Source organism: Bordetella ansorpii (genome assembly GCF_900078705.1).
In the GTDB taxonomy this organism is placed as follows: Bacteria; Pseudomonadota; Gammaproteobacteria; order Burkholderiales; family Burkholderiaceae_B; genus Bordetella; species Bordetella ansorpii_A.
On the sequence record NZ_FKIF01000006.1, the window covers coordinates 904,784 to 1,017,402 of the forward strand.

Annotated in this window: 107 protein-coding genes and 2 pseudogenes (2 of these 109 running past the window's edge); 47 read left to right on the plus strand and 62 right to left on the minus strand. The window is 66.4% G+C overall.

What is annotated here, in order from left to right:
• Positions 1-389 carry the 5' portion of a DUF2285 domain-containing protein gene (locus tag A6745_RS14510; protein ID WP_016452549.1) on the minus strand. The gene continues 373 nt to the left of window position 1, outside the view, so 389 of the gene's 762 nt are visible here — the first part of the coding sequence; its start codon is at positions 387-389; its stop codon lies off the left edge, out of view.
• A gap of 342 nt (positions 390-731) precedes the next feature.
• Positions 732-1,079, minus strand: coding sequence for a DUF2958 domain-containing protein (locus A6745_RS14515; protein ID WP_016452550.1), 348 nt, complete (start codon positions 1,077-1,079; stop codon positions 732-734).
• Between the two features lie 223 nt (positions 1,080-1,302).
• Between A6745_RS14515 and A6745_RS14520 the strand changes: the two genes are divergently transcribed.
• The gene (locus A6745_RS14520; RefSeq protein ID WP_016452551.1) at positions 1,303-1,596 is read left to right on the plus strand and encodes a helix-turn-helix domain-containing protein; all 294 of its coding nucleotides are present in this window, start codon (positions 1,303-1,305) and stop codon (positions 1,594-1,596) included.
• 364 nt (positions 1,597-1,960) lie between these two features.
• Here the strand turns inward: A6745_RS14520 and A6745_RS14525 are convergent, their stop codons facing one another.
• The gene (locus tag A6745_RS14525; protein ID WP_016452552.1) at positions 1,961-2,275 is read right to left on the minus strand and encodes a DUF736 domain-containing protein; all 315 of its coding nucleotides are present in this window, start codon (positions 2,273-2,275) and stop codon (positions 1,961-1,963) included.
• Positions 2,276-2,798: 523 nt separating this feature from the next.
• On the opposite strand from A6745_RS14525, the gene A6745_RS14530 reads away from it, so the two are divergent.
• A complete protein-coding gene (locus tag A6745_RS14530; protein WP_200874531.1) occupies positions 2,799-3,635 on the plus strand; it encodes an AAA domain-containing protein in 837 nt (278 codons plus the stop codon).
• Between the two features lie 237 nt (positions 3,636-3,872).
• Here A6745_RS14530 and A6745_RS14535 read toward each other — a convergent pair whose 3' ends face one another.
• The 13 genes from A6745_RS14535 to A6745_RS14595 all read right to left on the minus strand — a co-directional run bounded on the left by A6745_RS14535 (position 3,873) and on the right by A6745_RS14595 (position 16,670).
• Positions 3,873-4,085 (minus strand): hypothetical protein, encoded by a 213-nt coding sequence (locus A6745_RS14535; RefSeq protein ID WP_016452554.1) that lies wholly within the window; start codon positions 4,083-4,085, stop codon positions 3,873-3,875.
• Between the two features lie 255 nt (positions 4,086-4,340).
• Positions 4,341-5,393, minus strand: a complete 1,053-nt coding sequence (locus A6745_RS14540; protein ID WP_016452555.1) for an MBL fold metallo-hydrolase — start codon at positions 5,391-5,393, stop codon at positions 4,341-4,343.
• A gap of 9 nt (positions 5,394-5,402) precedes the next feature.
• Positions 5,403-6,236, minus strand: a complete 834-nt coding sequence (locus A6745_RS14545) for an SDR family NAD(P)-dependent oxidoreductase (protein WP_016452556.1) — start codon at positions 6,234-6,236, stop codon at positions 5,403-5,405.
• A 16-nt stretch (positions 6,237-6,252) separates the two neighbouring features.
• Positions 6,253-7,857, minus strand: a complete 1,605-nt coding sequence (locus A6745_RS14550) for an AMP-binding protein (protein ID WP_016452557.1) — start codon at positions 7,855-7,857, stop codon at positions 6,253-6,255.
• Between the two features lie 11 nt (positions 7,858-7,868).
• Positions 7,869-8,462, minus strand: coding sequence for a carboxymuconolactone decarboxylase family protein (locus tag A6745_RS14555; RefSeq protein ID WP_016452558.1), 594 nt, complete (start codon positions 8,460-8,462; stop codon positions 7,869-7,871).
• Positions 8,463-8,502: 40 nt separating this feature from the next.
• Positions 8,503-9,210 (minus strand): ABC transporter ATP-binding protein, encoded by a 708-nt coding sequence (locus A6745_RS14560; RefSeq protein ID WP_016452559.1) that lies wholly within the window; start codon positions 9,208-9,210, stop codon positions 8,503-8,505.
• The gene (locus A6745_RS14565) at positions 9,207-9,959 is read right to left on the minus strand and encodes an ABC transporter ATP-binding protein (RefSeq protein ID WP_016452560.1); all 753 of its coding nucleotides are present in this window, start codon (positions 9,957-9,959) and stop codon (positions 9,207-9,209) included. Before A6745_RS14565 ends, A6745_RS14560 begins: the two co-directional genes overlap by 4 nt.
• Positions 9,956-10,924: a branched-chain amino acid ABC transporter permease gene (locus tag A6745_RS14570; RefSeq protein ID WP_016452561.1), complete on the minus strand. Its 969-nt coding sequence runs from the start codon at positions 10,922-10,924 to the stop codon at positions 9,956-9,958. Before A6745_RS14570 ends, A6745_RS14565 begins: the two co-directional genes overlap by 4 nt.
• Positions 10,921-11,778, minus strand: a complete 858-nt coding sequence (locus A6745_RS14575; protein WP_016452562.1) for a branched-chain amino acid ABC transporter permease — start codon at positions 11,776-11,778, stop codon at positions 10,921-10,923. The genes A6745_RS14570 and A6745_RS14575 overlap by 4 nt, the downstream gene beginning before the upstream one ends.
• Before the next feature lie 48 nt (positions 11,779-11,826).
• Entirely contained in the window at positions 11,827-13,023 is a 1,197-nt protein-coding gene (locus A6745_RS14580; RefSeq protein WP_016452563.1) for an ABC transporter substrate-binding protein, read from the minus strand.
• 37 nt (positions 13,024-13,060) lie between these two features.
• Positions 13,061-13,870 carry an SDR family NAD(P)-dependent oxidoreductase gene (locus A6745_RS14585; protein WP_016452564.1) on the minus strand — a complete coding sequence of 270 codons (810 nt, stop codon included), beginning with the start codon at positions 13,868-13,870 and terminating at the stop codon, positions 13,061-13,063.
• Positions 13,871-13,881: 11 nt separating this feature from the next.
• Positions 13,882-15,069 (minus strand): lipid-transfer protein, encoded by a 1,188-nt coding sequence (locus tag A6745_RS14590; protein ID WP_016452565.1) that lies wholly within the window; start codon positions 15,067-15,069, stop codon positions 13,882-13,884.
• Positions 15,070-15,104: 35 nt separating this feature from the next.
• Positions 15,105-16,670: an AMP-binding protein gene (locus A6745_RS14595; RefSeq protein WP_016452566.1), complete on the minus strand. Its 1,566-nt coding sequence runs from the start codon at positions 16,668-16,670 to the stop codon at positions 15,105-15,107.
• Positions 16,671-16,893: 223 nt separating this feature from the next.
• Here A6745_RS14595 and A6745_RS14600 point away from each other — a divergent pair, with 223 nt between their 5' ends.
• A complete protein-coding gene (locus A6745_RS14600; RefSeq protein ID WP_016452567.1) occupies positions 16,894-17,589 on the plus strand; it encodes a TetR/AcrR family transcriptional regulator in 696 nt (231 codons plus the stop codon).
• Between the two features lie 98 nt (positions 17,590-17,687).
• On the opposite strand, the pseudogene A6745_RS29370 reads toward A6745_RS14600, so the two are convergent.
• The 3 genes and pseudogenes from A6745_RS29370 to A6745_RS14610 form a co-directional block, all read right to left on the minus strand.
• Positions 17,688-17,861: pseudogene (locus A6745_RS29370) on the minus strand (reverse transcriptase domain-containing protein); the annotation flags it as partial.
• A 7-nt stretch (positions 17,862-17,868) separates the two neighbouring features.
• Positions 17,869-19,893, minus strand: a pseudogene (locus A6745_RS14605) (ParB/RepB/Spo0J family partition protein); the annotation flags it as partial.
• A 65-nt stretch (positions 19,894-19,958) separates the two neighbouring features.
• The gene (locus A6745_RS14610; RefSeq protein ID WP_016452569.1) at positions 19,959-20,783 is read right to left on the minus strand and encodes a DUF932 domain-containing protein; all 825 of its coding nucleotides are present in this window, start codon (positions 20,781-20,783) and stop codon (positions 19,959-19,961) included.
• 554 nt (positions 20,784-21,337) lie between these two features.
• Here A6745_RS14610 and A6745_RS14615 point away from each other — a divergent pair.
• A complete protein-coding gene (locus A6745_RS14615) occupies positions 21,338-21,559 on the plus strand; it encodes a hypothetical protein (protein ID WP_051139142.1) in 222 nt (73 codons plus the stop codon).
• Between the two features lie 47 nt (positions 21,560-21,606).
• On the opposite strand, the gene A6745_RS14620 is transcribed toward A6745_RS14615, so the two are convergent.
• The 4 genes from A6745_RS14620 to A6745_RS14635 all read right to left on the minus strand — a co-directional run bounded on the left by A6745_RS14620 (position 21,607) and on the right by A6745_RS14635 (position 25,423).
• Positions 21,607-21,957, minus strand: coding sequence for a DUF2958 domain-containing protein (locus A6745_RS14620; protein WP_016452570.1), 351 nt, complete (start codon positions 21,955-21,957; stop codon positions 21,607-21,609).
• A 293-nt stretch (positions 21,958-22,250) separates the two neighbouring features.
• Positions 22,251-22,643, minus strand: a complete 393-nt coding sequence (locus tag A6745_RS14625; protein WP_016452571.1) for a hypothetical protein — start codon at positions 22,641-22,643, stop codon at positions 22,251-22,253.
• A 366-nt stretch (positions 22,644-23,009) separates the two neighbouring features.
• Complete coding sequence (locus tag A6745_RS14630; RefSeq protein WP_016452572.1) at positions 23,010-24,074, minus strand: PDDEXK nuclease domain-containing protein; 1,065 nt, start codon at positions 24,072-24,074, stop codon at positions 23,010-23,012.
• A complete protein-coding gene (locus A6745_RS14635; RefSeq protein WP_016452573.1) occupies positions 24,071-25,423 on the minus strand; it encodes a tyrosine-type recombinase/integrase in 1,353 nt (450 codons plus the stop codon). Before A6745_RS14635 ends, A6745_RS14630 begins: the two co-directional genes overlap by 4 nt.
• A gap of 1,166 nt (positions 25,424-26,589) precedes the next feature.
• On the opposite strand from A6745_RS14635, the gene A6745_RS14640 reads away from it, so the two are divergent.
• The 6 genes from A6745_RS14640 to A6745_RS14665 all read left to right on the plus strand — a co-directional run bounded on the left by A6745_RS14640 (position 26,590) and on the right by A6745_RS14665 (position 33,516).
• Complete coding sequence (locus A6745_RS14640) at positions 26,590-27,693, plus strand: thiolase family protein (protein WP_231886005.1); 1,104 nt, start codon at positions 26,590-26,592, stop codon at positions 27,691-27,693.
• A gap of 23 nt (positions 27,694-27,716) precedes the next feature.
• Positions 27,717-28,115 (plus strand): Zn-ribbon domain-containing OB-fold protein, encoded by a 399-nt coding sequence (locus A6745_RS14645; protein WP_197488160.1) that lies wholly within the window; start codon positions 27,717-27,719, stop codon positions 28,113-28,115.
• The gene (locus tag A6745_RS14650) at positions 28,112-28,915 is read left to right on the plus strand and encodes an enoyl-CoA hydratase/isomerase family protein (RefSeq protein ID WP_066128140.1); all 804 of its coding nucleotides are present in this window, start codon (positions 28,112-28,114) and stop codon (positions 28,913-28,915) included. Before A6745_RS14645 ends, A6745_RS14650 begins: the two co-directional genes overlap by 4 nt.
• Positions 28,915-31,125 carry a CaiB/BaiF CoA-transferase family protein gene (locus tag A6745_RS14655; protein ID WP_066128141.1) on the plus strand — a complete coding sequence of 737 codons (2,211 nt, stop codon included), beginning with the start codon at positions 28,915-28,917 and terminating at the stop codon, positions 31,123-31,125. Before A6745_RS14650 ends, A6745_RS14655 begins: the two co-directional genes overlap by 1 nt.
• 58 nt (positions 31,126-31,183) lie before the next feature.
• The gene (locus A6745_RS14660; RefSeq protein ID WP_066128143.1) at positions 31,184-32,362 is read left to right on the plus strand and encodes a 2-methylaconitate cis-trans isomerase PrpF family protein; all 1,179 of its coding nucleotides are present in this window, start codon (positions 31,184-31,186) and stop codon (positions 32,360-32,362) included.
• A gap of 179 nt (positions 32,363-32,541) precedes the next feature.
• Positions 32,542-33,516, plus strand: a complete 975-nt coding sequence (locus A6745_RS14665; RefSeq protein WP_066128145.1) for a Bug family tripartite tricarboxylate transporter substrate binding protein — start codon at positions 32,542-32,544, stop codon at positions 33,514-33,516.
• 11 nt (positions 33,517-33,527) lie between these two features.
• Here the strand turns inward: A6745_RS14665 and A6745_RS14670 are convergent, their stop codons facing one another.
• Complete coding sequence (locus A6745_RS14670) at positions 33,528-34,280, minus strand: IclR family transcriptional regulator (RefSeq protein ID WP_082853066.1); 753 nt, start codon at positions 34,278-34,280, stop codon at positions 33,528-33,530.
• Between the two features lie 85 nt (positions 34,281-34,365).
• Here A6745_RS14670 and A6745_RS14675 point away from each other — a divergent pair, with 85 nt between their 5' ends.
• On the plus strand, positions 34,366-35,118 hold the full coding sequence (locus A6745_RS14675) for a nucleotidyltransferase domain-containing protein (RefSeq protein ID WP_156513377.1): 753 nt from the start codon (positions 34,366-34,368) through the stop codon (positions 35,116-35,118).
• A gap of 177 nt (positions 35,119-35,295) precedes the next feature.
• On the opposite strand, the gene A6745_RS28700 is transcribed toward A6745_RS14675, so the two are convergent.
• From A6745_RS28700 to A6745_RS14690, 3 genes are all read right to left on the minus strand, one after another.
• Complete coding sequence (locus A6745_RS28700) at positions 35,296-35,532, minus strand: hypothetical protein (protein ID WP_156513378.1); 237 nt, start codon at positions 35,530-35,532, stop codon at positions 35,296-35,298.
• A gap of 88 nt (positions 35,533-35,620) precedes the next feature.
• Positions 35,621-37,006, minus strand: coding sequence for an MFS transporter (locus A6745_RS14685; protein ID WP_066128919.1), 1,386 nt, complete (start codon positions 37,004-37,006; stop codon positions 35,621-35,623).
• A 97-nt stretch (positions 37,007-37,103) separates the two neighbouring features.
• On the minus strand, positions 37,104-38,015 hold the full coding sequence (locus A6745_RS14690) for an oxidoreductase (protein WP_231886006.1): 912 nt from the start codon (positions 38,013-38,015) through the stop codon (positions 37,104-37,106).
• 81 nt (positions 38,016-38,096) lie between these two features.
• On the opposite strand from A6745_RS14690, the gene A6745_RS14695 reads away from it, so the two are divergent.
• Positions 38,097-38,957, plus strand: coding sequence for a LysR family transcriptional regulator (locus tag A6745_RS14695; protein ID WP_066128150.1), 861 nt, complete (start codon positions 38,097-38,099; stop codon positions 38,955-38,957).
• Between the two features lie 485 nt (positions 38,958-39,442).
• Positions 39,443-42,640, plus strand: a complete 3,198-nt coding sequence (locus tag A6745_RS14700; protein WP_066128153.1) for an EAL domain-containing protein — start codon at positions 39,443-39,445, stop codon at positions 42,638-42,640.
• A gap of 73 nt (positions 42,641-42,713) precedes the next feature.
• Here the strand turns inward: A6745_RS14700 and A6745_RS14705 are convergent, their stop codons facing one another.
• From A6745_RS14705 to A6745_RS14720, 4 genes are all read right to left on the minus strand, one after another.
• Positions 42,714-43,490 carry a sulfite exporter TauE/SafE family protein gene (locus A6745_RS14705; protein ID WP_066128155.1) on the minus strand — a complete coding sequence of 259 codons (777 nt, stop codon included), beginning with the start codon at positions 43,488-43,490 and terminating at the stop codon, positions 42,714-42,716.
• 141 nt (positions 43,491-43,631) lie between these two features.
• Positions 43,632-44,174 carry an ureidoglycolate lyase gene (locus tag A6745_RS14710; RefSeq protein WP_066128157.1) on the minus strand — a complete coding sequence of 181 codons (543 nt, stop codon included), beginning with the start codon at positions 44,172-44,174 and terminating at the stop codon, positions 43,632-43,634.
• A 25-nt stretch (positions 44,175-44,199) separates the two neighbouring features.
• Entirely contained in the window at positions 44,200-46,533 is a 2,334-nt protein-coding gene (gene bglX / locus A6745_RS14715; RefSeq protein WP_082853098.1) for a beta-glucosidase BglX, read from the minus strand.
• Positions 46,534-46,698: 165 nt separating this feature from the next.
• Positions 46,699-47,454, minus strand: a complete 756-nt coding sequence (locus A6745_RS14720) for an SDR family NAD(P)-dependent oxidoreductase (RefSeq protein ID WP_066128161.1) — start codon at positions 47,452-47,454, stop codon at positions 46,699-46,701.
• A gap of 207 nt (positions 47,455-47,661) precedes the next feature.
• Between A6745_RS14720 and A6745_RS14725 the strand changes: the two genes are divergently transcribed.
• Positions 47,662-48,588, plus strand: coding sequence for an AraC family transcriptional regulator (locus A6745_RS14725; protein WP_066128163.1), 927 nt, complete (start codon positions 47,662-47,664; stop codon positions 48,586-48,588).
• A gap of 96 nt (positions 48,589-48,684) precedes the next feature.
• On the opposite strand, the gene A6745_RS14730 is transcribed toward A6745_RS14725, so the two are convergent.
• Both A6745_RS14730 and A6745_RS14735 read right to left on the minus strand, forming a co-directional pair.
• Positions 48,685-51,189 (minus strand): mechanosensitive ion channel domain-containing protein, encoded by a 2,505-nt coding sequence (locus tag A6745_RS14730; protein ID WP_231886007.1) that lies wholly within the window; start codon positions 51,187-51,189, stop codon positions 48,685-48,687.
• A gap of 243 nt (positions 51,190-51,432) precedes the next feature.
• Positions 51,433-52,317: a LysR substrate-binding domain-containing protein gene (locus A6745_RS14735; RefSeq protein WP_066128170.1), complete on the minus strand. Its 885-nt coding sequence runs from the start codon at positions 52,315-52,317 to the stop codon at positions 51,433-51,435.
• Between the two features lie 139 nt (positions 52,318-52,456).
• On the opposite strand from A6745_RS14735, the gene A6745_RS14740 reads away from it, so the two are divergent.
• Positions 52,457-53,155: an FMN-dependent NADH-azoreductase gene (locus tag A6745_RS14740; protein ID WP_066128172.1), complete on the plus strand. Its 699-nt coding sequence runs from the start codon at positions 52,457-52,459 to the stop codon at positions 53,153-53,155.
• 37 nt (positions 53,156-53,192) lie between these two features.
• Positions 53,193-54,125, plus strand: a complete 933-nt coding sequence (locus A6745_RS14745) for an NADP-dependent oxidoreductase (protein WP_066128174.1) — start codon at positions 53,193-53,195, stop codon at positions 54,123-54,125.
• A gap of 74 nt (positions 54,126-54,199) precedes the next feature.
• Here the strand turns inward: A6745_RS14745 and A6745_RS14750 are convergent, their stop codons facing one another.
• Positions 54,200-54,604 (minus strand): YidB family protein, encoded by a 405-nt coding sequence (locus tag A6745_RS14750; protein ID WP_066128176.1) that lies wholly within the window; start codon positions 54,602-54,604, stop codon positions 54,200-54,202.
• A 194-nt stretch (positions 54,605-54,798) separates the two neighbouring features.
• On the opposite strand from A6745_RS14750, the gene A6745_RS14755 reads away from it, so the two are divergent.
• On the plus strand, positions 54,799-55,746 hold the full coding sequence (locus tag A6745_RS14755) for a LysR family transcriptional regulator (protein ID WP_066128178.1): 948 nt from the start codon (positions 54,799-54,801) through the stop codon (positions 55,744-55,746).
• A 121-nt stretch (positions 55,747-55,867) separates the two neighbouring features.
• Positions 55,868-57,064 carry an aminotransferase class V-fold PLP-dependent enzyme gene (locus A6745_RS14760; RefSeq protein WP_066128180.1) on the plus strand — a complete coding sequence of 399 codons (1,197 nt, stop codon included), beginning with the start codon at positions 55,868-55,870 and terminating at the stop codon, positions 57,062-57,064.
• A gap of 1 nt (position 57,065) precedes the next feature.
• Here A6745_RS14760 and A6745_RS14765 read toward each other — a convergent pair whose 3' ends face one another.
• Positions 57,066-58,001, minus strand: coding sequence for a LysR substrate-binding domain-containing protein (locus A6745_RS14765; RefSeq protein WP_082853068.1), 936 nt, complete (start codon positions 57,999-58,001; stop codon positions 57,066-57,068).
• Between the two features lie 162 nt (positions 58,002-58,163).
• Between A6745_RS14765 and A6745_RS14770 the strand changes: the two genes are divergently transcribed.
• Positions 58,164-59,093, plus strand: a complete 930-nt coding sequence (locus A6745_RS14770) for a Bug family tripartite tricarboxylate transporter substrate binding protein (RefSeq protein WP_197488161.1) — start codon at positions 58,164-58,166, stop codon at positions 59,091-59,093.
• A 117-nt stretch (positions 59,094-59,210) separates the two neighbouring features.
• Here the strand turns inward: A6745_RS14770 and A6745_RS14775 are convergent, their stop codons facing one another.
• The 6 genes from A6745_RS14775 to A6745_RS14800 form a co-directional block, all read right to left on the minus strand.
• Entirely contained in the window at positions 59,211-60,653 is a 1,443-nt protein-coding gene (locus A6745_RS14775; RefSeq protein WP_066128186.1) for an aldehyde dehydrogenase family protein, read from the minus strand.
• A 199-nt stretch (positions 60,654-60,852) separates the two neighbouring features.
• A complete protein-coding gene (locus tag A6745_RS14780) occupies positions 60,853-61,311 on the minus strand; it encodes a low affinity iron permease family protein (RefSeq protein WP_066128193.1) in 459 nt (152 codons plus the stop codon).
• A 58-nt stretch (positions 61,312-61,369) separates the two neighbouring features.
• Positions 61,370-62,149, minus strand: a complete 780-nt coding sequence (map, locus tag A6745_RS14785) for a type I methionyl aminopeptidase (RefSeq protein WP_066128195.1) — start codon at positions 62,147-62,149, stop codon at positions 61,370-61,372.
• Entirely contained in the window at positions 62,146-62,358 is a 213-nt protein-coding gene (locus A6745_RS14790; protein ID WP_066128921.1) for a ParD-like family protein, read from the minus strand. The genes map and A6745_RS14790 overlap by 4 nt, the downstream gene beginning before the upstream one ends.
• A gap of 239 nt (positions 62,359-62,597) precedes the next feature.
• A complete protein-coding gene (locus tag A6745_RS14795) occupies positions 62,598-66,542 on the minus strand; it encodes a DUF3683 domain-containing protein (RefSeq protein ID WP_066128197.1) in 3,945 nt (1,314 codons plus the stop codon).
• Between the two features lie 170 nt (positions 66,543-66,712).
• On the minus strand, positions 66,713-67,279 hold the full coding sequence (locus A6745_RS14800) for a YqaA family protein (RefSeq protein ID WP_066128199.1): 567 nt from the start codon (positions 67,277-67,279) through the stop codon (positions 66,713-66,715).
• Between A6745_RS14800 and ilvA the strand changes: the two genes are divergently transcribed.
• Together ilvA and A6745_RS14810 are read left to right on the plus strand one after the other, a co-directional pair.
• Positions 67,250-68,935, plus strand: coding sequence for a threonine ammonia-lyase, biosynthetic (gene ilvA, locus A6745_RS14805; protein ID WP_407922732.1), 1,686 nt, complete (start codon positions 67,250-67,252; stop codon positions 68,933-68,935). The genes A6745_RS14800 and ilvA overlap by 30 nt on opposite strands.
• A gap of 271 nt (positions 68,936-69,206) precedes the next feature.
• Positions 69,207-70,097 (plus strand): LysR family transcriptional regulator, encoded by an 891-nt coding sequence (locus tag A6745_RS14810; RefSeq protein ID WP_066128202.1) that lies wholly within the window; start codon positions 69,207-69,209, stop codon positions 70,095-70,097.
• Positions 70,098-70,128: 31 nt separating this feature from the next.
• Here A6745_RS14810 and A6745_RS14815 read toward each other — a convergent pair whose 3' ends face one another.
• The 8 genes from A6745_RS14815 to purT all read right to left on the minus strand — a co-directional run bounded on the left by A6745_RS14815 (position 70,129) and on the right by purT (position 79,422).
• A complete protein-coding gene (locus tag A6745_RS14815; protein WP_066128203.1) occupies positions 70,129-70,683 on the minus strand; it encodes an adenine phosphoribosyltransferase in 555 nt (184 codons plus the stop codon).
• A gap of 54 nt (positions 70,684-70,737) precedes the next feature.
• The gene (cydC, locus tag A6745_RS14820) at positions 70,738-72,456 is read right to left on the minus strand and encodes a thiol reductant ABC exporter subunit CydC (RefSeq protein ID WP_066128204.1); all 1,719 of its coding nucleotides are present in this window, start codon (positions 72,454-72,456) and stop codon (positions 70,738-70,740) included.
• Between the two features lie 23 nt (positions 72,457-72,479).
• A complete protein-coding gene (gene cydD, locus A6745_RS14825; RefSeq protein WP_066128213.1) occupies positions 72,480-74,297 on the minus strand; it encodes a thiol reductant ABC exporter subunit CydD in 1,818 nt (605 codons plus the stop codon).
• Between the two features lie 4 nt (positions 74,298-74,301).
• Complete coding sequence (gene cydX, locus A6745_RS14830) at positions 74,302-74,427, minus strand: cytochrome bd-I oxidase subunit CydX (RefSeq protein ID WP_066128216.1); 126 nt, start codon at positions 74,425-74,427, stop codon at positions 74,302-74,304.
• A 16-nt stretch (positions 74,428-74,443) separates the two neighbouring features.
• Positions 74,444-75,598 carry a cytochrome d ubiquinol oxidase subunit II gene (cydB, locus tag A6745_RS14835; RefSeq protein WP_066128220.1) on the minus strand — a complete coding sequence of 385 codons (1,155 nt, stop codon included), beginning with the start codon at positions 75,596-75,598 and terminating at the stop codon, positions 74,444-74,446.
• 13 nt (positions 75,599-75,611) lie between these two features.
• On the minus strand, positions 75,612-77,183 hold the full coding sequence (locus A6745_RS14840) for a cytochrome ubiquinol oxidase subunit I (RefSeq protein WP_066128229.1): 1,572 nt from the start codon (positions 77,181-77,183) through the stop codon (positions 75,612-75,614).
• A gap of 120 nt (positions 77,184-77,303) precedes the next feature.
• Entirely contained in the window at positions 77,304-77,849 is a 546-nt protein-coding gene (locus A6745_RS14845) for a GbsR/MarR family transcriptional regulator (protein WP_066128237.1), read from the minus strand.
• A 352-nt stretch (positions 77,850-78,201) separates the two neighbouring features.
• Positions 78,202-79,422 carry a formate-dependent phosphoribosylglycinamide formyltransferase gene (gene purT / locus A6745_RS14850; RefSeq protein ID WP_066128241.1) on the minus strand — a complete coding sequence of 407 codons (1,221 nt, stop codon included), beginning with the start codon at positions 79,420-79,422 and terminating at the stop codon, positions 78,202-78,204.
• 127 nt (positions 79,423-79,549) lie between these two features.
• Between purT and A6745_RS14855 the strand changes: the two genes are divergently transcribed.
• The 10 genes from A6745_RS14855 to A6745_RS14900 all read left to right on the plus strand — a co-directional run bounded on the left by A6745_RS14855 (position 79,550) and on the right by A6745_RS14900 (position 87,620).
• Positions 79,550-80,539 (plus strand): KpsF/GutQ family sugar-phosphate isomerase, encoded by a 990-nt coding sequence (locus tag A6745_RS14855; protein WP_066128245.1) that lies wholly within the window; start codon positions 79,550-79,552, stop codon positions 80,537-80,539.
• Positions 80,540-80,542: 3 nt separating this feature from the next.
• A complete protein-coding gene (locus A6745_RS14860) occupies positions 80,543-81,145 on the plus strand; it encodes a KdsC family phosphatase (protein ID WP_066128248.1) in 603 nt (200 codons plus the stop codon).
• Between the two features lie 9 nt (positions 81,146-81,154).
• Complete coding sequence (gene lptC, locus A6745_RS14865; protein WP_066128250.1) at positions 81,155-81,787, plus strand: LPS export ABC transporter periplasmic protein LptC; 633 nt, start codon at positions 81,155-81,157, stop codon at positions 81,785-81,787.
• Positions 81,784-82,407 (plus strand): lipopolysaccharide transport periplasmic protein LptA, encoded by a 624-nt coding sequence (lptA, locus tag A6745_RS14870; RefSeq protein WP_066128255.1) that lies wholly within the window; start codon positions 81,784-81,786, stop codon positions 82,405-82,407. Before lptC ends, lptA begins: the two co-directional genes overlap by 4 nt.
• A gap of 46 nt (positions 82,408-82,453) precedes the next feature.
• Positions 82,454-83,245, plus strand: coding sequence for an LPS export ABC transporter ATP-binding protein (gene lptB / locus A6745_RS14875; RefSeq protein WP_066128258.1), 792 nt, complete (start codon positions 82,454-82,456; stop codon positions 83,243-83,245).
• A 225-nt stretch (positions 83,246-83,470) separates the two neighbouring features.
• Positions 83,471-83,806: a ribosome hibernation-promoting factor, HPF/YfiA family gene (gene hpf, locus A6745_RS14880; protein WP_066128261.1), complete on the plus strand. Its 336-nt coding sequence runs from the start codon at positions 83,471-83,473 to the stop codon at positions 83,804-83,806.
• A gap of 311 nt (positions 83,807-84,117) precedes the next feature.
• Positions 84,118-84,573: a PTS sugar transporter subunit IIA gene (locus tag A6745_RS14885; protein WP_066128922.1), complete on the plus strand. Its 456-nt coding sequence runs from the start codon at positions 84,118-84,120 to the stop codon at positions 84,571-84,573.
• 7 nt (positions 84,574-84,580) lie between these two features.
• On the plus strand, positions 84,581-85,507 hold the full coding sequence (gene hprK, locus A6745_RS14890) for an HPr(Ser) kinase/phosphatase (RefSeq protein WP_066128264.1): 927 nt from the start codon (positions 84,581-84,583) through the stop codon (positions 85,505-85,507).
• Between the two features lie 267 nt (positions 85,508-85,774).
• Positions 85,775-86,644, plus strand: a complete 870-nt coding sequence (gene rapZ, locus A6745_RS14895) for an RNase adapter RapZ (protein ID WP_066128267.1) — start codon at positions 85,775-85,777, stop codon at positions 86,642-86,644.
• A 13-nt stretch (positions 86,645-86,657) separates the two neighbouring features.
• Positions 86,658-87,620, plus strand: coding sequence for a septal ring lytic transglycosylase RlpA family protein (locus tag A6745_RS14900; protein ID WP_162270275.1), 963 nt, complete (start codon positions 86,658-86,660; stop codon positions 87,618-87,620).
• Between the two features lie 76 nt (positions 87,621-87,696).
• Here the strand turns inward: A6745_RS14900 and A6745_RS14905 are convergent, their stop codons facing one another.
• Entirely contained in the window at positions 87,697-88,266 is a 570-nt protein-coding gene (locus A6745_RS14905; RefSeq protein WP_066128273.1) for a methylated-DNA--[protein]-cysteine S-methyltransferase, read from the minus strand.
• Positions 88,263-89,207 carry a 16S rRNA (cytidine(1402)-2'-O)-methyltransferase gene (rsmI, locus tag A6745_RS14910; protein WP_066128276.1) on the minus strand — a complete coding sequence of 315 codons (945 nt, stop codon included), beginning with the start codon at positions 89,205-89,207 and terminating at the stop codon, positions 88,263-88,265. Before rsmI ends, A6745_RS14905 begins: the two co-directional genes overlap by 4 nt.
• Before the next feature lie 98 nt (positions 89,208-89,305).
• Here rsmI and A6745_RS14915 point away from each other — a divergent pair, with 98 nt between their 5' ends.
• Genes A6745_RS14915 through A6745_RS14930 form a run of 4 tightly spaced genes read left to right on the plus strand, consistent with a single transcriptional unit; the run spans position 89,306 to position 91,669 of the window.
• Positions 89,306-89,827, plus strand: coding sequence for a YraN family protein (locus A6745_RS14915; protein ID WP_066128924.1), 522 nt, complete (start codon positions 89,306-89,308; stop codon positions 89,825-89,827).
• Between the two features lie 8 nt (positions 89,828-89,835).
• Positions 89,836-90,429, plus strand: coding sequence for a phosphoheptose isomerase (locus A6745_RS14920; RefSeq protein WP_066128925.1), 594 nt, complete (start codon positions 89,836-89,838; stop codon positions 90,427-90,429).
• Positions 90,426-91,181 carry a BON domain-containing protein gene (locus tag A6745_RS14925; protein WP_066128927.1) on the plus strand — a complete coding sequence of 252 codons (756 nt, stop codon included), beginning with the start codon at positions 90,426-90,428 and terminating at the stop codon, positions 91,179-91,181. Before A6745_RS14920 ends, A6745_RS14925 begins: the two co-directional genes overlap by 4 nt.
• Positions 91,178-91,669 (plus strand): peroxiredoxin family protein, encoded by a 492-nt coding sequence (locus A6745_RS14930; RefSeq protein WP_066128279.1) that lies wholly within the window; start codon positions 91,178-91,180, stop codon positions 91,667-91,669. The genes A6745_RS14925 and A6745_RS14930 overlap by 4 nt, the downstream gene beginning before the upstream one ends.
• Before the next feature lie 70 nt (positions 91,670-91,739).
• Here the strand turns inward: A6745_RS14930 and A6745_RS14935 are convergent, their stop codons facing one another.
• Positions 91,740-92,537, minus strand: a complete 798-nt coding sequence (locus A6745_RS14935) for a MetQ/NlpA family ABC transporter substrate-binding protein (RefSeq protein ID WP_066128282.1) — start codon at positions 92,535-92,537, stop codon at positions 91,740-91,742.
• 251 nt (positions 92,538-92,788) lie between these two features.
• Between A6745_RS14935 and argB the strand changes: the two genes are divergently transcribed.
• The 3 genes from argB to slmA are packed head-to-tail and all read left to right on the plus strand — an operon-like array spanning position 92,789 to position 95,067.
• The gene (gene argB / locus A6745_RS14940) at positions 92,789-93,691 is read left to right on the plus strand and encodes an acetylglutamate kinase (protein ID WP_066128285.1); all 903 of its coding nucleotides are present in this window, start codon (positions 92,789-92,791) and stop codon (positions 93,689-93,691) included.
• The gene (locus A6745_RS14945) at positions 93,691-94,437 is read left to right on the plus strand and encodes a pyrimidine 5'-nucleotidase (RefSeq protein WP_066128289.1); all 747 of its coding nucleotides are present in this window, start codon (positions 93,691-93,693) and stop codon (positions 94,435-94,437) included. Before argB ends, A6745_RS14945 begins: the two co-directional genes overlap by 1 nt.
• Before the next feature lie 48 nt (positions 94,438-94,485).
• Positions 94,486-95,067 (plus strand): nucleoid occlusion factor SlmA, encoded by a 582-nt coding sequence (gene slmA, locus A6745_RS14950; RefSeq protein WP_066128291.1) that lies wholly within the window; start codon positions 94,486-94,488, stop codon positions 95,065-95,067.
• Between the two features lie 76 nt (positions 95,068-95,143).
• Here slmA and A6745_RS14955 read toward each other — a convergent pair whose 3' ends face one another.
• The gene (locus A6745_RS14955) at positions 95,144-96,649 is read right to left on the minus strand and encodes a DASS family sodium-coupled anion symporter (RefSeq protein WP_066128294.1); all 1,506 of its coding nucleotides are present in this window, start codon (positions 96,647-96,649) and stop codon (positions 95,144-95,146) included.
• A 185-nt stretch (positions 96,650-96,834) separates the two neighbouring features.
• Here A6745_RS14955 and A6745_RS29565 point away from each other — a divergent pair, with 185 nt between their 5' ends.
• Positions 96,835-96,957, plus strand: a complete 123-nt coding sequence (locus tag A6745_RS29565; RefSeq protein ID WP_269148900.1) for a hypothetical protein — start codon at positions 96,835-96,837, stop codon at positions 96,955-96,957.
• A 34-nt stretch (positions 96,958-96,991) separates the two neighbouring features.
• Here the strand turns inward: A6745_RS29565 and rodA are convergent, their stop codons facing one another.
• The 5 genes from rodA to A6745_RS14980 all read right to left on the minus strand — a co-directional run bounded on the left by rodA (position 96,992) and on the right by A6745_RS14980 (position 102,843).
• Entirely contained in the window at positions 96,992-98,131 is a 1,140-nt protein-coding gene (gene rodA / locus A6745_RS14960; RefSeq protein ID WP_066128297.1) for a rod shape-determining protein RodA, read from the minus strand.
• Positions 98,128-100,269, minus strand: a complete 2,142-nt coding sequence (mrdA, locus tag A6745_RS14965) for a penicillin-binding protein 2 (protein ID WP_066128300.1) — start codon at positions 100,267-100,269, stop codon at positions 98,128-98,130. The genes rodA and mrdA overlap by 4 nt, the downstream gene beginning before the upstream one ends.
• Positions 100,270-100,289: 20 nt before the next feature.
• Positions 100,290-100,844 carry a rod shape-determining protein MreD gene (gene mreD, locus A6745_RS14970; RefSeq protein ID WP_066128303.1) on the minus strand — a complete coding sequence of 185 codons (555 nt, stop codon included), beginning with the start codon at positions 100,842-100,844 and terminating at the stop codon, positions 100,290-100,292.
• Positions 100,831-101,718, minus strand: coding sequence for a rod shape-determining protein MreC (gene mreC / locus A6745_RS14975; RefSeq protein ID WP_066128306.1), 888 nt, complete (start codon positions 101,716-101,718; stop codon positions 100,831-100,833). The genes mreD and mreC overlap by 14 nt, the downstream gene beginning before the upstream one ends.
• An 81-nt stretch (positions 101,719-101,799) precedes the next feature.
• Positions 101,800-102,843 (minus strand): rod shape-determining protein, encoded by a 1,044-nt coding sequence (locus tag A6745_RS14980; RefSeq protein WP_066128310.1) that lies wholly within the window; start codon positions 102,841-102,843, stop codon positions 101,800-101,802.
• Between the two features lie 254 nt (positions 102,844-103,097).
• Here A6745_RS14980 and gatC point away from each other — a divergent pair, with 254 nt between their 5' ends.
• From gatC to A6745_RS15005, 5 genes are all read left to right on the plus strand, one after another.
• Entirely contained in the window at positions 103,098-103,406 is a 309-nt protein-coding gene (gatC, locus tag A6745_RS14985; protein WP_066128314.1) for an Asp-tRNA(Asn)/Glu-tRNA(Gln) amidotransferase subunit GatC, read from the plus strand.
• A 3-nt stretch (positions 103,407-103,409) separates the two neighbouring features.
• A complete protein-coding gene (gene gatA, locus A6745_RS14990; RefSeq protein ID WP_082853070.1) occupies positions 103,410-104,993 on the plus strand; it encodes an Asp-tRNA(Asn)/Glu-tRNA(Gln) amidotransferase subunit GatA in 1,584 nt (527 codons plus the stop codon).
• A gap of 3 nt (positions 104,994-104,996) precedes the next feature.
• Positions 104,997-106,454 carry an Asp-tRNA(Asn)/Glu-tRNA(Gln) amidotransferase subunit GatB gene (gene gatB, locus A6745_RS14995; RefSeq protein ID WP_066128317.1) on the plus strand — a complete coding sequence of 486 codons (1,458 nt, stop codon included), beginning with the start codon at positions 104,997-104,999 and terminating at the stop codon, positions 106,452-106,454.
• 218 nt (positions 106,455-106,672) lie between these two features.
• A complete protein-coding gene (locus A6745_RS15000; RefSeq protein ID WP_156513382.1) occupies positions 106,673-106,984 on the plus strand; it encodes a type II toxin-antitoxin system Phd/YefM family antitoxin in 312 nt (103 codons plus the stop codon).
• Entirely contained in the window at positions 106,969-107,400 is a 432-nt protein-coding gene (locus tag A6745_RS15005; RefSeq protein WP_066128323.1) for a PIN domain-containing protein, read from the plus strand. Before A6745_RS15000 ends, A6745_RS15005 begins: the two co-directional genes overlap by 16 nt.
• Positions 107,401-107,406: 6 nt before the next feature.
• On the opposite strand, the gene pyrE is transcribed toward A6745_RS15005, so the two are convergent.
• On the minus strand, positions 107,407-108,087 hold the full coding sequence (pyrE, locus tag A6745_RS15010) for an orotate phosphoribosyltransferase (RefSeq protein ID WP_066128326.1): 681 nt from the start codon (positions 108,085-108,087) through the stop codon (positions 107,407-107,409).
• A 181-nt stretch (positions 108,088-108,268) separates the two neighbouring features.
• Between pyrE and A6745_RS15015 the strand changes: the two genes are divergently transcribed.
• Together A6745_RS15015 and A6745_RS15020 are read left to right on the plus strand one after the other, a co-directional pair.
• Positions 108,269-109,057, plus strand: coding sequence for an exodeoxyribonuclease III (locus A6745_RS15015; protein ID WP_066128328.1), 789 nt, complete (start codon positions 108,269-108,271; stop codon positions 109,055-109,057).
• A gap of 4 nt (positions 109,058-109,061) precedes the next feature.
• Complete coding sequence (locus tag A6745_RS15020; protein ID WP_066128330.1) at positions 109,062-109,439, plus strand: GFA family protein; 378 nt, start codon at positions 109,062-109,064, stop codon at positions 109,437-109,439.
• 6 nt (positions 109,440-109,445) lie between these two features.
• Here the strand turns inward: A6745_RS15020 and A6745_RS15025 are convergent, their stop codons facing one another.
• Both A6745_RS15025 and A6745_RS15030 read right to left on the minus strand, forming a co-directional pair.
• Entirely contained in the window at positions 109,446-109,814 is a 369-nt protein-coding gene (locus A6745_RS15025; protein WP_066128333.1) for a VOC family protein, read from the minus strand.
• A gap of 72 nt (positions 109,815-109,886) precedes the next feature.
• Complete coding sequence (locus tag A6745_RS15030; protein WP_066128929.1) at positions 109,887-110,585, minus strand: helix-turn-helix transcriptional regulator; 699 nt, start codon at positions 110,583-110,585, stop codon at positions 109,887-109,889.
• A gap of 226 nt (positions 110,586-110,811) precedes the next feature.
• On the opposite strand from A6745_RS15030, the gene A6745_RS15035 reads away from it, so the two are divergent.
• Positions 110,812-112,209, plus strand: a complete 1,398-nt coding sequence (locus A6745_RS15035; protein ID WP_066128337.1) for an APC family permease — start codon at positions 110,812-110,814, stop codon at positions 112,207-112,209.
• A 153-nt stretch (positions 112,210-112,362) separates the two neighbouring features.
• On the opposite strand, the gene A6745_RS15040 is transcribed toward A6745_RS15035, so the two are convergent.
• Positions 112,363-112,619 carry the final stretch of a porin gene (locus A6745_RS15040; RefSeq protein WP_066128340.1) on the minus strand. It continues 820 nt past the right edge of the window, so only the last 257 of its 1,077 coding nucleotides appear in the window; the start codon falls outside the window, past its right edge; the stop codon is at positions 112,363-112,365.

Genomic DNA, 112,619 nt, shown 5'->3' on the forward strand with positions numbered 1-112,619 from the left:
TGGCAAAGGCCGGGGCTGCGCGCGATCAGCGCCAGGCCCTTGCCGTCGTGGAGCAGTTGCTTGTGGCCGGGAATGCGCCAAAACGCGAACGGCTCGGCATCCGGTGGCGGATCGGCATCGGGGTGAAGCTGCACCACGGCCTCATGGCCGGGGAGCCAGGCCGGATGCGCGTCACGCGCGTCCAAGGCCGGGTCTTCCAGCAGACGCAGGCCCCAGCGATGCGCAGCCTCATGCATTGCTTGTGCTTGGCGATGACGGCGCAGCCAGTCGAGCCGGTAGTCGGGATGGCGACGCAGGTACTCCCAGGCCAGTGCGAGCGTGTCCAGGCACAGGACGTAGAGGTAGGCGGCGGTCGGATACCAGTGCGCGAAGTGGTGCGGCTCGGCCATGACGCAAGCTCCCGTAGAGCAGGACGGCCGTCACCGGTTTCACACGCAAACGTCACCGCATCAAACTTGCATCCAATCGTGAATAAGCTGGTAGATTGGTAACTTGCGTGTCAAGACGAAATGCATCGGATGGGTTGCATGGATCGTCTGAATGCGACGGTGGCGCGCGAGGACATACGCGCCTCCTGCGATATCCACCGTGCCCGATGCCACGGCCGGCATCATGACCGATTGCGCCACGATGGCACCGATTTGGTGCGATAGTGCGGACTAAGACCGGACGGGTCTGGAGCAAGACCGAAATAGTCTCAATGCGCCCGGCTTGGCCTGGGCGCGAACGGCTCAATCGAGGATGGAGCCGTTCTCCTGGGCCAGCCGCAGGTACTCCGACAACGGGCGCACCGCCCGGAAATACCGGTCCCGCATCACGGGCTGTTTGCTCGGCCCGACGATGGATGCGAGGTCGGACAGCTTGATCTCGCCTAGCTCGGGCATGCCGATCCCCAAGTCGATCAGGCCATGGGCCGTATCGCCGTCGGCGGGGTCGAGCGACACCAACAGCCAGGTGGCGTGTGCATCCGGCGTGAACAGCCGCACCACGGGCAGCGGGTCGATGACCCGGCCAGCGGCGCGGGCTTGGCCGTGTTCCAGCAACAGCCTGCGCTCGTCCTCGGTGATGAGCTGGTTCATGGGCGTCCCCTCATTCGCACAAAACCGCCGAAGCGTGAAAGCGCAAAACCGCATTGGCGGGTTTGTGGAAAGGCACGGATGCGGCTTTGCGCTTCTGTGAGAAGCCGCAGATACGGATTTCCGTAAAAGCACAAAAGCGGCAGGCAGGCATAGTTGAACACTATAGATTGTAGCCCTATAGGGCGCAATCGGCTGTCATCTTGGATTTTGGGGAGATCCAGGGTTGGCAGCGAAACATACATTGTCGGAGGCACTAAAGACCATCAGGAAAGCGCGTGGATTGAGCCAGGAGGCGTTCTCCGACGTGTCCAGCCGCACCTACATGAGCACGCTGGAGCGCGACCTCAAAAGCCCCACCCTGAACAAGCTGGCCGAGCTGTGCGAGGTCATGGAGGTGCACCCGCTCACGCTGCTGACGCTGGCCTATGCCGGCGACGACCTGCAGCAGGTTGATCAGCTTCTGGTGCAGGTGCGCCAGGAGTTGGAGACTGTGGCGAAGAAGAGTGACACGCCATAGCGTGCGACGTTGCTGGCGTGGCCGATCCGGCTCAGCCGGTTCGGGGACTGCAGGGGCGCCAAGCATCGCGCGGCGGGGATAGGCCACAGGGCTTTCCCCAGGAGGCAAGCGAAGCGCGCAGCGCCGCAGGCGCGAAGGCGTGAGGGATTGCAGCCGGATGGCCGTGACGGCGAAGTCGGCACGGGGCGCAGCCCGTAAAGCCCGGCGGTGCAACGCACCGACACGCCCGGCCACCGCTTGCGGCGGGCAACTCAACACATGCGAAAGCCGCTCGACACGGCGCAGCCTTGGCGATGGTGTTGCCTCCTTGAAGTGCCGCGAAGGCAGCACAGCGCCCCGCCACGTGGGCGGGGCGCTGTGGCGGTCACGCCGCCTGGGGCTTGCTGCGCGACCAGATCAGGTCGTGCGTGCCGTCCTCGCCTTCGATCAGGCGGGCATAGACCGTGGCCGGGAACGAAGGATCGTCAAGGGTCACGGAGATGTACTCCCGCCCGGCCTCGCTGGTCTTCTTCCACGCCGCGCCGATATCGTGGCTGGCGGCCTGCAGGCGAAAGTCCGGGGCCTTCTCGTTGTCCCCCTTGTCGTTGGGCACCAGCTTGACCTTGACGTTGAGCGTCAGGGTGCGAAGCGTGCCGGTGTAGCCGTCTTTGTCTGCGGTGAAGCTGCCGATGTTGGCCATGATGAAACTCCTTTTGGTGGAACAAGGTTCGCGCCCATCGCGTCCTTGTTGTGATCCGGCCGGCGGGGGACGGGCGGGCTGCACCGCTTGCGGTCGAAACGCAGTGGAGAGCCGGGAGGCGAAAAGAATTTGCTGCGCGAGGAAGCCGCGCAGCGGCGGGGAAATTGTTTTCGCTGGACGGTTGCAGCCATGAAGCCCGAGGCGCAGCCGCGCCCCCGCCAGGATTCACAACAACACAAGGACGCCTTGGGCCGAACCGCACCGAAAAGAGACAGGGCCGACTCGGCATCCCCGCACGAAGGCTGCACCGGCTCGCCCACTGACGCGGGCCGGGTCAACCACCCGACGACAAGCGAGAACGCCCCGGCCGCACCTTGCGGCGCCGGTCTTGAGGCGTGGCGTGGAAGCTCCATGGCGATGCCGGGCGGGATGTCCGTGAACCGTCCTTCGTGACGTGATGGGCGAGAACCGCCAGCGTTGAGGACGGCACGCATTCGTACAACCTGCCGCAGTAAGCGCCAGCGTGTTCGCCAGCGCCTCGTCCATCGTGGCGGGGCGTTGGCCGGGTCGATCCGGCATCGCCGGTTCGGCGGTATTTGAGGGGCGCCAAGCTCGCGCGGCGGGGATGTCCGACGCAGTGCTGGAACACATGCGCACGCGCTACCGTGTCGATGCACATTGGCTCCCCAACCGACAATCCGCGCAAACCTTGGCGGACCAGGCTACTGCGTGGGGCCGCATGGCGGGACCGGCCGACAGCAAGACGTGGGTGGGGTTGCCGTTGGCCGTGCACCGGCGCTGCGACAAGCCGATGCACGGACTGGCCAACCGCATCGCCTACGACGGTGCGATGGTGTACGGCACCATCGCACCGCGAGCCGACAAGGAAACCCCCGCCCGACTGCCTACGGGGTGGATTCACGCCAGTGGAACATCCGACGGGAACTGGGTGCCGGCTGAAGGAAAAGCCCTGCGGGCGCTGCTGGCCTTGCTTCATGAGGACGGAGTGAATGCAGCCGACATTTCGGTCATCACGCCCTTCAAGAATGTCCTGGAGAACCTCAAACGCTTGCTCGGCGACACGATGGTTTCCGGAACCATCCACACCATGCAGGGAAAGGAAGCGCCGGTTGTCATCATGGTGTTGGGCGGAAATACCGACGGTCCCGGCGCACGCGACTGGGCGGTCTCGGAGCCCAACCTGCTGAACGTGGCGGCAACGCGGGCGAAGCGGCGCTTCTATGTGATCGGCGACCGCAACGACTGGCAGAACCGCGCTCTGTTTTGTGATGTCATGGATCTCTTGCCGCTCCAGCGTCTTCCCGAACATGAAGCCGTGGCGATGACTCAACCTCAATAATTGTGCAGGCTGAGACCGTGCATGCACAGGTCATACTGGCGGCAAGCCTTGACTTCCCTGCAACTACCGAGTGTGCCGCCCGGCCACCTCCTGACACTGGCCCTGGACGGGCCAGTGCCCGAAGGCATTGCGCAATGCAGCAATGCCTTCGACACCGGGCGCGGCCACCGCCGCGCCCGGATTTTTGAAGCTCACCGCGCCTAGGGCGAAACGACCTAGGCGCGGTGCTGACGATGGTTATTCCTTTGTCTCAATGATCCACCACACGGCCCGCGCTAAGGCACGGCCCGTGATGGGATGAATGTCGGTGAGATCGGCTCGGGCCATCCAGCCCGAGGGCGGACGGTAACCGCGCACATCGCCCTCGCCGTGCCAGCGGCGGGCGCGTACCGTGCCGGGCGCGTAGACCGCCGCCATGCGCGGGCCACTGGTGATGTTGATGGTGGGCATGGTTCGGCTCCCTGCGGCAAAGCGCTCCGGCCTTGGCCCGGGCGCTTGCCTGCGGCATGGGTCAGGCGGCCAATGCCTCGGCAGGTTCATGCATCACGGTGGCTATTCTGGGCAATTAAAGTCGTAAACACCCACCCAGCATCCATGCGGCTGTTCGCAATGCCCAGCCAGGCCGCTGCCTATCTAAAGTCGTAAACACCAGCGTGGACTGCCCTCTCAATGAATGAGGTAGCTGAGGCCGGAGATGGTGCGGCCTCACGACTTCAGCTCATACCATGCGACGCCGCTCCCATCCACGGTGCACCCTACGGCGCTTTCCGCGATGAAGTAATTCATACAGGCCACGGCCTCGCCCGTGGCGAGACTCAGTTGCTGCCCGTCCTGCTCATCGATGGCACGGTGGAACAAGGCGGGGAACACGTCCACGATGCGCTGCGGCCCGCCCGTCAGCGACTGGCGCAGCCGTTCCAGCGCCCGCTCCTGACCGGCGCGCAGCGAGCCCAGGCGTTCGTGCAGCCCGTAGAAGGGTTCATTGTGCGAGGGCAGCACCAGCACATCGGCGGGCACTTCCCGCGCCAGCTTGTCCAGCGACTCGAACCACTCCTTGAGCGGATTGGCCTGCGGCTCGGTGGCGAACACCGACACGTTCGACGAGATGCGCGGCAGCACCTGGTCGCCCGCAACCAGCAGTTTCAGGCCGGGGCAGTACAGGCAGGCATGCTCCGGCGAATGGCCGCCGGTGGTGATGACCCGCCAGGCGTGCGCGCCCAACTGCAGCAGGTCGCCATCCTGCAGGCGCCGGAAGCTCTCGGGCAGCGCATGGATGTGCTTGCCGAAGCTGCCGAAGCGGCTGCGGTAGCCCTCGATGGCTGCCTCCGACCAGCCCGCGCGGCGGTGGAACAGCACGCCGTCGGGCGGCGCCTCGCGGTTCGTGTCGGCGTGCATCACGCGGCAGCTCAGGTATTCCAGGCGGCTCATGTGCAGCGGCACGCCAGCGCGGCGCGTGAACCAGCCTGCCAGCCCGATGTGGTCGGGGTGCATGTGCGTGGTGTACACGCCCTGCAGCGGTCGCGCCAGCGGCCCCTCACCCATCAGCGCCAGCCAGTCGGCCACGGTGGTGGGGTTGTTCAGGCCGGTGTCCACCAGCACCCAGCCATCGTGCGTGTCGATGGCCCAGACGTTGATGTGGTCGAGCCGGAACGGCATGGACAGCCGGATCCAGCGCACGCCGGGGGCGACCTCGACCGTGTGGTGCGACGCCGGGGGCTCGAAGGGGTAGGTCAGCGCGGGGGTGTCTGGCTTCGTCATCGCATCAGGTTATATGCCAGTGAGCCCGCCCGTGCACAGCAGGGTCTGGCCGCTCACGTAGTCGGACTCGGGAATGCAGAACAGGTAGGCCGCGCCGGCGGCCTCCTCGGGCGTGCCGGCCCGGCCCAGCGGAATGTTCCGCTCCATCGCTGCCATCAGGTCCGGGTTCACGCCCACCTTGATCTCGCGTCCCTCGACCTGGATGGCGGCGTCGGAATCGGCGGTGGCCTCGGTCATGCGGGTGCGGATGAGGCCGTAGGCCACGCAATTGACCGTGGTGTTCAGGCGCCCCCACTCCTTGGCCAGCGCCATGGTCAGGCCCACGATGCCCGCCTTGGCGGCGGAGTAGTTGACCTGCCCCGCATTGCCGAAGACGCCCGAGACCGAGGAGACGTTGACCACCTTGCGCACCACACGGCGGCCGGCCTCGGCGTCGGCCCGGCTCAGCGCGCGGACCACCGGCTGCGCCGCGCGCAGGATGCGGAACGGCGCGGTCAGGTGCACGTCGATCATCGCGTCCCACTGCGCGTCGCTCATCTTCTGGATGACGTTGTCCCAGGTGTAGCCCGCGTTGTTGATGAGGATGTCCAGCCCGCCAAACGCGCCGGTGGCCGTGCCGATCAGCCGGTCGGCGAAACCGGCTTCGGCCACGCTGCCGCAGCAGGCCACCGCCTCGCCGCCCAGCGCGATGATCTCCTCGCGCACGGCCATGGCGGGTTCGTCGTCGAGGTCGTTGAGGACGAGCCGGGCCCCTTCGCCCGCGAGCTTGAGGGCCATCGCCCGGCCAATACCCCGGCCCGAGCCGGTGACCACGGCCACCTTGCCGCGCAGTTTTTCCGACATGGTGTGCTCCTCCTGTTTACCGGGCGGGTGCCGCCTCGGCGTCGTAGGCGCCGGCGCTGCCTTGCTGGCGCAGGACGGCGCGCTGGATCTTGCCGGTCGCCGTCTTGGGCAGGCTGTCCATCTGGCGCAGGTAGCGCGGCTTGGCGAAGCGTGGCAGTTGGGCGCTGGCCTGGCGGACGATGTCCGCCATGTCCAGCGCCGCTCCCTCGCTGGGCACCAGGGCGAGCATCACCTCGTCCTCCCCGCCCGCGCCCTGCGCCGGAACGGCGTAGGCCGCCACTTCATGGACGCCGGGCAACTGGCCCACCACGACCTCGACCTCGGTGGCCGAGATGTTCTCGCCCCGGCGGCGGATGCAGTCCTTGATGCGGTCCACGAAGGTGATAAGCCCCTGTTCGTCCCGCGTGCCTGCATCGCCCGTGTGGAACCAGAGGTTGCGCCAGGCCTCGACCGTTTTCGCCGGGACGTTCAGGTAGCCCGCCATGAAGCCGAAGGGCACCTTGGGCCGCACCAGGATTTCGCCCACTTGCCCGGCCAGCACCGGCACATCGGTCTCGGGGTCGGCGATGCAGATCTCGAAACGGTCCTCGTGCGCCCAGCCGGCCGCGTTCGGCGCAGCGTGCCCGATGCGCCCCCAGATGGGAATGCCGACCTCGGTCATGCCGAACCCAGACAGCACGTCCTTCACGCCGAAGCGCTCGCGGAACACGGCCTCGTGCTGGGCCGGGTTGGGCGCGCTCAGGCTGGCGCGCAGGCGGTGGTCGCGGTCCTGCTCCGTGGGCGGCTGGTTGATGACGAACATGGCCGTCGTGCCCAGGTGGTTGGTCAGCGTGGCGCCGCTGCGGCGGATGTCGGCCAGCCAAGTGCTGGCGCTGAACCGCTGCTTGAGGAAGGCCGGTATGCCCGCCAGCACCGTCGCCCCCAGTTGCATGAACAGACCGTTGGCATGGAACAGGGGCAGGCAAATGTAGTACTTGTCGGCCTCGGTGATCTCCAGGCTGCGTATCGCCCCCAGCCCGAGCAGGGCGCAGTGGCAGTGCGGCATCAGCACGCCCTTACTGGGCCCGGTAGTGCCGGAGGTGTACATGATGCAGAAGATGTCCTCGGGCCGGGGCGCGGGGCCTTCCCACGGCGCGCAGGCGCTGCTGTCCATCCAGGCCACCTGCCGCCAGCGTTCGGGCACGGCGGCGGGCGCGTCGCCCACCACGACCAGGGTGCGCAGGTGGGGCAGCTCATCCGCCAGGCTGGCGACGTGCTCGACCAGCGCGGAGTCCACCACGATGGTGGCCAGTTGGCAATCGTTCAACTGGTGGCGGAGGAAGGAGGAACGCAGCTCGGTGTTGAGCATCACCGCCGTGGCCCGCAGGTAGCCGATGCCGAACGTGGTCGCCACCATGGCGCAGCTGTTGGACATGAAGACGCCAACGCGCTCTTCGGGCTGCACGCCCAGTTGGTGGTGCAGGAAGCTCGCAAACCGCTGGCTGCTGGTGAACGCCTGCCCCACGGTGAAGGCGATGCCCTGGCTGTCCTCCAGCCAGGGCGCTGCGGGGCGGCTGGCGGCCCATTCGCGCAGGGCATCGGTCAGCGTGCATGCGTGGGGTTCGTGGATGCGGCTGTACATGGCCTTCTCTTTCAGACTTCGAGATCCTGGAGCCAGGGAACGTGGGCCAGCGCCTCCGAGGGCATGGGCTCCAGCTCCGAGCCCATCAGGCCGTTCCAGCGATTGAACCAGCCGACCATGGCCACGCAGGACACGATCTCGACGATTTCCTCCTCGGAGAAGACCTGCCGGGCCTGGTCGATGGCCTGGCCCGGTTCGCGCACCGGCAGGCTGCCGCCTGCGGTGGCGATGGCCAGCGCCTTGCGCTCCTGCTCGGTGTACCGAGGGTCGTCCCGGTAGGACGGCAGCGCGGCCAGCTTGTCCCAGCCCACGCCCAGGTGGTGGGCGGCGTGGACGAGGTGCGTCGTCGTATAGCGACAGCGCGCACCGCGCGCGGCTTCCGCGGCGATCAGGAAGCGCAGCGCCTGGGTGAGCTGCCCGTCGCCGCGCAGCGTCACGCTCAACAGCTTGAGCAGCGCGGGCACCACGCCGGGTTTGCGCGCCATGGTCAGCAGCGCATTCGGGCGGTAGCCGACGAAATCCACCAGCTCTTCGAGCACGGGGTCGCGCGAGCGGGGGTCGCTTTCATGCAGGGGCGCGATGCGCGCGGCGGTGCGGGCGTTCATGGGCATGCCTTGGATTGGGGTTTGCATGGGCACGGAGCGGTCACGCCGCTGCGCCCGTCGTGATGAGGCCCTCGACGTGGGCGCGCTGCGCGTCCAGTTCCTGGGCCGTGCCGGACCAGGCGACCTGGCCATGGTCCAGCACGTACTGGCGGTGGGCCAGCTTCAGGGGCACCTTGAGGTTCTGCTCCACCAGCACGATGCCGGTGCCCTGGCGATGGACTTCGCTGAACACGCGGACCAGTTGGTCCACGATGACCGGCGCCAGCCCCTCGGTGGGTTCGTCGAGCAGCAGCATGCGCGGGTTGCCCAGCAGGGCGCGCCCGATCGACAGCATCTGCTGCTCGCCGCCGGAGAGCTGGTCGCCGCCGAAGTCCAGCCGTTCCCGCAGGCGCGGGAAGGCGTCCAGCACCCGGTCGAGGGTCCAGTGCCCCGGCTGGTGGGCCAGCGCGCCGATCTTGAGGTTCTCCAGCACCGACAGGTTGGGGAAGATGCGGCGCGTGTCCGGCACCAGCGCCACGCCGAGCTTGGCGATGGCCTCCACGCCCAGGCCCGAAATGTCCTGCTCGCCCAGCAGGCGCCGGCCGGCCACCAGGGGCATCAGGCCGACCAGGGCCTTGAGCAGCGTGGTTTTGCCTGCGCCGTTGCGCCCGACGATGGCGACGATTTCATGGAAATCGATCCGCACGGAGATTTCTTCCAGCGCCAGGGCCTGGCCGTACCTGACGCTGGCTTTTTCGAGTTCGATCACTGCGCGTCCTCCCCAAGGTAAATCGACCGCACCGCTTCGTTCCTGCGGATGTCCTCGGGGGCGCCGCAGGCGATGACCGAGCCGTTGCTCATGACCACGATTTCGTGGGACAGCGACATCACCGCATCCATGTTGTGCTCGATCAGCAGCACCGTGCGCCCCTGCGCGGCCTTGCGGATCAGGGCCAGCGCGGCCTGGATCTCGTGGTGGCCGATGCCCGCCAGCGGTTCGTCCAGCAGCAAAATCCTGGGATCGGGCAGCAGGGTCACGCCCAGTTCCAGCGAGCGCTGCAGGCCGTAGGGCAGCGTGCCCGCGACGTCGTCGCGGTGGGCCGCCAGCCCCGTCAGCTCCAGGATGGCATCCAGCTGCTCGCGGAACTGCCGGTCGAAGTGGCGGCTCATCCAGAAGGGCTGGAACCCGGGCCGGCGGGACTGGGCCGCGACCAGCAGGTTCTCGGCCACCGTCATTTCGCCGAAGATCTTGATGATCTGGAAGCTGCGCCCGATGCCCATGCGGGCCCGTTCGTAGGCGGGGCGCTGGCTGATCTCCCGGCCGCCGCAGTACACCTTGCCCGCATGGCGCATCTGCCGCCCGGCCAGCACGTTCAGCAGCGTGGTCTTGCCCGCGCCGTTGGGTCCGATCAGGCCGTAGATGCAGCCCTCCAGGAATTCATGGCTGACGTCGTTGACCGCCTTCAGGGCGCCGTAGCTGACAGTCACGCCCTCGCACCGCAGTGCTGCCTGGCTCATCGCGCACCTCCGCGCCGGTTCTTCTGGTAGGCCGCGAAACCCTGCTCCAGCTCGCCAACGATGCCGCGCGGGAAGAAGATGGTTGCAAGGATGAACACCAGGCCCAGCACGCCGTACCAGTACTCGGTCCAGCTGCTCAGCCATTCCTTGAGCACCTCGAAGGCGATCACGCCGACGGTGGCGCCCCACAGCGAGCCGGAGCCGCCCAGCAGGGTCATGATGATCACGTCCCCCGAGGTGGTCCAGTGCAGCATCTGCGGGTTCATGTACATCAGCAGCGAGGCCAGCAGCGCCCCCGCCAGGCCGCTCAGGCCGCCCGAGATCACGAAGGTGATCTGCTTGTAGCGGTTGACGTTGAAGCCCAGTTGGTCGGCGCGGGTCTCGTTGCCACGGATCGCCGCGATCACGCGGCCGAACGGCGAACTGCGCAGCGAGATCACCGCCAGCATGACCAGGGCATACACGCCCAGCACGAACCAGTAGTAGTGGACGGGGTCGTAGAAGTCGATGCCCAGGAAGCCCGGGCGCTCCACGCCCGAGATGCCGTCCGACCCGCCAGTGAAGCCGCGCAGCTTGCTGTCCGCCAGGATGAAGATCAGCTGGGACAGCGCCAGGGTCACCAGCGCGAAGAAGATGCCGGACACCCGCAGCGCGAAGAAGCTGAACAGCAGGGCGAACGCAGCCCCCACGATGATGGCCAGGCCCACGCCGGCGGAGAAAGGCAGCCCGTATTTCTGCGTCGCCAGGGCCACGGCGTAGCCGCCCACCCCGAGGAAGGTGGCGTGCCCGAAGGACACCATGCCCAAAGCGCCGAACACGAAGTCGAAGCCGATGGCGAAGATCGCCCAGATGGCCGCCAGGGTGACCAGCTGGATCAGCGCTTCACTCGGGTTGAGGAAGGGCAGCAGGATGCCGGCCGCGGCCAGCAGCAGGCCGAAGCAGATGTCGAACAGGGAGAGTTTCATGCCGTCCTCGCCGCGCGGTAGAACAAGCCCTGCGGGCGCGTCAAGAGGGTGCCGATCAGCAGCACGAAGGTCATGATGTCCACCCAGCCGGGCAGGTACACGTAGCCCAGGGCACGCACCATGCCGATCAGCATGGACGCCGCGATCGCCCCCCGGATGTTCCCCAGCCCACCCAGGATCACGACGATGAAGCAGTCGATGATGGTGTTGGTCGCCATACCCAGCTCGATGGGGAACAGCGGCGCCGCGATCGCGCCCGCCAGGCCCGACAGGCCACAGCCCGTGGCGAAGACCGCCATGCGGATCGCGCCCACTGGCAGGCCCAGGATGCGCACCATTTCCGCGTCGCTGCTGGCGGCCCGCACGAGCATGCCGAAAGTGCTCTTCTCAAGCACCAAGTACAGGCCCGCCGAGACGAGAGCGCCGAACCCGATCACGAACAGCCGGTACATCGGGATCGTGCTGCCCAGCATGTCCACGGTGCCGTTCCACAGCGGCGGAATCGCCACCTCCTGGTAGCCGGGGCCCCAGACGAAGCGCACCACGTCGCTCAGGATCAGGATCAGGCCGAAGGTCAGGATCAGCTGGTAGAAGTGCGGGCGCTCGTAGAGCGGTCGCAGCGCCAGCTTCTCGATCACCGCGCCCGCCAGCGCGGTGAAGAACGTAGCGGCCAGCACGCCCATGAGGAACGAGCCCGTGCGCCGCCCCGTTTCATACGAGACGTAGGCGCCCAACATATAGATGGCACCGTGGGCAAAATTGATCACACCCAGCATGCCGAAGATGAGCGTCAGGCCCGCCGCCAGCAAAAACAGCAGCATGCCCAGGCTCAAGCCGATCACGATAGTTGACATAGCGATTCACCGAGTGCGGAAGGCCGGGGCGGCCTCCCGCTGCGGCCTTCAGTTCTTGCAGGCCTCGAACAGCTTCTCTTCGGGAAAGACCTTGGTGATCTTCATCGTCAGCGCGGGGGCTGGCGGGGTGCCCTGCACCACCTCGCCCCAGAAGCCCGGCTGCAGGGCCTGGTGGTCGCAGGCACGCATGGTCTTCTTGCCTTCCACGGAGTTCTCGCGGACGCTGGCGGCGAAGGCGTCCACCCACTTCTCCTTGTCCCAGGAGCCGGTCTTTTCCACCGTGTCCAGCCACCACGCCATGCCGTCGTAGGCCTCCCCGGCCGTCATGCTGGGGAAGATGCCGAACTTCTTGCGGTAGGCCTCGACGAACTTGCGGTTGGCGGCGGTGTCGATGGTGTGGTCGTAGCGCAGGCCGGAATTGACGCCCAGCGAGGCCGGCCCCACGGCCGCCGCCATGGTTTCATCGGCGGCCACGGGTCCGAAAAGCACCTTGCTCTTGCCCAGGTTCACCTGGCCGGCCTGCTTGAGCAAAGTAACCACGTCCGAGCCCGTCAGCATCAGCAGCACGCCGTCGGCGTCGGACTTGGCGATCTTGTCCACGATGGACGAATAGTCGCGGTTGCCCAGGGGCGGGAAGTCCTCACCCACGATCTGGATACCGTTGGGGCCGGTCTGCTGCTTGATCCACTCGTAGCCGTCACGGGTGGCCTGGTAGTCGGCGGTAACGATGTAGATCTTCTTGAGCTTCCTGTCCTGCATGTACGCCAGCGCCATGCGGTTTTCCATGCCCAGGTTGTTCGATGTACGGAAGGTGTAGCGGGAGCCGCCGGGCACGGTGATCTTGTCGTCCGCCGAGATGGTGACGAGGTGGGGCACCTTGCGCTGCTTGGCCAGGTTCATGACCGCCAGCGTGGAGGCGGAGCTGAGCGCACCGAAGATCATGTGCGAGCCCTCGGAGATCAGCTTGGTGGCCTTCTGCACGGCGGGCTGGGGCTTGGTTTCGTCGTCCTCCCAGGTGACTTCGATGGGCACGCCCATCACCTTGCCGCCGCGCTCCTCGACGGCGATCTGCACGCCCCGGCGCATGTCCTCGCCCAGCAGCCCGTAGGGACCGGAGAGCGACAGCACGCCGCCGATCTTGAACTTCTCGGGCTTGGACTGGGCATGCCCGTTGGACACCAGCCCCATGGCCGCCGCCGCGGCGACCACCATGCCCTTTTTAAACCATTTCGCAACGCTAACCATGATGTGTCTCCTGTCGTTGATTTGCATGTATTCCAGGTCAGCCGATGCGGGCGGAAATACCGCCATCGACCATGATTTCGGCGGACGTGACGTACTTGGATTCGTCACTCGCCAGCCACAGGGCCGTGGTGGCCACGTCCCATGCGTCTCCCATGTGGCCCATGGGGCACTGCCGGTCCCGCTTGGCCAGCATTTCCTCCTGCGACGCTTCCCGGTACCCGTCCGCCAGCGACAGCACGGGCTGTCGGACCATGGGCGTATTCATCAGGCCCGGCATCAGCACGTTCGAGCGGATGCCCCGCTTGGCGTATTCCAGGGCGACGCTGCGGGAGAAGCCGAGCACCGCGGCCTTCGAGGCGCTGTAGGACACGTAGGCCACGCCGCTGTCGCGCACGCCGGCTACCGAGCCGATGTTGACGATGCTCCCCCGGCCTTTCCGGAGCATGGAGGGGATCGCATGCTTGCAGGTCAGGAACATGGAGGTGAGGTTGATGTCGAAGACCAGGCGCCAGTCCTCCAGGCTCTGCTCGACGACCCCACCCAGGCGGGCGGTGCCGACGTTGTTCACCAGGATGTCGATGTCGCCATAGGTGGTCACGCAATCCTGGACCAGCGCTTCCACCGCGCCGGGGTCGGTCACGTCGCACTGGGCCACGCTCATGGCCCCGCCCTCTTCCCGCACGATCGACTCGGTCTCGCGCGCTGCGTCCAGGTGGATGTCGCAGCCATAGACCTTCGCCCCTTCGCGGGCGAACAACACGGCCATGGCCTTGCCATTGCCCCAGCCGGGCCCCGATGATCCGCAACCGGTGACCAGGGCCACCTTGCCTTCCAGGCGTTTCACCATGATCTCGTCCCTCAGTCCGCGCGCCCGTACAGGGTCACCACGGTGGCGCCGCCCAGGCCCGCGTTGTGCTGCAAGGCCAGGCGTGCACCCTCCACTTGGCGTGCTTCGGCGCTGCCGCGCAGTTGGTGGGTCAGCTCGTAGCACTGCGCCAAGCCGGTCGCGCCCAGCGGATGGCCCTTGGACAGCAGCCCGCCCGAGGGGTTGACGACGACCGCGCCGCCATAGGTGTTGCTGTCCGACTCGACGAAGGCCCGGCCCTCGCCGACGGCGCAGAAACCCAGGCCCTCGTAGCTGAGCAGCTCGTTCTGCGCAAAGCAGTCGTGCAGCTCGCACACGTCGATGTCCTGCGGTCCCACGCCTGCCGCCTCGTAGACCTGGCGGGCGGCCTCGCGCGTCATGTCGAAGCCCACAACGGAAATCGCGGACTTGTCGGCGAACGCGCCGGGGCGGTCGGACACCAGCGACTGCGCCAACACCTGCACGTTGGCGGAGAGGCCCATCTTCTGGGCGAACTTCTTGCTCACGAAGACGGCGGCAGCGGCGCCGCAGGTCGGCGGGCAGGCCATCAGGCGGGTCATGGCGCCGGGCACCAGGGGCGAGCTGGCCAGCACCTCCTCCACCGTCACCTCCTTGCGGAACAGCGCCAGCGGATTGCGCGCAGCGTGGCGGCTGGCCTTGGCGCGGATCCTGGCGAAGGTGTCCAGCGGGGTGCCGTACCGCTCCATGTGCTCGCGGCCCGCCGCGCCGAAGTAGCGGATCGCCATGGGCAGCTCGGGGTGGCCGAAGATCTCGTCCATGACCCCGTTGAAGTGGTCGAGCGGATCGGGCCGGTCGTCCCAGTACGCCCTCAGGGCGCCGGCGGGCATCTGTTCGAAACCCACCGCCAGCGCGCAGTCCGCCGAGCCGTTGGCCACGGCCTTGCGCGCCATGTACAGGGCCGTGGAGCCGGAGGAGCAGTTGTTGTTGACGTTGATCACCGGCACCCCGGTCATGCCGACCTCGTAGACCGCGCGCTGGCCGCTGGCCGAGTCGCCATAGACGTAGCCCGCATAGACGTCCTGCACGTCGGAGTAGGTGAGGCCCGCGTCCTGCAGCGCCTCGCGGATCGCCTGCGCAGCCATTTCCGGGTACGGCAGGTTGTCGCCGGGTTTCTTGAAAGGGGTCATGCCGACACCGGCAACGAGAACGGGCTCTTGCATTGCGATACCTCCGGGGTTGAATCACCAAACGTGCGTCAGGAAACCATGCGCTCCTGCGCGTGCCAATACTTCTTGCGGACTTCTTTCTTCAAGACCTTGCCCACCGCACTGCGCGGCAGCTGCGCGACGATCTCGACCTCCTTGGGCGCCTTGATGCTGCCCAGGCGGTCCTTGACGAACTGGATGAGCGCCTGCGGCTCCACGGACTGGCCCGGGCGCAGCTCGATGACCGCCCTGACGGCCTCGCCCCACTTGTCGTCGGGCACGCCGATGACGGCGCAGTCCTTCACGGCCGGGTGGGCCATGACGGCGGCCTCGACCTCGGACGAGAAGACGTTGAAGCCGCCCGTGACGATCATGTCCTTCTTGCGGTCAACGATGAACAGGAAGCCCTGCTCGTCGAAATAGCCCACGTCGCCCGTGCAGTGCCAGCCGTGGCGCTGCACTTCAGCCGTGGCCTCGGGGTTCTTGTAGTAGCCCTCGGTCACGATGTCGCCCTGCGCGACGATCTCGCCCACGGCCCCCGGCTGGGTGAGCAGGCTGCCGTCGTCGTCCATGACCGCCACCCGCGTGAAGGGGAAGCGGCGCCCCGCGCTCAGCAGGCGCTGGCGGGGCGCCACCTGCCCGTCGATGAAATGGTCCTCGACCCGCAGCACGGAGATCGCGCCAGGCACTTCCGCCTGGCCATAGATCTGCAGCATGACGGGGCCGAACACATCGATGGCCTCCGCCAGTTTGTCGGGCGACATGGGTGCGGCGCCGTACATGAGGTAGCGCAGCGCGGAAAAGTCGAAATCGCGGACGTTGGGCTGCGCCAGTAGCGTATAGATGACTGTTGGGGGCAGGAACAGCATGTTGACCCGCTCCTGCTCGATCACCTTGAGCAGGTTCTGCGGATCAATCCCGTCCATCAGGACAACGCGGCCACCGCGCGCCATGAAGGGCAGCGACACCAGCCCCGCCGTGTGGGTGATAGGTGCCGCCGCCAGCACGGTCATGCAGTCGGTAATGTTCATGGCCGACATATGGTTGGCCATGGTCGCCGTCAGGTTGCGGTGGCTGAGCATGACGCCCTTCGAGCGCCCCGTGGTGCCACCGGTACCCATGATCATGGCCAGCCCCCGCGGCTGCAGCGGCGCTGCGTACATCTCGGGCGGCTGGCCTTGGATCAACCGAGCAATCGACAGATCCGCCCCATCGGCCTCTTCCAGAGCTATGTAGTGACGAATGCGGGGGACCTTGCCGCGGATCTCGGCGACCTGGCTGATATAGCGGGCCTGATAGAAAAGGACGTCGCAGTCCATGTCCTGCAGGAACTCGATGTTGGTCTCCACGCTGTTGCGCGCATTAACGGGCAGCCAGACACCCCCTCCGCGCAACACCCCCAGCAGCGCCACGAAAGCAGCCCCGGCATTGCCGCTCAGCACTGCGCCGTGAAAACCAGGTGCGAGTCCCAAGGCCTGTAGCCCCCGTGCGATCTGGCACGTGAGCGCTCCCGCTTGCGCATAGGTGACGGCCGGGGTATCACGCCCGCAGTCCACGAAACAAGGCGCATCCGGATGGCTGGTAGCACCAGCATCGAAATAGTCCAGCAGATTCATTGCTGTGCTTCTCCGTTCAAGTCAAGTCTGGTTCGGTGGAACAGCTATCGCAGACAATTCACATGCCTGCGGCGGCGGCGTTCAGCTGGAGGCCTCTGCATTCGGTGATGCCCCTTGCATGCTGTTCAAGCGGTACCATTTCTTTTAAATTGGTACCATTAGACGCGCTCGATTGGTACCAAGTCAATTGACTTGGTACCATGTCTCATTAGGAGAAACCCGCATGAAAAAGAAGCTCACAGACGAAGAGTTCTTCGATGCGCTGACCCATCTGCTCCTGACGGAGGGGGTCAAAGGCCTGACCGTGGGTGAAATCGCCGCACGGCTGCACTGCTCGCGGCGGCGCCTCTACGACATTGCGCAGACGAAGGAAGAGATCTTCTGCGCCGTCGTGCAACGCTTTTTCGATAGCCTCCTGAGACAGGGCGAAGCACTGATCCACCGTGAACAGGATTTGACGACAGCACTCGCTGCCTACCTGGACGTAGGCGTCCAGGCGGCTAGTCGCATCGGTGTCCAGTTCCTGAAGGACGTCGAAGATTCAGCAGTTGCCAGAGGTATCTTCGATCACTACCAGCAGGTCCGTACCCTTAGGCTATCCCAACTCATCGACGATGGGGTACACCAGGGTGTCTTCGCACCCTGCCATGGGCTGGTCGTATCCGAACTCATTCTGGGAGCCGCACTAAGGCTGCGCCGCCCGGCATTCCTTGCCCAGGCCAATCTCACCCTTGAGGACGCATTCCAAGAGTTCTACCGGGTGCTGCTAGGTGGGCTACTGATCGACTCAGCCACACCAAAAGCGGCTCGTAGGGGCGTACGGGCAAGCCGAGCCACTTCGCAGCGCACCGTCACAAAGAAAGATACAGACCCTGATGAAGTCGGCACGATGCTAATTGCCGCCTGGAATCGCGGTTAGGGAAGGTCTGCACAACACCCGCTGCGACAAGCGCCGGCACGTGATGTTTCAAGACCTGCACGTTTTCCTAGTGGTTGAAGCTGGCAGTACTATGGTTGCCTGCCCGCTTCAAGCGCCTGATGCGCGCTGCGCCCCGGCCGGAAGCCGTAGCTGTGCTCGCTGAAGGTCGGATCGATGAGCGGTTGCAGCACCTGCAGCAGGGCCTGCTGGATCAACCTGTCCACCACGGTGGGAATCCCCAATTCCCGCGTCCCTCCGCCCGGCTTGGGTACCCGGAATAGTGGCGGCTTCTTCCGCGCCGTTCTGCTGCGCAACCTGCGGGCTTTCCTCGGGTACGTCTGCCTTCGTGAAGATGGTAGGCATCCAGCCGGTGCCCTTCGCCAGCCGCTCGGCCTCGCTGGCAATGTCGGCCTTCTTGAGCTTTGCCAGCCGGTGGACGCTCTCGGGCGCGAACTCGCCCACGGCTTGCAAAACCGCCGCCTTCGCAACGTGCTTGAAATAGCCTTCCGCCGTGGGTTGCCACCATACGGCCATGTCGAGGCCCACGGCCTGCGCCAGTTCCGCGCCGGGCTGCTGCGCCGTGCCGCGCGGCGTCACCACGTCCACCGTCGAAGCCACGCACACGGCCAGCAGCTTGACCAACTCGCCTTGCTCCATCGCCAGCAGCGCGACGAACAGTGCGGCGCTGTCCTCGGGCAACTTGCCGCCCCACGCCTGCTGCAATTCGCGGAGCGCTACGGCGGCGGGTGACTCGGGCCAGTCCGGTGCCATGCCTTCCAGCCGGTCTTGAATTTTCAGGCTCACGCCCAGCGGAATATCGTGGCCGTAGTAGCGGCCCTGCAAGACGGTCTGCACCATGCCATGCACCAGCACGGCCAGCGCCACATGTGGATGCTGGGCCACCTCGATTTGCAGCGCCGCCGTGCGGTGCGCGCTCAGGCGTTGGGCCAGCCGGTCGGAAATCGCTGCGGCCTTGGGCTGCTCGTCTTCCTCGCCTTCGTCATCGTTCGCGGCGTCCGGGTCGCTAAAGCCTTGGCGCAACTTCTCCAGCGTGCGAAGGGCTTTCGCCTCGGCCTCGCGCAGCAGCCCTCGATGAATCACGGCCTCGCCGTTGCGGTCGATGGTGACGATGGCACCGGCTGCGGCCTTCACATTCGCGCCGTATCCCTGCAAGCCTTCTTCCAGTGCCTGCAACTGCTCGCCCAGGGCTTCGCCTTCCTCCTGCAAGGCATCGGCCTTGTCCTCGTCGTCGGCGTCCATCGCGGCATCCACCGCTTCGGCCACCTCCTGCATCTTGGCTTGCAGCTTCTCGATGCGCTGCGCTTCGCGCTTGTTGGGTTCGCGCCGCTCCCTCGGGGCGCGCTGGAAGGCGTGCAGGTCGGCATGGGTCATGCCCGGCGTGGCATCGGCCCAAGCCCAGCCCTCGGCCTTCACCTCGGCGGCGATGCCCGCCAGCTTGTCCTGTGCCAGCCGTTCCAGCAATGCAGCATCAGTCAGGTACACGCCCGCGTCATCCTCCGCGAACAGGTCGCGGCGGATACCGCCGCCCTCCTGCTCGTAGGCGTCCAGCCCGACGAAGCGCACCAACGGATGCCGGTAAGCGTCGATTTCCCGTTCGGTGAGGCGTTCGCGCAAATGCGAAGGGTGGCGTTGCCACTGCGGGGCGTCGTAGAAAGCGGCTTCCTGCGCCGCGTGGTCATCCGTTCCGGCCAGGGCCATCAGCTGGTCCAGGCTCACGGCGTCGGCCCGATAGTCGGCCATCAGGCGCGGGGAGACATTCGCCAGCTTCAAGCGGCGCTGCACGACCAGCGGCGTGACACTGAAATCCGCCGCAATGTCCTCGATGGGCCGGCCTTCGGCCACCAGTGTCGCGAAGGCTTCAAATTGGTCTGCCGGGTGCATGGCTTCACGCTGCACGTTCTCGGTGAGGCTGGCCGTGCGCGCAGTGCCATCGGCCACCTGCAGGCAAGGCACGTCCCAATCCTTGGCGATGCGGTGCTTCTTCGCCAGCAGCTTCAACGCGGCCAGCCTGCGCCCACCGGCCACCACCTCGTAATGCAGGCCATCGGCGGCGGGAATCACGATCAGGTTTTGCAGCAGGCCCACGCGCTGGATGGATGCGGCCAGTTCAGGGATGGACATGCGCGGGGTCTTGCGCACGTTGCGGCCCGTGCGGCGCAGCACCAGACGCGACAGCGGCACCAGGATCATGTACTTGCTCGGGTCGGCGGCTTGCAGCACGTTCGCGGCGCTGCTGGCTGCGGTGTTGACGGCGCGGGCTTCGGTGGTGGTAACGGCGTTCATGGCGAATCTCCAATCAAGTGAAACAAGGGAATGGAGGGGAACCGCCCCTCCGGCGGGGGAACGGTTCAGGCCTTGAGGGCGCGCATGCCATCGGCCAGCAGCCACAGGGCGCGATTCAGGCGAATGTCGGAATCAATGCCCTGCACGGGGCGGGTTTGCTGCCTGCGGCCATTGGCGGCGCGGCCATGCAATCCGCCCTTGGTCAGGTTCTCCTGCGTGCGGTTAAACACGCTCCACAAGTCGGGGCGGCGATCCTCGAAGCGGCGCGGCATCAGGATTTGCGATTCCGTGACGGGCGCGGGCTTGTTCGGGTCGTCGTACTTCAAAGCCAGCGCGGCACGGGCGAACACTTCGGATTCGCCATCGTCCAAGGTGATGCCGCGCATCAGGTCGCGGGACTCCTGCACCCGGTCAAAGCCGCGCAGAACCTCGAAGGCGCCTTCGATGACTTGGCCCGCCACGTCGCCTTTGTGAGGCACGCGCACATCGGCAAAGGTGTCGCCGCACACCAGCCCATTGGCGCAGATAAATCTGAATTGCCCGGCCAGCATCTGATAGCTGCTGGTGCCATCGTGCGAGTTCAGCAGCACGATTTCGTTAGCTTCCGCGCCGTTGATCTGGCTGGCGTGGCGTAGGCGCAGCAGGTGTTTCGTGTGTTCGCGCCGCCTCTCGTTGCGTACACGGGTCTGGCACACCATGAAGGGCTGGAAGCCTTCTTTGCGAAGCTCAGTCAAAACCGTAGCCGTGGGGATGTAGCTGTATCGCTCCGAACGGCTCTCATGCGGGGAGTCCGCGAAGATGGACGGGGCCACGCGCCGGATTTGGTCATCCGACAGGGGATAGTCGGAACGCAGTGCGGGGGAATGGTTTGCGAAACGGGATGCGAGCATGTCTTTCTCCTGACTTGGCTGTTGAAGAAACACCGGATTCCTAGATTCGGAGCCCAGCCTTTCGGCTGTTCGGTGCAGTCGGCACGAGGAACCCGGTTGGCCCTGTTGCCACCGTCTTTCCTGAGTTCATCGCCCGCGACGGTCAGGAGCGCGCGGACGGGGGCCGTCAAGGAGACAAGCGCAGGGTTGGTGCGGCCCGCAGGCGCAGCCGAGGACACGGCCCTGCGCGCCTTGACGGCACACGGCCGCGGGCTACAGTCGCGGACAAGGTGATGAGTCAGGGAAGACGGCTGGACAAGGCAACGGCCCCTCAACACGCCGACCGCACGGCAAGCGAAGCGCGCAGGCCCGAAGCTGGAAGCCGGGCCGGAGGCGTCAGCCGACCGGAGGGAGGGGACGATGGAAGCCCGTCAGGGGCGAAACCCCGCAGGGGGTTCGATGCGCAGCACGACAGCGCGACCGGCCATCTCCCAGGTGGCCGGGGACGTCCACATGACTTCAACGAAATCCCCTTGGACTGCTACTCGCCCAGCCATCGGCACAATGGCAATGACATGGACATACGAGCCCTACAAGACGATGAACTGATGGCCCAGGCCCGAGACTGGCGGCAACGGGCACTGCGCGGAGAAAAAAACGCACGCGGCTTTGCGCACGAACTGGAATGCGAAGTGCGTCGGCGCTTCCCCAAGAACGACAGGCCCTTGACGCTGCCGCCCGTGCGCCTGCTGGGCACGGTGTCGCAGCCTATCCAGCGTCGATGGAAGCCCTGGTGAACGCCCAGGGGGAGTAGAGAAAAGGGGCGTGGCGCCCCTTGACAGAATCAGAAGACGATCCGCCCCGCCAGCCGCGCATCCCGCGCATAGGCACTCAGCCGCTTCTCGGCACGAAAGTGCAGATCGCGCTCGATCGGCAACCCCAGCCGCCCGCGCACGGTCGCCAGTTCCTGCAGGCTGACCCAGCCCAGCTCGGGCATCCCCAGGCCCAGATCGCACAGACCGAAAGCATGGTCGTGATCGTCCGGGTCGATCTCGGTCAGCAGCCAGGTCGCGCCGGCATCCGGTGTGAACAGCTTGAGCACAGGGGCCGGATCAAAGTCCGACGTTTCGGTGGATTGCCGGCCGTTGGCCAGCAGCAGCGCACGCTGCTCGTCGGTGATGAATGCGCAGTTCATGGTGAACTCCTGAAGGATGCCGGGCGGAATTGCCCAGCCCTTCCGGGGCACGGCGCAGCGCAAGCAGTCAAGGGTCATCGACGGCCGCAGGCCGCAAGCGCCATCGGCGCGCAGCCCTTGACGGCGAGCACGCCGTGGCACGATGAAGGAAACAGCAAGCCGCCCCTCCAACGAAGGCACGGACTGGCAAGCGAAGCGCGCAGCGCCACAGGCGCGGAGAAACCCGCACCGGGCGCAGCAGAAAAAATGCGCCGCCCCCGCAAGGACGACGCACCGAAGGCTGCGCAGCGCGATCAGTTCGCCGCCGGCACCGTCATCGACTGCAACTGCTCGATCACGCCAGGCTCAACGAACACGCAAGCCTGCTCGTCCGCGATCGGCACGTTGAACAACTGCGCGAACACCGTGCGTCGCAGATGGGCCAGCCGGCCCGTCCGGTATACCTGTTCGGGCTTCATGCGCCCGCCGGCCTGCGAGCCGCTGCGCTGCGGATCGCATTCGACCAGCGCGACAAAGCCATCGTCGGACAGCTTCTGATGCTCGGGGCACAGACCCCAGCCCGTCTTCGTATGGCGCTCCATGCTGGCGCGCAGGCGCTTGTCCAGCAGGATGGTGCCGGTATCGAACGCCGTGCCGCAAACGAGGCAAACGTGCTGTTCGAGGGAAACGTGTGATTTATCGTTCATGACGATCTCCGGTTGCACGGGCGGAATTGCCCGGAACCGTCGCCCCCACGGCGTAGCGCAGCAGTCAGGGGTCGCAGACGGCCGCCAGGACGCAAGCGCGCACAAGCGCGCGCCGCCCTTGACGGCGAGAACGCCGTGATACGGTGAAGGGAACAGCAAGACCGCTCACACCCGCCCACTGCAAACACCCACCTTTAGGCAAGCGCAGCGCGCAGGCCCGGATCAGCGAGCCGGGCCGGAGGCGTCAGCCGAGTGAAGCGAGGGAACGATGAAAGCCCGAATGGGGCGAAACCCCGCAGGGGATTCGATGCGCAGCACGACAGCGCGACGACGGCACGCCGGGACGCCCGAATGCGAGGAACAGAACTACTCGCTGTCCGTCTTGCGCTGCTCGATTTGCAACCGCGCCCGCTCGGTCGCCTGCTGCAACCGCTCGCCCAGCACGGCGCGCGGTGGCAAGCTGGTCAGGTACTCGGCCACGTGGATGCCCGACTTGTCCAGTTCCAGCAGCTCGATCTGCTCGGACTTCTTGCCGGTGCAGAGGATGATCCCCAGCGGTGAGGCTTCTTCGGACTCCCGCTCGTGCAGGTCGAGCCAGCGCAGGTACAGCTCCATCTGCCCCTTGTAAGCGGCCTTGAACTCGCCGACTTTCAACTCCACTGCCACCAGCCGCCGCAGCTTGCGGTTGTAGAACAGCAGGTCGAGGTGAAAGTCGTCGCCGTCGATCTGGATGCGCTTCTGACGGGCAACGAACGTGAAGCCCACGCCCAGCTCCAGCAGGAAGGATTCCATTTCGCGGATGATCGCGGCCTCCAAGTCGCCTTCCTGCCAGGTGTCTCGCAGGCCCAGGAAATCGAGGATGTACGGGTCTCGCATGACCAGAGCGGGCGACATGCGCTGCGCATCGCGCATCCTCGCCAGCTCTTGCGCAATCGTCTCGTCCGGCTTTTGAGATAGCGCCGTGCGCTCGTACAGCATCGAGTCGATGCGCTCGCGCAGCGTCCGCACGCTCCAGCGCTCGATGTTGGCCATCTGTGCGTAGTAGTCTCGCTGGAGCGGGTCTTTCAGCGGCAGCAAGGCCACGAAATGCGACCAGCTCAATTGTCGTGACAGCGTCACGACAATTGGCTCGTCCGTGTAGGTAGCCGCGAACTGCACCATCCGGCGCAGGTTCTTGTCCGCGAAGCTGCGGCCGTAGTCCTGCACAAGCTGCGCAGCCAAGGTCGGCAGGATCTCATCACCGTATCCGGCCCGCTGACCAGCCAGCACTTCCGTGTGGATGCGCTGGCCGATGCGCCAAAACAGCAAGGTCAGCTCGGCGTTGACCGCTGACGCGGCGCGCTGCCGCGCCGCGTCGATCAGTACTCGAATGTCGCCCAGCAGCGTGGCTGGTGCCACAGATGACGCCACGGCTGCTTTGCGCCTGTTCATGCCGTGACCTCCTTCTGGTCCTGCATCAGATTCGGCGCAGCCCGCTTGGAATCAGGCGGCACGGCGCGCGTGGCGGCTTTGCGATGCCGGAATGGACGGTAGTTACCCAGGCTGGTGCGGGTCTTGTCGTCGTCCGTGACCACAGGAGACGGCTTCGGCAGCGCAGCCGGCGCATGGCCGTCGATGGCGCCCCGGCGTAGGGTGGCCACTTTCTCGGCAGCGGCACGCACCGGGTCATCCTCTGCATGGACATACGCCATGAACTGCGTGACGGTCTTGTGCGCAGTCAGCGCCATGCCGACCTTGATGGGGATACCGGAGTTGGCAATGTCGGTCGCCGCACGATGACGGATGCCGTGTGTTCCGACATGCGCTACCTCTGCGCGGCCTAAGATGCGCTTCCAGCCGTTGTAGTACGTGCTCTCGGGCAATGGCTTCTTGGCATCAAAGATGGCTGGACACACGTAAGGCGAGTTGTCGATGCGGGGCGCATTGCGCAGCAACTGGTACGCCGCCTCGCTCATCGGCTTGGACATATCGCCCGTCTTGCTGTCAGACCAGACGACCCGGCGATTCTCGAAATCCACCCAAGCCCATTCGAGCGTGCGGATTTCGGTCATCCGCGCGGAAAACTCGAATTGCAGGCGAACCGCCAGCGTCACGGTCGGATGCTCCAACCCCAGGGCATCCGCACGGTCGAGGTAAGCATAGAGCCGCCCCAGTTCCTCGTTGTTGATATACCGCGTCTCGCCGTCCTCGCGGTACTTGGGGACGTGTCGGCATGGATTGGAGCCGTCAGGCCGGTAGCCCCACACCTCGGCCATGTTGAACATCTTGCGCAAACAGGCCAGAACCCGATTGGCCGTAACGCCGATCTTTGCCTTGTCCTTCATCAGCGTGGTGATGTGCGCCCGCGTTACGTCCGGCACCTTGAGCTTGCCCAGGGTAGGCAGGATGTGGCGGTCGATGTAGCCCTGGTAGGAATCGACCGTCCGGGGCTTGTTGCGCGGCTTGGAGTATTCCTCGATGAACTGCCCGCACAGTTCCTTGACCGTCGGGGCCATGCGGGCAGCCAGCTTGGCGGCGCTGGGGTCGTCGCCCTTGCGCACGTCGGCCAGCCAGTCCTGTGCGATCGACCGCGCTTGCTCGACGGTCAGCTCGCCGAACTGGCCGATCTTCGGCTTGCGGCGCTCGCCCCAGTTCGTGCGGTACTGGAGCATGAAGACCTTGCGGCCGTGGGCGGTGACTTTGCAGAGAAAGCCGGGGACAATGGTATCCCGCAGTTCGTAATCCTTGCCGGTGACTTCTGCCGTATCGACAGCGGATTTGGTGAGTTTGATCTTAGCCATGACGCCTCCTAGTTCGAGATCGAACGCAGGAACCAGCCAGGAGCCACGGCATCAGAATGTCTGCCGCAATCGGTCTGGTCTAGGCGTAAGGCTAAACGGGACTAGCCTCTTGGAAAACCAAGCGCAGCAAGGCTCTGCGGGTTCCAGCGTGGTCTCATGCTAGTCTCGGGACTCAATCTCAAAATCCCCCGCCGCAAGGCGTGCCGGTTCGATTCCGGCCTCGGGCACCATCTGGCCTTCCCTTCAAGGCCTATAGTCAAAAAATTCGCTTTTAGATCAGCGAGTTGGCGCTGGAAAAATATCCCGGCGAGTCCCATGGATTCCCGCTGGGTACACCGAAGCCCGCGTTTCTGGGCTCCCTGGCGTGTACCCAGAATGCTCTCCGAATTCCTCGTGGGTACACCCCTTTCTGAAGAGCATATGAAGCTTACGGCCAAGCAATGCGCGGTGGTCTTTACCTACGCCTGCGCCGGCCGAACGCATGACCGCCGAAGCGGCGCTGGCCCGCTACCTCAAGGAAGTCACGCCCACCAAGCTGGCGTCGACCCACACTGGTGAACACAGGAAAGCGCGGGTCATCATCCGGCATCCTGGTTGCCTGTTTTCTCGACAAATCCCCAAAAAAACCCACCTTGTAAAAGACGGTCGCCCGTTGACGGTTCTCCGACCCATCACTCCGACAGGGGGATCCCGATACGTCAGCATCCGCTATAGCGCGCGCTTGGCCGAGACCGGCACCGAGCCGTTCCGCCACGAACGGCCGTGGTCTGCCCCATTGGCGCCATGTCGCGCGACACGTATCGCCTCGCGGATTCCCCTCCCCCAGCACGGTACCGGTCCGCCGTCTCCACCCCAAGCCTGCCCCCAAGCGGGTCAAACATCGTCCGCCCCCTCAAGGACCGCCCGAAAAGTTTCTTTTATAGAAACTTTTCTTGGATAAAAAGCGATAAAACACACCAAACGTTGATGCAAGTGAAAATATCTCTTAGACTCGGCGGACGGGTCGAGAGGCGTTGACTACTGGCAATCGTCGGCATCGAAGACCAACGCGGGTTGCGTCCACCTCGCCTGGAAACCGCGGTGCCGGGGCACATGCCGATCACAAAAAATGAAATCCCGGCGCCATCCGAACTTTTCAAGGGAAACCTGACGTGGGAAATTGGTCGTTGAGAGATAAAGCCTGCATGGTGGGAGTCGGCACCACTGACTATGGAAGCTTCCCGGACACGGACGCTTATGGCCTTGGCGCGATTGCCCTGAACCGAGCGCTCGACGACGCGGGGCTTCGCCACGACGAGCTCGACGGACTGATCGTGTGCAGGATCCCGTCCTATGAGCGGTTTGCAGAGATCACGCGCCTGAATCCGCAGTACTGCCACCAGATGGAAGCGCCCGGCCGCTTCTCCGGCGTGTCGCTGATGCTGGCCGCGCAAGCCCTTGCTACCGGCGCGGCGAAGAACATCGCCCTCGTCTACGCCAACAACGGGCGGTCGGCAGGCGCCACCTATGGCGGCAACGAAAGTGCGTTGTGGGCGCCCTGGGGATTCACCTCGCCTGGCGCATCCCACGCGATGATGTTCCGGCGACACATGGAGCAGTTTGGAACGTCGTCGGAAGACTTGGCGCACATCGCGATGGCCATGCGCAGGCATGCCACCTTAAACCCGCAAGCCGTGCGGCGCGACCCCATGACGGTGGCCGATCATCAAAACTCCCGGTACGTGTGCGACCCGCTACGCCTGTACGACTATTGCCAAATCAATGATGGAGGGGTCGCCTGGATCATGACGACGGCAGACCGGGCGAAGGACCTGCCCAAACGTCCGGTTTATGTATCCGGCTTCGCACGCCAAGACGCGTTCACACACGCCTCGCTGCCGCCCGACGACTATTGGTATCCAGAACTTCAAGAGGTATCCCGCCTGGTCTACCAGCGTGCCGGTATCGATCGCGAAGCCATCGACGGTCTGATGATCTACGACAACTTCACGCCCACGGTGCTGTTTTCGCTGGAAGGGATGGGATTCTGCGATCAAGGCGAGGGAGGCGCGTTCGTACGCGACGGAATGCTCGAACTCGGCATCGGGCGGTGGCCCACCAACACGTCAGGCGGCCACCTTTCGGAAAGCTATATGCAAGGCTGGGCACTAATAGCCGAGATGGTGCGGCAACTGCGAGGGGAGTGTGATGATCGCCAGATTCCCGACTGCCAAGCCCTCCAGTACATCTGCGCCACCAACATCGCGCACTCGATCATTCTGAGGAACTAGCAGCCATGTCTTACGATAAACCCATGCCCCTGATCGACGTCTGGAACCGTCCTTTCTGGGAGGCCTGCCGCGAGGGCCGGCTTATCGCTCAGAAGTGCCTGCAGAGCGGCGAAGTCTGGTTTCCCCCCGCCCCGATATCGCCGGTCAGCCGTACCGAGCAATGGGAGTGGGTGCATCTATCGGGCATGGGACGGGTGGCGTCCTGGGTTGTCTTTCACAAAGGCTACTTCAAGGGATTTTCCGCCGAGCTCCCTTACGTCGTCGCTCAGATCGACCTGCAGGAAGGGCCGAGCCTGTTGTCCAACCTGATTGACGTGGAAGCATCCGAGATAACCACGGGGATGCCAGTCGAAGTGGTGTTCCAGAATGCTGCCGAGGGCATGCTTATCCCCTGCTTCAAAAAAAGGAAAGATGCGGCATGAGCACATCGGCAAAGACTTCGACGGTGGTGGTGGAGGTCGCCGGCCAGGTGGCCACGATCCGGATCAATCGCGCGGACAAGCGCAATGCTGTCGACCAAAGCACCCGTCTGGCACTGCTCAGGGCCTTCGACAGCATTCTCGGTCGCTGCACGGCTGTCGTTCTGACCGGTACGGGGAGCGCCTTCTGCGCAGGCGTGGATCTCAAAGAATCACACGCCATGCGGGAGGCTGGCATGACGCCGGACCCGGCGGCGAGCTGGGAGAAGGTAAACCTGGCCATTCGCGAACATCCTGCGATATTCATCGCAGCGGTGAACGGAATTGCGCTGGGAGGCGGCTCGACATTGATCAATGTCTGCGACCTTGCCGTCGCTGCGGAAGATGCACAGATCGGCATGCCGGAGATCGGCTTTGCCATGTATCCGAAGCTCGCCGGTCCGGCAGGACAGAAAGCGTTGTCTCGCAAGCGTGCTGCCTGGATGATCCTGACGGGCCAGCGTATATCCGGACGAACGGCCGAGTCCTGGGGCATGGTCAATATCTGCTGCCCGGCCGCCGAGGTCCTGGCGCAAGCCCACGCCCTGGCCGAGCAGGTTGCCCGCTTCGACCCCTTTGCGCTGGCCGAGAGCAAGCGTGCGCTGGACTACATCCCGGATGTCGTCAGCGACTGGAAGCAGATGTTCGACTACGGCGAGAAGGTCAACGCCGTCATCCGGGGTGGCACATCGGCGCAACGCGCGGGAATGTCTCGCTTCTTCGAAGGCGAGCGAAATCCCGGCCAGGGGCAAGGACAGGCCTGATGCGCCCTTTGACAGACATGCTGGTAATAGAGCAGTTCAAGCCCGACAGCCCGGAGGCGCTCCGCCTCGCCTTGGCCATGGCGGGCAGGATCCTGTCGGATTTTGGCGCCACGGTGCTGCGAATTCAGCCGCGCGACCAGCCCGTCTTCATGCCGGCGCTGAATACCGAAGACGGCATCACGAGTTCCCACGAGGAAGCTTTCCTGAATGCGGGAAAGCCCAGGGTCCTCGCAAGCGACGACGCGCTTGCGATGCGCGCAGACATCGTCCTGACAGACGACGACACGCTGGATCGTGCCCACGCGGACCAGATCGTCGTTCTCGTGAAGTCGGTCCCGGGCGGCCACGCCCTGGAAGGCAAGCGCGTGAGCGAGTTGTGCCTCATGGCGCAGTCCGGGCTTCTCGACATGGTGGGCGAGCCCGACCGGGAGCCGCTGATGCTGGCGGGTCACCAGCCTGCCTACGCGGCTGGGCTAGCGGCCTTTGCGGCCACGGCGGCAGGTATCGCGGCGCGTCAGAGCGGCCTCGGTGGCGATATATATACGGTCTGCGCGCTAGATGTATTGGCCTGGATCAACTGGAAGAGTCTCGCAAGCCATCTTATCGGCGAGAGCGGGTCGTGCTCGCGCGAAGGCCCGAGTACGGAGTGGCCCGTCCTGCCATGCCGTGATGGATGGGTGGTGCTTGCGTTCACACGTTCCGATTGGCATCGCGTCGTCGACATGGTCGGCGTGGAACGGCTTCGAAGTCCGGAGTTCGAAACCGGGGCGGGACGTGCGGCGAGACGAGCCGAGTACATTCGGATTCTGCGGGAATGGTCCTATGCGATGACGCGGGCCGAGATTCAACTGGCAGCCACCACCTTCGGATTGCCGGTCGCCGTCGTGCTCGATGCGCACGAAGTGATATCGGATCCGCACAACGTCGCTCGTGGCGTCTTCGAGAAAGACCAGGAACCTGGTGCATTGGCGCAACCCGTTTTGCCGCTGCGCTGGAATGGCGAACGATTCCTGCGGCGTACTCGGCCGGAGAACGCATCGGCGCTGGACACGCGCTGCGCGCCAGCGACGGCGCCCTCCGTGAAACAGTCGTCTCCGGATGAGCTTCCCTTGTCCGGATTTCGCGTGCTCGACCTCGGGATATTGACCGCCGGAGCCGGCACCTCGGCGTTGTTGGCCGATGCCGGAGCCCACGTCATCAAGGTGGAATCTTCCAGGCATCCGGATCCCTTTCGCGGCTGGTCCGATGTCTCGGCCGATGAAGCACGCACGTCCATCTTCTCGTTCTCCAACCGGAACAAGGACGGCGTCGAGCTCGATCTCAAGAGTGCGGAAGGTCGAGAGACCTTCTTGAGACTGGTCGAGCGCAGTGACATCGTGGTCGAAAACTTCAGGCGGGGCGTGCTGGAAAATCTCGGGCTTTCATTCGAGACATTGCGCCAGCGTAACCCGGCCATTGTGCTCGCCTCCATCTCCAGCCAGGGCGAAACCGGACCGGATAGCAAGAAGCCGTCATACGGCTCGACCCTGGAAGCCCTCAGTGGCATGGCGTCCGCTTGCGGATACGCGGGCGAAGGGCCTCAAGTGTCCGGTCGAAACGTGAACTATCCAGACCAGGTGGTCAGCCTTTTCGCAATGGGAGCCGTCACGCTCGCAGCGTTGAGCGCCCGGCGCAACGGTGTGGGCGTGCACCTCGATATTCCGCAGCGCGACGTCGCGTCGTTTCTGATCGGCGATCGCCTTATGGCGGCACAAGCGGCACGAACATCCGCTGCTACGCGATCCGGCAATTCGAGCCTCTCCGGCCATCTCCAGGGCTGCTTCAAGAGCGTCGATGGCCAGTGGATCGCCGTCACCGTGCCTGACGGGTCCATACGCAACGGCCTGGCCGGCTTGCTCGGCTCGAGCGACGTCGACGAAAAGACCTTGCGAAGCTGGATCGCGTCCAAACCGTCCGCCGATGCTCTCGCCACCCTGCAGCAGCTTGGCGCGTCGGCCGCGACAGTCGCGAACAACGCGGCGGTCTGTGAAGCCTTGGCGGGCACTACCGCCTCTGCGCTGTCGAGAGCTCCTAATGAAGAGTTGCTGAAGGGATTCCCCTTCCAGTCGGCGAGGACGCCGTTCGTCGTGCGCAAACTCGCCCCGCGACTGGGGGAGGACACCGCCACGGTACTGCACAACGTGCTGGGCGAATCGGCTCGCGGTGTCTAGCAGACCCGGCCGGCGGCTCGAACCAAGACAAAACACGACCTCATGGAGGAGACAACTCGTGGAACAGATCTCAACACCCTACACCTACTATCGTGGTGGCACGAGCAAGGCCGCGATTGTGCTGCGAAGCGATCTTCCCGTCGAGGACGAAGCGCAACTCGAAGCATGGATACTGGCGATCTACGGTTCACCAGACCGTCGCCAGATCGACGGCATTGGCGGGGCCGACATTTTGACCAGCAAGTTCGCGGTGGTGGGCCCGTCCACACGTCCCGACGCGGATGTGGACTACACCTTCTACCAGGTCGACATCCTGACTGCAGCCGTACACCGGGGATTGAACTGCGGCAATATCTCTGCCGCCATCGGCCCCTTCGCCATTGACAGCGGCCTAGTGCAGGCAACCGATCCGGTGACGCCAGTGCGGATCCACGCCACCAATTTCGGCAGGGTCATACATGCGCTCGTGCCGACGCTCAACGGCCGCGCCCGCGTCAGCGGCGACACGAAGATCGACGGCGTGCCGGGAACGGGTGCCGCCATCGAGCTTGATTTCCGCGATACGGTCGGAGGCCTCACGGGCGCGCTTCTCCCCACTGGAAATGTCGTCGACCTAATCGCAGTCGATGGGGTCGGGTTGGTGGAGATGAGCATCGTCGATCTCGCGAATCTCGTTTGCTACGTGCGCGCCGAGACGCTGGGGCTGGAAGGAACCGAGGATCCGGTCGCCTTGGCTGGGGATGCCGCGTTGATGGAGCGTTGCGAGCGCATACGCCTGGCTGTCGCGGCCCAACTGGGCATCGCGCCCGACTTCGAAACCGCGCTCGCCAAGCCACCCGCCACGCCGTGGCTGGGCATCGTGTCGCCACCGAAGGCGTGGCGCAACTTCGCTACGGGTGCACAGCATCCCGCAGACGCCTGCGACCTGGCCGCACGCCTGTTCACTCGACGCAACATCCACAAAGCCTATCCAGGGACAGGCACCGCATGCCTGGGCGTTGCGGCGGCCATTCCCGGAACCATTCCAAACCAGATCGCGCCGTCAGCGCAGCGCGAAGCCAGCGTGCTGCGTATCGGACATCCATGCGGCGTCATTACGGTGAAGGCGGATGTGCAACGCGCCGAAGACGGTGCGTTGCACATCGGTCAAGCGAGCTTCACCAGAACGGCGCGGCGAATCGCCGACGGTAACGTGTACGCCGCCGTGGACCGCCTTGCCTGGCTATCGGGAAGCTAGACGCCCGATCGTTCATCTCAAGGCGAACGACAAACCAAGGACTCGCGCCCAGCAGCGCCGCATCAGTCTAGCAGTGGCGGTTCTCGCCGCCGGCGCTGAGAACAGGCTCCGGGGCAACGTTTTATTAACTGAAGAGAAACACGAGTTTCCAGGTCTTTCCAATCAAAGGAGGCAGTCAAATGTTGAGCAAATTTTTCTTCGCCCTGGCGTTAGCAGGTGTCCTCGGCTCTAGCCCCGCAGCCCACGCGGCGTCGTGGCCGACGCAGTCGGTACGCCTCGTGGTTCCGTACGCCCCTGGCGGTATTGCGGACACTATCGCGCGCGGCGTAGCGGAACGTATGGGGGAGTCGCTCCACCAGACCGTCATCGTCGAGAACCGGCCCGGCGCAAATGGAATCATTGCCGCGAGCTTCGTCAGTCGTACACCCGCCGATGGGTACACGCTCTTGTTCGCCAGCGATTCGATAAACGTATTGAATCCGCTGCTGCACAAGAATTTGAGCTACACGTTCAAAGATAGCTTCACGACGATCGGAGAAGTTGGTGCATCGCCATTTGCTCTAGTGGTCAACGCAGCCCTGCCCGTCAAGAACGTCAAGCAATTCGTTGAGTACGCCAAGGAGCGACCGGGCAAACTCAACTACGCTTCCACCGGCATTGGCGGTGCCTACCATCTGGCCGGCGAACTCTTCGCCGATCAGAACGGGCTCAAGCTCACCCACATTCCGTACAAAGGGGGTAGCGAGTTCGTTTCCTCACTCATCACGGGCGAGACCCATGCAGTCTTCGGCGCGCTCCAGACTTTCGGCCCTCAAATCGCAGCCGGCAAGCTGCGCGCGCTTGCCATTGCCTCGGACTCCCGCCTGGCCAACTTTCCCGAGGTTCCCACCTTTGCAGAGGCAGGGTTTCCCAACTACGCCGCCCAGGCGCGATTTGGTTTGATCGCCCCCCATGGCGTCAGCCCTGAAATCGTGAAAAAACTCGCAACAGCGCTTAATCACGCGCTGTCGGACCCTGGCTTTCGAGCGCCTTTTGAACAGCAGGGCATGGCCGTTCGCACCAGCACGTCGCCAGAGGCCTACCGCGAAGCCACCGAGTCCGATGCGAAACAGTGGTCTGCGCTGATACACAAGCTCAAGATCACCCTCGACTAGAGATCCGCGACCTAGGCCGAAAGCGATTCTTCAATTTCGCGCTTTGCGTTCTGGAGCGCCTGCAGGATTGCCGGTTCGCGCTCGCCAGTCATCCGCTCGGTGATTCCCACCACCGACAGGCTGGCCACAGGACGACCGGAGCTCGACATCAGGGCCACAGAAATCGTCCAGGCGGCCTCCGTCGTGGCGGTGCGCTGGGAGGCGTAGCCTGCCTCCCTGATTCTCTCGATAGCCGCCACGACCGCGGTTTCGCTCAGCCCGCGCTCTGCGCAGCGATCGAGATTCTTCGTGACTATCGTGCGCCACTCAGCCTCTGGCAACGCAGCAAGAATGACCTGTGTGCCGCCCCCGACGCCCAATGGACGTCGGGCTCCTTCCTCCACCGTCACGACCTGCACCGGGTAATCCCCTGAGACTCTACGTAAGCACAGGCAATCAAGGCCATCCCTCACGCTCATCATGACCGTATTGTCAGTTTGTCGCACAAGCGACTGCAGGAACGGCTCGCAGATGGAGCGCAGATCGAACGGCGTCGACGTCACGCTGGCAAGTTCGTAAATCAAAGGTCCTAGGTGAAAGCGTTTCCGATCTTTACCCGTGGCCAGGAAACCTGACGCGGCAAGCGCTTTAAGAACCCTGTGAACGGTGGCCTTGTCAAGAGCAGTGAGGTTGACGACATCGACTTGGCGTAACCCCTTTCGATTATGTTCGGCGATTTGGCGCAATATAAGTGCTATGCGCGCTGGACCGTTCTGGTCGTGCATGTTACGGGACTTTAGATTTTAGATAGAGTAAGAAGGCTCGCCCCATCCTAGCTTTTCCTATTGAGGAAAGCCAGCCGAAGACGAAATGGGCCGCATCGTCCTGGTGGCCGACGCCGACAGCGGCACGCCCGCCAAGACCGCCCGCGATGAGCTGGAGACGCTGGTGCGCAAGGACGTGAAGTCGGGCGGCGGTCCGCTTGCTTTCTCAACCGGCTTGGCCGATGCCTTGTTCCCCGGCACGAAGCAACGCGTGTTGAGGTTGTTGTTCGGCCAGCCCGAGCGCAGCTTCTATGCAAAAGAGTTGATAGGCCTGATGCGAAGCGGTTCGGGAGCCGTACAATGCGAAATCGCCACGCTGACCGCCAGCGGCCTGGTCACCGTCAAAACGATCGGCAACCAGAAACACTACCAAGCCAATCCCGCCTCCCCCATTTTTGCGGAATTGCAGGCGATCGTACGCAAGGCAATTGGGTTGGCCGAATCCATTCGTAATGCATTGACCTGCGTCGCCTCACGAATAGAGGCTGCATTCGTCTATGGCTCGATCGCGAAGGGCACCGACACGGCTCGTAGCGACATTGATCTGATGCTGCTGAGTGACACGCTGAGCTACGGAGGTATTTTCGCGGCCCTCGAAGGGACCAACGATGTGCCTGGCCGCCCCGTGAATCCGACCATCCTGACACGGTCTGATTTCGTCAAACGCATTGCCGCGCACGAGTCCTTCCTGACTAGAGTCTTGGAGCAACCCAAGATCTGGATCATCGGAGGAAACCATGATCTCCCCACTGGAAAATCTCAGCGGACCGGGCAAACCGTTAAAGATCGGGCCGCCTGATCCACGTGAGCTGGAAGGACTGAAACGTTCTGGTCTCGCCAAACTGCAAGACGCACTGAGCGCGCCGCTAACCCTGGAAAGCCGCTTCGATTTGGCCTACAACGCCGCTCACGCACTATGCCTGGCTGCAATGCGAAGGTGCGGTATCGCCCCAGCCATCGCTACGTCGTATTCCAGCTATTGCCACAGACGCTGGATCTTGGCCCCGGAGTCTGGCGAGTGCTGTCCAAGTGCCACGACATACGCAACCTCGGCGAGTACGAGGGCAATCTGAATATCGACGATCGCATCGTGACCGATCTCCTTATTGCCTGCCAGGCCGTCGCTCAAAAAATCGAAGCGCCAAGTCCGCTGGGCACGGTCGAATCGTGAAATGAGACAGCGCTGCTCACGCATCGCCAACAGCGATGCCAACTCCGGGTCTCGGACTTCACCCAGGTCTCGACCTGGCTGGGCCGGCTGTACGCACGCGGCATTCGGGCGGCGTCCCATCGCGGCCCCTTTACGCCGAAGACGGTCCCCTGCGCGCCAGCGTCACGCCCAGTCCCGCCCCGACCGCCAGGCACCCGGCAATACAAAGCACCGCCACCATGAACGCCCGAACAATTACCTCGGGCTCTGTCCGCCCGCCCATCAGGTTGTAGAAAATCCCGCCGATCACGGCCACGCCAAGCGCCACGCCGATCTGCAAGGTCGACGTAACCACTCCGGCGATCATCCCCGAATACACGGGCGCCACGCGCCCCGTCACCATCCTCATCAAGCTCGGCATCCCCAGCCCTTGTCCGAAACCGGCGACGAACAGGATGATGGCAAGCGGTGCGGCCGCGGGGGCCGTGCCGGCCGGCGCCGCCATGACGAGCCACACCAGCGCCACCATGCCGGCCGCCTCCAGGCCCAGGCCGACAGGGTTGACGTAAGCGCCAACCCTCCGCCTGAAGAAGGGGGCCGTCAACGGTCCCACCAGATACCCCAGCCCGAACGGCAGGAACACGAGGCCCGCGCTCAGTGCGGTCGCGTGCAGCGCCTCCTGGAGATAGACCGAGAGCAGCAGGAAAAAGGTGCCCGTGGAATAGAACAGCAGCGCGATCAGCAGCGCACGGCCCAGTCCCGGCGCCCGCAGCGCGACCGGGTCGAGCAATGGCGCGCCGCCGGCCATGGACAATCGGGTCTGGTAGCGCCAGAACCCTCTCGCCAGCACCGGCACCGCGGCCAGCGACACCCACGACCACCACGGCCAGCCCGCCTCGCGTCCCTCGATCAACGGCACGATCAACGTGGCCAGGGTCACCATCGACAGCGCCATGCCTCCCAGGTCGGGCTTGCGCGCGTTGGGCGCGCGGGTCTCCTTGAGCAAGGGAATGCCGAACAGCACGACCAGGACCGCCACCGGCAGATTGACCAGGAAGATCGCGCGCCATCCCAGGCCGAAGAGGTCAAGGGAAATCAGGATGCCCCCCATCGCCTGTCCGATCACGGAGGCCAGCCCAAAGACGGCGCCATAGATGCTGAGCGCAAGGGGCTTCTCCGATTCCGGAAAGATCGCCTGCACCGAGGCGAGCGCCTGCGGCGCCATCACGGCCGCCGTCACGCCTTGCAGGGCCCGTCCGGCGACCAGCACCCATGGCGAGCCGGCGAAGCCGCACAGCGTGGACGCGACGGCAAAGCCGATCAGGCCGAGGAAGAACATGCGGCCGCGTCCGTACAGGTCGCCCAGCCGGCCGCCGGTGGTCAGCGTCACGGCATACAACGCCGCGTACGAGGAAATGACGAGTTGCTCGGCCGAGGAAGAGGCGCCCAGATCGCCCTGGATGGACGGCAGCGCGACATTGACAATGAAGAAATCGAGCGGCGGCAGGAACGCGCCGACCAGCAGGATCACGAACATCGCCCACCGGCGCGGCGGCGGCGCGGCGCCCTCGTCGCGGGAGGCGGCCGCCGGCAGGACCGCCGCAGGGCGGGTCGTCGTGCTCATGGCAGGCTCCTCAGGCATCGAAATCGGTGGCGATGGAGACGTCGCGCCAGGCATCGATGTCTGCACGGAAGGAGGCCAGCTTGTTCTGCGCGATGCGGTGCGCGGCCGGCCCCAGCGGCAGGTGCAGCGGCGGGTTCTCCGCGTCGATGGCCAGCAGCATCACGGCGACGGCGCGGGCGGGATCGCCCGCCTGCCTGCCGTCATTGGTTTCGCGGTAATGCCGCCGGGCAGCCCCGGTCTCGGCATAGGCGTCGATCCTGCGCGCGGCGGCGGCCATCGAGCGGCCGAGAAACTCGGTGCGGAAGGGTCCCGGCTCGACGATGATCACTTTCGGTCCGAGCGGACGAAGCTCCTGCGCGAGCGCTTCGGAGAGCCCTTCGACCGCGAACTTGGTGGCGTTGTAGTACCCCGACCCCGCCGAGCCGGCGATGCCCGCGCCCGACGAGAGATTGACGATGCGGGCGCCCGCGCTCGCCCGTAGCGCCGGCAAGGCGGCGCGGGTGGTCTCGATCAGGCCGAACACATTGGCCTCGAACACGCGTCGGTACTCGGCGGGCTCCGCTTCCTCGATCGCCCCGATGAAGCCGAAGCCGGCATTGTTGACCAGTACGTCGAGGCCACCGAACGCGCTTTGCGCCAGTGCGACGGCGCGGGCGGCATCGCCGGGTCGGGTGACGTCGAGCGCCAAGCGGCGCACCGTGTCGGGATAACGCTCGCCCAATTCCCGCAGCGAATCCGCGGAACGCGCGGTGGCGACGAGGCGGTCGCCGCGCGCGGCGACCGCCTCGGCCAACTGCTTGCCCAACCCTGTGGAACAGCCCGTTATCAACCAGGTTTTCATCCTGAATTCCTCCTGCGCCCACGGTCGCGACGCGATCCGGCGCGCGGCCCATTCGAAAAAAGCTCGCAAGGCGAGCGGCATGGGGGAAGTCTAGGACTACAAGATTTGTTCTAAAACTGACAATATTGCATTCTTGTCGTTCACTTTTGTGAGGGGTCGAAAATGGAATGGAGCGACGTCCGGATCTTTCTTGCCATCGCCCGGGCGGGCACCCTGGGCGCCGCCGCCCGCGCCCTGCACCTGAGCCACCCCACGGTCGGGCGCCGCCTGCGGGCACTGGAGCAGGCCACGGGCCACACGCTGTTCCAGCGCACCGCCGACGGCTTCGTACCGACGGAGGAAGGCGCCGGCATCATCGCGCTGGCGGAGCAGATGGAAGAAGGGGCGCTGGCCCTGCAGCGCAGGCTGGCCGGGCGGGAACAGCAGTTGCAGGGCAGCCTGCGCATTTCGTCGGCCGACTGGTTCGGCGCCTACGTGCTGCCGCCCATCGTCACGGAATACACCCGCGCCTATCCGCACGTCGACGTCGAAATCCTGACGGGCACGCGCCTGTTCAGCCTGGCCCAGCGCGAGGCCGACATCGCGTTCAGGATCGTGCCGTTCGACACGCCCGACGTGGTGCAGCGGCGGCTGGTCAGACTGCCTTACGGTGTCTACGTGGCGGCGGGCTCCCCGGAACCCGCCTACGGCGATGGCGCGGGCTTCCGGCTCATCACGCACGACACCTCGACGGGCCAGTTCCCGGACATCGACTGGCTGAAGGAGGCGTTCCCCAACGCCAGGACCGTCATGCGTTCGAACAACCGGAACGTGCAGGGGCACATGTGCGGCATGGGCATCGGCATTGCCGTGCTGCCACGGGTGGTGGGCGACCGGATGCCTGGCCTGCGCCGGCTGAGCCTGCCCGCTCAACCGCCCACACGCGACATCTGGATGGGCTACCACCGCGACATGCGGCGGCTCCAGCGCCTGCGCGCGTTCATCGGCATGGTGACCCAGCACGTCGAGAACGCGCAGTCCTGACAACCCTATTTATCCAACGCCCAATCGATGGCGGCTTCGCGATGGATCAAGGCCGTATCGAAGACCGGCACGCCGGCGTTGCCCGCATCGAGCAGCATGCCCACTTCGGTGCAACCGAGGATCACGCCATCCGCGCCGCGCGCCAGGGCGCGGGCGTCGAGATCGCGGACATGCCGTCCAGGATCCGATGGTCTGCATTGCGTCCCGATTCAGAGGTTCGTCGTGGCCCGGGCCACGAGGACGCCCTCGGCTTCCGTGGCGAAGGAACGGGAAGGATTTGCTGGCGGACCGTCGCCCCCTCGCGACATGGCGGAAAACGCCTCTATCTGCCCGGCACAGAGTGCGCTATAAGACCTGAAGATTACAAAATGTATAAACCGGTCGCAAACGCACTCAAACTGCGTAGAAAATAACCACGGCCGGATAACCAAGGGAGAAACGCGGAGGTCCGCGAAGGCTTATCCGTGGCTCGGTTCGTCTGAAGCATGAAGCGCAATTTCTTTTTCCGGCTGCTGGCGCGGCTCAGAGTCGGCCGCAAGCTGCTGCTGATCTATCTCCTTGACCTGACAGCGGTCGTGTACATCAGCGGCATCCTGATCCACGAGAAGTACATCTCCATCGATTTCTCCGACAAGGAGATCCTGGGCAGCGCCTACATCACCACCGTGCGCGACACGCTGGTCGATGTCGCATTGGCCGGCGCGGGACATCCCGCCACACCCGGCGCGCTGGCACAGGCCCGGTCCGCGTTGAAACAGGCCGAGGAACACTACGGCGACGGCATGGAAAGCGCGCAGTTGAACGAGCGCCTGCGTGCCCAGCTGGCGGCGCTGTCCAAGCTGCCTCATCCCGATCACGATGCGCTGGCGCAGGCGCTGGATACGTGCCGCGCGCTGATCACCCGGGTGGGCAACCAGTCCAACCTGATCCTGGATCCGGACCTGGACAGCTATTACGCGATGTCGCTGTCGATCCTGCGGTATCCGGCCCTGCTGGATTCGGTGAACAGCATCGGGCAACTGCTGCACAGCGCGGACCCTGCCCTGCAATCGCATGAGGCCATGCGCGCGCGCTATCTGCTTCTGGAAGGCCAGCTGGATGCCGTGTTGCAGGGCCTGCGCTCGGATTTCTCGGAAGCCCGCGCGGCCAACCGCCGTTTGGGCGAGGCGCTGGCGTCTTCCATGCAGCACCTGCTGGCGGCCACCGACGCCTATCGCGACTCCGTGCACGTGGTGCTCGACGGCGACGGCTCGACGCGCGACGCGCAGGCGCTGGCCGGTTCGGAAACCACGCAGCGCGTGGTCGTGAGGGCCGTGAACGAGGCCTGGATCGTGACCGGCACGCAGCTCGAAGCCCTGCTGCACGAGCGCGTCAGCGGGCTGTATTCACGCATGTGGCTGCACCTGGGCACGGCGCTGTTCCTGCTGTTCAGCATCCTGTGCATGGTGTACTTCGTGGCGCAGCAGATCTCCAGTCCGCTGCGCCACCTGGCGCGCGTGATGGACAAGGTGCGCCGCACGGGCGACCACTCGCAGCGCGCCTCGTGGAGCAGCCAGGACGAGATCGGCCAGCTGGTGCGCGGCTTCAACGAAATGCTGGAGCAACTGGACCGCGAACGCGACCTGCAGAAGGAACTGGCCGCCACGGCGCGCGCCTCGGCCGCGCAGCACTCGCTGGTCGAGGCCACGCCGGTGCCGATGATGGTGACCTCGGTGCCCGGCCACGAAGTGCTGCACGCCAACCAGCCCGCGCTGTCGTGGCTGGGCGGCCGCACGACGGACCCGTGGATGCACGGCATGGATTCGTCGGTGCGGGCGCGCTTCTTCCAGCAGTTGTCCGACCACGATGCCGTCGATGAATTCGAGGTGCAGTGGAAGGCCGGCGACGAGCCGACCTGGGCCATGCTGTCGGCGCGCCGCCTGGATTTCCAGGGCCGCGACGCCATCCTGACCGCCTTCACGCCGATCAACCAGATCAAGCTGATGGAACAGCGGCTGGAGCTGTGGGCGAAAGTCTTCGAAGCCTCGTCCGAATCCATCCTGATCCTGGATGAAGAATGCAAGCTGCTGAGCGCCAACGCCGCGTTCTACCGTTCCACCGGGTTCAGCACGGCGGACGTGCTGGGCAAGGCGCCCGCCTTCATCCAGGCCGAGTCCGGCAACGGCGCGGTGATGGAGAACCTGGCCGGCTACGTGGAGCGTACCAGCACCTGGAGCGGCGAGGCGCAGATCCGGCGCAGGCATGGCCGCGAGTACCCGGCCTGGCTGATGATCAGCGCGGTGCGCGACAAGCACGCCAGCGTGTCGCACTACATCTGCACGCTGATCGACATCACCGACCGCAAGAAGAGCGAGGCGCGCATCCGCTTCCTGGCCGAGCATGACGTGCTGACGCAACTGCCCAACCGCGCGCTGTTCATCAAGCGCCTGGCCGCGTCGCTGGATGCCGGCGAACAGGCATCGCGGCGCTGCGCGGTGCTGTTCATCGACCTGGACCGTTTCAAGGACATCAACGACTCGCTGGGCCATCACATCGGCGACGGCCTGTTGAAGTCGATCTCGCGCCGCCTGCTGCAGGCGGTGCGCAGCGGCGATACGGTCGGCCGGCTGGGCGGCGACGAATTCACGGTGATCCTGAATGGCGTGACCGACCGCGCCGACGTGGAGGCGCTGATCGCCGAACGCCTGATTCCACTGGTGCGCCAGCCGCACGAGATCGCGGGCGTGACCTTGCAGGTGTCCTGCAGCGTGGGGGTGGCGCTGTATCCGGACGATGGCCTGGACATCGACACGCTGATGCAGAACGCGGATGCGGCCATGTACCAGGCCAAGGCGGCGGGCCGCAACATGGTGAAGTCGTTCTCGCCCGAGATGGCCGAGCGTTCGCGCCAGCGGCTGGCCATCGAGGCCGGCCTGCGTACCGCCGTGGCGCAGCAGGAACTGGCGCTGGTCTTCCAGCCCTGCATCGATGCGGACACCGGCAAACTGGTGGGTGTCGAAGGCCTGCTGCGCTGGACCTCGCCCACGCTGGGCGCGATCGCCCCCACGCAGTTCATCCCCATCGCGGAAGAAACCCGCCTGATCATTCCGATCGGCGCCTGGGTCATCGACGAAGCCTGCCGGCAGATGGCGGCCTGGCGCGCGCAGGGACATCCCGAAGTGCGCACGTCCATCAACCTCTCGGCCATCCAGTTGCGCGAACCCGGCTTGCTGGACACCCTGCGGCACAGCCTGCAGGCGCATGGCATCGGCGCGCAATGGCTGGAACTGGAAATCACCGAAACGGTACTGATGAGCCACGCCGAGAGTTATCTGGAAGCCATACGCGGCATTCGGGCATTGGGCGTGACGCTGTCGCTGGATGATTTCGGAACGGGTTATTCGAGCCTGAGTTATCTGAACCGTTTTCCGCTGGATCGCCTGAAAGTCGACCAGACTTTCGTGCGCGACATGCTGCACGGCCCCGCTGACCTGGCCGTGGTGAAGGCCATTATCGAATTGGGCCACGAACTGGGATTGCGGGTGGTGGCCGAAGGCGTGGAACGCGAGGAGGAAGCGCAGGCGCTGCGCAATATCGGCTGCGATGAATTGCAGGGTTATCTGTATGGCCGGCCCATGCCGGGTGCGCAGGTGCCCGCATGGCGGCAGGCATGGCAGGCGGCGCGCATCCCCGCGGAGGCATGAAACACGCCGGGAATGCCACCATCGCGGGCTACCCATATCGCCGGATCGCCATCCACGGCTTGAACGCCGATGGCTACCTCGACGACAGGATCGCCTGGACGATCTGATACAGCCCCAGCAGGATCAGGCTGTACATGAACCACAGGCGAAACGTCCGCGGCGGCAGGCCGCGGCGCAATCGCGTACCTGCCCACATGCCGGCCAGCGCGGGCAATAGCATCAATAGCGATGCCCCCGCGGCGCCCGGCGCATAGCCCCCGGCCAGCCACAAGCCTCCTGCCAGCGCCACGGTGGAAACCGTGAACGACACGCCCATTGCCTGGATCAGCCCGTCCCTGCCCAGCCCCAGCGCCTGCAGATACGGCACGGCCGGCACGGCGAAGACGCCCGTTGCCGCGGTGACCACGCCGGTGACGGCGCCCACCAGCAGGCCGGCCCAACCTTCGGCAGCCGGGTCGATGGCGAGCGGCTGGCCGAACAATCCCCACAGTGCGTAGGCCACCAGCGCCACGCCCAGCGCGGCCGAGGCCAGATGGCCCGACGGGGCCCCCAGCAGCCAGGCGCCGCCCAGCGTGCCCACGCACACGCCGATCTGCATGCCGCCGATGCGGCGCAACAGCGGACCCAAGGTATGGAATGGGCGGGCCTGCCAGACATTGGTGAGGAACGATGGCACGATGAGCAGCGCCGCGGCCTGCGCGGGCGGCATGAAAAGCGCCAGCAACGCCATGGAAATCGTCGGCAGGCCCAGCCCCACCACGCCCTTGACCAGGCCCGCCAATACGAATACGGCCGCGACAAACCCCCATGTCCCGGCCGGCAGGCCGGAAACCATTGCTGCAAGATCCATCCGATTACCCCTTCCCATGTGGCACGCCGATACAGCCGACTATTCTGCTTGCCGGGGGCCGGCGGGCATATCGGTCTTTGCTTGAGCGTGGTTCAGGCGGGGCTTGAGGCTTGATGATCTCTCCCCGCCCAGGCGGCCGGGTCAGGCCGGCGCCAGCATGCATCCCTCGAATGACACGATGGCGCTTTCCGCCGCGGCCTCCCGGCCGTCCAGATGCGCCACCAGATCGGCGGTGGTGGACCGCCGGGTCAGCATGAGACACGTGACTTCGCCGGGCGTGGCGATACGGGTCGCGTGCCAGCACCCCGGCTTCATGCAGATGCCCTGGCCCACCGGCACCTCGAACGCCGCCAGGGTGGCCGCATCGGGCAGGCCATCGGCCCCGCTGGCCGCCACCACCTGGATGACCGGTCCCGTCAACGGCACGATCGCCTGCTGCGTCAGCAGATGCACTTCGAGATTGCCCACGGCACGGTCCGCGTTGCGGTAGTTCACCCACAGCACTTCGGTTTCCCCGCCAGCGCCGGGGTCGAATACGTGCTCCTGCCAGAAATCGGTGGCGGGATTGCTGAACACGGGCGTTCCCGCGCCCGCGGCGGGCAGGGGCTTGCCCAGCATCCAGCCATACGGGGCAAAGGCCCGCGCGTCCAGCCTGCATATGCCCAACGTCCTGATGCCTTCCATGAAGCCTCCAGCCTGGGGAATGACGTTACCGCAGCACGAAACTGGCGACGTTCGCATCGCGCGAATCCAGCCCCAGGTACACGTTGAATCGTCCCGGCTCGACGTTGAAACGGCCCTGCCCATCGTAGAAGCCCATCTGCGCATCGCCGATCTCGAAGCTGACCACGCGCGACTCGCCGGCCTTCAGGAATATCTTCGAAAAGCCCTTCAGCTCTTTCACCGGACGGCTGATCGAAGCGACCGGATCCTGCACATACAGCTGCACCACGGTCTCGCCATCGCGCTGCCCGCTGTTGCGCACCGTGACGCTGGCCGTGAGCTTGCCGCCGCGCGCCAGTTGCGCCGTGGACAGCGTCACGCCCGACAGGTCGAACGTCGTGTAGCTCAGGCCATAGCCGAACGGATAGAGCGGTCCGTTCTCGTGATCGAAATAACGCGAGGTGTACTTGTTGGGCCTGGCCGGATCGAAAGGCCGGCCGGTGTTCAGATGGTTGTAGTACAGCGGCACCTGTCCCACCACGCGCGGGAAGGTCATCGGCAGCTTGCCCGAGGGGTTGTAGTCGCCGAACAGCACATCGGCGATGGCGTGGCCGCCCTCGGTGCCCGCGTACCAGGTCTCCAGCATGGCGTCGGCATTGGCGTCTTCCCATTCCAGGGCCAACGGCCGGCCATTCATCAGCACGATCACCAACGGCTTGCCCGTGGCCTTCAGCGCGCGCAGCAAGGCGCGCTGGCTGTCGGGAATGACGATGTCGGTGCGGCTGGACGCCTCGTGCGCCATGCCCTGCGACTCGCCCACCACGGCCACCACCACGTCAGAGGCGCGGGCCGCCTGCACGGCCTCGTCGATCATGGCCCGCGGCGTACGCGAATCGACTTCGACGTCCTTCTCGAACTCGTTCAGGTAGGTCACGATGCGGGCATCGTCGATGACGTTGGCGCCCTTGGCATAGCGCAGCGTGGCGCGGCCGGCGGTGGCTTCGGCCAGGCCCTGGTACACGGACACGGCCTGGCGCGCCTTGCCCGCCGCCGACCAGTTGCCCATGACGTCGCGCTGGCTCCTGGCCAACGGGCCGATCACGGCAATGGTGCCCTGCTTGCGCAACGGCAGCGTGCTGGCGCTGTTCTTCAGCAGCACCAGGCTACGGCGCGCCACGTCCCTCGCATCGGCACGGTGCAGGCGGTTCTCGGCATCGTTGTCGGCGGGATCGTCCGCAGCCCGACCCACGTGACGATACGCGTCACGGAACAGGCCCAGGTCGTACTTCACGCGCAGCACGTCGCGCACGGCGCGGTCGATGTCGGCGATGGCGACCTCGCCGCTCTTCACCAGGGGCTCCAGATCCGTGCCGTAGACCTTGTCGTTCATGCTGAGATCGGTGCCGGCCTGGATGGCCAGGCGCGCGGCATCGCGGCCATCGGCGGCCACGCCATGGCGCAGCAGTTCGAGAATGGCGCCGTGGTCGCTGATGGTGATGCCCTTGAAGCCCCACTGCTTGCGCAGCAGGTCCTGCAGCAGCCATTTGTCGGCGGTGGCGGGCACGCCGTTGACGGCGTTCAGCGCGACCATCACGCCGGCCGCGCCCGCGTCGATGGCGGCCTTGTAGGGCGGCAGGTAGTCCTGGTACATGCGCTGCGGGCTCATGTCCACGGTGTTGTAGTCGCGCGCGCCCTCGATGGCGCCATACATGGCGAAATGCTTCACCGAGGCCATGATGGTGCCGGGCGCGGACGGATCGTCGCCCTGGTAGGCCTTGACCAGCGTGGCGCCGATCCGCGAGGTCAGGTACGTGTCTTCGCCATACCCCTCGGAATTGCGGCCCCAGCGCGGATCGCGCGAAATGTCCACCATGGGCGAGAAGGTCAGGTTCAGGCCGTCCGCGTTGGCCTCGATGGCCGACACGCGGCCGCTGCGCGCAATGGCGTCCATGTCCCACGACGAGGCCAGGCCCAGTCCGATGGGAAACACGGTACGGTGGCCATGGATCACGTCATACGCGAAGAACAGCGGGATCTTCAGGCGGCTTTGCATGGCCGCGTCCTGCAGCACGCGGATGTCGGGCCGGGTGACCGTGTTGAAGATGGCGCCGACCTGGCCCGTGCGGATCTCGTCCAGCAACACCTCCTTGCGCGCGTCGGGGCCCGCATCCACGCTGCGCAGGCGCAGCTGGCCGATCTTCTCCTGCAGCGTCATGCGCTGCATCAGGGCATCGATGTCGCTTTCGCGGGCTTGCGCGGCCTGCGGCGCGGGCGCGGTGCCGGGGCTGGCCAGCGGCTGGGGGGATGGCTGGGCGCAGGCGGCCAGCAGCGCGGCGGCCACGGCGGCGGCCAGCAGCTTCAAGGAGAAAAGCCTGTTCATGGGCGAAAAGTGCATGCGGGGAATGGAAAGCGCCGGACCGGAAAGCCGGCGCCTGAAAATCGCTTGAAAGCAGCGCGCAGTGTGCCATACCGCCACCTCGCACGCGCCTGCGGTTTCCCCGCTTGCGCTGCCCCGCAACGTCCATGTTCCGGGGCAGGCGCGGCATCACACGAACATGCCTCCCGACACCTCGATGCGCTGCGCGGTCAGCCAGCGGTTCTCGTCGCCCAGCAGCGCGGCGATCATGGGGCCGATGTCGTCCGGCACGCCAGCGCGGCCCATGGCGGTATTGCTGGCCACCAGCTTGTTCAGGCCGGCATCGTCGCGCACGTGCCCCCCGCCGAAGTCCGTCTCGATGGCGCCCGGCGCCACCGCGTTGACGGCGATGCCGCGCGCGCCCGCTTCCTTGGCCAGGTAGCGCGAGAACACTTCGATGGCGCCCTTCATCGACGCATAGGCCGCGTAGCCGGGCATGGCGAAGCGCGCCAGGCCGCTGGAGAGGTTGACGATGCGGCCCCCATCGGCGATCAGCGGCAGCAGCTTCTGCGTCAGGAAGAAAACGCCCTTGAAGTGCACCTGGTACAGGCTGTCGAAGGCCGCTTCGGACATCTCGGCGATCAGGCCGGCCGCGCCATGCCCGGCGTTGTTGACCAGGAAATCGAAGCGGTCGCGGCCCCAGGTGGCCTGCAGCACGCGGGCGGCCTCGGCGGCGAAAGCGGGGAAGCTGGCGCTGTCGCCGGTATCCAGTGGGAGGGCCACGGCGCGGGCGCCCAGGGCCTGGATCTCGGCCACGGCCGCATCGGCCTCGGTGCGATTCGCGCGATAGGTGATGATGGAACCCGTGCCGCGGCGGGCCAGGCTGACGGCGGTGTTGCGGCCCAGGCCGCGGCTGCCGCCGGTGATGATGGCAATCTTTTCCATGGCGTTTCCAGAAATTAGCGGAAGATAAAGGGGAAGAACACGGGAAAAGTCTATGCCTGGGCGGGTCCGCCAGAAATATCGGATCTCTCGAATTTCATGCCTGATCCTACAAACCGCGATACGCTCGCGCGGGGCCTGAACTAAAATCCGTCCATGCCCATCCCCCAGGCGCATGAATTGCCTTGCCATCCGCCGAAGCCTTCGCCCATGCCGCAGTCCGCGCTGAAAAACGCCATTGCCCGCTATCTCGATGCCCGCCATCCGGGCGAGAACGGCGCCTTCGCCACGGCCGTCGACGGCCTGGCGCTGATGCGCAACACCCGCACGGACGTGCTCAATCACATGGTCTACCGCCCGGCGCTGTGCCTGGTGGCGCAGGGCGCCAAATGCGTGATGCTCAATGACCAGGTGCTGCACTATGCCGAGATGCAATCGCTGGTGATCAGCGTCGAGTTGCCCGGCGTGGGCCGCGTCACCCAGGCCACGCCCGACCGGCCCTACCTGGCGATCGCGCTGGAGTTCGATCCGCTGATCCTGCGCGAGGTGCTGGCGCAGTTGCCGGTGCGGCCCGCCCCGGCCGCCCCCGGGCTGGGCCTGTACGTGGAAGACACCGACGCCGCGCTGGCCGACTGCATGCTGCGCCTGGTGAACATGCTGGAGACGCCCGTCATGCTGGCGGTGCTGGCCCCGCTGCTGATGCGCGAGATCTGCGCACGATTGCTCACGGGCCCTCACGGCGGCCGGCTCTGTACGCTGGCGCTGCCCGCCGGCCACGCGCACCGCGTGGGCGAGGCCATCCGCCTGCTGCGCGCGGAGTTCGCGCGCGCCCTGCGCATCGAGGAACTGGCGGCCGCGGCCAACATGAGCACGTCTTCGTTCCACCAGCACTTCAAGCAACTGACTTCGATGACGCCATTGCAATACCAGAAGCAGTTGCGCCTGCTGGAGGCACGCCGGCTGATGCTGGTGGAGAACGCCAACGTGATGCGCGCGGCCTATCAGGTGGGCTACGAAAGCCCGTCGCAGTTCAGCCGCGAATACACCCGGATGTTCGGCGTGCCGCCCAAGCGCGACGCGCTGGCCTCGCGCAGCCTGGGGATGGCGGACATCCAGGCGTACCGCGTCGCGGCCTGAGCCAGCCCGAAACCCGCGGCAGGAGGCCCGGGCTTGCAAGCGGCCGCCCGGTTCGCCAGGCGCAAGCCGCGGGACGTCCCCGCCCCGCCGCCCCCATCAGGTCTTGGGACGTTCCGGCTCGGTGGCCGAAGCCGGTCCCCCCTGCGCCTGCGCGGCCTCGTCGGCCAACCCCTCGTTGCGCGCTTCCAGCTCGTTGCCCAGCACGTCGGCGGGATTGCCCTCGGTGTCCTCCCGCTTCAGCTTGCGCCGCGTGTGGCCGGCCGCGCGGGCACCCTCGCCCGGCACCTGCGGCCGCTCGGTCTGCATGGCCACGTTGGCCGGCGGCGCGTAGCCCTGCTTGTCCTGGCCGAAGTAGACGACCATGTGCGGATACGGCAGTTCGATGCCGGCGGCCTCGAAGTGCTTCTTGACCAGGCGGTTGTAGCCACGCTGCACGGCCCACTGCATGCCCGGCGTGGTCTTGATCAGCACGCGGATGGTGACGCCCTTCTCGTTGACGGCGGTGACGCCCGGGATAGTGATGTCCTCGATCACTTCGGGCGACAGCACCGGATCGGACATCAGCTCGGCAAAGGCGCTGCGCAGATGCTCGACGGCGTCGTCCACGCTCTCGCGGTGCGCGATGGTGTACTCACCAAGATGATAAGAAAAATCACGCATGTGGTTGGCGACCACGTCCACCGACGAGAACGGCACCAGGTGATAGCCGCCGTCCAGCGTGCGGATGCCCACGGAACGGATGGTCATTTTCTCGACCGTGCCGAACACGCCCGCGACCTGCACGACGTCGTTCTCGTTCATGCCGTTTTCCAGCTGGATGAAGACACCGGTGATGATGTCCTGCACCAGCTTCTGCGCCCCGAAGCCAATGGCCAGGCCGACGACACCGGCACCGGCGATCAGCGGGCCGATGTTGATGCCGATCTGCGACAGGATGATCAACGCCGTCATGGTGACGATGACGATCAGCGCGGCGTTGCGGAACAGCGACAGCAGCGTGCGTTCGCGCGCGCTGGGCATGGGCCGGCCGTCGACCTGCGTCAGGCGGTGCTCGATGAAGCTGGCGATCACGGTCCAGGCCAGCGCGGCGATCAGCAGCACGATGACCACGTTCACCACCATGCGGATCGCCGTGGCGCCCGCGTCGGAGGCCAGCCAGTACGACAGGTCGAAGGCGCGCCAGGCGTCCAGGATCAGCAGCAGCACCACGATGCGGATGATCCAGCCCATGATCTTCAGGCCGGCCGGCACGTAGGAGTTGACGCGCGCCTCCAGCATCGGCAGGCGACGGCGCAGGTCGTCGGACAGCTGGATGGGCCTGCCCAGGAAGGTGTTCATCAGCAGGATCAGCAGGCTGCCGCCCCCGATGGCCACCAGGGTCTGCACCGTCGCGTGCGCCATGAAGGGCAGCGCATTGAGCGGATCGATCTGGCTCACCACCAGCAGCACCGTGAAATAGGCGATGCCCAGCAGGTGCCAGATGCGCGACAGGAAGCGCAGCCGCGAACCCATGAAGGTGGTGGCGTTGGTCGCGCGCTTCTCAAGGCGCTCGCGCACGATCAGGCGGTTCCGCCAGATGCCGCGCACGGCGTATACGTACACGATCAGCATGATGACCATGCCGGCCAGGCGGCCCAGCGCGGGCGACAGGGTGGCGGTCATCACCGGATCGACCAGCATGGTGCCGTAACCGGCGCCCGCGGCGATCAGCACCAGCCAGCCGTTCCAGTACTTGGCGGGGCCATCGGCCAGCGACACCAGGCGCAGGTGGGGATGGCGCACGGCGAACACGGTGCGGATCAGCACCTTGACGATCTCCACGGCCACGAAGGCTTTCAGGAAAACCAGCGCGAGAGCATCGAGCGTGCCGCGGCCCGGGGTGGACCACAGCGCGGCGCTGCTGCCAGCCATGGCGGCCAGCAGCACCACGGCCACGTCGATGCCCAAGGCGCCGATGATGGCGCCCGCGCGGCGGCAGAGCACCCGCAGGCTGGCATGGTGTCCCGGCTCGGGGCGGGCGACGCCCTCCTGGCCCAACTCGCCGACCCAGCGGTCGATGCGGCCGTAGATGCGCATGGCGATCATGCGCAGGATGGCGAAGGCGACCAGGGTGACCAGGATGGCCAGGGCCAGCGGCAGCAGCGCCTGGCTGGCCGTGCCGGCTTCCAGGCGCAGGCTTTGGCCCGAGGCCAACGCGCGCATGTCGTCCACGCCCTGGCCCATGTCGGCGGCCACGCCGGACAGGAAGCGCTGGGCGCCGTCGGTGATGCGGTCTTGCAGGCCTGGGGGCGCGGGCCGGCCGGCGACGGGCGTGCCGCCGGGCGTGGCGGGGGTGGCATTGGCCGCCGATGGGGCGCCGCCGGCAGCGGCATTGGAGGCCGCCGGCGCATTGCCCGTGGCGGCCGATGCGCCGCCACCCGGGACCTGCGCGCGCAACTGGTCGATCAGGGTCTTTCTGGTGTCGGGATTCTCGAGCAGATCGGCCAGCGCCGCCGGTGTCAGGCCCGGAGCGGCAGCCGGCGCCTGTTGCTGCGCCGCCGCCGGAGGATTCGCAACCTCCGCCGCCATCGCCCGCGTCGACACGCAACTCAACAGCGCCATCAGCATCGCCACGGCCCACCAGGGCCGCGCCCGCCTGTGCCGCCACAGGCCGGCGGCGTGATTCCAAAGAAGGATGAAGGTCGATGCTGTCGCTGCGAGTCGAACCACTAACGAATCTCCTGTTCGAAAGGATGCAAGGCGGTGGCCGGACGGAGCCGCGCATGCGGATGCGCCGGGTCCGGGGCCCTGCCCGATGATAAATCCCCGGCGGCGGCAGGCGCCACCCGCCCCCATTACGAGACGCTACAGGGCGGCCGTTTCCTTCAGCAGCCAGCGCTCCACCGCCGCCGCGGCGGCGGACCTCGGGCCCTGCGCGGGCCGCACCACGTAATAGGCCATGCCTTCCAGCGCCGGCCCGATCGGCGCCCGCAGCAGGCCCAGCTTCAATTCCTCCTGCACCAGCGCCAGGCTGAGCAGGGCCACGCCCTGCCCCGCCACGGCCCCCTGGATCGCATGGCTTTCATCGGAATAGCGGATACCCGCCGACACATCGATCCCGGGCTGACGCGCGACACGCGCCCATTCGGCCCACGTCAGGTCGACGGGCAGCTTGCGGTGCCAATCGAAATGGATCAACGCGTGCCGCCGCACGTCGGCGGCACGCCGGATCTTCAGATGCGGACTGGCGACCGGCGCGTAGCGGTCGCGCATCAGCAACGTGGCGCGCAGCCCTGGATACGCGCCCGTGCCATAGCGGATCGCCAGATCGGCCGTGCCGCCGTGCAGGTCGACAGGATCGTTCGACGCGAGCACCCGCAGGTCCATGCCGGGATGGTCCGCCTGGAACGCAGCCAGGCGCGGCACCAGCCAGCGCGCCGCGAACGCGGGCGTGGCCGACAGCGTGGCCGAGGGGCGTTCCCGTGGCCGCAACCGCTGCACGCCGGCCTCGATCGCGGCGAATCCGTCGTGCACGGAGGCATACAGCGCCTGGCCCGCAGGCGTCAGCTCGATGGCCCGGGTCTTGCGGACGAACAGCCGGCAGTCCAGGCTGGTTTCCAGCACGCGGATGCGATGGCTGATCGCGGTGGCCGTCACCGCCAGTTCATCGGCGGCATGCTTGAAGCTGCGCAGGCGCGCGGCCGCCTCGAAGGCATGCAGCGCAACCAGGGAAGGCAATCGGGAAGACATGGCGCACCCAGGTGTCCAGAGACGATATGCATGAATTTATCTCATCCGTTGGTTGAGAAAGCATCGTTTGCCGCAGGAGCCGCACGCAGCAGACACTGGCGGCACGGATGAATTTCCATGACCCACCGGAGCCTTTTCCATGACCACTCTCCTGCACATCGACGCCAGCGCCCGCAGCGGCGCATCCGGCGCCCAGCCGCATGGCTCGCACACGCGCCGCCTGACCCAGCGCTTCGTCGAACAATGGCTTGCGCTGCACCCCGGCACCACCCTCATCCGCCGCGACGTCGGCGCCCAGCCGCCCGCGCCGGTGAGCGGCCAATGGATCCACGCGGCGTTCACCCCGCAGGCCCGGCGCGAAGCGTGGATGCACGAGACGCTGGCGCAGAGCGACGAACTGGTCGACGAACTGCTGGCCGCCGACGTCATCGTGGCTGGCGTGCCCATGTACAACTTCGGTCCGCCCGCGCAATTCAAGGCCTACATCGACAACATCGTGCGCGTGGGCCGCACTTTCGGCTTCGACCGCCAGCGCGCGGGCGATCCCTACTGGCCGCTGCTGGCTGGCCAGGGCAAGCAACTGGTGGTGCTGTCCTCGCGTGGCGACCACGGCTACGGGCCCGGCGAACGCATCGCGCATCTCAACCACGTCGAGGCCTCGATCCGCACCGCATTCGCCTACATGGGCATCACCGACATGCATGGCGTGGCCATCGAATACGACGAATTCGGCGATCAGCGCCTGGCCGATTCCATCGCGCGGGCCGAGGCGGAAGTGGATGAATTGTCACGGTCGGTGCGTCCGCGGGAACCCGCGCCGCGGCATGGGATTTGCTGATTTTCAAGGGTTCTCAACGCGCTCCCAGGAGGTAAGCATGAACCGTATGCACGCTTTTCGCATCGACAGCTTCGGCGGACCGGAAGTCCTGCATCGTGAGCACGTTCCCATTCCGCCCCCGCGATCCGAGCACGTATTGGTCAAGGTCGCGGCCGCCAGCCTGAACCCCGTCGACGTCAAGACGCGATCCGGCCGATTCCCCCTGGTGAAGGAAACGCAATTGCCTTTCACGCTGGGCCGGGACTGCGCGGGCGTCGTGCAGGAATCGGAAGACACGCATGGTCCCTTCCGCCCCGGACAGGAGGTGTTCGCTTTCGTCGGCCACGGCCAGGGCTCTTACGCAGAGTTCGCGCTGGTGCCGCGCGAGGCGCTGGCGCCCAAGCCGCAGTCGTTGGATCTGGTCGAGGCGGCGGCCGTGCCGCTGGCCGCGCTGACGGCCTGGCAGGGACTGTTCGAACACGGGCGGCTGGAACCGGGGCAGACCGTGCTGATCCATGCGGCCTCGGGCGGGGTCGGGCATTTCGCGGTGCAATTCGCCAAGGCACGAGGCGCGCGGGTGATCGCGACGGCGTCGGGCGAGGCCGGTGAATTCGTGCGTTCGCTGGGCGCGGATACGGTCATCGACTACCGCAAGATGGCCTTCGAGCGGCAGACGCCGCCCGTGGACCTGGTATTCGACCTGGTGGGCGGCGAAACGCAGGAGCGCTCGTGGGGCGTGCTGAAGGATGGCGGCGCATTCGTGTCCACGGTGGCCGACCCCTCGTCCGGCAAGGCCGCCGCGCGCCGGATACGTGCGGTACGCTACACCGCCCAGCCCGATGGCGCGGAACTGGCGCTGATCGGCAGGCTGATCGACGCGGGCCGCATCCGCGTGCACGTGTCCGAGGTATATCCATTCGATGCGATGGAGCAGGCCCTGCACCGGCTGGAGGAAGGCCATAACCGGGGCAAGATGGTGCTGCGGCTGTGATCGATCGAGGCCGGCCGAGGCATGACGGCGGCGCGTTGCCCCCGCCGGGTGCGGCGCGCCGCCGCGAGCGATCTTTACTTCATCAGGCGCGACAGCAGGCTCAGCATTCCCATCGGGCTCATGTCCTTGACGTCGTCGATGGTGCCGTTGGGGGTGGCCTTGTCGACCAGGCCGGGCAACATGGCGGCCAGCGATTCCAGCACGTCGGGCCGCGCGCGGCCGGTATCGGCGGCAATGGCGTCGATCACGGCCGGCTCGAACACGGCTTCCAGTTGCTGCGCCGAGATCGGCAGGTTCTCGCCGTTGCCGATCCACGACTGCACCACCGCACCCAGGCCGCCACGCTCGAAGGCCTCCATCAGCCCGGCGATGCCGCCCGGATACTTGCCCAGTTGCTTCAACACGGCGGGCAGCAGGCCGCTGCCTTCACCAGAAGCACCGGAGGCCAGGGAGGTCATCAAGGAATCCAGCAGTCCCATGACAGAAATCGTCCTTTCATCTTGGCGCGCCCGGCGCGCCGTGGGGAAGTTGCCCATCCGCGCATCCGGCGAACGGGAACGAGGCGGCACTTTACTCGAGAAAGCGCCCGGCGCGTACACCACCGGCGCAGATGGACGGAGCCGCGCCCGGCCGGCGGTATAGTCCCGAGCACCCGCCACGCCCCGTCCTTTCCATGGCCATCTCCACCGACAGCGTCCTCTCCCGCCTGCGCCTGAAACAGCTGGGCCTGATGATCGCCCTGGACCACCACCGCTCGCTGCGCCGCGCCGCCGCCGACCTGTCGATGACGCAATCGGCCGCCAGCAAGGCGCTGGCCGAGATCGAGAGCGTGATGGGCGGCGCGCTGTTCACGCGCAGCCGCACCGGCATCATGCCCACCGACCTGGGCCGTGTCGTCATCCGCTATGCCTGGCTGCTGCGCGCCGACGTGGAAGCCATGTGCCAGGAAGTGGCGCGCATCCAGCTGGGGCACGGCGGCCGCCTGTCGCTGGGCGTCATCATGGGCTCGGTGCCGAACGTGATGGCCCATGCCGTGACGGCGCTGCGGAAATCCGAGCCCGACGTGTCGATCCAGATCCACGAAGACACCAGCGCGCACCTGCTGGCCATGCTGGACCAGGGGCAGATCGACGTGATGCTGGGCCGCACCACGGTCAGCCCCAATCCAGGCCAGTACCACTACCGGCACCTGTCGGAAGAGCCGCTGAACATCGCGGTGGGCGCCGACCATCCCCTGGCACGCGCGCGCAAGGTGCGCCTGCAGGATCTGCAGAACGATAGCTGGGTGGTCTATCCCAGCCGCATGCCGTTGCGCGCGCTGCTCGAACGCGAATTCGCCGACGCGGGCATGGCGCTGCCGTCGAATTTGATCGAGACTTCATCGGTATTCTCAACCGTGACGCTATTGCGCCGCGCTTCCGATCTGGTCGCCCTATTGCCCGATGAAGTGTGCGAATTTTTCCGTGAATACGGCATGCTGCGCGTATTGCCCATTGCGTTGGTGTCGCGGGGCCAGCCTTTCGGATTAATAACCCGCGTCGGCGCGCAGCCGTCGCCCATCGCACGGCGTTTCATCGAGATCCTGTTACGGCAATATCCCTTGCCGGCCGCTTCCGCATAATGCGGCGCGGCATCCCGCGCTATGCATTCACGGCATAGCGGACGCCGAAAAAAGTCGTTGCTGCCTGGGGCGGCCCTGCCGATACCATCGGGGTTCATCTCCCGTTCGACACGGTGCCCTCTTGCCGACCTCTTCCGCCGCCGCCCTGCGCCCCGACGCCTTCCAATCCTTCCGCTCGCACTTCCCCGGCACTGCCACGCGCGCCTACCTGGACGTCGCCAGCCGCAGCCTGGTGCCCGCCAGCGCCATGGCCGTCGCCACCGAGCACATTGCCGAACGCATGGAAGGCCGCGTCGACAAGAAGCAGTATTTCGAGGTCGTGGAATCCGCCCGCCAGCGCTTCGCGCGCATGATCGGCGCACATCCCGACGAGATCGCCGTCACCAAGAACGTGTCGGAAGGCCTGAACATCATGGCTGGCGCCATCGACTGGCAGCCGGGCGACGTGGTGCTGCTGTGCTCGGCCATCGAACACCCCAACAACGTCTATCCGTGGCGCAACCTGGAGAACCAGGGCGTGCGCGTGCACGACCTGCCCAGCAGCGACGGCCAGTTCCCGATGGCGCAGGCGCTGGACATCCTGGCCCGGCGTGGCGCCCGCGTGGTGTCGGTGCCCAGCACGTCGTTCCGCCCCGGTTTTCGCACCGATCTCGATGCGCTGGCCGCCGCCTGCGAACAGGCTGGCGCGCTGCTGATCGTGGACGGCGCGCAATCGGCCGGCGTGATGCATCTGGACGTGCGGGCAACGCCCATCGCGGCGCTGGCGGTCAGCACGCAGAAGGGACTGTGCGCGCTGTACGGCATGGGCTTTTTGTATGTGCGCCGCGAGCTGGCCGAGCGCCTGACGCCCCGTGCCCTGGCGCGCTTCGGCGTGCAGATATCGGCCACGCACGAAGCCGACTACGATCCGGGCCCCATCGAATACCGCCGCGGCGCCTTGCGCTTCGACCTGGGGAATTACAACTTCCTGGCCGCCGCCCTGGTGGACGATGCCATGGCCCTGCTGGAGACCTGCGGCGGCACCCAGGCCATCCAGGCTTACACGCTGGACCTGGGCGAACGCCTGACGACGGGCCTGGCCGATTGCGGCGCTCCCGTGGTGCGCGCCGCCGGCGCACTGGGCTCGAACATCGTCTCGGTGTCGTTCCCGGACCAGCCCGCAGCGGCGAAGGCTCTGCAGGCCTGGCTGGTCTCGCGGCAGGTGTTTGCCGCCGTGCGCGGCAGCACGCTGCGCTTCTCGATCCACGCCTACAACGATGCGGACGACATCGACCAGGCCGTGCGCGCGACGGCGCAGTGGCTTCGACAATCGCGCTGATTCAACCGACGACTGCGTGCGCGGGATAGACCTGGCGCAGCCACTGCAGGAACAGCATCACCGCAGGCTTGTCGGACGAGCGCGGCGCGCACACGGCGTGATAGTTCAGGCCGTCGCGCACCTGGCCGGGATAGGGCTGCACCAGCGTGCCGCACTGCAAGGCCGCGTCCACCAGCGATGAGCGGATCAGGGTCACGCCCATGCCGGCTTCCAGCACGCCCAGCAAGGTGGCCGAGTCGTTGAAGTTCAGCGAGGGGCCGTCATCGGGCTGCAGCCTGCGGCGGTCGTCCTGGTTCCACAGGTCCAGGTAATCGCGCTCGGTATTGCGCAGGAAAGCCGGCTGCGCCGGCGGGCCGGCGGCGCCACCGCTGCCTTCCGCCTCCTGCAGGCAGCGCGCCACCGCCGGCGTGCATACCGGAACGATGACGTCGTCGGTCAGGCGCAACACGTGGTAGTGCGGCCAATCGCCCGTGCCCAGGCGGATGGAGATATCCACCCCGGACGATTCGAGATCGGCATAGAAGCGGTGCACGTCGATGCGCAGGTCGATCCACGGGTGCGCGGCAATGAACTCGGGCAGCCGGACCGCCAGGTTGCGCAGCGAGAAACTGCGCGCCGCCGACACCACCAGGGTCTGCCGCTCGACGTCCAGCATCAGCCGGTTCAGGCCAGTGCCCAGCAGGTCGAACGCACGGCAGGTGAAGTCGTAGAGCAGCTCGCCTTCCTGCGTGAAGCGCAGCCCGCGCGGGCCTCGCTCGAACAGCGCGAAGCCAACGTGATCTTCCAGCGCCTTGAGCTGCCTGCTAAGGGCGCCCTGGGTCTGGAACAGTTCTTCCGAGGCGCGCACCAGATTCAGATGCTTGCCGGCAACGTTGAATACCAGCAATGATCTGAGCGAAGGCAGGCGCGCCAGCAGACCGGTATTCGATAGTCTCATAGCGCAGCGCCAAATCCTCAATAGCGGAAAGCGGGTAGCGCCCGTATTCTAATACGGCTTTTAATGCTGCTGTTTTCACTTCATAACAACCAGGGATTCTTGGCAATGGGTGTTTGCAGAATCAGGCGGTCGATTATCCAGCGCACCGCGCTGGTTTTTGCATTGGCAACCGCGGCGCCTTTGGCGACGGCGGCCCAGGGCTTTCCAAACCACGCCATCAATCTGGTCGTCCCTTATGCGCCGGGCGGCAGTTCCGACGTGGTGGCGCGCCTGCTGGCGCAGAAACTCAGCGAACAATTCGGCCAATCGGTCGTGGTCGAAAATAAACCCGGCGCCGGCGCCACCATAGGCACGGCATATGTGGCGCAGCCCGGCCACGGCGGTTATGTCGCCTTGTTGGCCGACAACGCGCAGACCACCGCGCCGGCCATGTACAGCAAGCTGTCCTACGACGCCGTGAAGGATTTCAGCGTGGCCGGTTTCGTCGGCCAGGCCTCGGCCCTGTTGTTCGCCAGCAAGAATTCCGGGCTGACCAGCGTGCAGGACGTGCTGGACCGGTCCAAGGAAAAACCGAAGTCGCTGACCATCGGCACCGGCAACGGATCGCCCAGCCACCTGATCAGCGAGCTGTTCCAGATCAAGTCGGGCGTGCAGTTGCAGGTGGTGCCTTACAAGGGCGCGTCGGCGGCATTGAACGATCTGCTGGCGGGCCACATCGACATGGTCTTCACGAACCCCGCCTCGGCGGCGCAGTACCTGGAAGGCGGCCGTCTGACCGTATTGGGCCAGACGGGCGCCAAGCGTGACCCACGTTTTGCCGACGTGCCGAATTTCAAGGATTCCGGCATCAAGAATCTGGACGTGGCGTATTGGTTCGCGGTGCTGCTGCCCGCGGATACGCCCGCCGACATCAAGGCGCGCTGGCGCAAGGAAGTCGGCGTGGCGCTGAACTCGCCGGAAGTAAAAGCGAAGCTCGACAGCCTTGGCATCAATCAAACCGGCATGACCCCCGCCGCGGCCGAGTCCCTCATCAAGGACGAAGCCGTCATGTGGAAGCAGGTGGTCAAGGAAGCCGGCATCAAGGCCGAATAACGCCGCGAACCCGGCGGGGGAAGGAACTGCAAGCACGGCGAATGGTGCGCAGTTCCCTGGTGCGGCGGCGGGCTGGCAGTACGGCCCGCCGCAGTCATCAGACTATCCCGTCATCAATCAGGCTAGCGTATAGGCCGTCTTCACGGTCGTATAGAACTCACGCGCATAGGCGCCCTGCTCGCGCGGGCCGTAGCTGCTGCCCTTGCGGCCGCCGAACGGCACGTGATAATCCACGCCCGCTGTCGGCAGGTTCACCATCACCATGCCGGCCTGCGCATGGCGCTTGAAGTGCGTGGCGTACTTCAGCGACGTGGTCGCGATGCCGGCCGACAGGCCGAACATCGTGTCGTTGGCCACGGCCAGCGCCTCGTCGTAGTCCTTGACTCGGATCACGCTGGCCACCGGCCCGAAGATCTCCTCGCGGTTGATGCGCATGCCCGCCGCGCTTTCCACGAACAGCGCCGGCGACATGAAATAGCCTTCGGTGGCCGCTTTCACCGCGTCACCGCCCGCAGCCAGGCGCGCGCCTTCGTCGCGGCCGATGGCCAGGTAGCTCAGGTTCTGCTCCAGCTGCGGACGCGACGCCACCGGGCCCATGTCGATGCCCTGCGCCAGTGCATCGCCCACCTTGATGCGCGCCATGCGTTCCCGCAGCGCCTGCACGAACCGGTCGTGGATGGCGTCGGTGACGATCAGGCGGCTCGATGCCGTGCAACGCTGGCCGGTCGAGTAGAACGCGCTCTGCGCGCTGAGTTCGACGGCAACGTCCAGGTCGGCGTCGTCCAGCACCACCTGCGGGTTCTTGCCGCCCATTTCCAGCTGCACTTTCTTCATCGTGCGCGAGGCGCGCTCGGCGATGCCGCGGCCCACGCCTTCCGAACCCGTGAAGCTGATCGCATCGACTTCCGCATGGTCGACCAGCGCGTTGCCGATGACGCTGCCGCGGCCCATCACGAGGTTGAATACGCCGGCGGGAATGCCGCTGCGGCTGATGATGTCGGCCAGCGCCCAGGCGCAGCCCGGCACCAGGTCGGCGGGCTTGATCACCACGCAGTTGCCATGGGCCAGCGCGGGCGCGATCTTCCAGGCCGGAATGGCGATGGGGAAGTTCCACGGCGTGATCAGGCCGACGACGCCCACGGGCTCGCGCGTAATCTCGACACCGACGTTGGGACGCACCGAGGGCAGCACCTCGCCTGCCTGGCGCACCACTTCACCCGCGAAGAAACGGAAGATCTGGCCGGCACGCACCACTTCGCCGATGGCTTCGGGGCGGGTCTTGCCTTCTTCACGTGCCAGCAGCTCGCCCAGTTCTTCGCGGCGGGCCAGGATTTCGGCGGCGATCTTTTCCAGCGCATCGGCGCGCGCCTGCACGCTGCCGGTGGACCAGGCGGGGAAAGCGGCGCGGGCGGCCCGCACGGCGGCCTCGACCTGCGCGGCATCGCCCTGGGCGTACTCGCCGATCACGTCGGCCAGGTTGGAGGGGTTCAGGTTCTGGGAATAGCTGTTGCCAGCGACCCATTGGCCATCGATGAGGTTGTCGTAACGGGGGGTGGTCATACACGTCTCCTGGGAATGCAGCCAGGGCGCGGGCGGGATGCGGCGGCGCCGCGCGTCATGCCGGCGGGCAGCAGCGCAAAGGCATGGCGGGAAGGTCCGCCGGCACGCCCTGGGGTTCGTGGCGAGTGTAGGAGTCGATCCGAGACACTGTCGATGGAATTATTTCGATAATGTGTTCACTTTCGCGACTATAGGCGCGCTAGGCGGTGGAGGAGCCCGCCTGCTTCGACCGCGCGTGTTTCGCCAGCCCGGCATAGTGCCTGGCCAGCTTGTCCAGGCTGTCCTCGTCCAGGTCCTCGGCGTCGATCACGTCGTCGTCCGCGCCTTTCAGGGCGAACAACAGTTCGTCCAGCTTCATCTGCAAGGCCTTGCTGTCCTTGTTCTGGCTTTGCTGGATCAGGAACACCATCAGGAAGGTGACGATGGTGGTGCCGGTGTTGATCACCAGTTGCCAGGTGTCGGTAAAGCCGAAAATCGGGCCACTGACCGCCCAGGCGATGACGACCACGAGGGCCAGGCAGAAGCTGGCCGGAGAACCGGTCCAGCGCGAGACCGCGCTGGCGAATCTGTCGAACGCGTGATGAACGGGATGTTGGGAAGCGTCGCTCACGTGAACGTTGTCTTCCTGGGAGCGAGAGGTGCCCGATTTCCTGTTCATGGCCGTTTTCCGGAAATGGAAAACGAGGCATGAGCAAACGCCATACCCAGACGCCCGGCTATGGCGTCTCTTGAGCGGGCACCTTCTCGTCAGGCCGCAAGGTCAGCACCCGCACCCCCTGCCTGGTGACGGCAACGGTGTGCTCGAACTGCGCCGACAGTTTGCCGTCGCGCGTGACGACGGTCCAGCCGTCGTCACGGGTTTCGACCGCGTTCAGGCCCTGGTTGATCATCGGCTCGATGGTGAACACCATGCCTTCGCGCAGCGTCAGGCCCGTGTTTGGCCGGCCCCAATGCAGCACCTCGGGCGCCTCGTGCATTTCACGGCCGATGCCGTGTCCGCAGTATTCGCGCACGACGGTATAGCCGTTCTTGCGCGCGTGCGATTCGATGGCGTGGCCGACGTCGCCCAGGCGAGCCCCGGGACGCACGGCCTTGATGCCTTTCCACATGGCCTCGTAGGTGGCCTTCACCAGCCGCCTGGCTGCCGGCGCGACCTCTCCCACCAGATACGTCTTGCTGGAGTCGGCGATGTAGCCGTTCTTCTCCAGCGTGATGTCCAGGTTGACGATGTCTCCGGAAAGCAGGATCTCGGAGGTGGACGGCACGCCGTGGCACACCACGCTGTTGCGCGACGAATTCAGCGAATACTTGAACCCGTACTGCCCCTTGCTGGCGGGCCGTGCCTGCAGATCGTTGGTGATGTACCGGTCGACCAGGTCGTTGACCTGCATGGTCGACATGCCGATCAGGTTCAGGCGGTCGAGATGGGTGAACACCTGCGCCAGCAGCTTGCCGGACACCGCCATCAGTTCGACTTCTTCCGGCCGTTTGGTCATGTTGCGACAGGCGCCAAAGCCCCCGCGGCCACGCCTGCGGCCCGCAGCTCGCGGCCGACGATGTCGTTGAAGCTTTGCGTGGGGTTCATTTCGCAGAGCATGCCGATCTTCATCCAGAAGGCGGCCTGCGCATTGATGGAGCGGCAGGAGACGGTGCTGGCCTTGCGCAGTTGGTCGTGCAGGTCGTCGTCGATGTTCACGATGCCCATGATGCAATCCATATACGATCAGTATATGGATTATATATTAATAACCCTATATTTTTAAATAACAATTCCAGAGCCAAATTTTCTACCGATACTTCAGCCACAAATCCGAAACACAAGATTCCCAGCCGCCACGCCCAAAACGCCCCTCTCGCACACCACAACCCACAGCCGAAACCCAAAAAAATACGGCGAGTAAAAACTCGCCGTATCCATCACGCAATCAAACCGAAGCCGGCAACCTACACCAGCACCCGCTCGATCCCGCCTTCGTTCGCACGCTTGACGTAGTCTTCCATCCACGTCGCGCCCAGCACATGGCGCGCCATCTCGACCACGATGTAATCCGCATCCACGCCGGTGTCGCCTTCGTAGCGCGACAAGCCTTGCAGGCACGACGGGCACGACGTCAGCACCTTCACGTCGCCGTTGAAACCATCGGCGCGCAGTCCCTGCGTATTCTTCCGCAGTTCCTCTTCCTTGCGGAAGCGGATCTGCGTGGAAATATCCGGACGCGTGACGGCCAGCGTGCCCGACTCGCCGCAGCAGCGATCGCTCTTGATGGTGGCATCGCCCACCAGCGAACGCACGGTCTTCATCGGGTCCTGCAGCTTCATCGGGGTATGGCAGGGGTCGTGGTACATGTAGCGCACGCCCTGCACGCCATCGAGCTTCAGGCCCTTCTCCATCAGGTATTCGTGGATGTCGATCAGGCGGCAACCGGGGAAGATCTTCTCGAACTCATACCCCGCCAACTGGTCGTAGCAGGTGCCGCAGCTGACCACCACCGTCTTGATGTCGAGGTAGTTCAGCGTGTTGGCCACGCGATGGAACAGCACGCGGTTGTCGGTGATGATCTGCTCGGCCTTGTCGCTCATGCCGTTGCCGCGTTGCGGATAACCGCAGCACAGGTAACCCGGCGGCAGCACGGTCTGCACGCCGGCATGCCACAGCATGGCCTGCGTGGCCAGGCCGACCTGCGAGAACAGGCGCTCGGAGCCGCAACCCGGGAAATAGAACACCGCTTCCGTCTCGGCCGTGGTGGCCTGGGGATTGCGGATGATCGGCACGTAGTTGGCGTCTTCGATGTCCAGCAGCTTGCGCGCGGTCTGCTTGGGCAGGCCGCCGGGCATCTTCTTGTTGACGAAGTGCACCACCTGCTCGCGCAGGGGCGCGCGGCCCACCGTGGCCGGCGGGTTGGCCGTCTGCTTGCGCACCAGGCCGCCCAGCAGGTCGTGCGCGGCGCGTTGCACCTTGTAGCCCACACCCACCATGGCCTGGCGGGTGACGTTGATGGTGGCCGGATCCTTTGCGTTCAGGAAGAACATGGCGGCCGACGTGCCGGGGTTGAACGACTTGCGGCCCATGCGGCGCAGCAGCGCGCGCATGTTCATCGACACGTCGCCGAAGTCGATGTCGACCGGGCATGGGTTGTAGCACTTGTGGCAGACCGTGCAGTGATCGGCCACGTCCTCGAACTCTTCCCAGTGCTTCAGGCTGACGCCGCGGCGGGTCTGCTCTTCGTACAGGAACGCCTCGACCAACAGCGAGGTGGCCAGGATCTTGTTGCGCGGCGAGTACAGCAGATTGGCGCGCGGCACGTGCGTGGCGCACACCGGCTTGCACTTGCCGCAACGCAGGCAGTCCTTCACCGAGGCCGAGATGGCGCCGATGTCGCTCTGCTGCATGATCAGCGACTCGTGGCCCATCAGGTTGAAGCTGGGCGTCCAGGCGTGGCGCAGGTCGGCGCCCGGCATCAGCTTGCCGGCGTTGAAGTGGCCGTTGGGATCGATGCGGCGCTTGTACGCCTGGAACGGCGCCAGCTCTTCCTCGGTCAGGAATTCGTACTTGGTCAGGCCGATGCCGTGCTCGCCAGAGATGACGCCATCCAGGTCGCGCGCGATCTGCATGATGCGCTCGACGGCCTGGTGGGCCTCCTGCAGCATGTCGTAGTCGTCGGAGTTGACCGGGATGTTGGTGTGGACGTTGCCGTCGCCGGCGTGCATGTGCAGCGCCACGAACACACGGCTTTTCAGCACGCGCGCGTGGATGGCGCGCAGGCCGTCCAGGATGGGCTTGCCCGCGTTGCCGGGGAACAGGCCCTGCAGGCTGGACAGCACTTCGGCGCGCCACGAGACGCGCACGGTGCGGTCCTGCACCACGTCGAACACGCGGGCCTGCGCCTGGCGCGCCAGGCGCTCTGCCAGCGTGCCCTGCAGGTGCGCCATGCCCAGGCGTGGCAGTTCGGGCAGCATCTGCGCCAGGGGCAGATCCAGGTTGTCCAGCAGCCACTGCCAACGCTGGCGCGCGGCATGCAGCATCTCGATGGCCTGCCGCGTGCGCTCGGCCAGCACGTCGCTGCTGGTGATGCCGGCGTCCTCGTCGTCCTCGGGCTTGCCCAGCGGCAGCGGGTCGGACAGATAGGCTTCGAGCGCGTCCAGCAACCGCAGCTTGTTGGCGGTGGACAGCTCGATGTTGATGCGTTCGATGTGGTCCGTGTACTCGCCCATGCGGCCCAGCGGGATCACCACGTCTTCGTTGATCTTGAAGGCGTTGGTGTGGCGCGAGATGGCGGCGGTGCGGGCACGGTCGGCCCAGAACTTCTTACGGGCCTCGGCGCTGACGGCGACGAAGCCTTCGCCGTGGCGCGTATTGGCCAGGCGCACCACTTCGCTGGCGGCCGCGGCCACGGCGTTCTCGTCGTCGCCGACGATGTCGCCCAAGAGCAGCATCTTGGGCAGGGTGCCGCGCTTACTCTTGGTGGCGTAGCCCACGGCGCGCAGATAGCGTTCGTCCAGGTGCTCCAGGCCGGCCAGGATGGCGCCGCGCGCGCGGCCCTCGCCATCGAGATAGCCCTTCACTTCCAGGATGGACGGCACGGCGTCGCGCGCCTGGCCGAAGAACTCCAGGCAGACGGTGCGCGTGAACTTGGGCATGCGGTGCAGCACCCAGCGCGCGGACGTGATGAGGCCGTCGCAGCCTTCCTTCTGCACGCCCGGCAGGCCCGCCAGGAACTTGTCGGTGACGTCCTTGCCCAGCCCGACCTTGCGGAAACGCCTGCCTTCGATTTCGAGGGTTTCGCTGCGCAGCAGGCGCTCGCCGGGCTTGCCGGCGCCATCGAACCACTTGACCTCGAAGCGGGCCACGTCCACGTCATGGATCTTGCCCATGTTGTGGTCCAGGCGCGTGACTTCGAGCCAGTTGCCGTCGGGATCGACCATGCGCCACCAGGCCAGGTTGTCCAGCGCGGTGCCCCACAGCAGGGCTTTCTTGCCGCCGGCGTTCATGGCGATGTTGCCGCCGATACAGGACGCCTCGGCGGAGGTGGGATCGACGGCGAACACGTAGCCCGCATGCTCGGCCGCTTCGGCCACGCGCTTGGTGACCACGCCCGCGCCGGTGGCGATGACGCCCACGGGCTCGGCCAGCCCGGGCAGCATACAGGACTCGACCGCGCCCAGCGCGTCGAACTTCTCGGTGTTGATGACGGCCGATTTCCACGTCAGCGGAATGGCGCCGCCGGTGTAGCCGGTGCCGCCGCCGCGCGGCACGATGGTGAGGTTCAGCTCGATACAGGCGCGCACCAGCGCGGCGATCTCTTCCTCGTGGTCGGGCGTGAGCACGACGAAGGGATATTCCACGCGCCAGTCGGTGGCGTCGGTGACGTGCGAGACGCGCGACAGGCCATCGAACTTGATGTTGCCGCGCGCGGTGATGCGGCCCAGCACGCGCAGCGCATCGCGGCGCAGGTGCTCGGTCTGCTCGAACTGTTGCTCGAACTCGGCCACGGCGGTGCGGCCGCGCGACAGCAGTTCGACGACCTTGGCATCGTGGCCGGCCTCGCCGGAACCCGGCGCGCGGCGCTTGTCGATCTCGCGCAGGCGGTGGTGCAGGGCCTCGATCAGCAGCTTGCGGCGCTTGGGGTTGTCCAGCAGGTCGTCCTGCAGGTAGGGATTGCGGCGCACGACCCAGATGTCGCCCAGCACCTCGTAGAGCATGCGCGCGGATCGGCCGGTGCGGCGTTCGCCGCGCAGGTCTGACAGCAGTTGCCAGGCATCTTCGCCCAACAGCCGCGAGACCACTTCGCGGTCGGAGAACGAGGTGTAGTTGTAGGGGATTTCGCGCAGGCGCGCGCCGGCGGCCACGGGGGTTGCCGCAAGGACTTGGCTGGCAAGAGGGGCGTTCATGGAAGCAGCAGAGAGGGCCCTTAAAAACCCATTTTATGTCATTACCGGAAACAGACGCGGCAAGAACTGTTACCGCCGGACGTTAAGCGCCATGAAAGCGCTCGTAGCCTGACGTTGAGCGTTTTTTGCCGGACGATGACGGAACTCCCGGCATTCCTTCCGCGCAACGGCTAGAGGTGCACGCCCGAGGTGGCCCACAACAGGCCGGCCGTCATGGTGAGGTAGCGCAGGAACTTGCCGATGGCCATGTAGACGACGCACGGCCAGAACGACAGGCGCAGCCAGCCGGCCACGGCGCACATCGGATCGCCCACCACGGGCAGCCAGGCCAGCAACAGCGCGGGCGGTCCCAGGCGCGTCAGCCAGGCGCGGGCCTTGGCGTGCCAGCGGCCCTTCATCATGTCCTTGGGCGCTTCGTCCGTGGACGAGCCTTCGGCGCCATCGCGGAACGCCTCGCGCCCGTGATGCTCGCGCCAGCGCTCCACGCCGCGATGCGCGCCCCACCCCATCGCATAATTGACCAGCCCTCCGAGCGTGTTGCCGACGGTGGCGATCAGGATGGCGGGCCAGAACATGTCCGGCGAGACCTTCACATACGCATAGACGGCCGGTTCGGAGCCCAACGGCAGCAGGGTGGCCGAGACGAAGCTGACGAAGAAGATGGCGGACAGCCCGATCTCGGGCAACGCCAGCCATCCCAGCACCGTGTGGATCGCGGCGAGCAGAGTCTGTTCCATAGTGCCGGCCAGTGTAGCCGCCCGGTAGGACGCCGCCGACAACAGGCGCGGAGGCTTGGCGGAAAGACCCTGTCACGCGCTGTGCTACTCTGGCGAGCCGGCCGGCGCGGGGCGTCGGCTCATGCTCATTCCGCACAACGCGCTTCCATGTCCACCGACTACCTCAAACGCATCCTGACCTCCAAGGTCTACGACGTCGCCGTCGAATCCCCCCTCGAAACCGCCACTCTGTTGTCGCAGCGAATTTCGAACACGGTGATGCTCAAGCGCGAGGATACGCAGGCGGTGTTCAGCTTCAAGCTGCGCGGGGCGTACAACAAGATGGCCCACCTGACGCCGGCGGCGCGCAGCCGGGGCGTCATCGCCGCCTCGGCGGGCAACCATGCCCAAGGCGTGGCGCTGGCCGCCAGCCGCCTGGGCTGCCGTGCCGTGATCGTCATGCCGACCACCACGCCCGAGGTCAAGATCGAAGCCGTGCGCCGCCTGGGCGGCGAGACGGTGCTGGCCGGTGAAAGCTTCACCGACGCCTACGAACATGCCAAGCAGTTGGAAAAGACCGAGAAACTGACTTTCGTGCACCCCTTCGACGATCCCGACGTGATCGCCGGACAGGGCACGGTGGGCATGGAGATCCTGCGCCAGCATCCCGGCGAGATCGAGGCGATCTTCGTGGCCATCGGTGGCGGCGGCCTGATCTCCGGCGTTGCCGCGTACGTGAAGCAACTGCGTCCCGGGATCAAGATCATCGGCGTGCAGACCGAAGATTCCGATGCCATGGTGCGCAGCGTGCGCGCCGGCCGCCGCGTGCAGTTGAACGACGTGGGCCTGTTCTCGGACGGCACCGCGGTCAAGCTGGTGGGCGCCGAAACGTTCCGCCTGACGCGCAAGTACGTGGACGACTTCGTGGTGGTCAACACCGACGCCATCTGTGCGGCCATCAAGGACGTCTTCCAGGATACGCGCAGCGTGCTGGAACCCTCGGGCGCCATGGCCCTGGCGGGCGCCAAGCAGTACGCCGCGCAGCACAAGCTCAAGGGCAAGACGCTGATCGCCATCGCCTGCGGCGCCAACATGAATTTCGACCGCCTGCGCTTCGTCTCCGAACGCGCGGAGGTCGGCGAAATGCGCGAGGCCGTGTTCGCCGTGACCATGCCCGAGCAGCGCGGCAGCTTCCGCCGCTTCTGCGAGCTGGTGGGCAACCGCAGCGTCACCGAATTCAACTACCGCATCTCGGATGCCGATCGCGCGCACGTGTTCGTGGGCCTGCAGGTCTCTTCGCCCAACGAGCCCGCCAGGATCGCCACGCACTTCAGGAAAAGCGGCTTCGACACGCTGGACCTGACGCACGACGAAATGGCCAAGACGCACTTGCGCCACATGGTGGGCGGGCGCTCGCGCCTGGCGGAAAACGAACTGCTGTACCGCTTCGAATTCCCCGAGCGTCCCGGCGCGTTGATGCGCTTCCTGAACGCGATGAATCCCGACTGGAACATCAGCCTGTTCCACTACCGCAACCAGGGAGCCGACTACGGCCGCATCCTGATCGGCATCCAGGTGCCGCCGTCCGACAAGAAGCAATTCAAGACCTTCGTGACGGAACTGGGCTATCCGCACTGGAATGAGACCGACAATCCCGCCTACAAGCTCTTCCTGTAGGCGCCGTTCCCGCAACGGCAAGCCACCACACGGGGCCGAAAGGCCCCGTTTTCCTTTGCCGGCATCGAAGGCGGACGGCGCTCCATCGCCCCGGCGCACGCAGGCCGGGCTTGGGTTGCCGATTGACAACAGATTGAATGCAACCGGGGTTCAGCTCGGTAAAAACCCTCGATTTTGCAAACTTTATTCCATCTGTGGAAATATTTGCTGGGATATCATCCATTACAGATAAAAGAGGCATCAATGCCCGCTGCTACCAGAAGACCAGCAGATGGATATCCAGCTCAACGACATCGCCCTGTTTGTCGAAGTCGCCAAACGCAAGAACTTCAGCCACGCCGCCGAGGCGCTGGGCATTCCGACGTCCACGCTGTCGCGCCGCGTCACCGAGCTCGAACGCGGCATCGGCATGCGCCTGCTGAACCGCAGCACCCGCCGCATCGACCTGACCGAAGCGGGCGCCGTGTATTTCGAGCGTTGCCGCCACATCGTGGAAGAGGCCCGTGTCGCGCACGAGCAATTGCTGGACATGGCCGCGCAGCCCAAGGGCCGCCTGCGCATCTCGATGCCCACCAGCCTGGCGCAGTTGTTCCTGCCTGCCGTGATCCGCGAATTCCGCGCCCAGTACCCCGATATCGAGTGCGATTTCGACCTGAGCATGCGGCCCATCGATCCGATCAGCAATCCGTACGATCTGGTGCTGCGCTTCGGCCAGCAGCCGGACTCCAGCCTGATCGCGCGGCAGATCGTGCTGATGACGCAGCGCCTGTATGCCTCGCCCGCCTACCTGGAACGCTACGGCGAGCCGCGCACGCCGTCCGACCTGAGCCACCACGAATGCCTGCGGCCGGCGATGACGGACGTGATGTCCTACTGGGTGCTGCACTCGGGCGAAAAGGTCGAGCGCGTGCAGGTATCCGGCCGGCTGGCGGCCAACAACGTCGGCATGCTGGGACGCCTGGCCAGCCAGGGGCTGGGCATCACCCCGCTGCTGGTGTTCGAGGCCATGGAACGCGCCATCACGCAGAACGGCCTGGTGCGCGTGCTGCCCGACTGGGCACTGACGCCGCTGCCGCTGTTTGCCCTGCTGCCCTCGCGCATGATTCCCGCCAAGACGCGCGCGTTCCTGGATTTCATCCAGCCCCGGCTGAACGAGGCATGAGAGGCAACCGCGCGCGCCCCATGCCCGGCATTCAGGCCGGGTCTTCGGCGCCGAACTGACAGACCGTGTACAGCGGCGTTCCCGTCGCGGCGATCTGCCTGGAGCCCCCCAGTTCGGGCAGGTCGATGACCGCGGCCGCCTCGACCACGTTGGCGCCCAGGCGCTGCAACAGCTTGATGGCCGCCAGCATGGTGCCGCCGGTGGCGATCAGGTCGTCGACCAGCAGCACGCGCTGGCCGGTGCGCACGGCATCCGTGTGCATTTCGACGGTGGCATTGCCGTATTCCAGCGAATAGGATTCGGCCAAGGTGCGGAACGGCAGCTTGCCTTTCTTGCGCACGGGTACGAAACCCAGGTTCAGCTCATAGGCCAGCACGCTGCCCAGGATGAAACCGCGCGCATCGACGCCGGCCACCAGGTCGAGCCGCTGGCGCATGTAGCGATAGACGAACAGATCGATCAGGGCGCGGAAGGTGCGCGGGTCCTGCAGCACGGGCGTGATGTCACGGAACATCACGCCTGGCGAGGGCCAGTCGGGGACGCTGCGTATGGTGCGCCGGACAACGTCGGCGTAATCGGTCTGCATGGTGGAACGTCCCCGGAATGGCACAGCAGCCCGCACTATACCCGCGCGGATCGCTCAAGCCAATGACGCCGGCTGGCCTTCGACCAGTCGTCCCGCATGCAGCCGTAACCGCCGGTGCACCGCGCCCGCCGGCAGCGCGGCATGGGTGGCCAGCACGACCGCGCGGCCCTGCACCGCCTGGCCCAGGTCGCGCAGGAAAGCGGCCTCGGTCGCGGCATCCAGGCCCGCGGTGGGTTCGTCCAGCAACAGCACCGCGGCCGGCGAAAGCACCACGCGTGCCAGGCACAGGCGGCGGGCCTGGCCCGCCGACAATCCGGCGCCGGTCTCGCCCACCCAGGTGTCCAGGCCCTGCGGCAGGCCGCGTACGAAGTCGTCCAGCCGTGCAGCGGCCAGCGCCGCCCACAGCGCGGTATCGCTGGCCTGCGCGTCGCCGATCAGCAGATTGGTGCGCAGGGTGCCCAGAAAAACCGGCGAATCCTGCGACAGCAGCGCGATGCGCTGGTGCAGCGCCTGCTGGGCGCATTGCCGCACGTCGCACCCCCCATAGGTGACGCGCCCGTCCCGTGGATCGTCCAGGCGCAGCAGCAGGTGCAGCAGCGTGGACTTGCCCGATCCGCTGGCGCCCTCGATGGCCACCCGTTCGCCCGGCGCCACGCGCAGGTCGACGCCGTCCAGCACCCATGCGCCGGGTGCTGCCTCGGGATAGGCGTAACGCAGGCCATGCGCCTGCAGGTCGCCCGCCACGGGCAGCGGCTGCGGCGAGGCGACATCCTGCAGATCGGGCTCGGCGGCGACGATGTCGCGGATACGCGCGGCGGCGGCGCGAGCCGCGCCCAGGCGGGACACGCCGCGCATCACCGGACCCGCCACTTCGAAGATACCGATGGTGGCCAGCAGCAGGCCGGCCATCAACGGCCCTGAAATCCTGCCCTCGGGCAGGCCGCCCAGGCCTGCCCACAGCACCGCCAGCATGGCGGCGCCCGCGGCGGCCTGCAGCATCCATTGGCCGGCGGCCGCGATGCGCGCCTGCCGCTGACGCGCCCGCCCGGCCTCCAGGCACAGGGCGTCGAAGCGCTGCTGCGCGGGCGTGGCCGCATGCATGGCGGCGATGTCGGCATGGCCTTCGACCGCATCCAGCACCGCGGAACGCAGGCCTGCGGCGCTCTCCTGCAGCGCGGCGCCGGGACGCTTCGAGGCCCTCACCAGCAGCAGCGGCACCAGCACACAGGCCGTGAACAGCGCCAGGGCCACGGCCAGGCCAGCCGCCGGCAACCACCCGCCCACCACCAACGACAGCACCGTGCCGCCCAGCAACGCGGTCGCGACGGGCGCCACGACGAACAGGAAGAGGGTGTCCAGCGCATCCACGTCGCCGGTCAGGCGCGCGACCAGATCGCCGCCGCGATAGCGGGCCAGTTGGCGCGGCGACAGGCGGATCAGCGCGCGGAACACCGAGCCGCGCAGGTCGGCCAGCAGATGCAGCGTGGCGGCATGGCCCACCAGGCGCTCGGCGTAGCGCGCGCCGATGCGCAGGAAGGACAGGCCGCGCACCATCGCGGAGGGCACGAAGAGATTGAACGCGGACCCCGCGCCCGCCAGCGCCGCCCCGGTGAGAAACCAGCCGGACACGCCCAGCAGGCCCGTGCCCGCGGCCACGGTGACCAGGGCCAGCAGCAAGGCGGCGGACAGGCTGCGCCAGCGGCGCAGGTAGAGGGCGCGCAGGCGGCTGCGCCGCGTGACGGGCTGCGCTTGCGATTCGATCGGCGTGCTCATGCCGCCCCCTCGGCCCCCCGCGCTCATACCGCCTCCGCCCATTTGCCCGCCCGCAGCACCAGGCGGCGCGGCAGGCGGCTGGCGACCGTTTCGGAGTGCGTGGCCATCAGCACGGTACGGCCCTGCGCGAACGCCAGCAGTTCATCGAGCACACGCGCCTGCGTATCGGCATCCAGGTGCGCCGTGGGCTCGTCCAGCAGGATCAGGCCCGGATCGCGCAGGAACAGGCGCGCCAGCGCCACGCGCTGCGCCTGACCACCCGACAGGCCGCGTCCGCGGCTGGCCAGGCGCGTGTCCAGGCCTCGCGGCATGGCCTGGGCGAACTCCATCACGCAGGCACGGCGCGCGGCATCGGCCACGTCCTGCGCGCTGGCGTCGGGCCGCGCCAGGCGGATGTTGTCGGCGATGGTGCCTTCGAACAGATACGGCTTCTGGCCGATCAGCGCCACGCGGGTGCGCAGCGCGGCCTCGTCCCACTCGGACAGCGCCAGGCCGTCGAGCGCGATGGCGCCGGAGGTTTCGCGCAGGCGGCACAGGGCTTCCAGCAGCGTGGTCTTGCCCACGCCGCTGACGCCCATCAAGGCCACATGCTCGCCTGGAGCCAGCGCCAGATCCAGTTCGTTCAACACGGGTTGGCCACGGCCGGGCACCGACACCGTCAAGCCGTGCACCCGCAGGCGCGAGGCACGGCGGGCCGCGCGCGGCGGCATGGCGCGAGAGGGGCCGGAGCGCGCAGCCACGGCCTGCACCGCGCCGGCCGCCTCGGTGGCGGCGCGGGAATCGACCGCGTCGCCAGGAAAGGGCTCGCTGCCCGGCAGGCCGTCGAACGCCTGCTCGATCTGGGTGACGGCGGCGCGCGCGGCGGCGCGGTCGTGATAATGCGCGGCGAACAGGCGCAGCGGGGCATACACCTCGGGCGCCATCAACAGACAGAAGAAACCGGCCTGCAGCGTCAGCGCCTGGCTGCGCACGTCCAGATAACCCAGATACGTCAGGCCGATGTACACCGCCACGCCGGCCACGCCCAACGCGGCGAAGAATTCGAGCACGGCGGAAGAAAGAAAGGCGATGCGCAGCACCGCCATGGTCCGTTCGCGCAACGCCGAACTGGCCTCGGCCACGGCCTGGGCTTCCGCCTCGGCACGGCCGTGCAGCTTCAGCGTGGACAGGCCGCGCAGACGGTCGGCGAAGAAGCCCGACAGGCGGGCAAAGGCCCGCATGTGGCGGCGGCTGGCGGCTTCCGCGCCCCAGCCCACCAGCGCCATGAACAGGGGGATCAGCGGCGCGGTGACCAGCAGCAGCAGGCCGGACACCACGTCCACCGGCAACAGCACGACCGAGAACGCCACGGGCAGCACGGCGGCCGCCCCCATCGAAGGCAGATAACGCGCGAAGAAGCCGTCCAGCGCCTCGACCTGGTCGACCACCGCGCTGGACAGCTCGCCGGACGCGCGCTGGCGCGTCCATTGCGGACCGGCCTCCAGCAGGCGGCCGAACAGGGCCTGGCGCACCTGGCGCTTGATGCGCTCGGCGGCTTGCGCGCCGGCGCGTTCGGCCAGCCAGGCCAAGCCCGCCCGCGCCAGGATCAGCGCGGCGATGGCGGCCAGTGAACCGGTGAGTTCGGCGCGCGGCGCGCCCCGCGCGATGGCCGCGTCCAGCACGCGCGCCAGCAGCCAGGCCTGCGCCACCAGCAACACGCCGCCCAGCAGCGGCGCGCCGGCGGCCAGCGCCAGCGGCACGCGCGCGGTGCGGGCCAGGCCGCCCAGCCAGCGCGTCTGCGCCCGCGTGGGCCGGCCCAGTGCGGCCGAAGGATCGTGCTCGATGCCGGACGGGCTGCTCACGGTCTTACTCTTCGGGCGGCAGATTCAAGGGGTCGTGCGCATGGCCTTCACGCAGTTCGAACCACATCGCGTTGACGATGCCGAAGATGCAAGCCAGGCTCAGGCCCAGGATCCAGGAGAAGTACCACATGGTCGAAGCTCCTCAATCAGTAGGAATTGGGCGTATCGCCCACGGTTTCATGCGTGACCTTGCCGCGCATCACGCGATACACCCAGGCGGTGTACACAGTGACGATGGGCAGGAAGAACGCGGTGGCCAGCACCATGATCCACAGCGTCATCGGGCTCGACGAACTGTCCCACACCGTCAGGCCGGCGTTGGGCTGGCTGGACGACGGCATGATGAACGGGAACAGCGAGAAGCCGACGGTGAGGATGATGCCGGCGATGGACACCGACGAGGCGATGAAGCTGCCCGGACCCGCGCGCAGGATCATCAGCAGCGCCGCGCCCAGCGCGCCCGCCACGCCCATGATGGGCGCCAGCCACATGAACGGCCACTTGTAGTAGTTGGCCATCCAGCCGCCCGGCACCAGGTCTACCGTCTTGGCCAGCGGATTGGACGGGGCGGCCGTGTCGATGGCGCTGGTGATGACGTGGCCGTCGACGCCATTGGACACCCAGAAGCCCCCCACGGTGAACAGCACCACCGTCAGCGCGGCGGCGATGCAGCCCCACTTGCGGGCGCGCTCGGCCACCACTTCCTCGGTGCGCCAGGCCAGCAGCACGGCGCCGTGCATGGCCAGCATCACCACGCTGAGCACGCCGGCCAGCAGCGCGAACGGCGTGAACAGCTGGAAGAAGTGCCCTTCGTACAGGGGCCGCATCGACGTCGGCTCGAAGCCCGAGGGCACGCCCAGGATGACGTTGCCCATCGCCACGCCGAACACCAGCGAGGCCACCACGCCGCAGAAGCACAGCACGGCGTCCCAGCGGCTGCGCCACACGGGGCTCTCGAACTTGCTGCGGTACTTGAAGGCCACCGGACGCAGGATCAGCGCCAGCAGCACCAGCATCATCGCCAGGTAGAACCCGGAGAACGAGGCCGCGTACAGCAGGGGCCAGGCGGCGAAGATGGCGCCGCCGGCCGTGATCAGCCACACCTGGTTGCCTTCCCAGACCGGGCCGACCACGTTGATGACGATGCGGCGTTCGGCGTCGGTCCTGGCGACGATGGGCAGCATCGCCGCCGCGCCCAGGTCGAAACCGTCCATGATGGCGAAGCCGATCAAGAGCGCGCCCAGCAGCGCCCACCACACGACACGCAGGGTGCCGTAATCAAGAGGAATCAAACTGTCCATGTCGGCTCTCCGTTCAGGCTTCAATCGCCGCTTGGATGGGATCGGCAGGCCGGCGCGGCGCCGGCTTGTCGGACTTGGGGCCCGCCTTGATGGCGTGCAGCATCACCTTCACGGCGATGACCAGCAGCACGGTGTAGAGCAACAGGAAGATGCCCAGGCTGATGGCGAGATCCACGAAGGTGAGGCCGGATGCCGCGTAGTACGTGGGCAGCACGCCTTCGATCACCCAGGGTTGGCGGCCGTACTCGGCCACGAACCAGCCGCATTCGATCGCCACCCACGGCAGCGGCAGGCTCCACAGCGCCACCTTCAGCATCCACGGGCGCGCATCCAGACGGCCGCGCGAGGCCAGCCAGAAGGCCACGGCAAAGAACAGGATGAGGTACATGCCGACCGCGACCATGACGCGGAACGTGATGAACAGCGGCGCCACGTTGGGCACGGTGTCCAGCGCGGCCTGCTTGATCTGCGCGTCGGTCACCTTGCTCAGGTCTTCCTCGTAGCGCTTGACCAGCAGCCCGTAGCCCAGGTCGGGCCAGGTCTTGTCGAAGGTCATGCGCGCATCGACGTCCTTGGGATTGGCCCGGATGCGCTGCAAGGCCTGGTACGCGACGATGCCCTCGCGGATGCGCGTCTCGGCGCGCAGCACCAGGTCGTCGATGCCCAGCAGCGGCGTGGTCAGCGAGCGCGTGCCGATGATGCCCATGACGTACGGGATCTCGATGGCATAGTCGTTGCGGCGCTCTTGCTGGTTCGGGATGGCGAACAGGTTGAAGCTGGCGGGCGCGGGCTCGGTGTGCCACATGGCTTCCATGGCCGCGATCTTCATCTTCTGGTGTTCGGTGGTCAGATAGCCGCTTTCGTCACCCAGCACCACCACCGACAGCGAGGCCGCCAGGCCGAAGCTGGCCGCCACCGCCATCGAACGCTTGGCCAGGTCGACGTGGCGGCGGCGCAGCAGGTACCAGGCGCTGATCGACATCACGAACATCGCGCCGGCCACGTAACCCGCGCTGACCGTGTGCACGAACTTGGCCTGCGCCACGGGATTGAACACCACCGCGGCGAAATCGGTCATTTCCATGCGCATGGTGTCGGGATTGAAGACCGCGCCCACCGGATTCTGCATCCAGCCGTTGGCGACCAGGATCCACAGCGCCGAGAAGTTGGTGCCGAAGGCGACCAGCCAGGTCACGATCAAGTGGCCGACCTTGGACAGGCGGTTCCAGCCGAAGAAGAACAGGCCGACGAAGGTGGCTTCCAGGAAGAAGGCCATCAGCCCCTCTAGGGCCAGCGGGGCGCCGAAGATGTCGCCCACGTAGTGGCTGTAGTAGGACCAGTTCATGCCGAACTGGAACTCCATCACCACGCCGGTGGCCACGCCGATGGCGAAGTTGATGCCGAACAGCGTGCCCCAGAACATGGTCATGCGCTTCCAGATCTGGCGCCCCGTCATGACGTACACGCTTTCCATGATGGCCAGGATGAACGACAGGCCCAGGGTGAGCGGCACGAACAGGAAGTGGTAGAGCGCGGTCGCGGCGAACTGGAAGCGCGACAGGTTGACGACGTCGATATCAATCATGGCCGTGCTCCCGGGCAGCGGATAAAAGTCCCGTGGCTTGCTGGCGTGACAGACAGCCGGGCCACGATACGGAACGGATGCGCATCTTCATCTTAGTGTTTCCAACGGGCACGGCTGGCTTCAATCCCGACCGCGCAACTTACCGGCGAACCCAAGCACCCTCTGGACCCGGGACCCCATCTTCATCAGGCTTTGCAGGGTCTCGGGGGGAAGGCGCTGTATCTCATCGAACCAGCCGGTGGAAAGTTCGATGAGTTCGAGCATTTCGTGCATGCGCTTCTGGGCGTGAACCTCGGACGAGTCCTTGGGGGCATCCAGCAGCGTGTCGCGCAACAGGGTCAACGTGGGATCGATCTCGCGCTTGCGCTTCTCTTCCATCAGGATGCGGAAGATTTCCCAGACATCCTTGGGGGTTTCGAAGTAGTCGCGGCGATCGCCCACCTGGTGCACCAGCTTGACCAGGCGCCAGGACTGCAACTCTTTCAGGCCCATGCTGACGTTGGAGCGCGAGAAACCGAGCTTCTCTGCGATGTCGTCCGCGTGCAGGGGATCCTCGGCCAGGAACAGCAGCGCGTAGATCTGGCCGACGGTGCGATTGACGCCCCAACGGCTGCCCATTTCGCCGAAATGCAGGACGAAGCGCTCGGTCTGGGGGGAAAGCGGCATGGCGTTTTATGTTTCGTTACGTTGATTTCAGTATTTCCTGAAATTATCGAACTTTGCGAAATCAAAAGCAACCGATCCGCCAAAAACCTTACTCTCAGTGATGTCATCTTGCCACCCCACGGGCCGGCCGAGACATGCCGATCCGGCGGTTTGTTGCGCTGGGACAAATTTCGGGCGACTTTCCGGCACGCCAAAAAGACCCGACACGCCTGCCGAAGACATTTCGAGCCAGAACGCGTGGGGCGGACTTGCGGCAGGCGGCTGCGCGGTGGCGGCGGCCAGATGGCAAAAGCCCGGCGGGCGCCGGGCTGTCAGGGAGAAGGCGCCACGCGCGTGGCGCCACTGGACGGCGTCAGGCCTTCTTCCGCACCGTCACGGCCGATGACACGCGGCGCGCCTTGGCGCGCGCCTGCGTGACGTCCAGCGCGGTGGCCAGGCCCACGCCCATGCGGCGCTTGACGAACGATTCGGGCTTGCCGAACAGGCGTACGTCGGTGCCGGGCTCGGCCAGCGCCTGGGCCACGCCATGGAACGTGACGTCCTTCGCTTCGACGCCGCCGTAGATGACGCTGCTGGCGCCCGGCTGGGTGAGCGCGGTATCCACCGGCAGGCCCAGCAGCGCGCGCGCGTGCAGTTCGAATTCGTTCTGCACCTGCGTAATCATCGTGACCATGCCGGTGTCGTGCGGACGCGGACTGACCTCGGAGAACCAGACCTGGTCGCCCGCCACGAACAGCTCGACGCCGAAGATACCCAGGCCGCCCAGTTCGGACGTGACCGCCAGCGCCACGTCGCGCGAACGCGCCAGCGCGGTGGACGACATGGGATGGGGCTGCCAGCTTTCCACGTAGTCGCCGTCGACCTGCTTGTGGCCGATGGGTTCGCAGAAGCGGGTTTCGATCTCGCCGCCGGCGCCACGGGCGCGCACCGTCAGCAGCGTGATCTCGTATTCGAAATTGATGAAACCCTCGACAATGGCGCGCCCGCCGCCCACCCGGCCGCCCTCCTGGGCGTAACGCCAGGCCTGGGCCACGTCGTCGGCGCCGCGGATGACCGACTGGCCCTTGCCGGACGAGGACATCACCGGCTTGATGACGCAGGGATAGCCGATGCCGCCGTCGATGGCCTGGCGCAGTTCGGCTTCGCTGTCGACGAAACGGTACGGCGAGGTGGGCAGGCCCAGCGTTTCGGCCGCCAGCCGGCGGATGCCCTCGCGGTTCATGGTGAGCTGGGCGGCGCGGGCGGTGGGTGTGACGCGCACCTGGCCGGCGGCCTCGAGCTCGACCAGCAGGTCGGTGGCGATGGCCTCGATCTCGGGCACGATGACGTGCGGCTTTTCGGCCTCGATGACCTGGCGCAGGGCCTGCGCGTCGGTCATGGACACCACGTGGGCGCGGTGCGCCACCTGGTGGCCCGGCGCGTCGGCATAGCGGTCGACGGCGATGACCTCGACGCCCAGGCGCTGCAAGGCGATGATCACTTCCTTGCCCAGCTCTCCGGACCCCAGGAGCATGACGCGGGTGGCGGACGGCGACAGCGGAGTACCGAGGACGGGAGCGGGAAAAGAGGACATGGCAGGTTTATCAGGGACGGAAAAAGCGGAAAAAAGCGCCTCGATAGCGGGCGCCGGATAGCGTCGCCAGCATGCCACACGCCACCAGGGCGGGCAACCGCCGCCCGGTACGATTAAAATCCCGCGAATGATCGATCATCCCACCCCCTCGCCGGACGACGCCATCGCATCGGCCCGCCGCACGCTGCAAGTCGAAGCCCAGGCCATCCAGGATCTCTCTTCGCGCCTGGACGACAGTTTCAGCCGCGTCGTGCACATGCTGCTGGAATGCCGCGGACGCGTTGTCGTCAGCGGCCTGGGCAAGACCGGCCACATCGCCCGCAAGATCGCCGCCACCTTCGCCTCCACGGGAACCCCTGCCTTTTTTGTCCATGCCGGCGAAGCCGTGCATGGTGACCTGGGCATGATCACCGCGGACGACGTACTGATCGCCATCTCGTATTCGGGAGCCGGCCAGGAACTGCTGACCATCCTGCCCGTGGTGCGCCGCATGGGCGCCGGGCTGGTGGCCATCACCGGCAACCCCACCTCCGAACTGGCCCTGCAGGCCGACGTGCACCTGGACGCCAGCGTGGCCCAGGAAGCCTGCCCGCTGAACCTGGCCCCCACCGCCAGCACCACCACCGCGCTGGCGCTGGGCGATGCGCTGGCGGTCGCCTGCCTCGAGGCGCGCGGCTTCGGCACCGAGGATTTCGCCCGCTCGCACCCCGGCGGCGCGCTGGGCCGCCGCCTGCTGACCCACGTGCGCGACGTGATGCGCCACGGCGCCGGCCTGCCCACCGTGCCGGTCGACGCCCCCCTGTTCCGCGCCCTGGAGGAAATCTCCGCCAAGGGCATGGGCATGACGGCGGTGGTGGATGGCGACGGTTATCCTGTCGGCATCTTCACCGACGGCGATCTGCGCCGCCTGATCGAACGGTGCGGCGACGTGCGCGGACTGGCGGTCAACGAAGGCATGACGCGCGCGCCGCGCACGATCTCTCCCGACGCGCTGGCGGCCGAGGCCGCCCAGCAGATGGACGAATTGCGGTTGAATCAGGTACTGGTGGTCGACGGCGAAGGCAAGCTGATCGGCGCTGTGCATACTCACGATCTGATGGCCGCCAAGGTAGTGTAAAAAATGACGAACCCGACTTTCGCCACCCATCCCGGCGAGGCCCTCGTATTGGCCCGCGTGGCCCCCAACGCGCGCGAACGCGCCGCCGCCGTCCGCCTGATGGTGTTCGACGTCGACGGCGTGCTGACCGACGGCAGCCTCTACTACGGCGAGAACGGCGAGCAGATGAAGCGCTTCCATGCGCTGGACGGCCACGGCCTGCGATTGCTGATGGAGGGCGGCGTGAAGGTCGCGCTGATCACCGGCCGCTCCGGTCCCATCGTCGCCCGCCGCGCGGCCGAACTGGGCATCGCCGATGTGCAGCAAGGCGTGCGCGACAAGGGCACGGCGCTGGCTGAACTTGCCCAGCGCCACTCGGTCCAACTGAACGAGACGGGCTATATGGGCGACGACATCATCGACCTGCCCGCCATGCAACGCGCCGGCTTCTCGGCCAGCGTGCCCAACGCCCCCGGCTACGTGTCGCAATCCGCCCACTGGATTGCAACTTTGCCAGGCGGCAGCGGCGCCGTACGCGAATGCTGCGACCTGCTGCTGGCCGCCCGCGGCCGGTTGGCCGGCTTCCTTGCCGGTCCCGCGCTGCTCGACCGCGACGTCATACAGTAACGGCTGCCAATGAAAGAACGCTTTCCCGCCCTCATCGCCCTGTTCCTGCTGACCGCGCTGGTCCTTGGCACATGGTGGGCGGCCGACTACGCCCAACGCGCCGTGCAAGTCGATCCGCCGCGCCGCGTCACGCATGAAATGGACAGCTGGGCGCGCGGCTTCGTCATGCTGCGCACCGATCCCGACGGCAAGCCCATCAACCGCATCGAAGGCGAGTACGCCGAGCACTTTCCCGACGACGACTCGTACCACGTCACCTCGCCGCGCGCGATAGGCCAGCAGGAAGGCAATCCCATCACGGTGGGCGTCTCGAAGACCGCGATCATCGAAGCGGGCGGCAAGCGCATCGTCATGAACGGCGACGCCCACATACACCGCCAGCCCGATGCCCGCAACGATCCGCTGGACGTGCGCAGCCAGCAACTGATCATCCTGCCCGATGAGGACGTCGTACTCACCGATCTGCCTGCCCAAGTGTTAAAAGGCAATTCACGCATGAACGGCACGGGCATGCACTATGACAACAAGACCCGGCAACTGCGGGTATCGTCGTCCTCCGACGTCGAGATCGCCGGGTCCGAGTCGCGCAAACGCCAGCAAGGCGACAGCGCGCCGGACAACTCCAACCAGAAACAACCATGACCCTTCCGATCGCTTCCGCCACGACCCGCCTGCTGGGCGCCCTGCTGCTGGCCGCCGCCTGCGCGCAGGCCCAGGCGGCGCAACCCGCGCAGCAGGAAGATCCCAGCACGCTGATCCTGTCCGACACGCTGCACTACGACGACATCAAGCGCCAGAGCGTCTTCACGGGCAACGTCGTGCTGACGCGCGGCCTGATGAAACTGAACGCCGACAAGCTCGAAGTCAACGAGGACGCCAAGGGCAACCAGCACGGCGTGGCCACGGCCAACAAGGGCAAGATGGTGACGCTGCGCCAGGAACGCCCCGAGACCTTCGAGACCATCGAGGGCGTGGGCCTGCGCGCCGAATATGACGGCGGCAGCAGCCAGTTCGACCTGATCGGCCAGGCCGTGGTCACGCGCTTCATCTGTGGCAAGCCCTTCGACGTCATCCGCGGACAGCGCGTGCGCTACAACGACAAGACGGGCACCTACGAAGCCGAAGGCGGCCCGAACTCGTCGGCGCCGGGTGGCCGCGTGCGCTCGCTGGCCGAACCCCGCGCCAAGACCGAGGCGGCCATCGCGCAATGCCGCGCCCAGCAAGGCAAGAAGCCGGCGGCCGACGCCCAGAAGGCCAAGTAATCCTCCGTCCTTCGCCAGGCGCCTCCACACCGCATTTGCATTCACGATGACCGAACCCACTTCGCCCGCCCTGTCCGCCGCCACTTCGGGCTCCCGCCAGGGCACTTTGCAGGCTACCGGGCTGCGCAAGACCTACAACGGCCGCACCGTGGTGCAGGACGTCTCGCTGTCCGTCGCGGGCGGCGAGGTCGTGGGACTGCTCGGGCCCAACGGCGCGGGCAAGACCACCAGCTTCTACATGATCGTCGGGCTGGTGCCGGCCGATGCCGGCCGCATCGAGATCGACGGCTCGCCCATCACCGCGATGCCGATCCACAAGCGCGCGCGCATGGGCCTGTCGTACCTGCCCCAGGACGCCTCGGTGTTCCGCCGCCTGACCGTCGAGCAAAACATCCGCGCGGTGCTGGAACTGCAGGTCGATGCCCAGGGCAAGACGCTGTCGACCGCCAGGATCAAGGAAGAGCTCGAGTCCCTGCTGGACGAGCTGCAGATCGGCCATATCCGCGCCAATGCGGCCATCTCCCTGTCCGGCGGCGAACGCCGCCGCGTCGAAATCGCACGCGCCCTGGCCACGCGCCCCCGCTTCATCCTGCTGGATGAACCCTTCGCCGGGGTGGACCCGATCGCCGTGATCGAGATCCAGCGCATCGTTCGCTTCCTGAAAGGCCGCGGCATCGGCGTGCTGATCACCGACCACAACGTGCGCGAAACCCTGGGCATCTGCGATCGCGCCTACATCATCAGCGAAGGCAAGGTGCTGACCGACGGCCATCCCGACGAGATCGTCGGCGATCCTGCCGTGCGCCGTGTCTATCTCGGTGAGCACTTCCGGATGTAACGCCGGACGTCGGCGCATTCCCCGCCAGTCACCCCCGGGAAAATCCCAATCCTGCCTGCGGCGCGGTCACAATTTTGGTGGTCCGCGCCGCTTGTTTTGGGCGGCAGAGTCTATACACTAGGAATCAAAGACAGTTTGATTACACGACTACAGGAGGATCTGCCTAGCGATTCACACGCGCATCCCGCGCATCTGTTTTTTCTCTTTTTTCTAGGAGAGCAGCTTATGAACCTGAGCATCAGCGGTCGTCATCTCGACGTCACCCCGGCCATCCGGGAATATGTCATGAACAAACTGGCGCGAGTGCTGCGGCATTTCGATCACGTCATCGATACCCAGGTCATGCTCTCAGTGGAGCCATTGCGCCACAGAGCCGAAATCACCATGCGCTTGCGCGGCAAGGACATCCATTGCGAAGCCGTGGATGAGAACCTCTACGCCGCCATCGATCTGCTGGCCGACAAGATCGACCGCCAGGTCCTCAAGTACAAGGACAAGGTCCAGAGCCACGCCACCGACTCCGTCAAGCGGCAACCTGTCGAACTGACGCAGCAGTTGTGATGAGCGCCACGGCGCACGCGCGCCGCATGCTCTGCACACCGGGCCGATAGCGCCCACGAACCGATGTCCCGACTTCCGTGTGCCGGGACATCGGCATCAAGTACCTTCCCTCCGAGCGTTGCATCCATGCCCGCCCGCTCTTCACAGCGCCGGCCGCATGCGGCTATGCTTATCCATCGACTCGCCGTGCATATTTCGCCGCCGGCCCGCGCAAAGGCCAAAACGCCCTCCGAGACAGGGGCAATCCACCCGCCGCGCGGGGCCGGCCCATCGTTTTTTGCACTGCGACATAAAAACCTATAATGCTTCGCATGAATCATCTGTCGCGCATCCTATCCGCCGGCAATGTCGTGCTCGACATGCAGGCCACCAGCAAGAAACGGGCGTTCGAACAGGCAGGCCTGCTATTCGAGAACCTTCATGGCCTGGCACGCTCCGTCGTGTTCGACAGCCTGTTCGCCCGCGAGCGCCTGGGATCCACGGCGCTGGGCCAGGGCGTCGCCGTGCCGCATGGCCGCGTCAAGGGCCTGCAGCAAGCCCAGGCCGCGTTCCTGCGCCTGGCGCAGCCCATTCCGTTCGACGCCCCCGATGGCCAGCCGGTATCGATGCTGCTGTGCCTGCTGGTCCCCGAAACCGCCACGCAACAGCACCTGGACATCCTGGCCGAGTTGGCCCAATTGATGTCGAACAAGCCCCTGCGCGATGCACTGGCCACCGAAGCCGATCCGGCCGTGGTGCATCGCATGCTCACTACCGGACAACTCTGACACCGCCATGCTTACCGTCCAGGAACTGGTCGACGACAACGCCGACACGATCTCGTTCCACTGGATTGCCGGTCAGAACGCCGCAGACCGCGCCATCCCCGACGACGGCATGGCTGCCGCCGACCTGGTGGGCCACCTCAACCTGATCCACCCATCGCGGGTGCAGGTATTCGGCCAGGAAGAGCTTGCGTACTACACGCGCTTCGACCTGCGCCGCCGCATGCACCACATGGACGAGTTGCTGATCGGCGGCGTGCCGGCGATCCTGCTGGCCGACGGCCTGACGCCGCCGCAAGACCTCGTCGACCAATGCGAGCAGCATCAGGTGCCGCTGCTGTCCACCCCGGTGGCCGCCGCGCAGTTGATCGACCTGCTGCGCATCTACCTGGGCAAGAAGCTGGCGCCCACCACCACGGTGCACGGCGTCTTCATGGACGTGCTGGGCCTGGGCGTGCTGATCACCGGCGAATCGGGCCTGGGCAAGAGCGAACTGGCGCTGGAACTGATCTCGCGCGGCCACGGTCTGGTGGCCGACGACGCGGTCGAGTTCTCGCGCACCGCCCCCAACGTCATCGAGGGCCATTGCCCGCAGTTGCTGCAGAACCTGCTGGAAGTGCGCGGCCTGGGCCTGCTGGACATCCGCACCATCTTCGGCGAGACCTCGGTGCGCCGCAAGATGCGCCTGAAACTGATCGTGCACCTGGTGCGCGCCACCGCACAGGACAAGTTCGAACGCCTGCCCCTGCAGGACATCACGCAGGACATGCTGGGCCTGCCGGTGCGCAAGGTCATGCTGCAGGTGGCCGCCGGCCGCAACCTGGCCGTGCTGGTCGAGGCCGCCGTACGCAACACCATCCTGAAACTGCGCGGCATCGACACGCTGGGCGAGTTCATGGAGCGCCAGGCCATGGCGATCCTGCAGAACAGCAAGTGACCAGACGGTGACACGCCGTGGGGACGACCACCGCCCCTCGGCCCGATTTCGACTTGTGTTGAAATATTTACGCGATGACAGGGCGGTAACATCCTGAGGTCGGCGGCATCGTCGCCCATCGGATTTCCGGCCCTCGGCCTCCCCGGCAGGCCGCGCCCCCGCGTCGTGCGCCGTGGTTGCCCCCTCGCAGGGGCAATGAGCCGAAAAGTACGGCGTCCAAGGCCTTTTACCGTTCTCCCCGCCGCAAACCATGCCACAATCACAGCCATGTTGAGCGTCGTCCTAATCACCGGCATCTCTGGCTCCGGCAAATCCGTCGCCCTGCGCATGCTGGAAGACACCGGCTATACGTGCATCGACAATCTGCCGGTGCGGTTCCTCAGCGAGTTCATCGCCACCTCGTCGGCCAACGACACCACGCAGCGCGTGGCCATCGCCATCGACGTGCGTTCGCCGGGCGAGCTGGCCGAACTTCCCGATGCCATCACCGCGTTGCGGTCGCTGGGCACCAGTCTGCGCGTGGTGTTCCTGGACGCGGACACCGACACGCTGGTGCATCGTTATTCCGAATCGCGGCGCCGCCACCCCCTGACCGACCGCGCCGCGCGCCTGGGCCGCAATCCCTCGCTGCAAGGCTGCATCGATCTCGAACGCGACATGCTGGCGCCGCTGCGCGAGCAGGCGCACGTCATCGACACCACGGCGCTCACGCCCGGCCAGCTGCGCGCCTGGATGCGCGACCTGATCCAGGCCGACCGCGCGCCGCTGGTGCTCACGTTCGAATCCTTTGCCTACAAGCGCGGCGTGCCCAACAGCGCCGACCTGCTGTTCGACGTACGCTGCCTGCCGAACCCGCACTACGACAGCACGCTGCGTCCGCTGACCGGCCGCGACGAACCCGTGGCCAACTGGCTGGCGGGCTTCGACGTGGTGGGCAACATGATCGACGACATCGCCGGCTTCATCCGGCGCTGGCTGCCCGAATACACGAAGGACACCCGCAACTACCTGACGGTGGCGGTGGGCTGCACCGGCGGACAGCACCGGTCGGTCTACGTGGTCGAGCAACTGGCCCGCATCTTCGCCGACCACGAACCGCTGCTGGTGCGCCATCGCACCCAACTGCCGGACGAATGATCCACCGCACATGATCCTGCTGCCCCGTTCCTTCGCGCTGCTGGCGACCCTGATGCTCGCCATTGTCATGGCGGGATGTTCGTCCACCGGCGAACGGCGCAGCGCGGGGGGCGGCGGCTACTACAAGGACGACGGCCCCGGCAGCAACCCGCCGTCCAACCTCGACGCCATTCCCGACGCCGTGCCGCGCATCGAACCGCTGGCCAGCGGCGCCAACCGCCCCTACGTGGTGTTCGGCAAACGCTACGTGCCGGACCTGGACGACGACGTGCACCACCAGGAAGGCATCGCCTCCTGGTACGGCAAGAAATTCCACGGCAACTCGACGTCCAACGGCGAAAAGTACGACATGTACGCGATGACGGCCGCGCATCCCACCTTTCCCATCCCCAGCTACGCGCGCGTCACCAGCAAGGTCAATGGCCGCACCGTCATCGTGCGCGTCAACGACCGCGGGCCTTTCCACAGCGACCGCATCATGGATCTGTCCTATGTGGCCGCCTACAAGCTGGGCCTGATCGGGCCGGGCAGCGGTCCGGTCACGGTCGAACGCATCCTGCCCGAAGAGATCAATTCCATGATCGCCCGCAACGGCTCGGGCGGCGCCGGCAACGAACCCGTCGCCACGCCCATCGCCGAAGCCAGCAGCTCGCAGGCGGCGGTGCTGCCCGTGGCGGCAAGCCTGCCGGTCACTGCGCCTGCGCGGCCGTTACCGCAGGCGGCGCCCGCGGTAACGGCCGCGGCGGGCGGGTTCTATCTGCAGTTGGGCGCCTTTGGCCAGCAGGCCAATGCGCAATCGTTGGTCAACCGCATCAACACGCAGCTCGACGCGGGTACGCCGCCCGCCGTCATCGTGCAGACCAACCAGCTATACCGCGTGAAGATCGGCCCTTATCCCAACCGCGAAGCCGCGCTGGGCGCGGTACAGCAGGTATCTTCGCGCACCGGCATCCTGCCCACGCTGGCTGCGCAATAAAGACGCCCCCAACCGAGCCTTCGGCTGGCGGTCCAGCTCGCGGTGCGCCGGCCGCTCGGATCCGCCAGGCAAGAACCTACCAGGGCAGTTCGGCCTGCGCGTTCGATGTGCGGCGCGTGCGGGCATCGGGCCCGACATAGCGGTGCCCCTCGTGCGCCAACAGTTCGCGCTTGCGCGCCAGGCCGCTGCTGAAGCCGGTGAGCGACGTGTCGTGGCCGATCACGCGATGGCACGGAATGAAGATCACCAGCGGATTGCGGCCCACGGCGCCGCCCATCGGCCGCACGGCCTTGGGCCTGCCGATGCGGCGCGCCAGGTCGCCGTAGCTGACCAGCTCGCCGAATTCGAGCTCGATGAGCGCACGCCACACCTGACGCTGGAAATCGGTGCCGATCGGGCGCATGGGCACGTCGAAACGCTGCCGCTGGCCCGCGAACCATTGCGCCAGTTCCTCTTCGGCCTGGCGCAGCACCGGCGCAGTTTCGCACTGCCAGTGCGCAGGCGCGGGCTCGTCGTCGCGGGCCAGGAAACTGGCTTCGCACAGGGCATCCTCTTTGCTGACCAGGCGCAGCGTGCCCAGCGGCGTGGCAATGTCCTGGTAGCGGTAGCGGCCCTGCACGTCGCCGGCGGCCTGCTTCTGCCTCATGCCTGCTGCTCCTTGCGCGCCAGGGCACGGTTGTACAGCTTGTCGCGCGGCAGGCCGGTGACGCGCGCGGCCACGCGGGCGGCATCGCGCACCGACAGGCTTTCCAGCAAGGCGTCCAGCAGCGTGTCGGTCTGCGGGTCCATGTCGGCGGCTTCTTCGTCATCGACCGCCGTCACGACGGCCTCGTGGACGATCAGCACGAATTCGCCCTGGCCGCGATGGGAATCGGCGGCCAGCCATTCGGCGGCCTCGCCCAGCGGCACGGTCGCGATCTCTTCGAAGCGCTTGGTCAGTTCGCGCGCCACGGTCAGGCGGCGCGACGGCCCGCAGACTTCCAGCAGATCGGCCAGGGTGGCGGCCAGCCGGTGCGGCGACTCGAACATCAGCACCGGCGCGGGCAACGCGCACCAGCTGCGCAGCCAGCGTTGCCGCGCCGTGGCCTTGGGCGGCGCGAAACCGGCGAAGGCATAGGCAGGGTTTTCGTCGGAGGTGGCGCCGCTGCCCATCAGGGCGGCGATGACCGCGCTGGGACCCGGAATCGGCACCACGTTGTAGCCAGCCTCGCGCGCGGCGCGCACCACCCGCGCGCCGGGATCGCTGACGGCGGGCGCACCCGCATCGGACACCAGCGCCACGCGCTGGCCTTGCGCCAGGCGCTCGCAGATGGCTTGCGCGGCGGCGGCCTCGTTGTGGCGGTGGGCGGCCATCAGCGGCGTGGAAATGCCCCAGGCGTCCAGCAGGGTGCGGCTGGCGCGGGTGTCCTCGGCCGCGATCACGTCGGCGCGGGCCAGGGCCTGCCAGGCCCGCAGGCCCAGGTCGCCCAGATTGCCGATGGGCGTGGCCACCACGTACAACGTGGCCTCGGGCCAGTGCTGGGCGGCGACGCGCTCGGCCACCCGGCGCCAGGCATCGCCCGCCACGGGTGAGACATCTTGATTCATCGCAAAGCTTCGCGGCAGTCGGAAGTGTGCCAGTGTAGCCCTTCATGCCTGGCCGGCACGCGCGGCGGGCGTCCTGTTTCCCTTGCATGCACCTGGACATGGCCGACGATACGATCCCGCTCTCCTCCGATCCCGACACGCTGGCCTACACCCTGGCGGCCGCCCGGCGCGGCAAACGGCGGCGCCGGCCCAGCGGCTCGCGCATGCCTCGCGCCGCGGCCAAGAACGAACCGCGCCTGTCGCCCTCGCAGCGGCGTGGCCTGGCCTTCGAGGACGACGCCCTGGAACTGCTTGCCGGACACGGCCTGCAGCCGGTGGCCCGCAACCTGCGCGCCTCGCCCGGCGAGATCGACCTGGCGCTGCGCGACGGCGACACGCTGGTGCTGGTCGAGGTGCGGGCGCGCGGCAATGGCCGCTACGGCGGCGCGGGGGCCAGCATCGACCGCGCCAAGCAGCGCCGCCTGGCCCGGGCCGCGGCCTTGCTGCTGCCCAGGCTGGCCGAGCGGCACTGGAACGGCCGCATCCCGCCCGTGCGTTTCGATGCCGTGCTGTTCGATGGCGACGCGCGACCCCAATGGGTGCGCGCGGCCTTCAGCATCGACGACGGGATGGTGAGATAATGCGCGCCATGGATATGACCTCCCGGATGACGTCGCACTTCCGCGACGCGATCGGCCTGTTCGAACAAAGCATGCACACCCTGGCGGAACCGCTTTCCGCCGGTGTCGACCTCATGTTCTCGGCCCTGGCCAACAATGGCCGGATTTTGGCCTGTGGCAATGGCGGCTCCGCCGCCGACGCGCAGCATTTCATCGCCGAACTGGTCGGCCGCTTCGAGCGCGAACGACTGCCGCTGGCCGGCATCACGCTCAGCGCCGATACCTCCATCCTGACGGCGGTAGGCAACGATTACGGTTTCGACGAAGTCTTCGAGCGCCAGGTCAGCGCGCTGGGCCAGCACGGCGACATCCTGGTGGCCCTGTCCACCAGCGGCAACTCGCCCAACGTGGTGCGCGCCATCGAAGCCGCCCGCGACCGCGAGATGCACGTCATCGCCCTGACCGGCAAGGGCGGCGGCGTGATCGGGGAACTGATGACACCGCAGGACGTCCATCTCTGTGTGCCACATGACCGCACCATGCGCATCCAGGAAGTCCACGGACTGTTGCTGCATGCGCTGTGCGACGGCATCGATGCCCTCTTGCTTGGAGACACCGAATAATGACGAACGCCACCGCCGCTTCCCGTGCTTGCCTGCTGGCCACCGTGCTGGCCTGCGCCGTGGCCCTGCCCGGCTGCGTCCCGCTGGTCCTGGGCGGCGCCGCCGCCACCACCGCCGTGGTCGCCACCGACCGGCGCACCACGGGCATCCAGCTCGAAGACCAGAACATCGCCCTGAAGGCCCAGAACCAGATCGGGCAGAAGCTGGGCGACGCGGCCCGCATCAACGCCACCTCGTACGAAGGCCGCGTCCTGCTGACCGGCGACGTGCCCTCCGAAGCCGCCAAGGCCGAAGCCACGTCCATTGCGCAGCGCGTCGAGCACGTCAAGACGGTCTACAACCAATTGACGGTCGGCCCTGCCGCCTCGCTGGGTACGCGCAGCAACGATTCCTGGCTCAGCTCCAAGGTCCATGCCTCGCTGCTGAACGCGCGCTACGTGCCTTCCAGCACCATCACCGTCACCACTGACCGCAGCGTGGTCTACCTGATGGGCAAGGTCACCAAGATCGAGGGCGACTACGCCGCCTCCACGGTCTCCGGCGTGAGCGGCGTGGCCAAGGTGGTCAAGCTGTTCAACATCATCAGCCGCGAAGAGGCCGTGCGCCTGTCCGGCGGCGCCAATGACCAGGTCGAACCGAACAAATCCGGCTCGGCCGAACCCTCCGCCCCCGTCGCCCCCATCGAAGACAGCGGCACGTCAGCCACCAGCGTCGATACTGGCGGTTCGATGCAAACCATGCCCATCAAATGAAAAAGATCATTCTCGCCCTGGCCGTGGTGGTGGCCGCCGGTATCGGCGGCTGGTTCGTCATGCGCCCCGCCCCCACCGCCCCCGACGTCACGTTCACCATGATCGACGGCAAGCAGGTCAGCATGCAGGACCTGCGCGGCAAGGTCGTGCTGGTCAAGTTCTGGGCCACCAGTTGCGTCACCTGCGTGAAGCAGATGCCGGAAACCATCAAGGCCTACAACGAGTACGCCCCCAAGGGTTACGAGGCCGTGGCGGTGGCCATGTCCTACGATCCGGCCAACTACGTGCTGAACTTCGCCGAAAGCCGCAAGCTGCCCTTCCCGGTGGCGCTGGACAGCAAGGGCGACGTGGCCCGCGCCTTCGGCGACGTGCGCCTCACGCCCACCGCCTTCCTGATCGACAAGCAGGGGCGCATCATCAAGCGCTACCTGGGCGAGTACGACGTAGCGGAATTCCATTCCACCGTCGAGAAGGCGCTGGCGGGCTGAGCGCGCCGCGCTTGAACGATGGCGTGGACAAAGGACCCTGCGGGGTCCTTTGCTTTTGCCGCCTCGGGAATCAGAACGCCGGAACGACGGCGCCCTTGTACTTCTCGACGATGAACTTCTTGACGGCCTCGGAGTGCAGGGCCTGCACCAGTTTCTTGATGGCCGGGGCGTCCTTGTTGTCTTCGCGGGTGACCACGATGTTGGCGTACGGAGAATCCGACCCCTCGATGAACAACGCGTCGCGCGTGGGCACCAGGCCGGCCTCCAGGGCGTAGTTGGTGTTGATCAGGGCCAGGTCGACGTCGCCCAGGGCGCGCGGCAGGATGGCGGCCTCGAGTTCGCGGAACTTCAGCTTGCGCGGATTCTCGGCGACGTCCAGCGACGTGGCCGTGATGTTCGACGGATCCTTCAGCTTGATCAGGCCCTGCTTCTGCAGCAGCAGCAGCGCGCGGCCGCTGTTGGACGGATCGTTCGGAATGGCCACGGTGGCGCCTTCCTTCAGTTCGGACACGGCCTTGATGCGCTTGGAGTAGGCGCCGAAGGGTTCGACGTGAACCAGCGCCACCGGCACCAGCTTGGCGCCGCGGTCTTTGTTGAAGGTGTCCAGATAGGGCTTGTGCTGGAAGAAGTTGGCGTCCAGCTCCTTGTCGGCCAGTTGCAGGTTGGGCTGCACGTAGTCGCTGAACACCTTGATGTCCAGGTTCACGCCTTCCTTGGCCAGCACGGGCTTGACCACTTCCAGGATCTCGGCGTGCGGCACCTGGGTGGCGCCCACGACCAGCTTCTGGGCCTGCGCCGTTGCGGAAACACCGAAGGCCAGGCCGACGGACGACGCGAGCACCAGGGCGCGCAGAAAATTGAAACGCATGATGGGTAGCCTCTCTCGTTATGGGTATGAACGAATTGTGACGCGCGTTTGCGTAACCGGATGATGTCCGCCTCGCAGGCGCGCAGGGGTGCCAAATTTACCGGAACCGCGGCCGATTGTCGGGCATAAGGACATCGATTTGCGGCATAAGCCCTTCGGCAAGTCTACAATCTGCCTTATGCTTGACCCCGTGCCCATCCGCAAGGGGCAGGCATTTTTTCCATCTTTCACTTTCTTCCGTACTACGTGCCATGACCGACACCCCCGATCCTGCCGCTGCTTCGTCACCTGCCCTCAAGGCTGCCGTGCTCTCCGAGGCATTGCCCTATATCCGACGATTCCACGGCAAGACCATCGTGGTGAAGTACGGCGGCAACGCCATGACCGAAGAGCGCCTGCAGCGCAGCTTCGCCCACGACGTGGTGCTGCTCAAGCTGGTCGGGCTGAACCCCGTGGTGGTCCACGGCGGCGGCCCGCAGATCGACGACGCCCTGCGCCGCATCGGCAAGCAGGGCACCTTCATCCAGGGCATGCGCGTCACCGACGCCGAGACCATGGAAGTGGTCGAGTGGGTGCTGGGCGGCCAGGTCCAGCAGGACATCGTCATGATGATCAACGAGGTCGGCGGCAAGGCCGTGGGCCTCACCGGCAAGGACGGCGGTCTGATCCAGGCCCAGAAGAAGCTGATGGCCAACAAGGACAACCCCGCCGAACCGATCGACATCGGCTTCGTGGGCGACATCTCCCGCGTCGAGCCGGCCGTGGTGAAGGCCCTGCAGGACGACCAGTTCATTCCGGTCATCTCGCCCATCGGCTACGGTGAAGACGGCACCGCCTACAACATCAACGCCGACGTGGTCGCCGGCAAGATGGCCGAGGTGCTGGGCGCCGAGAAGCTGCTGATGATGACCAACACCCCGGGCGTGCTGGACAAGAGCGGCAACCTGCTGCGCAAGCTGTCCGCCCAGACCATCGACGAACTGTTCGCCGACGGCACCATCTCGGGCGGCATGCTGCCCAAGATCTCGTCCTCGCTGGACGCCGCCAAGAACGGCGTGAACGCCGTGCACATCGTCGATGGCCGCGTTCCCCACTGCCTGCTGCTCGAGATCCTGACCGACCAGGGCGTCGGCACGATGATCAGCGCCGTTTGATGCTGGCACGCAGGCATTTGCTGCGGCCCGCGGCGCGTCAGCGCCGCAGCCGCCGCGTGGCCACGGGCGCCCCGCAGCGCCTGTGGCTGTTCGACCTGGACAACACGCTGCACGACACCTCCCACGCCATCTTCCCGCGCATCGACCGGGGCATGACCGAGGCGGTGTCCGAAGCGCTGGGCGTCGACATCGACGAAGCCAACCTGCTGCGCCAGAAATACTGGAAGCGCTATGGCGCCACGGTCATCGGCCTGGTGCGCCACCACGGCGTCGACCCCCACGAATTCCTGCTGCGCAGCCACAGCTTCGACGTCGCGCCGCTGATCCGCGCCGAGCGCGGCCTGGCGCAGCGCCTGCGCAGCCTGCCCGGCCGCAAGGTGCTGCTGACCAACGCGCCCTTCCACTATGCCCGGGCGGTCTTGCGCCACCTGGGCATCCTGCAGCAGTTCGACAGCCTGTGGGCCATCGAACACATGCGCCTGCAAGGCGAGTTCCGGCCCAAACCGTCCGTCGCCCTGATGCGCTACGTCCTGGCGCGCGAAGGCGTGCCGGCGTCACGGACCGTGCTGGTGGAAGACACCCTGGCCAACCTGCGCGGCGCGCGGCAGGCCGGCGTGCGCACGGTGCATGTTTACCATCCGGGCACCCCGTTTGCGAAAGCCGCGCGCAGCCGTCCAAGTTATGTCGACTTACGAGTAAACTCGATTCGCGACCTGCTGCTGCGCCGCCGCCCCCTGCGCGGATGAGCGCAGGCCGGCTTTCCATCCACCGCCCACTAATTACAGGCCCCACCCATGGCCAGCAAACCCGGCGAAAGAAAGCACCAGATCCTGCAGATGCTGGCTGAGATGCTGGAACAGCCGCACGCTTCGCGCATCACCACGGCCGCCCTGGCGGCTCGCCTGCAGGTGTCCGAAGCCGCGCTGTACCGGCATTTCGCCAGCAAGGCCCAGATGTTCGAGGGCCTGATCGAATTCATCGAGACCAGCATCTTCACCCTGGTCAACCAGATCGGCGCCACCGAGCCCGACGGCCTGTCGCAGGCGCGCAAGACCCTCGGCATGCTGCTGGCCTTCTCCGAACGCAACCGCGGCATGACGCGCGTGCTGACGGGCGATGCCCTGGTCACCGAGGACAACCGGCTGCAGGAACGCATCAACCACGTCAACGACCGCATCGAGGCCACGCTGAAACAATGCCTGCGAAACGCGGTCAGCGAATCCGCCCTGCCCGCCGACACCAACGTGGCGGCGCACGCCAGCCTGCTGACCCATTTCGTGATGGGCCGCTGGCTGCGGTACGCCCAAAGCGGCTGGCGGGTGACGCCCACGGCCCATCTGGACGAACAGTTGCGCATCGTGCTGGGCCAGGCCTGACAGGCGCTGCCCGGAATGCGCAATGGCGCCTCGCGGCGCCATTGCGGCTTTCAGGCGGGAGGCGCTGCGTGCCCCATCACCAGATGCCCAGCAGCTTCCACCACATCACGCCCAGCACGGCATAGATGACGAGCTCGATCACGCACATGACGAAGCCCACGCGCCACCATGTGCCCAGCGTGACGTAGCCGCTGCCGAAGATGATGGGCGAGGTGCCCGTGGCATAGTGGGTCAGCGTCATCATGATGGTGGAGCCCGCCACCATCATCAACAGGAACGGCGTCAGGTACTGCGGCGGCACCAGGGCCGCGCCCACGGTCAGGAAGGCCAGCATCATGGCGCTGATGTGCGCGGTCGTGCTGGCGAAGAAGTAGTGGGAGAAGACGAACAGCAGCACCAGCAGCGCGGCCGCCGCCTCCCAGCCCAGACCGGCCGACACGATGCCGTTCTTCAGCAGGGCCGAGAACCAGGCGATGACGCCGGTCTTGTTCAGTTGCTCGGCCATCATGACCAGTGCGCCGAACCAGATCAGCGTATCCCAGGCGCTCTTCTCGGACAGCACGTCGTCCCAATCGATCGTGCCCGTGATGATGAGGATGAACAGGCCGACGAAGGCGACCACGGTGGGATCCAGCGTGAAGGCCGGACCGAACACCATGGCGGGCAGGTTGGCCCACAGCACCAGCAGGATGCCGAAGGTGCCGATCATGACCCGTTCGCCGCCCGACAGCGGCCCCATGCGCTGCAATTCGGTGCGGGCGTAATCCACCGCATCCGGCGTGGCCTTCACCTCGGGCGGCGCCAGCACCGACAGCAGCAGCGGCATCAGCAGCAGGCAGGTCAGGCCGGGCAGCAGCATGCACAGCGCCCAGGTGGTCCAGGACAGGTGCAGGCTTTGATTGGTGACCCGCGCGACGTAGTCGACCACCAGCGGGTTGGGCGCCGTGGCGGTGATGAACATGCCCGACGTGATGGTGTTGGCGTGCATGTTGACCAGCGACAGATAGGTGCCCATCTTGCGCTCGGTGCCCTTGGCCGGATCGGAGCCGAAGGCGCTGGCGATCGCCTTCATGATGGGATGCACGATGCCGCCGCCGCGCGCGGTGTTGCTGGGCGTGAACGGCGCGAGCACCAGTTCGCACACCGCCAGGCCGTAGCCGATGCCCACGGTCTTGCGCCCCAGGCGCGAGATGAACATCAGGCCGATGCGCTGGCCCAGCCCGGTCTTCTTCAGGCCGCGCGACACCAGGATCGCCACGACGATCAGCCAGATCAGGGGATTGGCCAGGCTGGACAGCGCATCGGCGATGGCGCCCTTGGACGAGGTGGAAGTGACTTGCGACAGCGCCACGATGGTCATGGCCATCATCGCCATGACGCCGATGGGCATCACCTTCAGGATGATCGCCAGGATGGTGGTGAGGAAGATGGCCACCAGCGCCCAGGCCTTGGGCGTCAGCCCGTCGGGCACGGGCAACAGCAGCATGAAGACCAGGAAGACCGTGGTGATGGCCGCGGGAACCAGGCGAAACGGCACGCTTTGCTGGAAATAGGCAAGCACGGCCTTCAGCCGATCGGGCATAACGAATTCCTTGCGAAGACAGGGTGCGGGGCGCCGGGTGTCAGCGCCGCCTGGACACCCGGATCGAGCGGGAATACCCCCGCCTCGGTGAAGTTCGTCGTACAGTCGAGAAACATTATCTGGCACACGTCCGACGCAGCGCAAGACGATCGCGGAACGACCGTCCAGCCACGTGGCAAGGCTACGTGAAAGAGCCGCTCTCCACCTTGATCCTGGTCAAGCCGCAGGCGCGCCAACCATGCCAGGCTGCCGGCCGCCGCGCCCTGGCGGCCGATCCGGGCGTGGCCGCGGGCGCGCTGGAAGAGTGATCGGGCAGGACCGCCGCGCCCAGGACGGGCGGCCCTACTTCTTCAGCGGCTTGTGATGCCTGCTGACGCTCATCATGATGCCGCACGCGATGCCCATGGTCAGCAGCGCGGTGCCGCCGTAGCTCATGAAGGGCAGCGGGACACCCACCACGGGCAGGATGCCCGTGACCATGCCGATGTTCACGAACACGTACATGAACATCATCATCGTCAGCGCGCCCGCCAGCAGGCGGCCGAACTGCGTGCTGCCGTTCTGTGCGATGGCCAGCCCCCGGGCGATCAGCAGGGCGTACAGCACCAGCAGCGCCACGCCGCCGTACATGCCGAACTCTTCGGCGAACACGGCGAACACGAAGTCGGTGGTGCGTTCCGGAATGAAATCCAGATGGGTCTGCGTGCCCTGCATGTAGCCCTTGCCGTACAGGCCGCCCGACCCCACCGCGATCATCGACTGGATGGTGTGGAAACCCTTGCCCAGCGGATCGGAGCTGGGGTTGAGCAGCGTGCAGACGCGATGCTTCTGGTAGTCGTGCAGCACCACCCAGTCGACCTCGGGCGTGCACAGATGGTCTTCGTTGTAGACCAGCGTGCCCAACCCCACCACGCCGGCCAGCACCACCGGAATCAGCAGCTTGAACGACAGGCCGGCGAAATAGATGACGAAGAAGCCGGCGCCGAAGACCAGCAGGGCCGTGCCCAGGTCGGGCTGCAGCACGATCAGGGCAAATGGCGCGGCCAGCATGGCCGCCGCGACAAAGAAGTCGATGATGCGCACCGCCCCTTCGTGACGCTGGAAGTACCAGGCCAGCATCATCGGCACGGCGATCTTCATCATCTCGGATGGCTGGATGCGCGTGACGCCCAGGTTCAGCCAGCGCGTGGCGCCCTTGCTTGTCTCGCCGAAGAATTCCACGCCCAGCAGCAGCACCACGCCGATGATGTAGAACGGCAGGGCCATCTTCATCAGCATATTGGGCGGCACCAGGGCCACGATCCACATGGCGACGAAGGCCGCCAGGAAGTTGCGCGACTGGTCGGCGAAGCGCCAGTCGGTGCTGCCCACGGCCGAATGCATCACCGTCAGCCCCAGGCCCGCGAACAGCAGCAGGATCAGCAGCAACGGCCAGTCGAAAGCCATCACCACCCGCAGCAACACCCGCCCGAGGCGCTTCATTCAGAGGCTCCGGATCGGGCGGCGGCCACGGCGGCGGCGTTCGGCCGGGCCGGCAACGCGGCCTCGGGCGGCGGCGTGGCGGGCCTGGCGGGCCGCGGGCCGGGCGAGGCAGGCGTGGTGGGTGTGACGGGCATGAGGGGCTTGGCGGATTTGGCGGCGGCCTGGCGCGCGGGGCGCAGGGCCTCGACGTCGCTGAACACCTGGGACGACACCACGCCAGGGGCGGCCGGCTCCCCGGCGACCGTGGCGCCGGCTTGGCCATCCTTGCCTTCGGCGCTGCGCGTGGGCTGGCGGCCTCGCTCGACCAGCCAGTAATCGAACACCTTGCGCGCCACCGGCGCGGCGACGCTGGCGCCCCACCCCGCGTTCTCGACGATCAGCGCCACCGCGATGCGCGGGTGGTCGACCGGCGCGAAGCCCATGAACAGGGCGTGGTCGCGCAGCCGCTCGGACACTTCCGAGGCGCGGTAGTGCGAGCCGCGCAGGCTGAACACCTGAGCCGTGCCCGTCTTGCCGGCCGCCTGGTAAGCCGTATTGGCGAAGGCGCGCCGCGCCGTCCCCGACTTGACCACGTCGGCCATGGCGGACTTGATGATGTCGACGTTCTGCTGCTTCAAGGGAATCTGGTAATCGGGCGCGGACTTGGTCTTCTCGGCCACGCCCGTGCGGGGATCGCGCACGGCATGCACCAGGTGCGGCTTGCGGTACAGGCCGCTGTTGGCCATGGTGGACGTGCCCTGCGCCAGTTGCAGCAGCGTGAAGGAGTTGTAGCCCTGCCCCACCGCCACGGAGATGGTCTCGCCGGCATACCAGCGTTGCCGCTCGCGATCCTTGTAAGCCTTGCGCTTCCATTCGGTGGACGGCAGCACGCCGGCCTTCTCGCCATCCAGGTCGATTCCCGTGATCTGGCCGAAACCGAACTGTTTGGTGAAATCGTGCAAGGCGTTGACGCCGATCTCGGGCCCCAGCGAGTAGAAATAGGTATCGGAAGACACCACGATGGCCTTGTGCATGTCCGTCATGCCGTAGGCCGCGCCCCCGGCGTTGCGGAACCGCTGGCCGCCGAATTCGTAGTAGCCGGGATCGGCGATGCGCTCGGTGGCGCTGCGCTTGCCCAGTTCCAGGGCCGCCAGGCCCACGAACGGCTTGTAGGTGGAGCCGATGGGATAGGTGCCGTACAGCGGCCGGTTGATCAGCGGATGATCGGGGGATTCGTTCAGCAGCTTCCAGTTCTCGACGTCGATGCCGTCGACGAACAGGTTGGGGTCGAACGAGGGCTGCGACACGAAGGCCAGCACCTCGCCGGTATCGGGATCGATCGCCACCAGCGCGCCGCGGCGGCCTTCGAAGGCCTCTTCGGCGACGCGCTGCAGGCCCATGTCGATGGACAGCATGATGTCGGAGCCCGGCACCGGATCCGTGCGGCGCAGCGTGCGCACCGGCCGCCCGCCCGCGGTGACTTCGACTTCTTCCACCCCGGTGCGGCCATGCAGCTGGCTTTCCCAGGATTTCTCGATGCCCTTCTTGCCGATGACGTCGGTGCCACGGTAGTTGCCGGACTCGCCCGCGCGGTCCAGTTCGTCGAGGTCGCTCTCGGCGATGCGGCCGATGTAGCCCACCACGTGGCCGGCGGCGGCGCCCTGCGGATACTCGCGCACCCAGCGCGCACGCAGTTCGACGCCGGGGAACTCGAAGGCGTGCGCGGCGAACCAGGCCGCCTCGGTGTCGTTCAGGTTGTTGCGCAGCGTCAGCGTGGCATAGCGGCCCGACTCGCCGACAAGGCGGCGGAACTTGCGCTGGTCGTTGGGGCTGAGATAGACCACCTGCGACAGCCGATCGAACAGATTGCCCAGATCGCCGGCGCGGGCCGGCACGACGTCCAGCGTGTAAGTGCGGTAGTTGCGGGCCAGAACCTCGCCGTTGCGGTCGAGGATCTCGCCGCGCCGCGGCGGGATGGGCACGACCGCGATGCGGTTGCGGTCGGCCCGCTGCGACAGGCCTTCGTACCGGTCGACCTGCAGATACCAGAAGCGCCCGATCAAGACGCCGAAGCACAACAACGCCACTGCCGCGCCTACCCAGGCGCGCAGCCGGAAGCGCTGCTTCTGCTGCTGACCGGTCTTCTTGAATTCGAACATTTATAACCGCCGCCTGGCGCCTAGCCAGCGGAAGATTCCACATCGTCGAGGCGGCGCTGAGGCAACAGCAGCACCCAACCCACCATGGGCCAGATCGCCGCCGTCAACAGCGCACCCAGGGCCCAGTTCCAGCCGGGCCAGCGACCCGCCAGCCAGGCCAGCACGATCTGCGTGGCGAACTGGGACAGCAGGAACACGGGAAGCATGTGCATCGCCTGGCTCCAGAGCTCGAAGCGCTGCAGGCGCCGATAGAGCGCCACCGACCCGTATGCCACCAGAGTATAGGCCAGAGCATGGCCGCCCAGCAGGCCGGCGTCGTGCACGTCCAGCAGCAGGCCGAAGACGAAGGCCGTGACCAGGCCGACGCGGCGCGGCTCGTGCGCGCACCAGAAGGCGATGACCAGCGCCAGGATGTCGGGCGCGGCCGTCCACTGCCGCCAAGGCAGCAGCGACACCAGCCACACCAGCAGCAGCGTGCCCCAGACGAATGCGCCGTGCGCCGGATGCACCAGCCGTTCGGGATGCACGTTGCTGGGCGTGCCCAGGCGGCGCGCGGGCGGTTTACTGCGGTCCATCGCCGTCGGCCTCCTGCTGGTTGGATCTGGCTTGCGCCACGTCGGCCTGCAGGACCAGGAAATGCCGGTAACGTTCGGGATGCGCCAGCGGCTCGGCCAAGGCGCGCGCGAAGCCCGACGACGTATCGCGCTGGACGGCCGTGACGCGCCCCACCGGCAGACCGGCCGGGAACAGGCCGCCCACGCCGCTGGTGACCATGGTGTCGCCCTCGCGGATGTCGGCATTGGCCGCCAGGTAACGCACCTCGATCGTGCCCGGCGTGTTGGCGCCGAAGGCGATCAGCCGCAGGCCGTTGCGCAGCACCTGCACGGGAATGGAGACACGTTCGTCGGTGACCAGGGCAGCTTCGGCCGTCATGGGCGTGGTGCGCACGATCTGGCCGACCACCCCGCCTTCGTCGATGACGGGCATGCCCGCCGCCAGGCCCGCGCGGCTGCCCTTGTTGAACACCAGGCGCTGCTGGAAGGCGTCTGGCGGCTCGTACAACACCTCGACCACCACCGCCGGCGCGGGCGATGCGTCGGCGACGCCCAAGAGGCGGCGCAATTGGGCGTTCTCGGCGGCCAGTTGCGCGGCATGCGAACTGACCTGCGCCAGCTCGATGCGCTGGCGCTGCAAGGCTTCGTTCTCGGTACGGATCAGGTTGGCGGCGTTGACCCATTCGTCGACCTGGCTGACCAGGTCGCGCGGCGCCATGACGGCGCGCTGGAATGGGTAAAGCGCGATCGCCACCGCGCCACGGACCGGTTCCAGCACGCGCAGGCGCGAGTCGACGATCAGCAGCGTCAGCGCCAGCACCACCAGCACGGCCAGGCGAACCTCGGCCGGCGGGCCGCGCCGGAATAGCGGGGGAGTGGTCCCTTGTCGTTGCATCGAATTCAGCCCGGACCCTGCCGCCCGCAACCGCTGCGCCTACCGGCGCGAGCGAGGCGCGCGCCGGCCGACGGAACAGACTCAGTCGTTGATGAAGATGGCGCCGAGTTTTTCAAGGTGTTCCAGCGCCTCGCCGCAGCCACGGACCACGCAAGTGAGCGGATCGTCGGCCACCACGACCGGCAGGCCGGTCTCTTCCTGCAGCAGGCGGTCGAGATCGCGCAACAACGCGCCACCGCCGGTCAGGGCGATGCCCTTGTCGGTGATGTCGGCGCCGAGTTCGGGCGGGGTCTGTTCCAGCGCGATCTTCACGGCCGACACGATCTGGTTCAGCGGATCGGTCAGGGATTCGAGGATCTCGTTGGACGACACCGTGAAGCTGCGCGGCACGCCTTCGGCCAGATTGCGGCCCTTGACCTCGATCTCGCGGACTTCGGACCCCGGGAACGCGGAACCGATTTCCTTCTTGATGAGTTCGGCGGTGGGCTCGCCGATCAGCATGCCGTAGTTGCGGCGGATGTAGTTGACGATGGCCTCGTCGAACTTGTCGCCGCCCACGCGCACCGAGCCCTTGTAGACCATGCCGCCCAGCGAGATGACCGCCACCTCGGTGGTGCCGCCGCCGATGTCGACCACCATCGAGCCGCTGGCGTCGGAAACCGCCAGGCCGGCGCCGATGGCGGCCGCCATGGGCTCTTCGATGAGGTACACGTGCGAGGCGCCCGCGCCCAGCGCGGATTCGCGGATGGCGCGGCGCTCGACCTGGGTGGAGCCGCACGGCACGCACACGATGATGCGCGGGCTGGGGGCCAGCATGTTGCGCGGGTGCACCATGCGGATGAACTGCTTGAGCATCTGCTCGGTGACGGTGAAGTCGGCGATGACGCCGTCCTTCATCGGGCGGATGGCTTCGATGTTGCCCGGCACGCGGCCGAGCATCTGTTTGGCCTCCCTGCCGACGGCCTGGATGATTTTCTTGCCGTTGGGCCCGCCTTCATGGCGGATGGCGACGACGGACGGCTCGTCCAGAACGATGCCCTTGCCACGGACGTAGATCAGCGTGTTGGCGGTACCGAGGTCGATCGCCATGTCGCTGGAGAAATAACTGCGGAGGAATCCGAACATAGAGCTCAGCGAGATTCAGAAATTAGGGTCATGTCGCGTGCTCAGGCTTCGCGTGTGGCTGCGCGCCCGGCCCGGTCGCCGTGTTTGCCGGACGTACAATGACCTCGGCGATTAAACCGTGAATCATAACTTATAATTTCGCCGGAAATAGCGTCAAAATGCAGGCTATTCAAGCTTTGTAACGGGTCCGGCCTGTACATACTGATGCCCGCGCGGCGCCTCCGCCCGCCCTCCATTCTCCCCCATCGCGCCCCATGGATCTCAACGAACAAGACGTCGCCCGCATCGCCCGGCTGGCCAGAATCGAATTGACCCCCGAGCAGCGCGGCCGCGCGCAGCAGGAACTCAATGGCATCCTGCACCTGATCGAGCGTCTGCAGTCGGTGGACACGCAAGGCGTCGAACCGCTGGCCCACCCGCTGTCCGCCCGCGAAGACGTGGTGCTGCGCCTGCGCGACGACGTCGCCACCGAGCCGTCGTCCGAAGCCCGCCGCGACGAGCTGCTGGCCAACGCGCCCGACGCGCAGGCCGGCCTGTTCCTGGTTCCCAAGGTCATCGAGTAAACCATGTCGACTTCCGCATTGCACAACGAATTCGACGGCATCGCCGGCCTGCGCGGCGCGCTGGCGCAGCGCCGCGTCAGCGCGGTCGAGCTGGCCAGCAGCGCCCTGGCCGCGGCCGATGCCGCCAGCGGCCTCAACGCCTTCCTGCACATCGACGCCGAGCTCACCCTGGCCGAGGCCGCCGCGGCCGACGCGGCCCTGGCCGCCGGCACCGCCGGCCCGCTGGCCGGCATTCCCATCGCCCACAAAGACGTGTTCGTCACGCGCGGCTGGCGCACCACCGCCGCCAGCAAGATGCTGGCCGGCTACGTCAGCCCCTTCGACGCCACCGTCGTGCAGCGCCTGGCCCAGGCAGGCGCCGTCTCGCTGGGCAAGCTGAACTGCGACGAGTTCGCCATGGGTTCGGGCAACGAGAATTCGGCTTTCGGCGCGGTCCGCAACCCGTGGGACACGAACGCCGTGCCGGGCGGCTCGTCGGGCGGCTCGGCCGTGGCCGTGGCCGCGCGCCTGGTGGCCGCCGCCACCGGCACCGACACCGGCGGCTCGGTGCGCCAGCCCGCCGCGCTGTGCGGCGTCAGCGGCATCAAGCCCACCTACGGCACCGTATCGCGCTTCGGCATGGTGGCTTTCGGCTCCAGCCTCGACCAGGCCGGCCCGCTGGCGCGATCCAGCCGCGACCTGCTCGAACTGCTCGACGTCATGGGCGGCTTCGATTCCCAGGACGCCACCAGCGTCGAAACCTGCGACGGCGTGGCCAACCGGCCCGGCCGTGTGCGCGACGCCTTCGACGCCGCGCAGCAGCGCTACGACGCCGCCGGCAGCCTGCCCCTGAAGGGCCTGCGCATCGGCGTGCCGCAAGAGTTCTTCGGCAACGGCCTGGCGCCCGACGTGGCCGCCGCCATCGAGGCCGCGCTGAAGCAGTTCGAGGCCCTGGGCGCGCAGCGCGTGGCCATCTCGCTGCCGCGCACCGAGCTGTCCATTCCCGCCTACTACGTCATCGCGCCGGCCGAGGCCTCGAGCAACCTGTCGCGCTACGACGGCGTGCGCTACGGCCACCGCGCCGCGCAGTACGCCGACCTGACCGAGATGATCAGCCGCTCGCGCGCCGAAGGCTTCGGCGACGAAGTCAAGCGCCGCATCCTGATCGGCGCCTACGTGCTGTCGCATGGCTACTACGACGCGTACTACCTGCAGGCCCAGCGCCTGCGCCGCATGATCGCGCAGGACTTCCAGCGCGCCTTCGCCGACCACTGCGACGTCATCATGGGCCCGGTCACGCCCACGGTGGCCAAGAACATCGGCGACAACCGCGACGATCCCACCGCCGACTGGCTGGCCGACGTCTACACGCTGGGCGTCAGTCTGGCCGGCCTGCCCGCGATGTCGGTTCCGTGCGGCTTTGGCCAGGGTCATCGCCCCGTCGGCCTGCAGATCGTCGGCAACTACTTCGACGAAGGCCGCCTGCTGGCCATCGCCGACCGCTATCAACAAGTCACCGATTGGCACCAGCAGGTGCCCCCCGAGGGGGCTGCCAGCGCCTTGGGGCGGCCCGGCGCCGCTGGCACTCCCTCTGCACAGGACGAATGAAAGATGGATTGGGAAATCGTCATCGGCCTGGAAACGCACACCCAGCTTTCCACCGACTCCAAGATCTTCTCGGGCAGCAGCACCCGCTTCGGCGCCGCGCCCAACACCCAGGCCAACGTGGTCGACCTGGCGCTGCCGGGCAGCCTGCCCGTGATGAACCGCGGCGCGGCCGAACGCGCCATCCGCTTCGGCCTGGCCGTGGGGGCCACCGTGGCGCCGCGCTCGGTGTTCGCGCGCAAGAACTACTTCTACCCCGACCTGCCCAAGGGCTACCAGATCAGCCAGTACGAGCTGCCAGTGGTCATCGGCGGCTCGCTCTCGTTCTTCGTGGGCGAGGAAGAGAAAACCGTCAACCTGACGCGCGCCCACCTGGAAGAAGACGCCGGCAAGTCGCTGCATGACGCGTACTCGCTGGCCGACGGCCGGCCGGGCAGCGGCATCGACCTGAACCGCGCCGGCACGCCGCTGCTGGAAATCGTCACCGAGCCCGAGATGCGCAGCGCCGCCGAAGCCGTGGCCTACGCGCGCGCGCTGCACGGCCTGGTGGTGTGGCTGGGCATCTGCGACGGCAACATGCAGGAAGGCTCGTTCCGCTGCGACGCCAACGTGTCCGTGCGCCCGCGCGGCCAGAAGGAATTCGGCACGCGCACCGAAATCAAGAACGTCAACTCGTTCCGCTTCCTCGAACGCGCGATCCTGTTCGAGGCGCGCCGCCAGATCGAGCTGATCGAAGACGGCGGCACGGTCGTGCAGGAAACCCGCCTGTATGACGCCGACCGCGACGAAACGCGCAGCATGCGCAGCAAGGAAGACGCGCACGATTACCGCTACTTCCCCGATCCCGACCTGCCCCCGCTGGTCATCTCCCGCGAATGGGTCGAGGAAGTGCGCGCCGGCATGCCCGAGCTGCCCGCCGCGCTGCGCCAGCGTTTCGAGGCCGACTACGGCCTGTCCGCGTATGACGCCGCGCAACTGACCGCCAGCCGCGACATGGCCGCCTACTTCGAAGCCGTGGCCGGCGCCCTGCCCGCGGGCCAGGCCAAGGTGGCCGCCAACTGGGTGATGGGCTCGGTCGCCGCCACCCTGAACCGCGAAGAGAAGGAACTGGCCGACGCGCCGGTGCAGGCCGCCGCGCTGGCCGCGCTGCTGGGCCGCGTCCTGGACGGCACCATCTCGAACAACGCCGCCCGCACGGTCTTCGCGGACATGTGGGCCGGCGAACACGGCGGCCAACCCGACGCCATCATCGAGGCGCGCGGCCTGAAGCAGATCAGCGACACCGGCGCCATCGGCGCCATGATCGACGACGTCCTGGCCGCCAACCCGGCCATCGTGGCCGAGTACCGCGCGGGCAAGCAGAAGGCCTTCAACTCGCTGGTCGGCCAGATCATGAAGGCCGCGAAGGGCAAAGCCAACCCGCAGCAGGTGAATGACCTGCTGAAGCAGAAACTGGACGCCTGATCGGGCGGCTTGCTCTGCATGACAAACAGGCGACCCGCGGGTCGCCTGTTTTTTTGCCCTGAGGGTCATCAGGATGGACAAATCGAGCCAGGGTTTCTCAGTCCGATATCGGCATGCCCGGCAGCCGGAAACAGACCTGCCGTGCAACGATGATGCATCTGACTGCTCGATAACCCCCGTCATCCGCTGACGACACTTTCGTATAGGGACTACCCATCATGCGCCGGATCGATATCCCCGACCTGCTCACGCCAACCGTAGATCTTCAAGAGTTTCGCGCGGCATTGGACGAATACATCGCATCAGGAATGCCCATCATGGTTACGCAGTCCGGAAAAACCGCCGGCTACTTCATTCCGGCCCGGAAGCCGCCCGCGCAATCCATGAGGAAACAGGATCTGGCTGAAGATGCCTTCGCCGATCTGCTGGACGACCATGAAATGGACGAGGTCATCGCCGAGTTCGAGATGCTGCGCAAGCAAGCGCGCCCATCCAGCCGTCGCGCAACTGACGCATGCGCGAACGTCTGATCGTGCTGGATGCCAACATCCTCATTCGAGCAACGCTCGGCCAGCGCGTGCGCAGAATTCTCGCGGCATATGAACCCGCGTCTGAGTTTCTGACACCCAACACCGCTTACGACGAAGTACGAAAACACCTGCCCGGGCTGATGAGTAAGCGAGGGGCTCCTGCACGACGTCACGAATCCATGCTGGACACGCTGACGTCCGTAACCATCGTCGATCGGGGCACCTATGCTTCGGCCTGCGCGCGGGCGCAGGCCCGCATCAACCACAGGGACCCAGACGATTGGCCCGTGCTGGCCTGCGCGTTGGCACATGGCTACCCCATCTGGACGGAAGACAGGGACTTCTTCGGAACCGGCGTAGCCACCTGGACCACCGATCGGATCGAATTGTTCGTCAACGAGTCAGGCGTCGCCTGACTCGCGTTACACCACCCCGTACTTCGCCCGATACGCCAGCACCGCGTCGCGGTTCTCGGCGAACTGCGCGTCCTGCTGCAGCAGGCCCAGGATGTCGCCCAGGTTGGCGATGCTGACCACCGGCATGCCGTAGGTGCGGGCCACTTCCTGAACGGCCGAGTGCGGCGACAGCGCGTCGTCGGCGCCGGCGCGCTCCATGCGGTCCATCGCGATCAGCACGGCGGCGGGTTCGGCGCCCGCGGCGCGGATGATTTCCACCGACTCGCGCACCGAGGTGCCGGCGGTGATGACGTCATCGATGATGACGACTCGGCCCTGCAGGGGCGCGCCCACCAGGGTGCCGCCCTCGCCATGGTCCTTCGCTTCCTTGCGGTTGTAGGCGAAGGGCACGTCGCGGCCCTGCATGCCGGGATGGCCGGCCAGCGCCACCGCGGTGGCCGTGGCCAGCGGAATGCCCTTGTAGGCCGGGCCGAACAGCATGTCGAACGAAATGCCCGACTCCACCAGCGACTGCGCATAGAACTGCGCCAGCCTGCCCACCGAACGGCCGCTGTTGAACAGGCCGGCGTTGAAGAAATAGGGGCTGATGCGGCCCGACTTGACCTTGAAGCTGCCGAAGCGCAGCACGCCCTCGTCCAGGGCGAAACGAACGAAATCGGCGGAAGTGGAGGAAGGGGTAGCGGCCATGCGGAGATCCGGAAAAGTGCTTGCGGGCGGTTCTGGGGAATACCGCCATTATCGGCGATCCTGCGAATCGCATGGGTGGCCCCGCCGTCCGGCTCGGTTAAAGTCGTGGGTTAGCCCTGCCCGCTTGCCGCCCCCCGCTTGGGCGGCGTCCAAGCCGGCCCCAGAACGACAGGAGTTTCCCGTGCTGCGCATCACCTCGATCAATCTCAACGGCATCCGCTCGGCCTTCCGCAAGGGCCTGCAGCCCTGGATGGCCACCCACGACGCCGACGTGCTGTGCCTGCAGGAAATCAAGGTGTCCCACGAGGACCTGACCGACGACCTGCGCCACCCGCCCGGCTACAACGGCCACTTCTGCCATGCCACGAAAAAGGGCTACAGCGGCGTGGGCATCTACCTGAAGCAGCCGGCCGAGAATGTCGCCACGGGCCTGAACTGCGAAGAGTTCGACCCCGAAGGCCGCATCATCCGCGCCGACTGGAAAACGTTGTCGGTCATCAGCGCCTACCTGCCCTCGGGCTCCAGCGGCGACGAGCGCCAGCAGGCCAAGTACCGCTTCCTGGACCGCTTCGGCCCGTGGCTGGACGCCATGATGGAAGAGCATCGCAGCACCGGCCGCGAGTTCGTCATCTGCGGCGACTGGAACATCGCCCACAAAGAGATCGACCTGAAGAACTGGAAGGGCAACCTGAAGAACTCGGGCTTCCTGCCCGAAGAGCGCGCCTGGCTGACCGACGTGTTCGACAAGCGCGGCTTCGTGGACGTGTTCCGCCAACTGGACGACCGGCCCGACCAATACACCTGGTGGAGCAACCGCGGCCAGGCCTGGGCCAAGAACGTGGGGTGGCGGATCGACTACCAGATCTGCACGCCTGGCATCGCCAGGAGCGCCCGCTCCACGTCCATCTACAAGGACGAACGCTTCAGCGACCACGCGCCCCTGACGGTGGATTACGACTGGACGCTGTGACGCCATGCCGGTCTACCAGGGATCGTGCCATTGCGGCGCCTGCCGGTTCGAGGTCGAACTCGAACCGGACCACGTGCGCTGCTGCAATTGCTCGGTCTGCCGGCGGCGCGGCGCGCTGATCCACCGCGTGCCGGCATCGGCGCTGCGCCTGCTGACGCCGTTGGCGGACCTGAAGGTGTATGAATGGGGCAGCCGCACCGGCCGCGACTATTTCTGCGGCGTCTGCGGCATCCTGCCCTTTCGCAAGCCCAGCGCGCCCACGCCGGCAGAACGCGCCGCGGGCATGACACCCTTCGAAGGCTGGGCCATCAACGTGCGCTGCCTGGAAGGCATCGACCTGGCGGCCATCCCGGTCAAGCGGGTGGACGGCGCGGCGCTGTAGCCGCCATTACGCCAACAGGGCATACACCCGCAACCGGTGCCCGTCCGGGTCCAATGCCAGGAACGTGCGGCCGAAATCCATATCCGTGGGCGGTTGCGCGATACTGACGCCGCGCGCCGTCCAGTCGGCATGCACGGCATCCACCTGGTCCACGTACTTCATCGGAAAACCCAGCTCCGTGCAGCCGGCCGAGGCCACCGGACGGGGCTTGACCGCAGGCTTGGCCCACAGCCCCAGCTTCAGGCCGGAATTCAGCACGAACAGCACGAAACCCGGGCTGGCCTCGATCGGCTGGGTGTCCAGCAGGCCCGCGTAGAAACGGCCGCTGGCCTCGGGATTGTCGACGTACAGAATGAGTTGATTCGGGTGCTGCATGAGGGGTGACTCCCTGGGGGTTGATTGACCGGAGGGAATGATAGGCACCCATGCTGCCAGTTTATGGCAGCATCAATCCAGGGAGCGGGCCTGCTGTTCGCGCACCTTCCACTCCTTCAGCAAGGCATGGCGGCGGCGCGGGTAGCGTATCTCCTGCGGCACGGCATTGGCGATGCGGTCGACGCGAAAATGGCGGTAGCCCTGCCGCAACTCGCACCAGCCCAGCACGATGCGCACGCGGTCGAAAAAGGCCAGGCCGAACGGCCAGATCAGGCGGCGCGATTCCGCGCCGGCCTCGTCCCGATAGCCGATCTCCAGCTTCTGCTCGGCCCGGATGGCCTGGCGGATGACGGCCAGTTCGACCCCATCGGGAGGAATGGCTTCGGCGGGCGGCGCCACCATCAGCGTCGAGGCATCCAGCCCCGCGCGCAGATCGTCGGGCAGCACCGCGGCAATGCGCGCCAGGGCATTGCGCGCGGCATCGCGCAGGCGGTGATCGGTGCGCTCGGCCACCCACAACGACCCCAGCACCAGCGCCTCGATCTCGTCCTCGGTGAACATCAGGGGCGGCAGCATGAAGCCGGGCCGCAGCACGTAGCCCACGCCGGGTTCGCCCTCGATGTGCGCGCCCTGCGCCTGCAGGGTGGCGATGTCCCGGTACAGCGTGCGCAGGCTGACGCCCAGCTCGGCCGCCAGCGCACGGCCGCTGACCGGCAACCGGTGGCGGCGCAGCACTTGCAGCAGATCGAACAGGCGGGCGGAGCGTGACATGGCGCGCATGCTACGCCAAACCGCCTGTCAACGAGCGATTCATCGACGCCGCCGCGTCATGGCAGGCGCCGGAAGGAGGGCTTTCAGCACGCCGTGGCGGGCTTCACTTTCCCCGACAACTTAGACATTTCGTTTCACCGCAATTACGGTTACATCCCTCTTCCCTGCGTAGAATTTATCGGGACACACCACGCTGTATCCCCCATAACATTCCCGGAGAAGCACGATGGCCACTGCAGAAGCCACCACGACAGGTCAGGACACCCAACTGAAACGGGTGATGGGTCCGAAGCTGCTGCTGCTGTTCATCGTCGGCGACATTCTGGGCACCGGGGTCTATGCGCTGACCGGGCAGGTGGCGGCCGAAGTGGGCGGGGCGGCCTGGGCGCCCTTCCTGGTCGCCTTCGCGGTGGCGCTGCTCACCGCCTTCTCGTATCTCGAACTGGTCACCAAATACCCGAAAGCCGCCGGCGCCGCCCTGTATGTGCACAAGGCGTTCGGCGTGCACTTCCTCACCTTCATCATCTGTTTTGCCGTGATGTGCTCGGGCCTGACCTCGGCCGCCACGGCCTCCAACGCCTTCGCGGCCAACCTTTTCGCGGCGATGGGCATGAAGGCCGACGCCGGCATGGTCACCCTGGGCGCGGTGGGCTTCATGCTGCTGGTGATGATCGTCAACTTCCGCGGCGTGTCCGAAAGCGTGAAGGCCAACGTCGTGCTGACGCTGATCGAACTGAGCGGGCTGCTGCTGGTGATCGGCCTGGGCTTCTACGCCATCGCGGGCGGCCAGGCGGACTTCTCGCGGGTGGTGGCCTTCGATACGCCCGAGGACAAGAGCGTGTTCCTGGCGGTGACTTCGGCCACCGCGCTGGCCTTCTTCGCCATGGTGGGCTTCGAGGACTCGGTGAACATGGCCGAGGAGACGCATAATCCCAACAAGATCTTCCCCAAGGTGATGCTGACCGGCCTGGGCATCACGGCCGTCATCTACGTGCTGGTGTCGATCTGCGCCGTGGCGCTGATTCCGGTGGGCGAACTGGCGGCCAGCAAGACGCCGCTGGTGCTGGTGGTGCAGCGCGCCGCGCCGGGCCTGCCCATGGGCACCATCATGCCCATCATCTCGATGTTCGCGGTGGCCAACTCGGCGCTGATCAACATGATGATGGCCAGCCGCCTGCTGTACGGCATGTCGCGCCAGGGGGTGTTGCCCAAGTTCCTGGCCAGCGTCCATGAACGCACCCGTACCCCATGGGCCGCCATCCTGTTCACCACGGCGTTGGGCCTGGGCCTGATCATCCTGGTGTCGAACTCGGATTCCGAGGCCATCCGCTCGCTGGGCGGCACCACCGCGCTGCTGCTGCTGGGCGTGTTCGCCTTCGTGAACGTGGCCGTGCTGGTGCTGCGCCGCGACAAGGTGGAGCACGAGCATTTCCGCATCCAGACCTTCTTCCCGTGGCTGGGCGCGATCGCCTGCATTTTCCTGGTGACGCCCGTGACCGGCCGCGACGTCATCCAGTATCAGGTGGCCGGCTGGCTGCTGCTGCTGGGCGTGGTGATGTGGGGCATCACCATGCTGGTGAACCGCAACCACGCGCGCCTGGATCCATCGAAACTGGAGGATTGAGCCACTGCAGTGACACCGGAGGGCGGCCTGGCGTACAGGCCGCTTTTTCATGGTCGGCAAGAACCGCTCGCGCCATGCAAAACGGGCGGCACGCCGCCATCGGCATACCGCCCGTTTTGTTCGCACGAAGCCTGGCGGGCGCCAGGCGCGTGATCAGAAGATGTGACGCATGCCCACGGCGGCGCCCAGTTGGGTCGAGCCACCGGGGATTTCGCTGCTGGCGGCGTCGCTGACCTTGTTGAAGTCGACGGTGCCGTACAGTTGCGTGCGCTTGGACAGGGCATATTCGGCCACGCCCACCACGGCCCAGCGGCGGCCCTTGTCGCCCTCTTCGACCACGTTCTTGCTGCGGTCGTAGTAACCGGCGGCGGTGAACGACCACACGCCCGGCGAATACGTGGCGCCCAGGA

What these genes read in the sequence shown, in the direction of transcription:
- A6745_RS14610 (WP_016452569.1), bottom strand. Translation starts at nt 20,783, where the DNA reads ATGCTCGCATCCCGTTTCGCAAACCATTCCCCCGCACTGCGTTCCGAC.
- A6745_RS14710 (WP_066128157.1), bottom strand. Translation starts at nt 44,174, where the DNA reads ATGGAAGGCATCAGGACGTTGGGCATATGCAGGCTGGACGCGCGGGCC.
- rsmI (WP_066128276.1), bottom strand. Translation starts at nt 89,207, where the DNA reads ATGAATCAAGATGTCTCACCCGTGGCGGGCGATGCCTGGCGCCGGGTG.
- A6745_RS14630 (WP_016452572.1), bottom strand. Translation starts at nt 24,074, where the DNA reads ATGAACAGGCGCAAAGCAGCCGTGGCGTCATCTGTGGCACCAGCCACG.
- A6745_RS14585 (WP_016452564.1), bottom strand. Translation starts at nt 13,870, where the DNA reads ATGGTGAAACGCCTGGAAGGCAAGGTGGCCCTGGTCACCGGTTGCGGA.
- A6745_RS14700 (WP_066128153.1), top strand. Translation starts at nt 39,443, where the DNA reads ATGAAGCGCAATTTCTTTTTCCGGCTGCTGGCGCGGCTCAGAGTCGGC.
- A6745_RS14735 (WP_066128170.1), bottom strand. Translation starts at nt 52,317, where the DNA reads ATGTCTTCCCGATTGCCTTCCCTGGTTGCGCTGCATGCCTTCGAGGCG.
- A6745_RS14935 (WP_066128282.1), bottom strand. Translation starts at nt 92,537, where the DNA reads ATGCGTTTCAATTTTCTGCGCGCCCTGGTGCTCGCGTCGTCCGTCGGC.
- A6745_RS14670 (WP_082853066.1), bottom strand. Translation starts at nt 34,280, where the DNA reads ATGCACGACCAGAACGGTCCAGCGCGCATAGCACTTATATTGCGCCAA.
- A6745_RS14555 (WP_016452558.1), bottom strand. Translation starts at nt 8,462, where the DNA reads ATGAACGCCCGCACCGCCGCGCGCATCGCGCCCCTGCATGAAAGCGAC.
- A6745_RS14955 (WP_066128294.1), bottom strand. Translation starts at nt 96,649, where the DNA reads ATGCCCGATCGGCTGAAGGCCGTGCTTGCCTATTTCCAGCAAAGCGTG.
- A6745_RS14745 (WP_066128174.1), top strand. Translation starts at nt 53,193, where the DNA reads ATGAACCGTATGCACGCTTTTCGCATCGACAGCTTCGGCGGACCGGAA.
- gatC (WP_066128314.1), top strand. Translation starts at nt 103,098, where the DNA reads ATGGATCTCAACGAACAAGACGTCGCCCGCATCGCCCGGCTGGCCAGA.
- A6745_RS14930 (WP_066128279.1), top strand. Translation starts at nt 91,178, where the DNA reads ATGAAAAAGATCATTCTCGCCCTGGCCGTGGTGGTGGCCGCCGGTATC.
- A6745_RS14650 (WP_066128140.1), top strand. Translation starts at nt 28,112, where the DNA reads ATGAGCACATCGGCAAAGACTTCGACGGTGGTGGTGGAGGTCGCCGGC.
- A6745_RS14810 (WP_066128202.1), top strand. Translation starts at nt 69,207, where the DNA reads ATGGATATCCAGCTCAACGACATCGCCCTGTTTGTCGAAGTCGCCAAA.
- A6745_RS14690 (WP_231886006.1), bottom strand. Translation starts at nt 38,015, where the DNA reads ATGCCGCTCGCCTTGCGAGCTTTTTTCGAATGGGCCGCGCGCCGGATC.
- mreC (WP_066128306.1), bottom strand. Translation starts at nt 101,718, where the DNA reads ATGCAACGACAAGGGACCACTCCCCCGCTATTCCGGCGCGGCCCGCCG.
- A6745_RS14845 (WP_066128237.1), bottom strand. Translation starts at nt 77,849, where the DNA reads ATGCCGCTTTCCCCCCAGACCGAGCGCTTCGTCCTGCATTTCGGCGAA.
- A6745_RS14595 (WP_016452566.1), bottom strand. Translation starts at nt 16,670, where the DNA reads ATGAATCTGCTGGACTATTTCGATGCTGGTGCTACCAGCCATCCGGAT.
- A6745_RS14540 (WP_016452555.1), bottom strand. Translation starts at nt 5,393, where the DNA reads ATGACGAAGCCAGACACCCCCGCGCTGACCTACCCCTTCGAGCCCCCG.
- A6745_RS14590 (WP_016452565.1), bottom strand. Translation starts at nt 15,069, where the DNA reads ATGCAAGAGCCCGTTCTCGTTGCCGGTGTCGGCATGACCCCTTTCAAG.
- cydC (WP_066128204.1), bottom strand. Translation starts at nt 72,456, where the DNA reads ATGAGCACGCCGATCGAATCGCAAGCGCAGCCCGTCACGCGGCGCAGC.
- A6745_RS14800 (WP_066128199.1), bottom strand. Translation starts at nt 67,279, where the DNA reads ATGGAACAGACTCTGCTCGCCGCGATCCACACGGTGCTGGGATGGCTG.
- cydB (WP_066128220.1), bottom strand. Translation starts at nt 75,598, where the DNA reads ATGGACAGTTTGATTCCTCTTGATTACGGCACCCTGCGTGTCGTGTGG.
- A6745_RS14535 (WP_016452554.1), bottom strand. Translation starts at nt 4,085, where the DNA reads ATGCCCACCATCAACATCACCAGTGGCCCGCGCATGGCGGCGGTCTAC.
- A6745_RS14720 (WP_066128161.1), bottom strand. Translation starts at nt 47,454, where the DNA reads ATGGAAAAGATTGCCATCATCACCGGCGGCAGCCGCGGCCTGGGCCGC.
- A6745_RS14550 (WP_016452557.1), bottom strand. Translation starts at nt 7,857, where the DNA reads ATGTACAGCCGCATCCACGAACCCCACGCATGCACGCTGACCGATGCC.
- A6745_RS14730 (WP_231886007.1), bottom strand. Translation starts at nt 51,189, where the DNA reads ATGGCGCTGTTGAGTTGCGTGTCGACGCGGGCGATGGCGGCGGAGGTT.
- A6745_RS14575 (WP_016452562.1), bottom strand. Translation starts at nt 11,778, where the DNA reads ATGTCAACTATCGTGATCGGCTTGAGCCTGGGCATGCTGCTGTTTTTG.
- gatA (WP_082853070.1), top strand. Translation starts at nt 103,410, where the DNA reads ATGTCGACTTCCGCATTGCACAACGAATTCGACGGCATCGCCGGCCTG.
- A6745_RS14705 (WP_066128155.1), bottom strand. Translation starts at nt 43,490, where the DNA reads ATGGATCTTGCAGCAATGGTTTCCGGCCTGCCGGCCGGGACATGGGGG.
- A6745_RS14790 (WP_066128921.1), bottom strand. Translation starts at nt 62,358, where the DNA reads ATGGGCATCGTGAACATCGACGACGACCTGCACGACCAACTGCGCAAG.
- A6745_RS14645 (WP_197488160.1), top strand. Translation starts at nt 27,717, where the DNA reads ATGCCCCTGATCGACGTCTGGAACCGTCCTTTCTGGGAGGCCTGCCGC.
- lptA (WP_066128255.1), top strand. Translation starts at nt 81,784, where the DNA reads ATGACCCTTCCGATCGCTTCCGCCACGACCCGCCTGCTGGGCGCCCTG.
- pyrE (WP_066128326.1), bottom strand. Translation starts at nt 108,087, where the DNA reads ATGGCCGCTACCCCTTCCTCCACTTCCGCCGATTTCGTTCGTTTCGCC.
- A6745_RS14780 (WP_066128193.1), bottom strand. Translation starts at nt 61,311, where the DNA reads ATGAACAGGAAATCGGGCACCTCTCGCTCCCAGGAAGACAACGTTCAC.
- A6745_RS14980 (WP_066128310.1), bottom strand. Translation starts at nt 102,843, where the DNA reads ATGTTCGGATTCCTCCGCAGTTATTTCTCCAGCGACATGGCGATCGAC.
- lptB (WP_066128258.1), top strand. Translation starts at nt 82,454, where the DNA reads ATGACCGAACCCACTTCGCCCGCCCTGTCCGCCGCCACTTCGGGCTCC.
- A6745_RS14695 (WP_066128150.1), top strand. Translation starts at nt 38,097, where the DNA reads ATGGAATGGAGCGACGTCCGGATCTTTCTTGCCATCGCCCGGGCGGGC.
- A6745_RS14620 (WP_016452570.1), bottom strand. Translation starts at nt 21,957, where the DNA reads ATGAACTGCGCATTCATCACCGACGAGCAGCGTGCGCTGCTGCTGGCC.
- argB (WP_066128285.1), top strand. Translation starts at nt 92,789, where the DNA reads ATGACCGACACCCCCGATCCTGCCGCTGCTTCGTCACCTGCCCTCAAG.
- A6745_RS14625 (WP_016452571.1), bottom strand. Translation starts at nt 22,643, where the DNA reads ATGAACGATAAATCACACGTTTCCCTCGAACAGCACGTTTGCCTCGTT.
- A6745_RS14525 (WP_016452552.1), bottom strand. Translation starts at nt 2,275, where the DNA reads ATGGCCAACATCGGCAGCTTCACCGCAGACAAAGACGGCTACACCGGC.
- cydX (WP_066128216.1), bottom strand. Translation starts at nt 74,427, where the DNA reads ATGTGGTACTTCTCCTGGATCCTGGGCCTGAGCCTGGCTTGCATCTTC.
- A6745_RS15020 (WP_066128330.1), top strand. Translation starts at nt 109,062, where the DNA reads ATGCCGGTCTACCAGGGATCGTGCCATTGCGGCGCCTGCCGGTTCGAG.
- A6745_RS14675 (WP_156513377.1), top strand. Translation starts at nt 34,366, where the DNA reads ATGGGCCGCATCGTCCTGGTGGCCGACGCCGACAGCGGCACGCCCGCC.
- rapZ (WP_066128267.1), top strand. Translation starts at nt 85,775, where the DNA reads ATGTTGAGCGTCGTCCTAATCACCGGCATCTCTGGCTCCGGCAAATCC.
- A6745_RS14665 (WP_066128145.1), top strand. Translation starts at nt 32,542, where the DNA reads ATGTTGAGCAAATTTTTCTTCGCCCTGGCGTTAGCAGGTGTCCTCGGC.
- A6745_RS15005 (WP_066128323.1), top strand. Translation starts at nt 106,969, where the DNA reads ATGCGCGAACGTCTGATCGTGCTGGATGCCAACATCCTCATTCGAGCA.
- A6745_RS14570 (WP_016452561.1), bottom strand. Translation starts at nt 10,924, where the DNA reads ATGAAACTCTCCCTGTTCGACATCTGCTTCGGCCTGCTGCTGGCCGCG.
- A6745_RS14920 (WP_066128925.1), top strand. Translation starts at nt 89,836, where the DNA reads ATGGATATGACCTCCCGGATGACGTCGCACTTCCGCGACGCGATCGGC.
- A6745_RS14945 (WP_066128289.1), top strand. Translation starts at nt 93,691, where the DNA reads ATGCTGGCACGCAGGCATTTGCTGCGGCCCGCGGCGCGTCAGCGCCGC.
- A6745_RS14765 (WP_082853068.1), bottom strand. Translation starts at nt 58,001, where the DNA reads ATGAGACTATCGAATACCGGTCTGCTGGCGCGCCTGCCTTCGCTCAGA.
- A6745_RS14840 (WP_066128229.1), bottom strand. Translation starts at nt 77,183, where the DNA reads ATGATTGATATCGACGTCGTCAACCTGTCGCGCTTCCAGTTCGCCGCG.
- A6745_RS14860 (WP_066128248.1), top strand. Translation starts at nt 80,543, where the DNA reads ATGACGAACCCGACTTTCGCCACCCATCCCGGCGAGGCCCTCGTATTG.
- hprK (WP_066128264.1), top strand. Translation starts at nt 84,581, where the DNA reads ATGCTTACCGTCCAGGAACTGGTCGACGACAACGCCGACACGATCTCG.
- bglX (WP_082853098.1), bottom strand. Translation starts at nt 46,533, where the DNA reads ATGAACAGGCTTTTCTCCTTGAAGCTGCTGGCCGCCGCCGTGGCCGCC.
- A6745_RS14580 (WP_016452563.1), bottom strand. Translation starts at nt 13,023, where the DNA reads ATGGTTAGCGTTGCGAAATGGTTTAAAAAGGGCATGGTGGTCGCCGCG.
- A6745_RS14815 (WP_066128203.1), bottom strand. Translation starts at nt 70,683, where the DNA reads ATGCAGACCGATTACGCCGACGTTGTCCGGCGCACCATACGCAGCGTC.
- A6745_RS14635 (WP_016452573.1), bottom strand. Translation starts at nt 25,423, where the DNA reads ATGGCTAAGATCAAACTCACCAAATCCGCTGTCGATACGGCAGAAGTC.
- A6745_RS15035 (WP_066128337.1), top strand. Translation starts at nt 110,812, where the DNA reads ATGGCCACTGCAGAAGCCACCACGACAGGTCAGGACACCCAACTGAAA.
- mrdA (WP_066128300.1), bottom strand. Translation starts at nt 100,269, where the DNA reads ATGTTCGAATTCAAGAAGACCGGTCAGCAGCAGAAGCAGCGCTTCCGG.
- A6745_RS14855 (WP_066128245.1), top strand. Translation starts at nt 79,550, where the DNA reads ATGATCGATCATCCCACCCCCTCGCCGGACGACGCCATCGCATCGGCC.
- A6745_RS14685 (WP_066128919.1), bottom strand. Translation starts at nt 37,006, where the DNA reads ATGTTCGTGATCCTGCTGGTCGGCGCGTTCCTGCCGCCGCTCGATTTC.
- A6745_RS14740 (WP_066128172.1), top strand. Translation starts at nt 52,457, where the DNA reads ATGACCACTCTCCTGCACATCGACGCCAGCGCCCGCAGCGGCGCATCC.
- rodA (WP_066128297.1), bottom strand. Translation starts at nt 98,131, where the DNA reads ATGAAGCGCCTCGGGCGGGTGTTGCTGCGGGTGGTGATGGCTTTCGAC.
- A6745_RS15030 (WP_066128929.1), bottom strand. Translation starts at nt 110,585, where the DNA reads ATGTCACGCTCCGCCCGCCTGTTCGATCTGCTGCAAGTGCTGCGCCGC.
- A6745_RS14755 (WP_066128178.1), top strand. Translation starts at nt 54,799, where the DNA reads ATGGCCATCTCCACCGACAGCGTCCTCTCCCGCCTGCGCCTGAAACAG.
- A6745_RS14615 (WP_051139142.1), top strand. Translation starts at nt 21,338, where the DNA reads ATGGACATACGAGCCCTACAAGACGATGAACTGATGGCCCAGGCCCGA.
- A6745_RS15025 (WP_066128333.1), bottom strand. Translation starts at nt 109,814, where the DNA reads ATGCAGCACCCGAATCAACTCATTCTGTACGTCGACAATCCCGAGGCC.
- A6745_RS14750 (WP_066128176.1), bottom strand. Translation starts at nt 54,604, where the DNA reads ATGGGACTGCTGGATTCCTTGATGACCTCCCTGGCCTCCGGTGCTTCT.
- A6745_RS15000 (WP_156513382.1), top strand. Translation starts at nt 106,673, where the DNA reads ATGCGCCGGATCGATATCCCCGACCTGCTCACGCCAACCGTAGATCTT.
- A6745_RS14515 (WP_016452550.1), bottom strand. Translation starts at nt 1,079, where the DNA reads ATGAACCAGCTCATCACCGAGGACGAGCGCAGGCTGTTGCTGGAACAC.
- A6745_RS14725 (WP_066128163.1), top strand. Translation starts at nt 47,662, where the DNA reads ATGCCGCAGTCCGCGCTGAAAAACGCCATTGCCCGCTATCTCGATGCC.
- lptC (WP_066128250.1), top strand. Translation starts at nt 81,155, where the DNA reads ATGAAAGAACGCTTTCCCGCCCTCATCGCCCTGTTCCTGCTGACCGCG.
- slmA (WP_066128291.1), top strand. Translation starts at nt 94,486, where the DNA reads ATGGCCAGCAAACCCGGCGAAAGAAAGCACCAGATCCTGCAGATGCTG.
- hpf (WP_066128261.1), top strand. Translation starts at nt 83,471, where the DNA reads ATGAACCTGAGCATCAGCGGTCGTCATCTCGACGTCACCCCGGCCATC.
- A6745_RS14600 (WP_016452567.1), top strand. Translation starts at nt 16,894, where the DNA reads ATGAAAAAGAAGCTCACAGACGAAGAGTTCTTCGATGCGCTGACCCAT.
- A6745_RS14885 (WP_066128922.1), top strand. Translation starts at nt 84,118, where the DNA reads ATGAATCATCTGTCGCGCATCCTATCCGCCGGCAATGTCGTGCTCGAC.
- map (WP_066128195.1), bottom strand. Translation starts at nt 62,149, where the DNA reads ATGACCAAACGGCCGGAAGAAGTCGAACTGATGGCGGTGTCCGGCAAG.
- purT (WP_066128241.1), bottom strand. Translation starts at nt 79,422, where the DNA reads ATGTCCTCTTTTCCCGCTCCCGTCCTCGGTACTCCGCTGTCGCCGTCC.
- gatB (WP_066128317.1), top strand. Translation starts at nt 104,997, where the DNA reads ATGGATTGGGAAATCGTCATCGGCCTGGAAACGCACACCCAGCTTTCC.
- mreD (WP_066128303.1), bottom strand. Translation starts at nt 100,844, where the DNA reads ATGGACCGCAGTAAACCGCCCGCGCGCCGCCTGGGCACGCCCAGCAAC.
- A6745_RS14905 (WP_066128273.1), bottom strand. Translation starts at nt 88,266, where the DNA reads ATGAGGCAGAAGCAGGCCGCCGGCGACGTGCAGGGCCGCTACCGCTAC.
- A6745_RS14655 (WP_066128141.1), top strand. Translation starts at nt 28,915, where the DNA reads ATGCGCCCTTTGACAGACATGCTGGTAATAGAGCAGTTCAAGCCCGAC.
- A6745_RS14565 (WP_016452560.1), bottom strand. Translation starts at nt 9,959, where the DNA reads ATGAGCCAGGCAGCACTGCGGTGCGAGGGCGTGACTGTCAGCTACGGC.
- A6745_RS14545 (WP_016452556.1), bottom strand. Translation starts at nt 6,236, where the DNA reads ATGTCGGAAAAACTGCGCGGCAAGGTGGCCGTGGTCACCGGCTCGGGC.
- A6745_RS14795 (WP_066128197.1), bottom strand. Translation starts at nt 66,542, where the DNA reads ATGAACGCCCCTCTTGCCAGCCAAGTCCTTGCGGCAACCCCCGTGGCC.
- A6745_RS14915 (WP_066128924.1), top strand. Translation starts at nt 89,306, where the DNA reads ATGGCCGACGATACGATCCCGCTCTCCTCCGATCCCGACACGCTGGCC.
- A6745_RS14775 (WP_066128186.1), bottom strand. Translation starts at nt 60,653, where the DNA reads ATGACCACCCCCCGTTACGACAACCTCATCGATGGCCAATGGGTCGCT.